General features: G+C 36.9%; 113 protein-coding genes and 1 other RNA gene (1 of these 114 running past the window's edge). 28 read left to right on the top strand and 86 right to left on the bottom strand.

Annotated features, from left to right (window positions below; genetic code table 11):
- The 9 genes from glgD to AOC36_RS00530 all read right to left on the bottom strand — a co-directional run.
- Positions 1-916, bottom strand: the 5' portion of a protein-coding gene (glgD, locus tag AOC36_RS00570; protein ID WP_067629900.1) for a glucose-1-phosphate adenylyltransferase subunit GlgD. The gene continues 239 nt to the left of window position 1, outside the view; 916 of the gene's 1,155 nt are visible here — the first part of the coding sequence; it begins with the start codon at positions 914-916; its stop codon lies beyond the left edge, outside the window.
- 1 nt (position 917) lies between these two features.
- A complete protein-coding gene (locus tag AOC36_RS00565; protein WP_067629897.1) occupies positions 918-2,051 on the bottom strand; it encodes a glucose-1-phosphate adenylyltransferase in 1,134 nt (377 codons plus the stop codon).
- Between the two features lie 4 nt (positions 2,052-2,055).
- Entirely contained in the window at positions 2,056-3,909 is a 1,854-nt protein-coding gene (gene glgB, locus AOC36_RS00560) for a 1,4-alpha-glucan branching protein GlgB (RefSeq protein WP_067629894.1), read from the bottom strand.
- 142 nt (positions 3,910-4,051) lie between these two features.
- On the bottom strand, positions 4,052-4,384 hold the full coding sequence (locus AOC36_RS00555; protein ID WP_067629892.1) for a hypothetical protein: 333 nt from the start codon (positions 4,382-4,384) through the stop codon (positions 4,052-4,054).
- 372 nt (positions 4,385-4,756) lie between these two features.
- Positions 4,757-6,181 carry a glycoside hydrolase family 1 protein gene (locus AOC36_RS00550; protein WP_067629890.1) on the bottom strand — a complete coding sequence of 475 codons (1,425 nt, stop codon included), beginning with the start codon at positions 6,179-6,181 and terminating at the stop codon, positions 4,757-4,759.
- 14 nt (positions 6,182-6,195) lie between these two features.
- Positions 6,196-8,022, bottom strand: a complete 1,827-nt coding sequence (locus tag AOC36_RS00545) for a beta-glucoside-specific PTS transporter subunit IIABC (RefSeq protein WP_067629885.1) — start codon at positions 8,020-8,022, stop codon at positions 6,196-6,198.
- Between the two features lie 87 nt (positions 8,023-8,109).
- Positions 8,110-8,946 carry a BglG family transcription antiterminator LicT gene (gene licT / locus AOC36_RS00540; RefSeq protein WP_067634522.1) on the bottom strand — a complete coding sequence of 279 codons (837 nt, stop codon included), beginning with the start codon at positions 8,944-8,946 and terminating at the stop codon, positions 8,110-8,112.
- A 351-nt stretch (positions 8,947-9,297) separates the two neighbouring features.
- Complete coding sequence (locus AOC36_RS00535; protein WP_067629882.1) at positions 9,298-9,825, bottom strand: DUF2812 domain-containing protein; 528 nt, start codon at positions 9,823-9,825, stop codon at positions 9,298-9,300.
- Positions 9,812-10,144: a PadR family transcriptional regulator gene (locus tag AOC36_RS00530; protein ID WP_067629879.1), complete on the bottom strand. Its 333-nt coding sequence runs from the start codon at positions 10,142-10,144 to the stop codon at positions 9,812-9,814. Before AOC36_RS00530 ends, AOC36_RS00535 begins: the two co-directional genes overlap by 14 nt.
- Before the next feature lie 135 nt (positions 10,145-10,279).
- On the opposite strand from AOC36_RS00530, the gene AOC36_RS00525 reads away from it, so the two are divergent.
- The 4 genes from AOC36_RS00525 to AOC36_RS00510 all read left to right on the top strand — a co-directional run bounded on the left by AOC36_RS00525 (position 10,280) and on the right by AOC36_RS00510 (position 15,155).
- Positions 10,280-11,806, top strand: coding sequence for a bifunctional metallophosphatase/5'-nucleotidase (locus AOC36_RS00525; protein WP_067629876.1), 1,527 nt, complete (start codon positions 10,280-10,282; stop codon positions 11,804-11,806).
- A gap of 95 nt (positions 11,807-11,901) precedes the next feature.
- Positions 11,902-12,324 (top strand): pyridoxamine 5'-phosphate oxidase family protein, encoded by a 423-nt coding sequence (locus AOC36_RS00520; protein ID WP_067629873.1) that lies wholly within the window; start codon positions 11,902-11,904, stop codon positions 12,322-12,324.
- Between the two features lie 504 nt (positions 12,325-12,828).
- Positions 12,829-14,112, top strand: coding sequence for a DUF1576 domain-containing protein (locus tag AOC36_RS00515; protein ID WP_067629869.1), 1,284 nt, complete (start codon positions 12,829-12,831; stop codon positions 14,110-14,112).
- 56 nt (positions 14,113-14,168) lie between these two features.
- The gene (locus tag AOC36_RS00510; protein ID WP_067629866.1) at positions 14,169-15,155 is read left to right on the top strand and encodes a D-isomer specific 2-hydroxyacid dehydrogenase family protein; all 987 of its coding nucleotides are present in this window, start codon (positions 14,169-14,171) and stop codon (positions 15,153-15,155) included.
- Positions 15,156-15,219: 64 nt separating this feature from the next.
- On the opposite strand, the gene AOC36_RS00505 is transcribed toward AOC36_RS00510, so the two are convergent.
- The 4 genes from AOC36_RS00505 to AOC36_RS00490 form a co-directional block, all read right to left on the bottom strand.
- On the bottom strand, positions 15,220-16,290 hold the full coding sequence (locus tag AOC36_RS00505) for a PH domain-containing protein (RefSeq protein WP_067629865.1): 1,071 nt from the start codon (positions 16,288-16,290) through the stop codon (positions 15,220-15,222).
- Complete coding sequence (locus tag AOC36_RS00500; RefSeq protein WP_067629858.1) at positions 16,277-16,750, bottom strand: LytTR family DNA-binding domain-containing protein; 474 nt, start codon at positions 16,748-16,750, stop codon at positions 16,277-16,279. The genes AOC36_RS00505 and AOC36_RS00500 overlap by 14 nt, the downstream gene beginning before the upstream one ends.
- Before the next feature lie 176 nt (positions 16,751-16,926).
- Positions 16,927-18,900 carry an excinuclease ABC subunit UvrB gene (uvrB, locus tag AOC36_RS00495; protein WP_067629855.1) on the bottom strand — a complete coding sequence of 658 codons (1,974 nt, stop codon included), beginning with the start codon at positions 18,898-18,900 and terminating at the stop codon, positions 16,927-16,929.
- The gene (locus AOC36_RS00490) at positions 18,890-20,398 is read right to left on the bottom strand and encodes a S41 family peptidase (RefSeq protein ID WP_067629852.1); all 1,509 of its coding nucleotides are present in this window, start codon (positions 20,396-20,398) and stop codon (positions 18,890-18,892) included. Before AOC36_RS00490 ends, uvrB begins: the two co-directional genes overlap by 11 nt.
- 92 nt (positions 20,399-20,490) lie before the next feature.
- Between AOC36_RS00490 and AOC36_RS00485 the strand changes: the two genes are divergently transcribed.
- Positions 20,491-21,030 carry an LOG family protein gene (locus AOC36_RS00485; protein ID WP_067629849.1) on the top strand — a complete coding sequence of 180 codons (540 nt, stop codon included), beginning with the start codon at positions 20,491-20,493 and terminating at the stop codon, positions 21,028-21,030.
- Between the two features lie 12 nt (positions 21,031-21,042).
- Here AOC36_RS00485 and AOC36_RS00480 read toward each other — a convergent pair whose 3' ends face one another.
- Positions 21,043-21,777, bottom strand: coding sequence for an ABC transporter permease (locus AOC36_RS00480; RefSeq protein ID WP_067629847.1), 735 nt, complete (start codon positions 21,775-21,777; stop codon positions 21,043-21,045).
- A complete protein-coding gene (locus AOC36_RS00475; protein ID WP_198401186.1) occupies positions 21,774-22,664 on the bottom strand; it encodes an ABC transporter ATP-binding protein in 891 nt (296 codons plus the stop codon). The genes AOC36_RS00480 and AOC36_RS00475 overlap by 4 nt, the downstream gene beginning before the upstream one ends.
- 177 nt (positions 22,665-22,841) lie before the next feature.
- Between AOC36_RS00475 and AOC36_RS00470 the strand changes: the two genes are divergently transcribed.
- Positions 22,842-23,705 carry an Rgg family transcriptional regulator gene (locus AOC36_RS00470; protein WP_067629845.1) on the top strand — a complete coding sequence of 288 codons (864 nt, stop codon included), beginning with the start codon at positions 22,842-22,844 and terminating at the stop codon, positions 23,703-23,705.
- A 96-nt stretch (positions 23,706-23,801) separates the two neighbouring features.
- Here the strand turns inward: AOC36_RS00470 and AOC36_RS00465 are convergent, their stop codons facing one another.
- The 7 genes from AOC36_RS00465 to AOC36_RS00435 form a co-directional block, all read right to left on the bottom strand.
- Positions 23,802-24,104, bottom strand: coding sequence for a PTS sugar transporter subunit IIB (locus AOC36_RS00465; protein ID WP_067629842.1), 303 nt, complete (start codon positions 24,102-24,104; stop codon positions 23,802-23,804).
- Between the two features lie 362 nt (positions 24,105-24,466).
- Positions 24,467-24,772, bottom strand: a complete 306-nt coding sequence (locus AOC36_RS00460) for a PTS sugar transporter subunit IIB (RefSeq protein ID WP_067629840.1) — start codon at positions 24,770-24,772, stop codon at positions 24,467-24,469.
- Position 24,773: 1 nt separating this feature from the next.
- Positions 24,774-26,162, bottom strand: coding sequence for a 6-phospho-beta-glucosidase (locus AOC36_RS00455; protein WP_067629839.1), 1,389 nt, complete (start codon positions 26,160-26,162; stop codon positions 24,774-24,776).
- A gap of 2 nt (positions 26,163-26,164) precedes the next feature.
- Positions 26,165-27,628 (bottom strand): glycoside hydrolase family 1 protein, encoded by a 1,464-nt coding sequence (locus tag AOC36_RS00450; protein WP_067629836.1) that lies wholly within the window; start codon positions 27,626-27,628, stop codon positions 26,165-26,167.
- Positions 27,629-27,852: 224 nt separating this feature from the next.
- Positions 27,853-29,175, bottom strand: a complete 1,323-nt coding sequence (locus AOC36_RS00445) for a PTS sugar transporter subunit IIC (RefSeq protein WP_232505374.1) — start codon at positions 29,173-29,175, stop codon at positions 27,853-27,855.
- Positions 29,176-29,306: 131 nt separating this feature from the next.
- Positions 29,307-30,182, bottom strand: coding sequence for a MurR/RpiR family transcriptional regulator (locus tag AOC36_RS00440; RefSeq protein WP_067629833.1), 876 nt, complete (start codon positions 30,180-30,182; stop codon positions 29,307-29,309).
- 9 nt (positions 30,183-30,191) lie between these two features.
- Complete coding sequence (locus tag AOC36_RS00435; protein WP_067629832.1) at positions 30,192-31,109, bottom strand: AEC family transporter; 918 nt, start codon at positions 31,107-31,109, stop codon at positions 30,192-30,194.
- Positions 31,110-31,484: 375 nt separating this feature from the next.
- On the opposite strand from AOC36_RS00435, the gene AOC36_RS00430 reads away from it, so the two are divergent.
- Complete coding sequence (locus tag AOC36_RS00430; protein ID WP_067629829.1) at positions 31,485-31,901, top strand: 2-thiouracil desulfurase family protein; 417 nt, start codon at positions 31,485-31,487, stop codon at positions 31,899-31,901.
- 67 nt (positions 31,902-31,968) lie between these two features.
- Here the strand turns inward: AOC36_RS00430 and AOC36_RS00425 are convergent, their stop codons facing one another.
- The 14 genes from AOC36_RS00425 to AOC36_RS00360 all read right to left on the bottom strand — a co-directional run bounded on the left by AOC36_RS00425 (position 31,969) and on the right by AOC36_RS00360 (position 44,197).
- A complete protein-coding gene (locus AOC36_RS00425; protein WP_067629826.1) occupies positions 31,969-33,375 on the bottom strand; it encodes a murein hydrolase activator EnvC family protein in 1,407 nt (468 codons plus the stop codon).
- A complete protein-coding gene (gene ftsX, locus AOC36_RS00420; RefSeq protein ID WP_067629825.1) occupies positions 33,372-34,268 on the bottom strand; it encodes a permease-like cell division protein FtsX in 897 nt (298 codons plus the stop codon). Before ftsX ends, AOC36_RS00425 begins: the two co-directional genes overlap by 4 nt.
- Positions 34,261-34,950: a cell division ATP-binding protein FtsE gene (ftsE, locus tag AOC36_RS00415; RefSeq protein WP_067629824.1), complete on the bottom strand. Its 690-nt coding sequence runs from the start codon at positions 34,948-34,950 to the stop codon at positions 34,261-34,263. The genes ftsX and ftsE overlap by 8 nt, the downstream gene beginning before the upstream one ends.
- 69 nt (positions 34,951-35,019) lie before the next feature.
- Complete coding sequence (locus tag AOC36_RS00410) at positions 35,020-35,856, bottom strand: YitT family protein (protein ID WP_067629823.1); 837 nt, start codon at positions 35,854-35,856, stop codon at positions 35,020-35,022.
- Between the two features lie 2 nt (positions 35,857-35,858).
- Positions 35,859-36,963, bottom strand: a protein-coding gene (gene prfB, locus AOC36_RS00405; RefSeq protein WP_099091529.1) for a peptide chain release factor 2 whose coding sequence is annotated in 2 segments (ribosomal slippage) — positions 35,859-36,890 and positions 36,892-36,963 — 1,104 coding nt in all. Because the reading frame shifts where the segments join, the coding sequence is not laid out codon by codon here.
- Between the two features lie 5 nt (positions 36,964-36,968).
- Positions 36,969-39,308, bottom strand: coding sequence for a preprotein translocase subunit SecA (gene secA, locus AOC36_RS00400; protein WP_067629816.1), 2,340 nt, complete (start codon positions 39,306-39,308; stop codon positions 36,969-36,971).
- Between the two features lie 68 nt (positions 39,309-39,376).
- A complete protein-coding gene (locus AOC36_RS00395; RefSeq protein ID WP_067629813.1) occupies positions 39,377-39,577 on the bottom strand; it encodes a cold shock domain-containing protein in 201 nt (66 codons plus the stop codon).
- A 50-nt stretch (positions 39,578-39,627) separates the two neighbouring features.
- Positions 39,628-40,107 carry a ComF family protein gene (locus AOC36_RS00390; protein WP_157777110.1) on the bottom strand — a complete coding sequence of 160 codons (480 nt, stop codon included), beginning with the start codon at positions 40,105-40,107 and terminating at the stop codon, positions 39,628-39,630.
- Positions 40,108-40,211: 104 nt separating this feature from the next.
- Positions 40,212-41,300, bottom strand: coding sequence for a helicase-related protein (locus AOC36_RS00385; RefSeq protein WP_067629807.1), 1,089 nt, complete (start codon positions 41,298-41,300; stop codon positions 40,212-40,214).
- A 42-nt stretch (positions 41,301-41,342) separates the two neighbouring features.
- On the bottom strand, positions 41,343-41,984 hold the full coding sequence (locus AOC36_RS00380) for a VanZ family protein (protein WP_067629804.1): 642 nt from the start codon (positions 41,982-41,984) through the stop codon (positions 41,343-41,345).
- 92 nt (positions 41,985-42,076) lie between these two features.
- Entirely contained in the window at positions 42,077-42,628 is a 552-nt protein-coding gene (locus AOC36_RS00375) for an HAD-IB family phosphatase (RefSeq protein ID WP_067629801.1), read from the bottom strand.
- A complete protein-coding gene (locus AOC36_RS00370; RefSeq protein ID WP_067629797.1) occupies positions 42,615-43,190 on the bottom strand; it encodes a 3'-5' exonuclease in 576 nt (191 codons plus the stop codon). The genes AOC36_RS00375 and AOC36_RS00370 overlap by 14 nt, the downstream gene beginning before the upstream one ends.
- A 63-nt stretch (positions 43,191-43,253) precedes the next feature.
- Positions 43,254-43,550: a branched-chain amino acid transporter permease gene (locus AOC36_RS00365; RefSeq protein WP_067629794.1), complete on the bottom strand. Its 297-nt coding sequence runs from the start codon at positions 43,548-43,550 to the stop codon at positions 43,254-43,256.
- Positions 43,547-44,197, bottom strand: a complete 651-nt coding sequence (locus AOC36_RS00360) for an AzlC family ABC transporter permease (RefSeq protein ID WP_067629791.1) — start codon at positions 44,195-44,197, stop codon at positions 43,547-43,549. The genes AOC36_RS00365 and AOC36_RS00360 overlap by 4 nt, the downstream gene beginning before the upstream one ends.
- A gap of 271 nt (positions 44,198-44,468) precedes the next feature.
- On the opposite strand from AOC36_RS00360, the gene AOC36_RS00355 reads away from it, so the two are divergent.
- A complete protein-coding gene (locus tag AOC36_RS00355) occupies positions 44,469-45,926 on the top strand; it encodes a GNAT family N-acetyltransferase (RefSeq protein ID WP_067629788.1) in 1,458 nt (485 codons plus the stop codon).
- Between the two features lie 122 nt (positions 45,927-46,048).
- On the opposite strand, the gene AOC36_RS00350 is transcribed toward AOC36_RS00355, so the two are convergent.
- The 3 genes from AOC36_RS00350 to AOC36_RS00340 are packed head-to-tail and all read right to left on the bottom strand — an operon-like array spanning position 46,049 to position 48,023.
- Complete coding sequence (locus AOC36_RS00350; RefSeq protein WP_067629785.1) at positions 46,049-46,630, bottom strand: hypothetical protein; 582 nt, start codon at positions 46,628-46,630, stop codon at positions 46,049-46,051.
- Positions 46,627-47,025: an arsenic metallochaperone ArsD family protein gene (locus tag AOC36_RS00345; RefSeq protein WP_067629782.1), complete on the bottom strand. Its 399-nt coding sequence runs from the start codon at positions 47,023-47,025 to the stop codon at positions 46,627-46,629. The genes AOC36_RS00350 and AOC36_RS00345 overlap by 4 nt, the downstream gene beginning before the upstream one ends.
- The gene (locus AOC36_RS00340; RefSeq protein ID WP_067629779.1) at positions 47,022-48,023 is read right to left on the bottom strand and encodes an LTA glycolipid anchor biosynthesis glycosyltransferase, IagA/BgsA family; all 1,002 of its coding nucleotides are present in this window, start codon (positions 48,021-48,023) and stop codon (positions 47,022-47,024) included. Before AOC36_RS00340 ends, AOC36_RS00345 begins: the two co-directional genes overlap by 4 nt.
- 82 nt (positions 48,024-48,105) lie before the next feature.
- On the opposite strand from AOC36_RS00340, the gene AOC36_RS00335 reads away from it, so the two are divergent.
- The 3 genes from AOC36_RS00335 (at position 48,106) to AOC36_RS00325 (ending at position 49,942) form a co-directional block, all read left to right on the top strand.
- Positions 48,106-48,633, top strand: a complete 528-nt coding sequence (locus AOC36_RS00335) for a transcription repressor NadR (protein ID WP_232505372.1) — start codon at positions 48,106-48,108, stop codon at positions 48,631-48,633.
- Positions 48,634-48,753: 120 nt separating this feature from the next.
- Positions 48,754-49,284, top strand: coding sequence for a hypothetical protein (locus AOC36_RS00330; protein ID WP_067629773.1), 531 nt, complete (start codon positions 48,754-48,756; stop codon positions 49,282-49,284).
- A gap of 127 nt (positions 49,285-49,411) precedes the next feature.
- Positions 49,412-49,942, top strand: a complete 531-nt coding sequence (locus tag AOC36_RS00325; RefSeq protein WP_067629770.1) for a hypothetical protein — start codon at positions 49,412-49,414, stop codon at positions 49,940-49,942.
- Between the two features lie 67 nt (positions 49,943-50,009).
- On the opposite strand, the gene AOC36_RS00320 is transcribed toward AOC36_RS00325, so the two are convergent.
- Positions 50,010-50,870: a Cof-type HAD-IIB family hydrolase gene (locus tag AOC36_RS00320; RefSeq protein ID WP_067629767.1), complete on the bottom strand. Its 861-nt coding sequence runs from the start codon at positions 50,868-50,870 to the stop codon at positions 50,010-50,012.
- Between the two features lie 126 nt (positions 50,871-50,996).
- On the opposite strand from AOC36_RS00320, the gene AOC36_RS00315 reads away from it, so the two are divergent.
- The 7 genes from AOC36_RS00315 (at position 50,997) to AOC36_RS00285 (ending at position 56,112) form a co-directional block, all read left to right on the top strand.
- Positions 50,997-51,254, top strand: a complete 258-nt coding sequence (locus AOC36_RS00315; protein WP_067629765.1) for an uberolysin/carnocyclin family circular bacteriocin — start codon at positions 50,997-50,999, stop codon at positions 51,252-51,254.
- The gene (locus tag AOC36_RS00310) at positions 51,248-51,877 is read left to right on the top strand and encodes an ABC transporter ATP-binding protein (RefSeq protein WP_067629761.1); all 630 of its coding nucleotides are present in this window, start codon (positions 51,248-51,250) and stop codon (positions 51,875-51,877) included. The genes AOC36_RS00315 and AOC36_RS00310 overlap by 7 nt, the downstream gene beginning before the upstream one ends.
- Positions 51,847-52,317, top strand: a complete 471-nt coding sequence (locus tag AOC36_RS00305) for a hypothetical protein (RefSeq protein WP_067629758.1) — start codon at positions 51,847-51,849, stop codon at positions 52,315-52,317. Before AOC36_RS00310 ends, AOC36_RS00305 begins: the two co-directional genes overlap by 31 nt.
- A gap of 68 nt (positions 52,318-52,385) precedes the next feature.
- Positions 52,386-52,730 carry a hypothetical protein gene (locus tag AOC36_RS00300; RefSeq protein ID WP_198401185.1) on the top strand — a complete coding sequence of 115 codons (345 nt, stop codon included), beginning with the start codon at positions 52,386-52,388 and terminating at the stop codon, positions 52,728-52,730.
- 770 nt (positions 52,731-53,500) lie between these two features.
- The gene (locus AOC36_RS12105) at positions 53,501-54,433 is read left to right on the top strand and encodes a hypothetical protein (protein WP_198401184.1); all 933 of its coding nucleotides are present in this window, start codon (positions 53,501-53,503) and stop codon (positions 54,431-54,433) included.
- Complete coding sequence (locus tag AOC36_RS00290; RefSeq protein WP_067629755.1) at positions 54,426-55,097, top strand: ABC transporter ATP-binding protein; 672 nt, start codon at positions 54,426-54,428, stop codon at positions 55,095-55,097. Before AOC36_RS12105 ends, AOC36_RS00290 begins: the two co-directional genes overlap by 8 nt.
- On the top strand, positions 55,069-56,112 hold the full coding sequence (locus AOC36_RS00285) for an ABC transporter permease family protein (RefSeq protein ID WP_067629752.1): 1,044 nt from the start codon (positions 55,069-55,071) through the stop codon (positions 56,110-56,112). The genes AOC36_RS00290 and AOC36_RS00285 overlap by 29 nt, the downstream gene beginning before the upstream one ends.
- 1 nt (position 56,113) lies before the next feature.
- Here AOC36_RS00285 and AOC36_RS00280 read toward each other — a convergent pair whose 3' ends face one another.
- Genes AOC36_RS00280 through AOC36_RS00265 form a run of 4 tightly spaced genes read right to left on the bottom strand, consistent with a single transcriptional unit; the run spans position 56,114 to position 59,520 of the window.
- Entirely contained in the window at positions 56,114-57,229 is a 1,116-nt protein-coding gene (locus AOC36_RS00280) for a cation diffusion facilitator family transporter (protein ID WP_067629749.1), read from the bottom strand.
- 12 nt (positions 57,230-57,241) lie between these two features.
- The gene (locus AOC36_RS00275) at positions 57,242-58,444 is read right to left on the bottom strand and encodes an MFS transporter (protein WP_067629746.1); all 1,203 of its coding nucleotides are present in this window, start codon (positions 58,442-58,444) and stop codon (positions 57,242-57,244) included.
- Positions 58,445-58,498: 54 nt separating this feature from the next.
- The gene (locus AOC36_RS00270; protein WP_067629743.1) at positions 58,499-58,912 is read right to left on the bottom strand and encodes a Fur family transcriptional regulator; all 414 of its coding nucleotides are present in this window, start codon (positions 58,910-58,912) and stop codon (positions 58,499-58,501) included.
- A 2-nt stretch (positions 58,913-58,914) separates the two neighbouring features.
- The gene (locus AOC36_RS00265; RefSeq protein ID WP_067629740.1) at positions 58,915-59,520 is read right to left on the bottom strand and encodes a YigZ family protein; all 606 of its coding nucleotides are present in this window, start codon (positions 59,518-59,520) and stop codon (positions 58,915-58,917) included.
- A 94-nt stretch (positions 59,521-59,614) separates the two neighbouring features.
- On the opposite strand from AOC36_RS00265, the gene AOC36_RS00260 reads away from it, so the two are divergent.
- Together AOC36_RS00260 and AOC36_RS00255 are read left to right on the top strand one after the other, a co-directional pair.
- Complete coding sequence (locus AOC36_RS00260; protein ID WP_067629737.1) at positions 59,615-60,475, top strand: DegV family protein; 861 nt, start codon at positions 59,615-59,617, stop codon at positions 60,473-60,475.
- Positions 60,476-60,588: 113 nt separating this feature from the next.
- Positions 60,589-61,443: a DegV family protein gene (locus AOC36_RS00255; protein WP_067629734.1), complete on the top strand. Its 855-nt coding sequence runs from the start codon at positions 60,589-60,591 to the stop codon at positions 61,441-61,443.
- A 51-nt stretch (positions 61,444-61,494) separates the two neighbouring features.
- Here the strand turns inward: AOC36_RS00255 and AOC36_RS00250 are convergent, their stop codons facing one another.
- From AOC36_RS00250 to AOC36_RS00235, 4 genes are all read right to left on the bottom strand, one after another.
- Positions 61,495-62,358, bottom strand: coding sequence for an alpha/beta fold hydrolase (locus tag AOC36_RS00250; protein WP_198401183.1), 864 nt, complete (start codon positions 62,356-62,358; stop codon positions 61,495-61,497).
- Between the two features lie 62 nt (positions 62,359-62,420).
- Entirely contained in the window at positions 62,421-63,035 is a 615-nt protein-coding gene (locus AOC36_RS00245; protein WP_067629728.1) for a TetR/AcrR family transcriptional regulator, read from the bottom strand.
- A gap of 239 nt (positions 63,036-63,274) precedes the next feature.
- On the bottom strand, positions 63,275-64,906 hold the full coding sequence (locus tag AOC36_RS00240; RefSeq protein WP_067629725.1) for a DEAD/DEAH box helicase: 1,632 nt from the start codon (positions 64,904-64,906) through the stop codon (positions 63,275-63,277).
- A 230-nt stretch (positions 64,907-65,136) separates the two neighbouring features.
- Positions 65,137-65,892: an exodeoxyribonuclease III gene (locus AOC36_RS00235; RefSeq protein ID WP_067629722.1), complete on the bottom strand. Its 756-nt coding sequence runs from the start codon at positions 65,890-65,892 to the stop codon at positions 65,137-65,139.
- Between the two features lie 110 nt (positions 65,893-66,002).
- Here AOC36_RS00235 and AOC36_RS00230 point away from each other — a divergent pair, with 110 nt between their 5' ends.
- Together AOC36_RS00230 and AOC36_RS00225 are read left to right on the top strand one after the other, a co-directional pair.
- On the top strand, positions 66,003-68,432 hold the full coding sequence (locus tag AOC36_RS00230; RefSeq protein WP_067629719.1) for a PD-(D/E)XK nuclease family protein: 2,430 nt from the start codon (positions 66,003-66,005) through the stop codon (positions 68,430-68,432).
- Positions 68,422-71,544, top strand: coding sequence for a UvrD-helicase domain-containing protein (locus tag AOC36_RS00225; protein ID WP_067629715.1), 3,123 nt, complete (start codon positions 68,422-68,424; stop codon positions 71,542-71,544). Before AOC36_RS00230 ends, AOC36_RS00225 begins: the two co-directional genes overlap by 11 nt.
- 103 nt (positions 71,545-71,647) lie before the next feature.
- Here AOC36_RS00225 and AOC36_RS00220 read toward each other — a convergent pair whose 3' ends face one another.
- From AOC36_RS00220 to dtd, 17 genes are all read right to left on the bottom strand, one after another.
- On the bottom strand, positions 71,648-72,046 hold the full coding sequence (locus tag AOC36_RS00220) for an NUDIX hydrolase (protein ID WP_232505402.1): 399 nt from the start codon (positions 72,044-72,046) through the stop codon (positions 71,648-71,650).
- Positions 72,047-72,057: 11 nt separating this feature from the next.
- Positions 72,058-73,014 (bottom strand): ribose-phosphate diphosphokinase, encoded by a 957-nt coding sequence (locus AOC36_RS00215; RefSeq protein ID WP_067629708.1) that lies wholly within the window; start codon positions 73,012-73,014, stop codon positions 72,058-72,060.
- Positions 73,015-73,016: 2 nt separating this feature from the next.
- Positions 73,017-74,381: a bifunctional UDP-N-acetylglucosamine diphosphorylase/glucosamine-1-phosphate N-acetyltransferase GlmU gene (gene glmU / locus AOC36_RS00210; protein WP_067629705.1), complete on the bottom strand. Its 1,365-nt coding sequence runs from the start codon at positions 74,379-74,381 to the stop codon at positions 73,017-73,019.
- Positions 74,382-74,398: 17 nt separating this feature from the next.
- Positions 74,399-75,250, bottom strand: a complete 852-nt coding sequence (ispE, locus tag AOC36_RS00205; RefSeq protein ID WP_067629702.1) for a 4-(cytidine 5'-diphospho)-2-C-methyl-D-erythritol kinase — start codon at positions 75,248-75,250, stop codon at positions 74,399-74,401.
- Positions 75,243-76,067, bottom strand: coding sequence for a 16S rRNA (adenine(1518)-N(6)/adenine(1519)-N(6))-dimethyltransferase RsmA (gene rsmA, locus AOC36_RS00200; RefSeq protein WP_232505401.1), 825 nt, complete (start codon positions 76,065-76,067; stop codon positions 75,243-75,245). The genes ispE and rsmA overlap by 8 nt, the downstream gene beginning before the upstream one ends.
- Positions 76,039-76,602 carry a ribonuclease M5 gene (rnmV, locus tag AOC36_RS00195; RefSeq protein ID WP_067629694.1) on the bottom strand — a complete coding sequence of 188 codons (564 nt, stop codon included), beginning with the start codon at positions 76,600-76,602 and terminating at the stop codon, positions 76,039-76,041. Before rnmV ends, rsmA begins: the two co-directional genes overlap by 29 nt.
- Before the next feature lie 47 nt (positions 76,603-76,649).
- Complete coding sequence (locus AOC36_RS00190; protein WP_078055011.1) at positions 76,650-77,087, bottom strand: PTS sugar transporter subunit IIB; 438 nt, start codon at positions 77,085-77,087, stop codon at positions 76,650-76,652.
- 59 nt (positions 77,088-77,146) lie between these two features.
- Positions 77,147-77,524 carry a hypothetical protein gene (locus tag AOC36_RS00185; RefSeq protein WP_067629688.1) on the bottom strand — a complete coding sequence of 126 codons (378 nt, stop codon included), beginning with the start codon at positions 77,522-77,524 and terminating at the stop codon, positions 77,147-77,149.
- Between the two features lie 113 nt (positions 77,525-77,637).
- Complete coding sequence (locus AOC36_RS00180) at positions 77,638-78,471, bottom strand: RlpA-like double-psi beta-barrel domain-containing protein (protein ID WP_067629685.1); 834 nt, start codon at positions 78,469-78,471, stop codon at positions 77,638-77,640.
- Between the two features lie 164 nt (positions 78,472-78,635).
- Complete coding sequence (locus tag AOC36_RS00175) at positions 78,636-79,136, bottom strand: QueT transporter family protein (protein WP_067629682.1); 501 nt, start codon at positions 79,134-79,136, stop codon at positions 78,636-78,638.
- A 26-nt stretch (positions 79,137-79,162) separates the two neighbouring features.
- Positions 79,163-79,474 (bottom strand): peptide-methionine (R)-S-oxide reductase, encoded by a 312-nt coding sequence (gene msrB / locus AOC36_RS00170; RefSeq protein ID WP_067629679.1) that lies wholly within the window; start codon positions 79,472-79,474, stop codon positions 79,163-79,165.
- Positions 79,475-79,533: 59 nt separating this feature from the next.
- Complete coding sequence (locus AOC36_RS00165; protein ID WP_067629676.1) at positions 79,534-80,298, bottom strand: TatD family hydrolase; 765 nt, start codon at positions 80,296-80,298, stop codon at positions 79,534-79,536.
- A gap of 7 nt (positions 80,299-80,305) precedes the next feature.
- The gene (mnmE, locus tag AOC36_RS00160) at positions 80,306-81,649 is read right to left on the bottom strand and encodes a tRNA uridine-5-carboxymethylaminomethyl(34) synthesis GTPase MnmE (protein ID WP_067629673.1); all 1,344 of its coding nucleotides are present in this window, start codon (positions 81,647-81,649) and stop codon (positions 80,306-80,308) included.
- Positions 81,650-81,686: 37 nt separating this feature from the next.
- The gene (gene ychF, locus AOC36_RS00155; protein ID WP_067629670.1) at positions 81,687-82,784 is read right to left on the bottom strand and encodes a redox-regulated ATPase YchF; all 1,098 of its coding nucleotides are present in this window, start codon (positions 82,782-82,784) and stop codon (positions 81,687-81,689) included.
- Entirely contained in the window at positions 82,784-82,984 is a 201-nt protein-coding gene (locus tag AOC36_RS00150; RefSeq protein ID WP_067629667.1) for a DUF951 domain-containing protein, read from the bottom strand. The genes ychF and AOC36_RS00150 overlap by 1 nt, the downstream gene beginning before the upstream one ends.
- Positions 82,981-83,832, bottom strand: coding sequence for a bifunctional methylenetetrahydrofolate dehydrogenase/methenyltetrahydrofolate cyclohydrolase FolD (folD, locus tag AOC36_RS00145; RefSeq protein ID WP_067629664.1), 852 nt, complete (start codon positions 83,830-83,832; stop codon positions 82,981-82,983). Before folD ends, AOC36_RS00150 begins: the two co-directional genes overlap by 4 nt.
- 18 nt (positions 83,833-83,850) lie before the next feature.
- A complete protein-coding gene (gene dtd, locus AOC36_RS00140; protein WP_067629661.1) occupies positions 83,851-84,306 on the bottom strand; it encodes a D-aminoacyl-tRNA deacylase in 456 nt (151 codons plus the stop codon).
- Positions 84,307-84,432: 126 nt separating this feature from the next.
- Between dtd and AOC36_RS00135 the strand changes: the two genes are divergently transcribed.
- Positions 84,433-84,702, top strand: a complete 270-nt coding sequence (locus AOC36_RS00135; RefSeq protein ID WP_067629658.1) for a hypothetical protein — start codon at positions 84,433-84,435, stop codon at positions 84,700-84,702.
- An 87-nt stretch (positions 84,703-84,789) separates the two neighbouring features.
- On the top strand, positions 84,790-86,046 hold the full coding sequence (locus AOC36_RS00130) for a replication-associated recombination protein A (RefSeq protein WP_067629655.1): 1,257 nt from the start codon (positions 84,790-84,792) through the stop codon (positions 86,044-86,046).
- A gap of 93 nt (positions 86,047-86,139) precedes the next feature.
- Here the strand turns inward: AOC36_RS00130 and AOC36_RS00125 are convergent, their stop codons facing one another.
- From AOC36_RS00125 to AOC36_RS00105, 5 genes are all read right to left on the bottom strand, one after another.
- Positions 86,140-87,099: a hypothetical protein gene (locus AOC36_RS00125; protein ID WP_067629650.1), complete on the bottom strand. Its 960-nt coding sequence runs from the start codon at positions 87,097-87,099 to the stop codon at positions 86,140-86,142.
- A 198-nt stretch (positions 87,100-87,297) separates the two neighbouring features.
- Positions 87,298-88,188 (bottom strand): tRNA (adenosine(37)-N6)-dimethylallyltransferase MiaA, encoded by an 891-nt coding sequence (gene miaA, locus AOC36_RS00120; RefSeq protein ID WP_067629647.1) that lies wholly within the window; start codon positions 88,186-88,188, stop codon positions 87,298-87,300.
- Positions 88,185-89,987 (bottom strand): DNA mismatch repair endonuclease MutL, encoded by a 1,803-nt coding sequence (gene mutL, locus AOC36_RS00115; protein ID WP_067629645.1) that lies wholly within the window; start codon positions 89,985-89,987, stop codon positions 88,185-88,187. Before mutL ends, miaA begins: the two co-directional genes overlap by 4 nt.
- Entirely contained in the window at positions 89,980-92,487 is a 2,508-nt protein-coding gene (gene mutS, locus AOC36_RS00110) for a DNA mismatch repair protein MutS (protein WP_067629643.1), read from the bottom strand. Before mutS ends, mutL begins: the two co-directional genes overlap by 8 nt.
- Positions 92,488-94,032, bottom strand: coding sequence for a PTS sugar transporter subunit IIBC family protein (locus AOC36_RS00105; RefSeq protein ID WP_067629641.1), 1,545 nt, complete (start codon positions 94,030-94,032; stop codon positions 92,488-92,490).
- 67 nt (positions 94,033-94,099) lie between these two features.
- On the opposite strand from AOC36_RS00105, the gene AOC36_RS00100 reads away from it, so the two are divergent.
- Positions 94,100-95,299 carry an FtsW/RodA/SpoVE family cell cycle protein gene (locus tag AOC36_RS00100; RefSeq protein WP_067629638.1) on the top strand — a complete coding sequence of 400 codons (1,200 nt, stop codon included), beginning with the start codon at positions 94,100-94,102 and terminating at the stop codon, positions 95,297-95,299.
- On the opposite strand, the gene AOC36_RS00095 is transcribed toward AOC36_RS00100, so the two are convergent.
- On the bottom strand, positions 95,296-96,081 hold the full coding sequence (locus AOC36_RS00095) for an NAD kinase (RefSeq protein WP_067629635.1): 786 nt from the start codon (positions 96,079-96,081) through the stop codon (positions 95,296-95,298). The genes AOC36_RS00100 and AOC36_RS00095 overlap by 4 nt on opposite strands.
- 41 nt (positions 96,082-96,122) lie before the next feature.
- Here AOC36_RS00095 and AOC36_RS00090 point away from each other — a divergent pair, with 41 nt between their 5' ends.
- Complete coding sequence (locus AOC36_RS00090; RefSeq protein WP_067629633.1) at positions 96,123-96,680, top strand: CYTH domain-containing protein; 558 nt, start codon at positions 96,123-96,125, stop codon at positions 96,678-96,680.
- On the opposite strand, the gene AOC36_RS00085 is transcribed toward AOC36_RS00090, so the two are convergent.
- The 3 genes from AOC36_RS00085 to dnaX are packed head-to-tail and all read right to left on the bottom strand — an operon-like array spanning position 96,631 to position 99,969.
- Complete coding sequence (locus AOC36_RS00085; RefSeq protein WP_067629631.1) at positions 96,631-97,500, bottom strand: hypothetical protein; 870 nt, start codon at positions 97,498-97,500, stop codon at positions 96,631-96,633. The genes AOC36_RS00090 and AOC36_RS00085 overlap by 50 nt on opposite strands.
- Complete coding sequence (gene recR / locus AOC36_RS00080) at positions 97,500-98,093, bottom strand: recombination mediator RecR (RefSeq protein WP_067629628.1); 594 nt, start codon at positions 98,091-98,093, stop codon at positions 97,500-97,502. The genes AOC36_RS00085 and recR overlap by 1 nt, the downstream gene beginning before the upstream one ends.
- Before the next feature lie 19 nt (positions 98,094-98,112).
- A complete protein-coding gene (gene dnaX, locus AOC36_RS00075; RefSeq protein WP_067629625.1) occupies positions 98,113-99,969 on the bottom strand; it encodes a DNA polymerase III subunit gamma/tau in 1,857 nt (618 codons plus the stop codon).
- Positions 99,970-100,060: 91 nt separating this feature from the next.
- On the opposite strand from dnaX, the gene AOC36_RS00070 reads away from it, so the two are divergent.
- Positions 100,061-100,666, top strand: a complete 606-nt coding sequence (locus AOC36_RS00070) for a sortase (protein ID WP_067629623.1) — start codon at positions 100,061-100,063, stop codon at positions 100,664-100,666.
- Between the two features lie 42 nt (positions 100,667-100,708).
- On the opposite strand, the gene tadA is transcribed toward AOC36_RS00070, so the two are convergent.
- The 3 genes from tadA to AOC36_RS00055 form a co-directional block, all read right to left on the bottom strand.
- Positions 100,709-101,596, bottom strand: a complete 888-nt coding sequence (gene tadA / locus AOC36_RS12625) for a tRNA adenosine(34) deaminase TadA (protein WP_157777107.1) — start codon at positions 101,594-101,596, stop codon at positions 100,709-100,711.
- Between the two features lie 13 nt (positions 101,597-101,609).
- Positions 101,610-101,703: signal recognition particle sRNA small type (gene ffs, locus AOC36_RS00060), an RNA gene on the bottom strand.
- Between the two features lie 106 nt (positions 101,704-101,809).
- On the bottom strand, positions 101,810-102,622 hold the full coding sequence (locus tag AOC36_RS00055; RefSeq protein WP_067629621.1) for a helix-turn-helix domain-containing protein: 813 nt from the start codon (positions 102,620-102,622) through the stop codon (positions 101,810-101,812).
- Positions 102,623-102,883: 261 nt separating this feature from the next.
- Here AOC36_RS00055 and AOC36_RS00050 point away from each other — a divergent pair, with 261 nt between their 5' ends.
- Positions 102,884-103,672 (top strand): HAD-IIB family hydrolase, encoded by a 789-nt coding sequence (locus tag AOC36_RS00050; protein ID WP_067629618.1) that lies wholly within the window; start codon positions 102,884-102,886, stop codon positions 103,670-103,672.
- Between the two features lie 45 nt (positions 103,673-103,717).
- Here the strand turns inward: AOC36_RS00050 and serS are convergent, their stop codons facing one another.
- The 9 genes from serS to dnaA all read right to left on the bottom strand — a co-directional run bounded on the left by serS (position 103,718) and on the right by dnaA (position 115,343).
- Positions 103,718-104,998, bottom strand: coding sequence for a serine--tRNA ligase (gene serS, locus AOC36_RS00045; protein WP_067629615.1), 1,281 nt, complete (start codon positions 104,996-104,998; stop codon positions 103,718-103,720).
- 287 nt (positions 104,999-105,285) lie between these two features.
- Complete coding sequence (locus AOC36_RS00040) at positions 105,286-105,810, bottom strand: GNAT family N-acetyltransferase (RefSeq protein ID WP_067629611.1); 525 nt, start codon at positions 105,808-105,810, stop codon at positions 105,286-105,288.
- A 129-nt stretch (positions 105,811-105,939) separates the two neighbouring features.
- Positions 105,940-106,347 (bottom strand): DUF3788 domain-containing protein, encoded by a 408-nt coding sequence (locus AOC36_RS00035; RefSeq protein ID WP_067629608.1) that lies wholly within the window; start codon positions 106,345-106,347, stop codon positions 105,940-105,942.
- A 204-nt stretch (positions 106,348-106,551) separates the two neighbouring features.
- Positions 106,552-109,101 carry a DNA gyrase subunit A gene (gyrA, locus tag AOC36_RS00030; RefSeq protein ID WP_067629606.1) on the bottom strand — a complete coding sequence of 850 codons (2,550 nt, stop codon included), beginning with the start codon at positions 109,099-109,101 and terminating at the stop codon, positions 106,552-106,554.
- Positions 109,102-109,109: 8 nt separating this feature from the next.
- The gene (gyrB, locus tag AOC36_RS00025) at positions 109,110-111,035 is read right to left on the bottom strand and encodes a DNA topoisomerase (ATP-hydrolyzing) subunit B (protein WP_067629604.1); all 1,926 of its coding nucleotides are present in this window, start codon (positions 111,033-111,035) and stop codon (positions 109,110-109,112) included.
- Positions 111,028-112,125: a DNA replication/repair protein RecF gene (recF, locus tag AOC36_RS00020; protein WP_067629602.1), complete on the bottom strand. Its 1,098-nt coding sequence runs from the start codon at positions 112,123-112,125 to the stop codon at positions 111,028-111,030. Before recF ends, gyrB begins: the two co-directional genes overlap by 8 nt.
- Positions 112,115-112,327: an RNA-binding S4 domain-containing protein gene (locus AOC36_RS00015; protein ID WP_067629599.1), complete on the bottom strand. Its 213-nt coding sequence runs from the start codon at positions 112,325-112,327 to the stop codon at positions 112,115-112,117. The genes recF and AOC36_RS00015 overlap by 11 nt, the downstream gene beginning before the upstream one ends.
- 381 nt (positions 112,328-112,708) lie before the next feature.
- On the bottom strand, positions 112,709-113,827 hold the full coding sequence (gene dnaN, locus AOC36_RS00010) for a DNA polymerase III subunit beta (protein ID WP_067629595.1): 1,119 nt from the start codon (positions 113,825-113,827) through the stop codon (positions 112,709-112,711).
- Positions 113,828-113,966: 139 nt separating this feature from the next.
- Positions 113,967-115,343, bottom strand: a complete 1,377-nt coding sequence (gene dnaA / locus AOC36_RS00005) for a chromosomal replication initiator protein DnaA (RefSeq protein WP_067629592.1) — start codon at positions 115,341-115,343, stop codon at positions 113,967-113,969.

The following is a 115,343-nucleotide window of genomic DNA, read 5'->3' as shown; positions in this document are numbered from 1 at the left end:
TGCATCCTGTTGCTATCTGCGCATTTTTTACCACCGCATTTTCACCATAATAGGTCGGTGCTCCACTCTTTGAACGTGTTACGATACAGTTGTCGCCTTTGTGTAGTGAGTCAAAGATTTCTGGTCGTAACATTGACATATTTGCATCGTAGTATGCTTGAACGGATGTAATTTTCGCAAGATATCCTTCATATTCATAGAAACGAACTGGATATTTTGTAAGGTTTGCACGAACTAAGGATCCAATATCTACTAAGTAACCTTCTCTTTCTGCTGTTTCAAAAATATCAAAGAGTGTTGTACGATTAATTACGTATACACCACAGTCTACCGCTACATTTTCTTCAGATACAGTAGACATAAGTTCTATGTCTAAAAGTGATTTATCATCGCCAATGACATAAACTGCTTCTGTTTCTGCATCAATTGCAGCTTGTAATGGCATTTTCTTATAGGCAACTGTAATTTCACCTTCATGTTGTTCATGCCAATTCAGCACTTCAACTAAATCAATATTATGCACAGCATCGCCTTCCATAATGACAACATAATCAGCATATGCACGGTCAGTAAACATCATATGATTTTCATAAAAACTTTCGTTTTGTTGGTGAATTAAATAATCCGCTAATTTCCGACGTTGGTGAGAGTATGTAAATACCCCTCCATAAAGCGATCCATCGAGATCCCAATCACGTCCACTGCGAATATGGTCATAAATTGAACGACCACTTTCTTCAATGAAAATCGCAACAGACTCAAGGTTTGCTTGAGACACACTTGACAACATAAAGTCGATAATACGATACCTTCCATCAAATGGTAGTGCGGCAATTGGACGATGATCTGTTAATGGTTTTAACTTAACTTCTTGCCCTGCAAGATTAATAATTGCACATACTTTACTGATTCTCATACTACACCTCCACGACCACTTCACGGTAACCAATTACTTCAATATTATTTTCTTGACCTACAATTCTTACATTGTCTTTAATGATTGCACCTTCACCAACGATCGCATATTCAACAACCGCACCATCTTTGATTTGCGCACCTGGCAATACAACAGAATTACGTACAATAGCACCTTTGCCTACATTCACAAAAGGCGAAAGAATTGAAGATTCTACTGTACCGTTGATTGAACATCCATCAACAACAAGCGAGCGTGATATCACCGCTGATTCTTTAATAAATTGGGGTGGTGCCACAACTGATTTTGTATATACTGGCCAGCTTTCATCACGAATATCAAGTTCATGATTTGGGTTGATAAAGTCCATGTTTGCTTCCCAAAGACTTTCAATCGTTCCAACATCTTTCCAATACCCTTTAAATCCAAACGCATATACACGCTCTTTATTTTCAATATAGGCAGGAATCACATGTTTTCCAAAGTCTAACATATATCCTTCTTTTGCTTGGTCATCCACTAAATAATGGCGGAGCTTCTTCCAGCTAAAGATATAGATTCCCATCGACGCAAGATTTCCTTTTGGATGTTCCGGTTTTTCTTGGAACTCTACAATGCGGTTTTCTTCGTCAGTAGCCATAATACCAAATCGTGAAGCTTCTTCCATTGGCACTTCTAAAACAGCGACTGTTAAGTCCGCATCATTCTTCTTATGTTCTTCAAGCATTTTGTCATAGTTCATTTTGTAAATATGGTCGCCCGATAAAATCAGCACAAATTCAGGATTCTTCGAGTCAATGTATGCAAGGTTTTGGTAAATCGCATTTGCAGTCCCTTTAAACCATTGATCACCATCAATGCTTGAGTATGGTTGAAGAATTTGAACACTTGTGTTCTGTCTGTCAAGACCCCATGATGCACCTTTCCCAATATGTTCGTTCAGTTCGAGTGGTTGGTATTGTGTTACCACACCCACATCAAAAACATTTGAATTTGCGCAGTTGCTTAATGCAAAATCAATGATACGATATCGCCCTCCAAATGGAACCGCTGGTTTTGCAGTCTCACGTGTTAATTTCCCTAAACGTGACCCTTGTCCTCCCGCGAGGATCATTGCTAACATTTCATTCTTCATAAGTCTATTTCCTCTCTAGTATTAATACCCCGTACGCTGGTACGACTAATTCAACTGAATATGGTTGGGAATCATGTGGTACTTCTTCTGCCTTGACGTTTTGATCATACCAAACCCATGAACCTCCAAACTCTCGTGATTCTGAATTAATGCGAATGCTGTACTCCCCCAAATTACTCACACCGACTCGGTGTGCTTTATGTTCGATTGGCTCAAGGTTAATTACTGCATATATTGACCGCTTCGAACTGTTTCTTTTTAAGGCGATAATCAATGGATTATCGTGACTTGCCTGGAGTATGGTTAATCCTTCAGGCTGATACTCAAGCTCATAAAACTCGTCATTTTCTAAATATAGATAATTGAGTGTTCTTACAAAATGTTGGTATTCCCGGTTATATTCATACCCAAGTACACCCCATTCCAATTCTTCATAATAGCGCCATTCGAGATATTGACCTAACTCATTTCCCATAAAGTTAAGTTTTTTCCCTGGAAGGAACATCATTAATCCATAAAGAACTTTCAATTGGGCAAATTGGTTATATCGATCGCCTGGCATTTTCGCAAGTAATGATCGCTTTCCATGGACGACTTCATCATGTGATAGTGCCAAAATGTAGCGCTCGTTATATTGATACATAAATACAAACGTCGCCAATTGCATATGGTGAACGCGATACAGTGGATCCAATTCAAAGAATCGCAAGATATCATTCATCCATCCCATATTCCATTTGTAATCAAATCCTAATCCCGTTTCACCCGTGTTTTTTGTGATGCCATTCCATGCAGTGCTTTCTTCCGCAACTGTGAAAGCAGTCGTTTCGGTGTGGATTAAGTAATTTAGTTCTTTCAAGAACTTAACACCCTTGTGATTTATATTGGTCCCATCCTCATTGAGAACGTGTGGTGGTAAATCATAATCAAGATAGAGCATGTTTGATACTGCATCAACGCGAATTCCATCAACGTGGAACTCATGAATCCAGTACATTGCACTTGAGAACAAGAAGCTCTTCACTTCATTTCGACCAAGGTCAAAGTTTCTTGCACCCCACCGTTGATTCATAGCACATATTTCATTTTGATATTCAAAGGTGTTGGTCCCATCAAAACTAGCAAGTGCATCACTGTTTTGACAGAAATGACCGGGCACCCAATCTAAGATTACACCAATCCCATTACGGTGCGCCTCGTTTACAAAATGACGTAGCCCTTGTTTATCACCATAGCGTGAAGCAACTGCAAAATATCCTGTAATTTGATATCCCCACGAAGCATCTAATGGATGTTCCATAAGCGGCATAAACTCGATATGCGTATATCCCATTTCTTTAACATACGGAACTAGTTTATCGGCTAACTCATAGAATGAATACGCCGACCCGTCATAATGACGCATCCATGATGAAGCATGGACTTCATAAATATTTAGCGGACGACTATCGGAATCCACTGCTTTATTTTGTTCATACCAGGCTTCATCTGTCCAAATAAATTCAGGTTCGAAGTAGATTATCGAAGCATTCTGAGGTGGCATCTCAAACTTTTGGGCAAATGGATCAATTTTCATATGATGGTTATCATTTTGATCGACAATTAAATACTTGTAATGATTCCCTTCATACACATTGTTTACGTGTGCCACCCAAACACCACTTTGAAACAACGGTTCCATCCATATTGGTTCCCAATTTGAGAAATCGCCAACTACGGCAACACCTTTTGCACAAGGAGCCCAGACACTAAATCGAACGCCATCACCATCTCTATGCGCTCCTAATATTTTATAAATATGGATGTGCTTCCCTTCATTAAAAGAAAGCACTTCATCTAACAAACGTGTCTCTTTCACATCGCTCCCCCTTCTCTATAAAAAAGACTATTCAAAACGTGCAATTTAAAAAATCGACGTGAATAGTCTAGTGCATGACTAAAGAACGGTAGAGTATGAATATTCAAGCTAATGTCCCTTACAAACATTTTATACACATCCTTTATTCACTATTTTTTTCTTTTTTAGTCGGAGTTTCCGTTTCATCTCGCCCTAAAGATGCGAGTTGGTCTCTCACTTTAACGAAGAAAACTTGGTATCCGCAATAGAGTACAAGAAACACCCCCAAAACTATAAACATGTAGCTCATATAGATACCACTTTGTCCGCTTCCATAAACAGGTTCACCATCAAGCACTGCGACTCCATTTGTATAGAGCATCACAATCCCTAGAATCATAAACCCTAAGTTAAGCGGTTTCGATATAAGTATTGTAATTGTTTGAAGTGTAATCGATAGATTTCCTTTATCTCCAGGTCTTTGATTTCTACCCATAATTTTACCTCATTTTATACATCACTTACTTCTAACTTTATTATTACATATTTTCATCTTAATAACATTAAAAAATGTGCTTTTTTGAGAAACATTTGTATAAATTTATTCTCTGACCAAACAAAAAATTTCATAATATTTGTAAGGGCTTTTAGTATATTAATCATTTACTCTACGCGACTTTACATACTTATTAAACGATTTTATGGTTGCGTTTACATTTTTTAGGTCATTTCGTGCATCATTCGATCGTTTTACACCTTTAAATTCCAAGTTCTTTTATCTCGATTTTTTTAGTTTTTGACAATAATTCTATTTATATCGGGAACACTAAAAAAAAAGCAACACCATTGCTGATGTTGCTTGATTTACTTATCGCACCGTGCCATTTGATGCAATAAGCTCTTTGTACCAATAAAAAGATTTCTTTTTATAACGATCCAGGGTGCCACTGCCATCGTTATTTTTATCAACATAAATAAACCCATAACGTTTTTTCATCTCACCAGTTCCTGCAGAGATTAAATCAATCGGTCCCCACATAGTATATCCCATGAGATCTACGCCATCCTTAATTGATGCTTCCATCGCCTCAACATGTTGTCTCATATAATCAATACGATAGTCATCATTCACTGTCCCATCAATCAATTCATCATGTGCCCCGAAGCCATTTTCAACAACCATCAAAGGAATCTTATAACGATCATAGAGTTTGTTTAGGGTGTAGCGTAATCCAAGAGGATCAATTTGCCATCCCCATTCACTTGCCTTAAGATATGGATTTTTCACACCACCCATTAGATTTCCACCGGTCAATTCTGTGCTGTCTTGAGCTGTTTTACAGTTTGACATATAATATGAAAACGAATAGAAGTCAACAGTGCCTTCTTTGAGAATCTTTTCATCACCATCTTCACACTGAATTGTTATGTTATGTGTTTTGAAGTAGTCTTGCATATAGTAAGGATATTCACCCTTTACTTGTAAATCAGCACAGAAATTATTCATAAAGTTCTCATATTGTTGTGTCAAGAGAACATCTTCAGGATTTGGAGTGAGTGGGTACATTGTGATATACGCAATCATATTCCCGATTTTAAACTCCGGATTAATCTTATGCCCTTCAATGACCGTTTTAGCACTTGCTAGAAACACATGGTGCAATGCTTGGAACTGTTGTTGTGGATTTGTGATTTTACCCTTCATTGCGTCTTCATCATAAATTCCCAACACCTTCAACTGACCTTTTGGTAGCATACCAAAGTTAATCTCGTTAAACGTGAGCCAATACTTAACCTTGTCTTTGTAGCGTTTCATTACGGTTGTTGCATACTTTACAAACACATCAATCGTCTTGCGATTTGAGAACCCATTATATGTATTCACAATTCCCATGGGTACTTCAAAATGACTGAGTGTAACAAGGGGTTCAATACCATGTTTCAAACATGCATCAAACACTTTATCGTAATGCTCAAGTCCCTTTTCATTTGGAACTGAATCATCGCCATTTGGAAAAATTCGAGACCATGCAATTGACATTCGGTATACTTTGAATCCCATCTCCCCAAAAAGAGCAATATCTTCTTCAAACCGATGATAATGATCAATCGCTTCATGACTTGGGTAATATTGATTCCCATCGATTATTTTATCGAAAATGCGGGGTGTCTTTACATCCCCACCACGACTATGATCACAGATGCTTGGTCCTTTACCGTCTACGTTCCATGCGCCTTCGCATTGATTCGCAGCTGTAGCACCTCCCCATAAAAATCCCTTTGGAAAACTCATCTTAATCATCCTTCCTATTTAAAGATTGCTGTGATACATTGCTCCCCATGATTTATCGTTTTTACTGTTTCAGAAACAACATCTAGATAATCATTGGTATTCGTAATAATCACAGGTGTAACAACTGAATACCCTTCATTTTTAATTGCTTCAATATCAAAGCTAACAAGTGGTTGACCCACTTTTACACGATCTCCTTGATTTACATGACTTTCAAAGAATTTACCATCAAGTTGTACGGTATCCATACCAATATGAATCAACACTTCGGTCCCTTGTTCCGAAACAATTCCTACTGCATGTTTTGTTGGGAACATTACTGTAACATGACCATCACAAGGTGCATAAACTGTTCCTTCTTTAGGGTTAACTGCTAAGCCTTTCCCCAAAGTCTCTGTTGAGAATGCTGGATCAGATACCTTTGTAAGTTCAACAACATCACCACTTAACGGACTCATGATCACGTCTTTTCCACCTTTTTCCTTTTTTGGAGCGTCTGGTTGCGGTGCTTCGTCTTCATCTTTATAGATGACATATGTTGCGATAAATGATAAAGCAACTGCTACTGCGATCGATATTAACATACCATTCATATTCTTCATTCCAGCATCCACTGAGATATATCCTGGGAATGAGAAGACACCCAATCCAGCCATACTTACACGTTGGACATCAAGTGCTCCTGCAACAGCACCACCACACGCTGCACCAATACAAGAAATGATAAAGTACTTAATGCGTGGCAAGGTAACACCATAGATCGCTGGTTCAGTAACGCCAAAGATTCCGGATACCCATGCTGGAAACGCAATTTCACGTAATTTCTTATTCTTTGTTTTTAGCCAAATTGCGATTACAACTGCTGTTTGTGCAAAGGATACAACCCCAATATATGCCATGAATTGGTCAGGGATTCCTGCCATTAAATTAGAAATTGAAGGAATGATCAACATCATATGCACTCCAAAGAGTACAAGAACTTGCCATAATGCACCCGATACAAATCCAGCAACTATTGGACTTAGATTAATCAATTGATTAATTCCCATACTCAACCAAATACTAATTTGATTTGCTGCAGGTCCTATAAGTAAGAAACCAACTGGTACAACTGTTAAGAGTACACAGACCGGTGTCAAGAATGTCTTTACTACATCAGGAATAACCTTGTTGAAGAACCGTTCAACCGGTGATGCAACCAAGATGATTAGAAGTGCTGGAAATACAGTTTGTGTATAACTAGCATTAATAGTATGACCAAAGAATGTTAAGTCAACTCCATTGATGGTAGGCATACATAAAATTGCACCAATTGCCATCGCAAGATAACGATTCATCTTTGTTTTACTTGCAATATTATATGAAATAAAGATTGGGAAGAAATGCATCATACCCTTTCCAATTGCATCAACCATAATTTGCATTGAAGATCCTTGTGCGTAAATTCCAGTTACGACACAGATTGAGTTAAGCCCTTGAATAATCCCAGAAGCAGAAAGAATCCCAATGGACGGTCCCATAATCGCCATGATATATTCAAAAACAATATCTTTTGCCTTCTTCTTTGTTTTAGGTGCTTCACGGTCTGTAGACAGCCCTGTTTGATCAAGCACTTCTTTATATACATCAGGAACATGATTCCCAATCACAATTTGATATTGTCCAGCACTCTTCACGACAGTTACAACACCATCTATGTTCTTAACAATGTCATCATTTGCCTTTGATTCATCTCTTAAATAAAACCGCAGACGTGTTACACAGTGTGTGACTGTGTTTATATTATCGACTCCGCCAATATTTTTGACGATATTATTTACTAATTCAGTATACTTTCCCATATTAAACCCTCCGTTTTCATATCGTATAGGAAATACGTTATCTCGAAGGTTTAGCCAACTTAATGTCACTATCCAATAGCTTAAGTCTTATGACCCGTAAATCAGACGCTGAATGTGAATCGTTAGATAGAGAATTTCTTCCCCAGATAATGAATAATTATATTGCTTTAAAATAAAGCGTTTGATTTCGTTTGCACAATCGTATGAATTCTTGTACTTTCGCTTAACCAACTCAAGCAGCTCATCGTCATCACTTCCATCATACGTTTTTCGATCAACAAGCCGTTGCGCAAAGAACTTGATATGTGTGATGTATCGATAGAAATGTACGGTTGATTCATCAATCTTTACTTTAAAAAAATATCGAATTACATTGGTTACTTCTTGAAGTATCTTTGTAATCTCAACAATATGTTCCATTGTTGAGCCCACTTCTGCATTCACAAAGTGAAGTGCAATAAACCCTGCTTCATCATCAAGAAGTGATACACCAAAGCGTTCTTGAATCAATGCTTGAGTCATCATTCCAATTTCATACTCCATTGGGTAGAAATGCTTAATATCCCATAAGAGTGCATTTCTTAACTGAATCCCCTCGCGCGCTCGTGAAATTGCCTGATAAATATGATCAGAAAGCGTTATATAGACAATATCACTTAATGGCTTCCCCATTTTAGTCTTCGCATCACGCACGATTTCATCACTTAAGGTCAAGTACTCCATTGGAATTTCTTGCAACAAATCATAGTAATGATTCCGATTAGCATTCCCTTCAAGGCGAAACAGCTTGTCTACTTTTTGATCACTAACAGTATCTCCCACTCTTCGTCCAAAAGCCAAACCAGAACCCATTGCTACAACTTCTCGCCCATCCTCATCGATTGAAACGATTACGTTATTATTCAATATCTTTATTATTTTCAAATCACCACCCCCCATTTAAATAAAAAACCTACAAGAAAAAGATGTAGGTTTAGCTCGTGTTGTTTCACAATCACTATCCGATATCAACATGATAGCACTTTCAGTCAATATTGCAAGCATGTGGATGAATTATAAAGAGAATCTAACATCATGAATTTTTATAGCCATAATTCACATCAATTGAGCATCTTATTGTACAAGATCAAATATTTCTCAAAGTTATATCATAAAAATGACTAAAAAAGCGGATTGTGCGTTAACACTCAATCCACCTTCTGTGTCATTACCCTATCATATTCCTATTATTTGTAAGAAATAACAAAGAATATCTACAGGTACTAATTTATTACTCTACTCATGAACTTCGCGTTCTTTTTCCAATGCATGTCTTCTTAAATAAATTCTTCCTGAAGCAAACAACAATAAAGTACCCACACCTAAGCACAAGCCAGCGGTTATGTTCAAGGCTAAATTCCTATGGAGAATATTGAATCCATTAATTACATTGATAAGGCCCAACAATCCCAGTATGAGTATATTTTGATTTAGATGTTTTATACGTGAGTCAATATCAGAGAAAAGTTCAAACCCTTTATCATCATAGACTTTTCTAAAATACACCCAATTGAAATATGACGCAACATATTCAGCCCCTGTTTCCTCAACAAACCCGATGTAATCTTCACGATCTTCGCGTGTTTGGTTATTTTCAAGCATTTGGATCCGGTAGATATAGTGTGCTTCTTCTTTTTCTTCAAAGATATATTTTAAGAATTTAACATCCGTTAATTGATATCCCTTTTTTGACATTTCATTGAGCCACGCTTCTTCCTTTTCAAAAGCCCATGCTCCAAACATTCTGTATTTAGTTATTGACATTATGTTGCCCTCCTACCATGGTTTCCCCATTTTCTAGTAGCTCTCTTAACCTTTTGATTTCTTGTTTTAGGACCTCAGTCCCCGCCGCAGTGATTTCATATTCTTTTTTCCTGCTGCTTTTCTCTCCTTCTAGTGCATTGATCCATCCTTTGTCTTGAAGCGTATTCAAAGCACCATAGAGCGTTCCCGCTGCAAGTTTGACACGTCCCTTTGACAATTCCTCAACCTTTTGCATGATCCCATAACCGTGTAATGGGCTAAAAAGAGATAATAGAATATAGTAGACTGCTTCTGTTAATGCTATGTTGTCATTTCCCATTTATATCACCTTTCGTTATATCGCCTTCCGATATATATACTATAACGGCAACCGATATACTTGTCAAGCCCTAAAACTATATTTTTCTTTAATGCTTATTATTTTTATATTTGATATAATAAATCTGGTGATTTTATGAAACTAACTATTTTAGCAACAACAGATATCCATGGGCGTATATACCCTACAGACTATACCTCAAGAGACAATGTCTCTTCTTTTGGTCTATCCCGATTTTCTACCTATGTTAAAAAAATGAGAGAACGTGAAGATATTATTCTTGTGGATAATGGTGACTCTTTTCAAGGAACCCCTCTCACTGCATATGCACACCAACATCCAAACTCATACATGAATCCTTCAGCATATGCATTTAATGTACTAAACTATGATTTTTTGAATCTTGGAAATCATGATTTTAATTATGGTCCTAAAATTCTCAAGAAGTATATCGATGAGGTAAAGGCTCCGCTTCTTACATCAAACGTTCTCATTGATGGAACCCTTCAAGGTTCAACTCAAGTGATTGAGCGTGGTGGCAAAAAAATCGCATTTATTGGTGTCGTCACACACTATATCCCAAACTGGGAGCGTGAAAGTTATATTAAAAACATGCAATTTCTAGACGCGTATCAAACAATGGCTCGAGAAGTTGCACGGGTTAAGAATCATGTAGATCTTGTAATTGGAATGTACCACGGTGGACTCGAACGCGACCCTAAAACAGGCGAACCCACTGAACGACAAACTGGAGAAAATCAGGGGTATCAAATGTGCAGCATCGAGGGTCTTGACATACTCATTACAGGACATCAACATCGATCACTCGTTGAGCGCATTAATGGTGTTCTTGTAACACAGACAACATACAATGCAATTGAATTTGCGCAAATTGAAGTTGATCTTGACACACTTGACAACAAAGCACACATTCTTCATACCAGTGAATTACCAGTTGATGAACATTTCTTGGAACCTTTAAACCTTCTTCAATCACGGGTCCAAAATTGGTTGGATAAAGACATTGGTGTAATAGATGATATGTCACCTTCCTTAATTATCGACGATGAATTTGAAGCACGTCTCCATAAACATCCCCTTGTCTCCTTTATTAATCAAGTACAAACATGGAAGACAGGCGCTACGCTAAGCGCAGTAGCCTTATTTAATGGAGCGATTGGCTTTGGGAAACACATCACAATGCGTGAGCTTGTAAGCACCTATATTTTCCCCAATACCCTTGTTGTGAAGAAGATGACGGGTAAAACAATTAAAGAAATGATTGAGTTTTCTGCACTTTATTATGTGCTCGACGATAACGGAAATATTGCAGTCAACCCACGTTATGTAACACCCAAACCACAACATTATAACTACGATATGCTTGATGGAATTGAATATACACTCAACATCTCAAATCCTAAATTTCACCGCATTGAGTCCATTACTCATAACGGAAATCCCCTAGATGATGATGATGAATTTTCTGTAGCTATGAATAACTACCGTGCTTCTGGGGGTGGAAACTACGCCATGGTTTCTGAGTGCGAAACAATTCTTGATATTCAAGAAGAAATGCTTGATATTATGGTTGAGTACTTCCAATCCCACACACCAGTACATGTGATTCATCACGACAATATTACAATCACTAACCATTGATGAGACCTTACTTTCATGGATTAGTTTAACCATAACCGTTTTATTTCGATACATACTTTTTAAAGCGAAACTTTAAAAGAAAATGGAGAGCAAAGATGACAGATATACATGCAAAAGCCTTATCACTTCTAAATGAGCGTTTTGGTAAGGATTCACTGATTTCACTTGCGACACTCGATGGGAAGCGTCCATCAGTTCGCATTGTCAACAGTTACTACGAAAACGGGTCTTTTTATACAATTACATATTCACAATCGAATAAAATTAAGGAAATCCATAATAATCCAGAAGTCGCGCTTTGTGGCGAGTGGTTTTCTGGACATGGCTTCGCAGAAGATCTAGGATATATTCTAGACTCCAAAAATATGAATCTTATGTCTAAACTCACTGATGTCTTTTCATCTTGGTATCATAACGGTCATATTGATGAGACTGATCCAAATACGTGTCTTCTTCAAATTAAGCTTACGGATTGTGTTCTTTTTAGTAACGGCACAAAATATGAGATTGACTTTTAATACTGCCTGTATATCTTAGCATTAGAAATTTACGGTCCTAATCACCATGTATCTGATTGACACGCTTTGCTGTATGCTTGTTCTGACTTTGTGTTTTATTTTTGTAGTATTCAACCATCTGTCTAAATACTCATATATCAGAGATAACAGATCTCAGCAACTACATTTAACGCTATGCGCTCTAGGGGATTTATCGATAATCGTCTGTTTTAGCCCTCATTATTGTGTTCCCGTGATATCTCCTATTTTCTAAAACCTGATGGTATTTGCTTATCGATTGTTTGGATAACAATTTTGAAGCAAATAATTTTTGTACACTGTTTAGACATTAACGTCAATTGTTAATTAATCCTAATGTTTAGTATAATGTACGTGAATTTATAGATTGGATATTACTGACTCACGCAATGATTGCGCTATCATTTTCGCATTAATATGATAAAATAGACCCAATGACAATACACTGTTATCACTCGATCAAATACACGGTAGAAAGGACCCTCTATGCAACAAAGAACATTTAGATTTCTCCTCGCAGTAAGCATTATATTAGTTGCCATGGGTTTTATTGTTCAACCCTTTGATTCTATCACAACAGGTTTTCTTAACATACTAACATCACGGGATATATTAGTTACAGATTACTTCGCAGTGGGTGGTGTTGGTGCTACATTAGTGAACGTTGGTCTTGTATCAATTATCTCTGTATTCTTAATTCGCTTTTCAAAAGGAAGCTTTTCTGGTCCCGCACTTGCTTCTGTTTTTCTAATGATTGGGTTTGCATTCTTTGGTAAAAACGTACTCAATATCGTCCCTATCTTATGTGGTACTTTCTTATACTCCTTTGTATTTAAAGAACCTTACAAAGATATTGTACATATTGCCCTGCTTGCAACGTGTTTTGCTCCAGTATTTGATGAAGTATACTATTTAGTAGATAAGTCAGTAGCACTTAATTTTACAGTCGCCTTTCTGGTGAGTATGTCTTTTGGTTTCATTACAAAGCCCGTATCACGTATGGTCTATAAAGCGCATGATGGATTTAATCTTTATAATGTCGGATTTGCTGCTGGGATCATTGGGATTATCTATGTTTCACTTATGAAAACCTCAGGGTATACGCCAACCACACACAATATCCTTTATAACGATGCATCAGACCAAGTCGCAATCTTTCTATCAATTCTCTTTACATCCTTCTTTATTGTCTCATTCATCTTAGACAAAAATGTTTTAAGCTCATATAAATTATTGTTGAAGGAGACGGGTCATAAAGATAATGACTTTGTTGAAAAGTTTGGATTTGCTGCAGTATTACTTAATATGTCATTGAATGGATTCATTGCACTCTTTTATATCTTGTTTATAGCAGGAGGAACACTTAATGGTCCAGTCATTGGATCATTAATGACAGTCGTTGGGTTTTCAGGGCTAGGGAAACATCCTAAAAATACGATTCCCCTTTATATTGGTGTAATCCTTGGATCAATTTCTAAGACCTATTCAATTAATGACACATCAATCTTGTTGATTGCTTTATTTGGAACTGCACTTGCACCAATTGCCGGGACGTTTGGATTTATAGCAGGAATTATTGTTGCATACCTAAATTCTTCAGTGGTTTTGAACACAGCAGCCATGCACGGAAACATTAACCTTTATAATTCAGGATTCTCTTGTGGAATCGTTGCGGCGGTAACCGTTCCTGTATTTAGAATGGTCTCCCATAAAAATGAAGAGATTAGAAATCAAAGAAGACTCAATGCGCAAGAGGATTCGATCTTATAGTGAGTTTAGTCACAGTATGTATTTGACAGTAAAATTATAAAAACATGGAGGAATTTATGAATATTATTGCCTATGCTGTGCGTCCAGATGAAATTGACGCAATTAATAAATACGCTACACTTCTTAATTTACATGTAGAAGTTGTCAGCGAACCTTTATCAGCCACTACAGTTGATAATGCGAAAGGATTTGATGGCGTTATTTTCTTAGGTTTATGCGATGTGAATCGAAGTGTTCTTTCATCATTGAATCAGATGGGAATTAAATACATTGCGTCACGCAGTGCTGGATACAATAACGTTGATATGAAGGCTGCTGATGAGTTTGGAATCAAAGTGTCAAACGCAACATACTCACCGCATTGTGTTGCTGATTTTGCAGTAATGATGATTTTGATGTCGATCCGTAAACTTAAACCGATGATGAAGCGAAATGATGCGCATGATTACGCTTTAGAAGGCCTTCAAGGAAAGGAAATGAAGAACCTTACAATTGGCGTATTAGGAACCGGACGTATTGGTGCTCAAACAGCACACAACTTAAGCGGATTTGGATGTAAGATTCTTGGTTATGATATTTTCCCAAACAATGATCTATATTCTATCTTAACGTATGTTGATCTCGAGACATTCATGAGAGAATGTGATGTCATCACGATCCATGCACCACTCCTTCACTCAACAAAACATATCATCAATAGAGATTCACTTTCACTTACAAAGCCAGGTGTAGTGATTGTAAACTGTGCACGGGCTGAGTTAATTGACACCGATGCCCTCATCGAATTCATTGAATCCGGTCATATTGGGGCTGCTGCATTAGATGTGTTTCCAGATGAAGTGGGTATCATCCATAAGGATAATCGAATGAACCTTGTAAACAATCATAGACTCTCCATACTCAATTCACATCATAACGTACTCATCACGCCACACGCTGCATTTTATACTGACCAAGCTGTGTCGGATATGGTTGAGGTTTCTTTACGATCAATCAAATCCTTTTTAGAAACAGGGACAAGTCATTGGGAAGTTAGACCGTAATGCCTTAAATCTTATCCGATAGGTTTAAAAAACAACATTGAGCATGTTGTTTTTTATCTATATACTAGAAGCTAGAGAACACATAATTTAAAAATGGAAGCAAAATGATGAGTGATAGAAAGAGTATCACTAATATGAACAACACTTTTGAGTACTTGTTATCGAAGGGTTCTTTTGCTTTTGAGATAATGACAGGCTTTGAATTCAATAATTTTGCTTCATCATCATAAATGCTGAACGAGTACACATTCCCTTGTTTTGTCTTCAATGAAAACTCTTTGGTATTTGGTATTTTTTCTTCAAATTTAATTGATGTAATATCATCATAATCATAAACATGGGCCTCTTTAGTATCAAAGAATACGATCGGCGTTACGATAATAATTGAACGCTTTGTAAGCATCAGCACTTGATTTTTTGTGGTGTCATGGAATAAATTGTGATATTGTTTTGATGCCTCGCTTTTTGGTGCGTACCATACGTAAAACCCATTCGCCATTTGAGAGAAATTAAGAGTGAGGGGAATGACTTCTTCAATATCATCTAAAGGAACAAGATGTTGATCAATCTCTGTAAATAAATCCGTCAAACATTGTGCTTCAGGAGACGTAGATTCAAATCGTTGATGCGTTTCCCCTAAGGAACTATTTATTTGATGTATGATGGTTCTAAAGTGTGACTTAACATTCACTTTGTGATCAATATACCCAAGGATTTTATTGATTGTTTTGAGCTCTTTTTTAATTCGAATATGATCAATTACCGCTATGATAAGAAACACACTTGTAATACAAAGTATCGTAATGATTATAATTTCCTTTGTCAGTAGTACCGATGTAAAAGATATAAATATGAGCACTCCTAGGACACTTAAAAGTCCATTGAGTATTACTCGAAAGATACTTTGTTCCAATCTTTGATTTACTTGATCAGTTAAAGACAAAAGTGTATAGCCAATAACACCACCCAGCATAATTGGAAACAAGAGGATTAGTGTTTGATTTCCAAGCTGGTTAAGCATTGATTCATTCAGCAATGCAGGGTATCCCCTAGAATAAACAGCATTCCACATGATGGTATTCATTCCCAGAGAAAACAACATGCTTTTATAGATGTTTGATTTAATATGATTCATGGTTCACTACCTCCATAATCTGTTGTGTCACTTTATTTACATAACGTCTTGATACATATACTGTTGTCCCATTTTTAAGCAACAATTGTATTGTACCTGGAAAACTAGAATTCAGTGACTTCATGTGATATATATTAACAATCTCAGAATGTGATATACGAACAAAATAGGCAGGAAGTTTTTGCTCTAATTCGTATAATCGGTATTCAACTTTGTATTCAATTCCATCAGATTGAAAGTACACTGATTTTTGTTTTGTATAAAGGTGTTCTATATTGATGAGACTGACATAAGTTATCTCTTTATGAATATTTTCACCTGCTAGTTTTCTTGAAAAAAGGGTTTCTACTGTATGATAGACAAAGTCTAAGTCTGAAGATGCATCATTCGAACTGACTGTCACCTTAATCCCACTGTGGTTTTGATTGATTTCCCGGATAACTTTGATTTCTTTCTTCATTGCTTCTCCTCTCTTCACCCATTCTAATTCTATTATTTCGTCGTTTCAATGCGTTTTTACTATATGGTCGTAGCTTTTGGATAAGTGGTTATATTTAGACATCGTGATGCTCCTTTAAGCACTTTATCACAAAAAAATAGGCATTCAGACGCTATCATTGTCTAAATGCCTTTTGTTTATAGTTCTGCTTTCATTTCTATCATTATATCACGAAGTTGCGCAGCTCTTTCAAAATCAAGGAGCGCAGCTGCTTCTCGCATTTCTTTTTCAAGACGTGCAATAACTTCTTCAACCTCTTTGCGTGATTTGACTTTATTCGTTCTGATTTTCTTGGTAAGATCTTGGGTTTCTTTACCTGAGATAACATCACGAATCTCTTTTTTAACAGTCGTTGGTGTAATACCATGTTCAACATTGTAAGCATGTTGAATCTCACGACGTCGTTTTGTTTCATCTAAGGTATACTGCATTGAATCCGTGATCCGGTCTGCATACATAATAACATGACCATGTTCGTTACGCGCTGCACGCCCTACAATCTGAACGAGCGAACGTTTTGAGCGCAAGAACCCTTCCTTATCTGCATCAAGAATTGCGATAAGACTGACTTCTGGTAAGTCCAAACCTTCTCTTAGAAGGTTAATCCCCACGACTACATCGTACTTCCCTAACCGTAAATCTCTAAGAATCTCAATACGTTCCAATGTTTTGGTTTCATGGTGAAGATATGCCACTTTAATATCCATTTCCATTAAGAAGTGGGTTAAATCTTGTGCCATCTTTACAGTAAGTGTTGTGACGAGCACCCGTTCATTGCGTGCTTGTCGTTCACGGATTTGGTCAATGAGATCATCAACCTGACCAACACTTGGTTTCACTTCGATTGTTGGATCCAAAAGTCCGGTAGGACGAATGATTTGTTCCACAACTTTATGATCAACCTTTTCAAGTTCATAGTCTCCTGGTGTTGCGGAGACATAGACTGTTTGATTTTGAACACTTTCGAACTCAGTAAATGTCATTGGTCGGTTATTGAGTGCACTTGGCAATCTAAACCCATATTCTACAAGCGTTCGTTTTCGACTTTGATCCCCATTGTACATACCTCGAACTTGTGGTAAGGATACATGCGATTCATCGACAATAAATAGATAATCATCTGGGAAATAGTCAAAGAGGTTAAACGGTCTTTGTTCTGGGGTTCTTCCATCAATATGCATTGAGTAATTTTCAATTCCCGAACACATACCGTATGAACGCAAGGCTTCTAAATCATATTCTGTGCGTTGTTTAAGACGCTGTGCTTCAAGAAGTTTTTCATGTTCATTAAAATATGTTAGCCGTTCTTTAAGCTCAGCCTCAATATTATTCGCGGCTTTTCGAATATGTTCTAAATCACGAGCATATTCGTTTGCTGGGAATAAGTGGTAGATTTTATAACTTTCTTTAACATGTCCTGTTATTCGATCAAGTTCAACAATCCGTTCTAATTCTTCATCAAAGAATTCAAGTCGGATTACAAACGCGTCAGAATGACCCGGCACAATCTCAATAGAATCACCGCGCACCCTAAACGTTCCTCGTGCTTGTTCGATATCATTGCGTGTGTATTGGCGCGTTACAAGGTCTCTAAGGACGTCCTCGCGTTTACTTTGTTGTCCTACACGTAGTGTATAGAGCATTGCTTTATAATAAGCAGGGTCACTGGATCCATAAATACATGCAACGGATGCAATGACGATTGTGTCACGACGCTCTAAGATGCTATTTTGCGCAGCTAAACGAAGCATATCCAGTTCCTGGTTAATCATTGAAGACTTTTCAATGTAGGTATCGGTTCCTGGCAAATATGCTTCCGGTTGATAATAATCAAAGTTCGAAACAAAGTATTCGACACGATTATTTGGAAAGAACTCTTTAAATTCTGAATAGAGCTGACCTGCGAGTGTCTTGTTGTGTGCAAATACTAAAGTAGGACGGTTTAATGTCGCAATCACATGTGACATTGTGAACGTCTTTCCAGTTCCTGTAGCACCTAAGAGCACTTGTTCTTTCTTCCCTGATTCAATCCCCTCAACAAGTTGTTGGATTGCTTTTACTTGGTCACCCTTTGGTTCAAACTTAGAAACAAGCTCGAACTTATGATCCATTATTAATAACCTCGATTGCTTTTTGAAGTTGTACATCATTTGCGTTTCTATTTTGTGCCCACTCAGCTAACACTGAGGCATATACATTCTGAATTACATCTTGCGTAATTACGGATGTTGTTGGCAAGTTTCGATCACTTAAGAATGCTTGAAGCGCATCACGGGTGTTTCCATCGTAATATCCATCGATACGCCCACTGTGATATCCTAAGAACTGAAGCCCCGCTTGTACATAAGATACTGCATCACCCACAGAGTCATAATCGAAAGTCTGACCTTCTTCAAGTAATACATAGTCTTTATAGAATATTTCAGAAAGTTTCACTTCATAATCTGGAACAATTCCTACTTCATGAATACTCACGCCACTTGGTGAAAACCACTTAGCCATTGTATATTTTAAGAATGAATTATCCACACTGTCTTGAATTTGGGTTTGAACTGTCCCCTTACCATATGAGGTTACCCCCACTGTTTTAACGCCAAGGTTTTCTGTCATTGCAAGGGTCAAAACTTCTGCAGCAGATGCTGTGTTTTGATTAATTAAGACAACAATCTCATCAAATGGATAATTTTCTTTCTGACTTGATTTAACGTTGTATGTTACTTGAGAACCATCTGTGAATTTTTCTTGATAGATTGCATCACCAGTATCAAAGAGTAATTGAGATATATCATTGATTGCAGCAAGATACCCACCACCATTATCGCGCATATCAATAATCAGTTTTTTAGCACCTTGACTCTTGAAATAGTCTAAATATACTTCAGTACTTTGTTTAAGGGTATTCCCAAACGAAGAGATTTCTAAGTATGCAAGATCACCACTCAGCATTTCTCCCCATGTTAAAGCATTGATTTGTCCTCGTTTTACAGTAAATTCTTTAGGAGTCCCTTGACGGTCAATACCAATAACAACGGTTGTCCCTTCTTCACCAAGGATGTATTCTCTTAAGTCGCCGCCTTCTTCATTGATTTCGGAAATTAATTTCCCATCGACAGAAACTAAAACATCACCCGCTAGAATTCCTGCATTCTCAGCTGGTGAGTCTTTGTAGACACGTGTAATTAAGTTAAGATTATTCGCCGATGTATACATTACACCAATTCCGACAAATGACATATCAATTGAGCTTGTAAAGTCATCAGACTCTTCTGCTGTCATATAGCTTGTATGGGGATCCCCATTTAGTTGCAACATACCGTTAATTGCATTTGTGATCAATTGCTCGGATGCGTTGTCCATATCATTTGCGAAAAACCATCCACTAAGGAGTGGGTTGTAGATGCGTTCAAATCGTGCAATTTGTGCATTTTGAACCACTGTCAGTGAATTTCCATTTACAGCTCTTGAGAACGTCCAACCTAATCCAAAGGATGCGAATATCGCAAGGACGGTCACTACAATTACCCATCGGTTTTTATGTTTCTTTTGGATTTCATCAGGCCACTGATGTCTTTCCAATTTAATTTTTACTTTATCATTATTTTCACTCATACGGTCACCTCTTAAATTCGTCCTATCTAATTATACACTATTTTATGCATCCCTTTAAATATTATGATAGGATATCTTTAGGAGTGTAAATTATGAAGAATATTGCAGTATATTTAGGATCAAGAACACCCAGTAATCCAATCTATGCTCAAACCGCGAAAGAACTTGGAAAAAAAATCGCGCAAGAGCATTATGGCTTGGTTTATGGGGGTGCAAATGTTGGAACGATGAAAGTATTAGCAGACGCAAGTCTTGAACATCAAGGAACTGTAATTGGTGTCATGCCTACAGTACTCTTTGATAAAGAAATCCTTCATCCTGGCTTAAGTGAAGTCGTCAAAGTAGCGGATATGCATCAACGCAAGAAAAAGATGATGGATCTATCCGATGGATTTATCGCTTTACCCGGTGGATGTGGAACTATGGAAGAAATCTTTGAGGTCATTACATGGCGACAAATTGGAGTCCATAATAAACCCTTTGTGTTTTTGAACATCGATAAATTTTATGACGGACTCAAACTTTATATCGACCATGCTCATGAACTTGGATTCATTAGTGATAAAGACCATGCCCAGATTCATTTTGTAAGTACTGTGGAAGAAGCCATTAACGCAGTAACAACCTCATAAGTGAGGTTGTTTTTAATCTAAATCAAGGCCATTTCTTTTGTAGTAGTAAATAAATAAGCCACTTATAAGCAGAATCATTGCGAATAAAATCGCAATTTGCGATGTTTCCAGTGCATAGGCTTCACCTAAATTAAATGCATTTAACATATCATTGACCATCCCTGTATAGATATATTTAGATATATTTTGTAATTTGACATTAAATAAACTAAAGGTTGGAATCATTGAGAGAATGAGTGTAACTGGCATCATTATGTTATTGGCATTCACTTGTGATTTCGCAAATACGCCAATTAATAATCCAACAAGACAGCTAATGATTGCGGATGTCACACTTAACACGGTATATAATACAAAATCAATTTGAGCAACATTCACACCACTAACAGTAATCAGCAAATAATTAACGGCTACAGTTATCACAAGGGGTGGTACTAAACTACCAATAAAGAAATCACGTGCAGTAACTGATGATGTCATTAATGTGCGCAGGGTATTCTTTTCTTTTTCTTCTGCCAATGGTAATGCTGTCATCATAATTGCTCCCATGCCTAAATTCATCGAAGCACCTAAACTCAGTGCAACGCCTAATAGAAGGGTGAGCTGTTTGGGATTGTCCGTTAAAGAACTGTATAGGATCCGCATCATTACAGTCATACCGATTGCCATCATTGGTCCTGTTAATGCTGATGTATTGGTCATTAACATCTTCGTCTTTAGTTTCATCATTACCCATATTTTTCTCATAACAATTCCCTCCCTGTTACTTTAATAAACACATCTTCAAGTGTAGGTTCACATGAATGCAATGTTTCTATTTGTCCATTCTGTAAGTTTTCATAAATAAACTCAGCGGATGCGTTTGAGTCATCCAATTTCATCACTTCTCTATTGTTTAGTGTTACCCTATATTGTTTATCTTGATTATGTCGAAGGCAAATCTCTTGGGGTGAGCCTTGTTCAACAATTCGGCCTTCATTGAGTAATGCGATTGTATCGCAAAGGCGTGTCGCTTCTTCCATATTGTGTGTTGTCAAAAATATAGACATTCCTTCGTGCTTTAGTTCTAAAAACATGTCTTGAATCTGTTTGGCAGTCGTAGGATCCAAGCCGCTTGTTGGCTCATCAAGAAAAAGAAGTTTCGGTTTATGTAAAATTGCTCGTGCTAGGACAAGTCGCTGTCTTTGCCCTTTCGACAATTTCCCCGCTTTCTTTTTCTTGTGGTCAAATAGACCCACTTTCTTTAACAGTATGACAATGCGTGCTTGGTCCACATTTAATATATCTGCAAATATTTTTAGGTTGTCATACACACTAAGTTTCTCATAAAGTCCACTTGTATCTGTGACGATTCCTATTTGTTCATAAATCCCTTCGTTTATTCTTCGAGTATCTTTCCCCAAAACCGTTGCACTCCCGTTTGTTTGTGCCAATTGACCGGTCACAATTTTTATGGTTGTTGTTTTTCCAGAACCGCTAGGTCCTAAAAATCCAAAGATTTCCCCTTGATGAATATCAAAACTAATGTCTTCAAGTGCTGTAAATGAACCAAACTTCTTTTGAATGTTTTCAAGTTGTAAAACCATACTAAACCCTCCTTCTTCCTTTACGAGCATGTTGATGTTTATAATCATCTTGTGCTCCTTTCTAAGGTCTAGTAAAACTTTACCACAGGCTGTCTATACCTTTATTATTGTTAATGACGAACGTAAAATGCAATGGAACTCGGGTTCAAATGCAAGATTTTTTATAGTTTACTTTAATTAAATGATATAATAAATGGGTAGTGTTTTTAATTAATAGGGGGATATATGAAGCCATTTGGACCAACATTTCGCGTACTTAGAGAAAACAAAGGATATAAATTAAAAGAAATATCGCAGGGAATTATTACCATTCCAACGTTGTCTAATTTTGAAACCGGACAATCCGATATCAAGCTCATGAATTTTATCCCATTACTAAATCGCATTAATTGCACCTTTGATGAGTTCATCTATGCTTATGCTTCTGATGCTATCGTTGACATTAATAAGCTCATGATTGAGTTTGTTGAAGCGAATAATAAAAATTATGATAAATACAAACTGTTGAAGTTGAGCGACAATTTTATAATGAAATATGATCGGTATCACCATGAAGCTTATCTTCATATGTCCATTGTTTGTGAAATATACAGTGTCAATGCACAACGTGTAGATGAAAAGAAACGAGCGATTCTTCATGACTATTTGTCATCAGTTGAGATTTGGGGTAGATACGAATTTTTTTTATTTCATTGCATCTCACAAATATTCTCAAAAGAAGAACTTAAACAAGTCCGGCCTTTTTTCTTAAGAAGCGTTGAACAATTTGCTTATTTCCCAGAGATTAATGTTCATGAGATAATCCTAAATCAAGCTTTAGTTTGTATTTTACAACAAGATATTGATGAATGCGAAACCCTGATGAAAGCATTTTATGAGAAACCCATCAGTGATTTCACGCAAGTTGGATATCTACTTTTTGGGCAGTTTATTGATGGCTTGATACTGATTACAAAAGGGGACGATACAGGCATTGATAAATGCAACCAACTCATTTCACAATTAGCCCAGTTTGATCAATTTCTTCAAGTTAGAAATCAATTGAGTTACTGGATCGAGCGCGCGACGGATTTCGCAAATCACATCTAAAGGGTAAATCGATTGGTACCCCTTGATAACAAAAGGTCGTAGGTTATCTACGGCCTTTTGCATCGCGCTCTTTTCTTAATTTATATTTGTAATTCTTTAATCATTTAAAGTTTTTCGAATCAATGCAACTATTTTTTTACCATCCATTTTACCATATGCTTCCATATCCATCACTTTAACAGGGATATCAGGAAACTTATCTTTAACACCATTTAGGTTAAATCGCACTTGTGGTCCAAGTAATACAATATCAGATCCAGGCACAACACTTTTGGCGTCAGATATTGTATGTGCGGTTACCTCAATTTCATAATCTTCTTCTTTAGCTGCAACAGAAATATTCTTTACAAGCATACTTGTAGACATTCCTGCTGCACATAATAGTACTACTTTACGCATATTTCTAAACCCTCCCATATATAAGTAGATCTTTAAAACGTGTCGACTATTTTTAGTCATGTATTTTCGATTTATCAATGAAATACCCGATGCGCGATAGTTAAGATAATCCATTCGATTGTTAGTTAGGCATTTAAGATTGCGGAAACGGGCAACACATGAATGCCCTTACATTTTCATTCTAGCACATTGGAATCAATCCATTTCAAAATACTGACTCATTTATATATTGAAAGAACCTATACCAAGCTTTGAAGAACAAAACACATAAAAAACAGGGTTTTTTTGTGAATAATTCGCATAAATTGCGTCTTATTTCTACAAACCCTGTTTGTATTAAATATATTGATTAAACCTACTCTTTAGTCGTCTTTGAGTACTTTCTTAATCATTGCTACAACGCTTTTACCATTCATGGTACCATAGTCTCTCATATCAATGACACTGACTGGTTTATCTGGAAAACTATCTTGAATTTTTTTCAAATTAAACCGTACTTGTGGTCCAAGCAAGACTATATCTGAACTTGGAACGACATTTTTTGCTTCTGAGATTGAGTATGCACTTACATCAACATCATAATCGATTTCTTTAGCAGCTTCTACAATCTTCTTTACAAGCATGCTTGTAGACATGCCTGCTGCACACAATAATATTACTTTTCTCATTTTATAGATCCCCCGGGTTGTATGTTACCCCTTCTTCTATGAGTTTTTCGATCGTTGTTTCAAATTGTGGTAAATAGTCTTTATTTGCCACAAGCATTTCATTTAATAACGTACGTGCTGTTTCCCCTGATGTCACAATCGGGTTGATTGTGAATGCCTGAAGTGCGGCATCGTAATCACCATTCACACCTGCTTTAATTACAGTTTCTTCCATTGATTTCATCATTTGTAAGATACCACGTGCGCATGGTTTGAATGATCCCCAGTTAAATGGTTCTGGACCATGGCCTGTAATTACTGATGACACCTCAACAATACAATCATACGGTAAGTCTGTGATTGTTCCATTGTTTTGTGTACTTACTACCATTACCGTGCGCTTATCGTTGTAGATTGATGCAATCAGCTCACACGCTGCTTCTGAATAGTGTGTTCCACCGCGTTTTGTAAGTTGTTCTGGTTTATAGTCAAGTGCTGGATCTTTATACAACTCGAAGAGTTCTTTTTCAGTTTGTTTCACCACTTCTGCGCGGGTTGTATGATTTTTATAGTCTTCTAGCTCATCTCGTAACATTTCTTCAGTTATGTAGTAATAACGGTGGTACCCACATGGTAGGACACCTAATTCCTTAACTTGTTCATAATTGAATGGGAGTTTACGAATGTTTTTCATTTCGCTTACTTTACCCGCCCATTCACTCTTTGGATTGTACAAGCGATCGATAAGTTCTTCTGTCACATCATCACCACATTCATTCCATACTTTATGCCAGTGGAAGTGGTTGAGCCCTGCATACTTATGGAATAGCTTATCAGAGTCTTCTGGATACCCTAGGACAATGTGATTTGACTTAAATGATCCAATTGGAACATTACACAGTCCCACAGTTTTCTTCCAACCACCGACTTTAATTGCGGTTTCAGTAATCATACCTGCTGGGTTTGTGAAGTTTACAAGCCAAGCGTTTGGACACAGTTCTTTCATATCCTCAATAATACTTAATATTACAGGGATGGTACGGAATGCTTTCATCATTCCTCCTGCACCATTGGTTTCTTGACCAATCATTCCATATTTTAAGGGTAAACGTTCGTCACGAATTCGTGCATCCAATAAGCCAACTCTAAATTGAGTTGTTACAAAGTCTGCATCCTTTAGCGCTGCTCTTCGGTCTAGTGTTAAGTGAATATCCCAATCGAGCCCTGCCTTTTTCACCATCCGTTTTGCCATTTCACCGACAATTTCTAATTTTTCTTTTCCTTCTTCGATATCCACAAGCCATAACTCACGAATCGGAAGTTCGTCTTTACGTAGGATAAATCCTTCGATTAACTCAGGTGTATAACTACTTCCCCCACCGATTGTTACGATTTTAAGTGTCTTACTCATCTTTAAATATTTCCTCCATTTGTTTTTATTACTTCTTTATACCAGTAAAATGAATCTTTCCGATAGCGATTATAGGTTCCATTACCATAATCATCACAATCGACGTAAACAAACCCATAACGTTTTGACATTTGATTTGTTGACGCAGATACTAGGTCAATGCATCCCCATGATGTATATCCCATTAAATCAACACCATCTTCCACAACAGCGTCTTTCATTGCTTTAAAGTGTTCTTTAAAATATTCTATACGGTAATCATCATGCACCTTGTTATCCTCTGTTAATACATCATTGTAACCCAGGCCATTTTCAACAATAAACAGTGGCTTACGATAGCGATCGTATAAATCAACTAACGATATTCTTAATCCTACAGGATCAATTTGCCAACCCCATTCACTTTGAGTAAGGTGTGGATTTTTAATGCCAACAATGGTATTCCCTGGTGTTTTTTCTAGATTGGTATCATCATGTGATGAAACGGATGATTGATAGTAACTGAAGGAAACAAAATCTACTGGATATTGTTTCATAATTGCATCATCGTCTTTTTCTTTCGCAATAACGATTCCTTTATTCTTAAACAACGCAAGTAAATAAGCTGGATATTCTCCAAACACTTGTGTATCACTATATGCAAGTGTATTTCTTTGTTCTTGTTGCGCTTTGAGTACGTCCAAAGGATTGCAAGAATATGGATAGAATGTGAGTTTTGTAAGCATACATCCAACTTGAGAGTCTGGAATGTTTTCATGTGTAATCTTTGTTGCGATTGCACTCGCTACAAATTGATGATGCATCGCTTGATAAATTACATTCTCAAACTCATTGGCTTCAAACATGTCTTCAAGAAGCCCACCGGTTGTAAATGGGTGTCGTACCATACTGTCTACTTCATTGAATGTTAGCCAATACTTAACCTTATTTTTATACCGTTTTGTTATGACATCGACATACTTTGTAAAGAAATCGATGACGCGTCGATCATACCACCCTTTGTATTTGAGTGTTAAGTTAAGTGGTGGCTCATAATGAGACATCGTAACTAAAGGTTCAATGCCGTATTTGAGACATTCGTCAAAAACATTGTCATAAAATTTGAGGCCCGCTTCACTTGGTGTGTCATCGTCTCCATTTGGAAAGATGCGTGACCACGCAATAGAAAGTCGATATACTTTAAATCCCATCTCTGCAAACAGTGCAATATCTTCTTTGTAGTGAGAATAATGCTCTGATCCATGACGTTTTGGATAATATACAGTATCTTGTGACTTCATCGCTTCTTTTACACCTTCCAGTGTATAGGCATTGTGAGTTACAAAGTCTCTTACATCAACATCTGGCTTAAGGGTTAAAACATCCCCGACGGATAACCCTTTTCCGCCAACATTCCATGCTCCTTCAAATTGGCTGGCTGCGGTTGCGCCACCCCATAGAAAATTCTCTTTAAAACCTTTTTTCATTCTACTATTACCCCTTTACTAACTCTAATATTAATACGATTGAATATACACATGTCACAAATACTTGCGCAGTTTTCTCTGTACGAGTAAAAGGAGCGTCATTTCGCGTAAGTCGATATAGTGCATAGGGTGGGCATAAGAATACACACACATATGTAATAAATCGACTTATTGTTCGCTTTCTTTTGATTTCTCTTTCTTTATTTAGATGATAGACATTTGACTTAGCCTTCAATTGCTGCCTCATCCTCTGGTTTTTGCTTATTTGATATAAGCACAAATGGTGTATATACAAGTACTGATGATGCGATTGCTAAAAATTGCGTAATTACGGTTCCAATATGTCCACCAGATCCAATGAACGCACCAATTAAGGCAGGTGTTGTCCATGGAATATTGTAGGACATAGGGATTGCAAATCCTATTGTTGTTAATGTATAACCAATAGTTGCACTCACAATCGGTGCAAGCATAAATGGAATTGCAAGGATTGGATTCAAGACAATTGGAAGTCCAAATGTCATGGTTTCATTAATATTGAAGATACCAGGCACAATTGATAATTTTGCGATTGCTCTGTAATCTTCGCGTTTTGAGAATAATAAAATCGATATAATAAGTCCTGCAGTAATCCCTGCTCCTGTTATTGTAGTAAACGATGAAATAAATACTGAGTTAAGAATATTTGTTGGTGCTTCGTTTGCAAGAACTTTATCTAAATTCTCTGCAAGTGCGAGAAGCATTGTCGCCTCATACACTGGTTTTAACACTTGTGTTCCATGAATCCCCATAACCCAGAGTAATGTTGACATAAAGAATAAGAACAGATATCCAGGAAGACCCGTTAAAATACCTTTAAGTGGTGCTTGAATAAAGACAGCAATTGCATTAAAGAATGTATATCCTGTTAATACTTCAAAGAGTTGACCAAATCCTGCAATCGCTAAGATTGTTAGGATTGACGGAATTAATACATTAAACGCCTTAGTAACATTACTAGGTACAGATTCAGGCATAGAAATTTCAAACTTCTTACCATTAACAAGTCGGCAGTATAACTCTGTCGACGCAATGGACGTAATCATAGCCATAAATAACCCTTGTGCATTTGTAAATTCACGAGGTAGTACATTTGCAACCTTAATTATTTCATCTGTTGATGATGTTACGGTTGTACTTGTTAAGCACAATGAAATATAGCAAGCCAATGCTACTGCCGGAACAATTGTTTCGTTTCGGTCATATTGTTGAGCAAGCTCAATTGAAATTAGTACGACTAAACTGATTGCAAAGAATTGCATCGTTGCATAGTTTGCCGCATTGAACATTGGTTCTAGGCTGGATAACCAACTAAATCCGTTCACCTTAGCCAAGCTCATACCCGTTGTTGTTGTAGATAATACAACATTTAAGATTAGCATAAAGAACGCCCCACCAATAATTATTGGTAACAATGCGGTAAATGAATTCTTTATCGCTACCATGTAACGATTCGTTTGAAGCGCTGAAGCAACTCTCAGCAATCCATTCATTAATTTATCTTTCACAAATAATTCCCCCCTTGTTGTGATTAATTATAGTGAAACAAAATAAAAGAGTTTTCACAAGATTTTGGTCACTTTGTGGAAACTCTTTCTGATTTAGTTAGTTTTTTGAGAGATTTCACGGAAATATGTTCCTATTCTATCAATAAGTTCTTTAGATACTCTCCGCGTTCATTAACAGTCTTTCCATCTTCATAGAGTATTCTGACATTGTCATCATAGTTGAAATTAAAGATCATTGCATACAACATGTCGATGATATAACTCATCGCAGTCCTTGAAGCAAAGTGTCCTAATTTTCCTGTTCTTTTCTCTTCGGAATTAAAAATGATAATATGGTCTACAATATTTTTAAAAGGAGTGTCTTCGTTAAGCGTTATGAGAATTGTTTGTGTCCCATTTCTTCTATGAGCGATGACCCATTGACGGATTTGAGGACTATTTGCATAGCTTGATATAATTAGTGCAACTTCCCCTTTCCGCTTGCGTTCAATTGGAACCGAATGGAATCCAATAATGTCATCACATTGTACGACATAGCCCAATCGTTTGATCTTGTAATAAAAGTCTAGAGCAATTAACATTGATGGTCCATTTCCCCATAGTGATATATAGTTGGCTTCTTCAAGTATTTTTGCAATCTCACTTAACTTGTTTAGGTCAATACTACGATGTACATCAGCAAGGGTTTGATAGTATAAATTCAAGAAACTTGTTGCAATTTTAGCATTTGATGAGTTCGGTGCAATTGGCATATCTACTTCAATGCGCTCATTATCAATTAAAAATGTATTGATTTCTAGTGCGAGCTTAATTTTTAAATCAGAGTATCCTTTCAATCCAATTTTTTGGCAAAATCTTACGACCGATGAATTTGATACATAATTGATCGCAGCAAATTGTTCAATACTCATATCAAGTACATCCATTGTATGATTTACGACATACTTAGCCATTACTTCTTCAGATTCTGAACCTTCAAAATTCTTTAATTTATTATAAACAATCATAATTGCCTCCTAAAGCATACTCCATACTACCGTTGATATCAAAATCATCAAGGGAATTGTGACGACACTTAGAATAGTTGATAAACTTACAATCCCAGTAGCATATGCATAATCTTGTCCTGCTTGCTCGGCAAAGAGAGCTGTATTTACACCCGCTGGTGCTGCAACTACTATCAACAGTGCTTCTCTCATATCATATAATCGACTACCACCTAACCCCAGAATTACCATAAGTACGAGTGGGATGAAAATCAGTCTAACTGTACTTACTCTCAATGCTTTCAAATTAATAATTTTAGACACTGATGTTGTTGATACATAATATCCAAGGACAATCATTGCGAGCACAGTATTTATTTGAGCAACTTGTTGAACTGTTGTTGTGATAAATGCTGGAAACTCAATTGGTAGCGCAAAGAAAAGCAACCCCACTGCAAGTCCTGTGAATGCAGGATTACGAATAATCTGACGTAACATGACGGATTCTTTTCGGCCAGTTATCATGATTATCCCTAAAGTCCATGAAACGATATTTAGTGCAATAATGCATGCAGTGACATAAAACACATACTCGATACCAAGATATTGTTCGACTAATGGAATTCCCATAAACCCTACATTTGAGAAAGAACACGCAAAGCGTTCGATTCGTTCATTTGACTTAAAGAAAATCATACTAATTCCCACAGAAATAAGTATAAGGATCAGCGAAACTATAAACGAGATGAAATATCTATTTAGGGTCTCTATTGAAAACGGCATATTTAATGCATTGATCATAATCATCGGTGTACAGATCTGAAACAATATATTTGTTATCTCTTGCGCACCTTTTAGTGTAAGTTTTCCAGTTCGCCCAAATACATATCCCAACAAAATCAACAGGCCCATCATACCCATTTGATTTAGTAAAACATTTATATCCATTGTAAAATCCTCGCTTCTACTCTAAATATTTTAAATAGTATGAAAATACTTTCCGAGAATAACACAATAATATTCACCTAACACGGAATTCTTTTCCACTTCTTATTTTAGCACATTCTGATAGCAAAACTAACGATACTCTAAGTTTCCTATAAAAGGGTTAAATATCAAAGATATTTTATATTGCCACCTAGATTCTATACACTGATAAATATCGGTAAATTATTCTATCATCTCATTCAATTTTGAATGATCCAGCTCTCATATTACATCTAGTATGAGTTTGCTTTATTGTATTAATCCATAATTTAGTATGATTGTTTTATTGATCTGCGTTATAATCACTATATTAAAAGGTCAAGATGAGGTGACATTATGAAAGTTTTAGTCAGCGCTTGTTTATTAGGAGTAAATTGTAAATACAATGGTGGGAATAATCTAAACGCAAATGTTTTAAAGTTCCTAGAGGATAAGGAAGTCATTCCTGTCTGTCCAGAAATTTTAGGTGGATTGTCAATACCGCGTCCTCCAGCTGAGATACGAGATGGTTCAGTATACGATGAGCATGGTAATAATGTAGACAAGTCCTTTTCTCGTGGGGCCCGTTTGGCAATGCGCATCCTTGAAGACAACGATATCGATTGTGTCATCTTACAATCACGGAGTCCTTCGTGTGGTGTTCGCCAGATTTACGATGGTTCCTTCAGTGGAACGCTCATTGATGGCCAAGGAGTTTTTGCTAAAGCATGTATAGAGGCTGGGTATCGTGTCTATGATGCTGACGAATTCTAATATCAGGGATTTTAAAAGGAGTGATGCAGATATACATCACTCCTTTGTTTGTCGGTTAAACTTATGCTTAAGGTCTTACATAATCCTTATAAATACCATATTCTTGAGCAACATCGAGTCGACACGGATCAACTTTGCCTTTTACACTACAACGGTTCGCATATTCATTACCATATGATGCTGAGCCTGTGTTAAAGTTAATGTTTGCCCCTCTGTCGTACCAGCGGTTATAAGCAGCCGTAACACTGTCACTTCCTAGGTAGTACAGCTCCATATGTAAATGGGCTCCGTAGGAATTCCCTGAGTTACCAACAGCTCCAATTTTTTGGCCTTGGCTTACACTACTTCCTGCCCTTACTGTAACACTGCCTTGTTGCATATGTCCAAAGAGTCCTCCGTAGATTTGTCCGTTTACGTTCATAATCATGAGAACATAATTACCAAATCCACTACCACATCCGAAGCTTCCATTTGTTGCACATCCACTGTTGGATGCAATAACAAGTCCATTAGCAGGTGCTACGATGGACGCCCCCAAAATTGAAGATCCAGGTACTCGTGCAAAGTCAACACCCATGTGTTTTCCACCATCAGTATAATACCATTGTACTTCAGAAATTCTAAAGCTTGAAACTGGAAGCATCAATCCTCCAGTTGAAGGTTCAACAGGTGTTGGGATTTGAATTCTCTCAGATACGATACGCTGTGTTTCTAACGCTCTTTCTTGTTCAGCTACTAATGCAGCATACGCACTACGAAGAGCGGTAACACGTTGTTCAGCAACTCGTGCAAGTTCTTCAACTTGGCTCTTTTGGGTTACTTGATCTGCGCGCATCGTTACAAGGTTTTCTTTATCAAATTCAAGCGACAATTTCGTTTCTTCTAAAACTGCTTTTTCTTCATTGAGTTGACGAATTAATTCCTGATTAAATTCATTAATCTGTGAAATTCCTGCGATTCGTCGCGATACTTCTGAGAAGTCCTCCGCACCCATTATAAACTCAACATAACTGTTTACTCTTAATGAGCTTTGAAGATTAATCATGTACGCCTCTACACGAACTTCTTTCTCTTCAATATCTTTTTCCTTCACAACTATTTCTTCCTCAGTTTGCTTAATCTTTGACTCAGTACTTGCAATCTGGGAATCAGTTTTCTTAATTTGTGATTCAATATCAGTAATACGATTTTGAAGCTCATTCAAAGATTGTGTGTCTTTATTAATATCACCTTGAATGTCATTGATAGATCCTTTGATATTGTTTAGTTCATTGTTTGCTTCTTGTTTCTTTTGTTCTAGGTATGTTTTGTATTCAGCACACAGTGTTCTATTGGCTGAATACGTTTCCCAATCTGAACACATAGTGTCCATTTCAGTTTCCCGTCCTTCAAAAGAACTCGTTGAATACACATAGGTATTTGACGTAAATGTTGCAATAAATACTACGAGTGCTAGTGTCATGAATTTTTTCATCGTGTCCACCTCAATCTTCTACTTACTGTAAATAAACTTCCTATTGCTCCAACAACCATTCCCACTAACAGTATCACAAGTGATACTTCCCATATTACAGGTTCTGGTGTTACTAATTGAAAGAATGAACTGACCCCAGTAGACTGAGAATCATAAATTGCGGAATATCCAAATACTGTGAGCCCTATGGGTAACAGTGATCCAATAAATCCAATAATCATTCCTTCAATAATGAATGGCCAACGAATAAACCAGTTTGACGCTCCGACGGTCCTCATAATTGAAATTTCTTTTTGTCGTGAAATAACTGTTGCGGATATCGTATTAGAAATGAGGAAGATTGCAATACCTCCAAGAACCAATACAAAGATAAATCCAACATTTCGAATCGTTTCTAGAATCACCAAGAATTGTTCGGTTGCTTCACCACCATAACTTACTTGATGTATACCTTCTAGTTCTCTAATTTGTGAAGCAATTTCTTGGATATGAGCCCCACTTGAAACATTAATTACAAATGCATTTAAGAGTGGATTAGCTTCACCACGATATTGACCATACAACTCTTCCGCTTGCTCTCCACCTGATGCAATCAAGAGTTCTAATTCATTGTCCTTATCGGAAAATTCAACGGTTGTAACTCCGACGAATTGCGTAATTTTGTTTTCGAGTTCTTCAATTCCCGCCTCGTCAACTTCATTTTGGATTTGGACATGTAACGAAACACTTTGTTCGATGATTTCTGTAAACCGAACAATGTTTGCATTTAATAGCATAAATATCGCCATAAGTACAAGTGTAATCGTTACAGACGAGACACTTGAAAATAGCAATGCCCCATGTCTAAAAGCACCGAGAAAGCCGTCTTTTATAGTACGTAAAAATCTACTCATACTTAATGTATCCTCCAGCTGTTAAATCGGCAACAACATGACCCGCATCTAACGCAATGGTACGTTTCTTATATGTGTCTACCAAACGCACATCGTGAGTTACCATTATAATTGTTGTTTCTTCCTCAGTATTGATTCGCTCCAACAACTCAATGATTTCCTTAGATTTTTCAGGGTCTAAGTTCCCTGTTGGTTCATCTGCAATCAGTATTTCTGGACGGTTCGCGATTGCACGTGCGATCGCAACACGTTGTTGTTGTCCACCACTTAGCTCATCTGGAAAAGCATGTGTTTTTTCCACTAATCCCACTAAGTGTAATACTTCTCGAACCCGCTTCCGAATGTCTTTACGCGGTGTATTTACAACTTCTAACGCAAAAGCTACATTCTCAAAAACAGTTTTACGTTCTAATAATTTAAAATCTTGAAATACAACACCAATATGTCGGCGATAAAAAGGAACCTTAGAATGCCTTAATTTCCCAACATTAAATTTGCCAACATGTACGTTCCCTTTAGATGGTTTTTCTCGACCGTCCAACAACTTAATGAGTGTTGACTTACCAGATCCAGTTGGTCCAATAATATACACAAACTCACCGTCATTAACCTCAAGATTAATATCGTAAAGGGCGTTGACTCCGTTTTTATATTGTTTACTTACATTTTCGAATAATAACATGTTATTTCACCCCATTCTCAGCAAAGACATCAAAATTATAGCACACCCACTATGAAATTTACGTGAAAGCTAGATTTTGTAGAATCCTTGACCATGTACTTCCGTAACATCCGATACGATCAAGAATGCATCTTTATCCACTTCTTTCACATGTCGTTCCAACTGCGGATATTCAACAGTCGTAATGACCGTCATAATAATTTGTTTTTGCTTGCGTGTAAATCCTCCGTGTGCGTCGATGATTGTTGCACCACGGTCTAAATTCTCTAATATCATGTCTAATATATCATCTACATAATCTGAGATAATAAATACTTGCTTCGCTTGTTGACCACCTAATGTCGTGATGATATTGATTGCTTTTGTGGTACTGTATACCGATAAAAGCCCAATCAAGACGTCATTCAATCCATATGCACTTAGACCCAATAGTATCGTGAAGAAGTCTACGACCATAATCCAAACCGATACCTTTACATTGGTTTTGCTCGCAAGGATTAATGGCGGAATGTCCATTCCACCTGTACTTGCTCCAGTTCTAAACACCAGTCCAAGTCCCACACCAGCTACTAATCCACCAAATATTGATGCCAAAATTGGATCAACACGAACAGTATGTGGAATCAAGGATAAACCATTGATAAATATTGGATACATAATGCTACTTGCGATTGTTTTGACTGCAAATGCTTTTCCTAGAAATAGATATCCCATGATAAACGTAATGACAATAATTCCTGTCATAATTGTTTCAACACTTATAGTCAAAAAGGGTGCTAAGGCGATAGCTACACCCGCAACACCCCCAGATAGTACTGAGTTTGGAATAATCAGAAATACTACTGAGCATGCCAGTATGAAATTTCCACCTATAAGTTGCAGTGTATCAAGAACGCGATTCTTCATACCTACCCCCTGATATTCATTTTCAAATATGCTTCAATAAAATCATCAATGTCACCATCCAACACATCTTGTAATTGACTTGTTTCATGGGTTGTTCGATGATCTTTAACCATAGTATAAGGATGCACAACGTATGAACGAATCTGTGATCCCCATTCTATTAACTTCTGATCTCCCTTTAATTGCGCAATTTTTGCTTGTTGCGCTTCAATTTCTAGTTGGTACAACTTGCTTTTCAACATATTTAATGCTTCTTCACGGTTTTGAAGTTGGCTGCGTCCTGACTGACATGATACCACAATTCCTGTGGGATGGTGTGTGATTCTAACGGCAGAATCTGTTTTGTTTATGTGTTGCCCACCGGCACCACTTGCACGCATTGTATCCACACTTATATCTTCAGGGTTGATTGTAATCTCAACACTTTCATCAAATTCAGGTGCTACATCTACAGATGCAAAGGATGTATGGCGTCTTCCCGAAGAATCGAATGGGCTGATTCTTACAAGACGATGTACCCCTTTTTCAGCTTTCAAATACCCATAAGCATATGGACCTTTAACTAATACAGTCACGGATTTTATCCCAGCCTCATCCCCATCAAGGTAGTCGAGTACCTCGAGTTTAAAGTTATGCTTTTGGGCCCACCGTGTATACATCCGATACAACATTTGTGCAAAGTCCTGGCTTTCAGTACCACCTGCACCTGGATGTAATTCAAGAATCGCATTTTTTTGATCATAATCATGACTTAATAAGACTAAGACACTGAATGAGTCCATATCTTTATCAAGCGATGTGAGTTCTTCTTCAAGCGATGCTTTGAATTCCTCGTCCATTGTATCTTTGATAAGTTCAATTCCTTCAGAACAAAATTCTGTACGACTTGATAAGTCATCAAAAGTCTCAACCAAGTTTTTCAGTTGGTTAAGGGTTTGGATATGCTGTTGACTTTGTTTATGGTCATCCCAAAACCCGTCAACAAGCATTCCATCTTCTAATTCTTTTATTTGATTTCGCTTTGTAGCGACGTCAAAGTGAATCACCGAGCGCTTTCAGTTCTTCATGATGATGTTCAATACTTTGAACCATCTCAAATAGTTCCATTTTTATCACCCTTGTCTATGTTCAATTTTTACACGTGTTGCAAAGGTAACGACATCTGTCGCAATTTGGCTTTGCATTTCTTCAAACATTTCATAACCTTCTTCAACATACGCTTGAAGTGGTTTCCCTTGTGCATAAGCACGAAGATGAATTCCCTCACGTAGTTTACTCATCATGTCAATGTGATCAACCCACGCACGGTCAATCATTCGTAATACCATTTCACGTTCAATGCGTCCAAACTGCTCTTTTACAGGCATAATTTTCGCATCATACAAGCCCCATGCTTTTTCAGTCAATACGTCAACTAATTGGGCCTTATCATTTGAATCTAAATCCTGTTCAGTTACGACCGCATTCAATTCAAATGCCTTCAAGGATTCCATGAGTCCTTCTTTATCAAGAGAGAATTCCTTTTCTTCAAGATTGATATGTGCAGAAACTAAATCAGACATTACACGTTTCACCATGTCTTTCACAAGTGCGTGCACATCTTCATTTTCTAACACAAAGTTACGTTGATCATACATAATCTCACGTTGTTGACGCAATACATCATCATAGTCAAGCAATTGCTTACGAATGTCGAAGTTAACACCTTCTACACGTTTTTGAGCTGCACCGATTTGTTTCGTCAGTGTTTTATTTTCAATGACTGTATCATCTAAGGTTTTAAACATAAATTCGAATCGCTCAGATCCATGTCGTAACATCAGATCATCTTCAAAGGATACGTAGAAACGGGAGAACCCAGGGTCTCCTTGACGTCCGGAACGTCCTCTTAACTGATTGTCAATACGGCGGGATTCGTGTCGTTCACTCCCCAATACCGCAAGACCACCTAAAGCGCGACTTTCATCGTCTAATTTAATATCGGTACCACGACCTGCCATATTGGTTGCGATAGTTACGGAACCCTTACGGCCAGCCTTTTCAATAATTGTTGCTTCACGTGCATGGTTCTTCGCATTTAAGACTTCGTGTTTGATTTTGCGTTGACGCATCATCATACTTAAGTATTCACTTGTTTCAACCGCTACAGTACCCACAAGGACTGGTTGTCCTTTTTCATGAAGTTCACGTACTTCTTCGATTAGCGCTTCAAATTTAGCCTTTTTAGTGCCAAATACTAAGTCAGCGTAATCAACACGCGCTACAGGACGGTTTGTTGGAATTTCCAAGACACGCATGTTGTAGATTTCCAAGAATTCTTCTTCTTCAGTTTTCGCAGTACCCGTCATCCCCGCAAGTTTTTCATACAGACGGAAGAAGTTTTGATATGTGATTGTTGCAAGTGTAATAGACTCTTGCTTGATGGTAACGCCTTCTTTAGCTTCAAGTGCTTGGTGAAGTCCATCTGAGAATTCACGGCCTTCCATAGCACGTCCAGTAAATTGATCAATAATCACAACTTGATTGCTATCAACCATATACTCAACATCACACGTCATCGTATAGTTGGCTTTTAATGCGTTGTTGATGTAGTGAACAAGCGAAGAGTTTTCGAGATCATAAAGGTTATTAACCTTAAATGTACGTTCCGCTTTTTCAACACCACCTTCAGTAAGTTGTGCAGTCTTTGACTTAATATCAACAACATAGTCAGCCCCTTCGGACAATTTCTTTGCGAACTTATCTGCTTGTTCATAAAGTTTTGCACCATCACGCGCACCACCTGAAATAATAAGTGGCGTTCTTGATTCATCGACTAAGATCGAATCGACCTCATCGACCAGCGCAAAGTTAAGGGGTCTAAGTACACGATTTTCGATACGAGTTACCATGTTATCTCTTAGGTAGTCAAACCCAACTTCGGCATTTGTCGTATATGTAACATCACAAAGATAAACAGCACGTTTATCGGATGCTGGCAGTGCACGAACATTACATCCTACTGTAAGTCCTAGGAAACGGTGAATTTCACCCATCCAATTCGCATCACGTTGTGCCAAGTATTCATTGACAGTAACAACGTGAACACCTTTACCACTTAATGCATTTAAATAAACGGGTAAGATAGACGTCAATGTCTTCCCTTCACCTGTTTTCATTTCCGCAATATCACCGCGGTGTAATACAATACCACCCATCAATTGCACTTTATATGGGAATTCTCCGATTACTCGGTATGCCGCTTCCCTTACGACTGCATACGCCTCTACTAAGAGGTCGTCTAACGATTCACCATTTGCAATTCGTTGTTTAAATTCTGTTGTTTTTTGTTTTAATTCATCATCACTTAGTGCGCGTGTCGCATCCTCTAATGAAATAATCTCATCAGCGATTAATTCAATCTCTTTTAGGATCTTACGATCACCACTAAATAAGTTAGATAAAAAGCCCATAGATTAAGCCTCCATTCCTAGTTATTGTACCATATATTCCACATAAAAAAAGTTGGAAATTCCAACTTTTATGATATGCGAACAATATTGTGTGCTTGGACTCCCCGGTCAGTTTCTACCATCTCGAATTCAACCTCAGCTTCTTCCTCGATTGTTTTAAATCCTTCCATCACGATATGTGAATAATGGAAGAAAACATCGCGGCCATCTTCAATTGAAATAAATCCAAATCCCTTGTTCTTGTTGAATGATTTAACTTTCCCTCTCATCACAACATTCACCTTTCTATATTCATACTAAAATTATACGGTGTAAAAGGTCATGATTCAAGCGTTTTATGCCTATAAACACTAAATATCTGCACAATATAGCCGTTTTTTGTAAGCGTTTGCGATAATATCGATAAAGTTGCCCCTGTTGTCACTAAATCATCGACCAAAAGAACACCCTTTGTTTTATCCAAAAGCGAGAGGTCTGCTCTAAAATCTTGGACGTTTTTGAATCGATCTTCTCGATTTAATCGTTTCTGGTACACATCATTCCCCTTGGTAAACACAGGAATTGGTTGTGAAGAAAACACATTTTCCATCATAGTTTCAATAACATTAAACCCACGATTTTTCACAGAATTTTCATGTGAAGGCGCATAAACAATCTGAAAATTACGATACTTTCTCCTCATTTTCCTTCGAAAACCGTATAAAAATATCGCACCAAGGCAATAGTCATGACCTTCCTTAAACTGGAGAAACCATTGTCGTGGTTCTTCTTCATATGCAAACAACGTAAATATCTCCATAGATTCAACATGAATAACCTTTGGCGTTGCCCTCAATTTTTGGCGGCATTCATGACATAAGGGATCATGCCCAAATAGAATTTCAACAAAAGTTTGGTGTTCAATTAACCTTGCGAAGCATATCCTGCACCGTTTGCTTTCTGTATTCGATTGATGCATGCATCCACCACCTTGCTTCTCTCTTTGACATAAAACATACAATGTCCTTTCTTTGGATTCATCCCGCGCCGTACCCGTCCTGAAATTTGTGTTAATGAAGCTTCATCAAATACTACATGACCTGCATCATACACCACAACAAAACAATCCTTAAATGTTACCCCGCGTTCTAATACTGTTGTTGTGACAAGAATTCCTGATTGTTCACGTCTAAACTGTTCAATCTCTTGGGCAGCATGTTCATTTTTAGATGTGATACAACGGCATTGTAAGATCTTTGAGAACAATGTGGCTGTTTGGATTGTAGGAACAAATAAGAGCACTTTTTCACTTCTTAAGAACCACAACTCCAAGATCATACGCCACAGGCTCATTGTTACAATCGGAACAGACAAAGGTTCCATTGAGGGTCTTTGATTTACATAGATTTTATGAATGGGTCCAAAGTTAATAAACTGATGATTGTCAAAAGTAGCACTTAGAAATACACAATATCCTTTCAAACTCGCCCTTAATAAATCTTGAAGCAATTGATTTCCTTTAAATGGAAAAGCGTCCGGTTCATCTAAAATCAAAACATCAAAGTAGTGATGATACCGAAAGATTTGATGTGTCGTACACACAACTAAATCCCCTTCAACAATCTCAGTGTTCGAGCCATAAACCGCAACAATTTTCGAATCTTTAAAATAGGTTTGAAGTCTCTCACTGAGCTCAATTACAATTTGCTTTCGTGGTGTTGCCCACCCAATTTTAAGTCCACGACTCAGACAATGTTCAATCAATGGAACACACATCTCAGTCTTGCCCGCACCACATACCGCTTCTACACAAACATGTGTTGAAAAGCAATGGTCAATTATCTGGTGGGCACTTTCAATTTGTGCCTGGGTTAGTTCGATGGATAAATCTGCCTGTGTTAAAACACACAGTTGATCTTTTTCTTCAAGGGAAGCACCACGATAGGGTAAACAACGCCTACAAATACCATGATGAAAATAATAGGGTTCGCTTGCAAAACAAAAAGGACACATCCGATCACCTCAATCGTAACTATGCGTCCTTTTTCTTTTTTCCTAATATATTATATGATTCCCAAGATAACACATGACAATCATCAAAACCAAACCAAATAGATCAATAATGATTGGATATTTAATCACAAAGGGTGGAACCATCCATCGTTTCACGATTTTAAAAGGGATGTATGCGAGAATTAACCCTATAATTCCTCCCAATACATTCACCATTAAATCATCTACGTCGAAGATTCGATAACTATACCCTAGCCATGAACACAATGCCTGAGTGGTTTCAATAAACAAACTAAACATGAGAAATAACAGAATCAACTTGAAGTTATTTAAGGTCTTAAATACCTTTTTCCCGTAGTATCCAATCGGTATAAATAGCAAGACATTAAACACTGTTAACTTAAGCACTTGCCAAGAACGATAGGTTAATATTTCTGTTATGAAGCGAAAGAATTCAAGATTTGGTGCAAAGGTATTTTCACCCATAGAATATTTGGATAGAGGAAACAGTGTTAAATCAAGTGCAACAGCTGTAAAGCAAAAGAGCATCGCAACATAAAATCGATGCTTAATATCAAGATGTCTTACCTTAAACAACCACAATAGAATATAAAGACCAATGTAAATCAGTATTCCTGTGGTTATTTGATAATCTGGTGCTGCACAGTCAAAGCAAAAATCCATACTTACCTCAATTCTTTAGAAACTATATCATAGCAACGTTCATACTACAATACAAAATTGTTCTATATTTTATGATGAAAAAACCTTGGAGGTTACCAAGGCTTTATCTCGTCGTCTTTTACTAGAAATGCTTCCTTTGCATATTGTGCTAAAGGATCATCTGAATATGAGTCTGAATAGAATTGATCCATGTCTTCTAGATTAAAATGTTCACTGAAGCGTTTCACTTTCTCATCTCCATAGCAGTTCTCTTTTAGGTGTTCTCCTGTATAAGGATTAACAATAGATCCAATCAAATGTATGTTGAGTTCTTTACAAATTGGCGCAAGCAAAAACTCTGGAGAAGCACTTACAATAACATCATCATCTGATCGTTGTTCAAGATACCAATCTTTGATATTGTGACGGTGTGCATCCCAAAATTCAAGAATCAAAGCTTCGTGATTTTCTAATGAATTAAAATACCGATAAAAAATTGTCTTCATTGCTGTTTTAGATATTTTACCACGCTTGAAATCGGCACCTGCTTTAATCTGTGCCCCCCAATATTTCGCAAGTCCTGGATTTTTCTTTAAATTGAATTTGTAAAAGTCTACTGAACTATCCCCGTGATAAATTGTTTCATCAAAATCATATACATTCATAACGTTCACCTCGTTCATTATTATTGAGTGCTTTTTCTTTCATTGATACATAAAGTTGGCCTGTCTGTTCACAGTCTGCTAATCCACGGTGCCCAACATCACGCTGTATCCCAAAATATTGGCACAGTGTTTCTAATTTATGGTTCAACGAATCTGTATTTAAGATCCGTGATATCCTTAGTGTATCTAAATAATTGTTATAGATTGATTGTTTTGTGACATGATAATACGCATCTGATACCAACCCTAGATCAAAATTAACATTATGACCCACGATTAAGTCTTCATCAATGAAGTCGACAAATGATTGGATAACTTCTTCAATTTGCGGAGAACCTGCAATCATTGTATCGGATATCCCTGTTAACTGCTCGACAAAAGGAAGAATTGGAAATTTTGCACGAATTAGTGTCGAAAAGGAAGCAACAGGTTCATAATTACGGTACTTAATCGCACTAATCTCAGTAATTTGGGTATATTGCATACCCCGTCCTGTTGTTTCTAAATCAATCACCGTGAAATCCGGTACAAACTCAACAATACTATTTCCTTTAAACCACATAACAATTCTCCATCTATACGGTTATTCTATCATAATTTTCTTTGATGTGCGAATATCCAATCTTTATATTTGTACCAAGATCATGTAGACAACTGTCGAAGTTAAGATACTTACGATTGAATTTCTTTTCTTAAGATGAACCACCAAAAGTACTGCTAAAGCGACACTTGAAGGGAAAAGCGTTGTTGTCGTAATATCTTTTAAGCTATACACAAGCAATAAACTAATTGTTGCGTAGGGAAGTTTTTCAATGATTGATTCAAGCCGCTCTGACATTGGTTTATTTCTTAAGAATATAAATGGGAGGGCGCGGGTTAAATAAGTCCCAAGCGCAATTAATAGAATTGATTTTAGAATCATTTTTTATTCCCTCCCCACAACAATAACCCCATAATTAGGATCATACTTGGTATAATAAACGAATTGGCACCAAATACAATGAGACACCCAATGGATGCAACAAGTCCAATAACAATTGGAATTGGTTTTTTATCCAGACACTTTTCGATAAAGATAACCGCAAATAATGCAGTCATTGAAAACTCAATACCGTTGGTATTGATTGGAATAAATTGAATCAAGAGATAACCCACAAGTGTTCCACACACCCAATACACTTGATTCAATAACATCGTCCAAAATATGATGTTGTTGTCCTTTTGATCGATTATCACAGAGTACGACTCATCTGTCAAAGCAAAAATCATGTAATGCTTTTTCTTCCCTGCTGTTTTAAACTGTTGATTCATCGATATCCCATAAAAAAGATGGCGTGCATTAATTGATAACGTCAGCAACAATGTTTGAATTGGTGCAAACGGTTGAACCAATAACGGTACTGCCGCAAATTGCATTGACCCAGCATAAATAATCACACTCATTAAGATTGCTGCGTAAAGCGGGAGTTTGTATTGATAAACATAAGCGCCAAAGGCTGCTCCTAACACTAAATATCCTGCCATAACAGGAATCGATGCAATAAATCCTTCTTTTATTGAACGTTTCATAAGTACCCCCTTATTTCTACAAATTTTAGTGATTTTGAGTTGGTTTGTCAATCAAAGTTATATTTTTGTGTACATATGAAGAATATTTTGTTTATTTATTCAATACAAAACCTTTACATCAAATTTCGGGTGGCATATACTTGTTTTATCGGAGGTGATGTTCATGAAATCAGTATCAAACATCACCTTAAAGTCTCGCTAAAAACTTTAAGGTGCTACGCAATGGTATAATTAGACATTTTTGTGTTGCACATTTTAGAAAAGAGGCATTATGACAATCATAATAAAAGAAACAACAAAACACGACTTAAACAATATAATGACCCTTTGGAATTGTCCTGAGGTTATGCTTTATGTGGGATTTCCTGAAGGTCTGAACATATCAAAGCAAGAAATTGAGCATTGGTTTGAACGGCTGAGTCAGTCAAAATCTGAAAAACACTTTTCAATCTATACGAATCAGACATATTGTGGTGAAACCTTCTATCGTTTGCTTAATGACGGGTCTTGCGAAGTAGACATTAAGCTTTTACCACACGCACGTGGGAAATCAATTGCATCCTATGCGCTTTCTCACACGCTTTCATGTGTATTATTTGAACACACTGTTGCTTTTGCGAAAGTTGATCCACACCCTGATAATCAAGCCGCAATAACCCTATACGAACGCCTTGGTTTTTATAAGGTTGAAGGGAGTGAGCGTGATATGCATGTTACACTCCAAGCATTCAAACCTTCAAAACGATATGTTGAGGATTTCGTATCCCTAAAACGCATCCCACTCGATGATTATCCACGGTTATGGGAAATCTCTCAGAAAGCGTCCTGGTATCCTTACTGCGATACCAACGCACCTTATTTCTATGAATACACCCCTCTCTCATTTAGTGATTTCTTAGAAGAAAACAACGATCGTGAGATACAAGGGATTTACTTCAATCAAACATTAATCGGTATGATAAACTTTTACTGGGAACACAAACAAACACGCTGGTTAGAAATTGGGCTCGTCCTGTACAATCATCGTTATTGGGGCAAAGGAATCGGAACTTATTGCCTTAAACAAAAAGCGCATGAGCTGTTTACTTCTTTGGAAGAAATTCAACGTGTTGGTTTTGTGACATGGTCGGGTAACTTGGGTATGCAACGTACTGGAGATAAAGCATCCTTTAAAAAAGAGGGCGTCTTACGAAACGTTCGATACTATGAAGGTACTTATTATGACAGTGTGCGTTATGGTATGACAAAAGACGAGTGGAACGCATTTAATAAGGCTTCAAACGCTTCGCGGGTTTATGATTCATCCCAAAAACAGGTGCTTTGTGATACACTTCTTCGAAAAAATCCACACCACTTTGGAATTGAATCCAGTATCATTGAATACGTAAATGATGTGGTAAGCGATGTGGTTTTCTCAACCCCAAATAGCGATGGATTTATTAGCCTAAAGCATGTTTCAGAAACGACGCTTGAAATTAATGTCATGGCGCTTGACCCTGCAATTCACCATCATGGATATGGAACTGATTTAATCAATCGTGCCATTATGTATGGACGTGAGCACGGATATCATTACTTACTCGTGAAGACATTAGCACAAACACACCCGGATAAGTACTATCAAAGGACACGTCTGTTTTATGAAGCGCTTGGTTTCAAAAAAACTCAACTTCTTGAAACATTATGGGGTATAGAAAATCCATGTCAAGAATACATGCTTGACCTATAAGCCCCATTTTAGAAAATCATTAAATAAAGCCATCTCTGTAATTTATGTCACGAGATGGTTTTTATCATCGAATAAAACACCATAATGACTGGGATACTTAATCCAATCGTTATGGTGTCTCTTTATTTCATATTTGATACTCTGAGTCTAAAGATTGTATCTGTTTCAACTGACCAATAGATGGTTGTTGATGTAACATTAGTATGTTCATACGTCCATACTTCATAAAGCCCTTCAACTTTAGAGCTTGTCGGTTCTCCCCACAATCCTTTAATATCATCTTTTGTGCTCTCAAATGTAACACTTTTGTCAACTTGGAAGTCAAGAATATCATCCTTGAGCCACTTTCGGTTCTCACCTTCTACTTCTCCAACTTTCGCGTCTGCAATTGTTATCACTTCGTCGGTTGGATTATATAAGGTTACTGCCATCATATAACGGTCATTTCGAATGTAATACTTTTGAACATAGGTTTTCGGCTCAATTGTTTGTGCAAGTTCTTCCTCAACTGACTCAATGACATCCGGGAACCATCCTGCTTCAACGAGCACCTTAAAATCAAGGGGCAAGTCATACCAAACGCCATCGGCGTGGAAGGTTCTTGTCGCAAACTTATTTTCGGGTGGTTCTACTGGCTCGGGGTCGTCCCCTTGTTGTGTACATCCTACAAGTAGAATGCATAGAATAAGTAAGAACTTTTTCATTTCCAGAGTTCATCCTCGTCTGGATCAAAATATACGTCTTGACCAACCCCACAACATGACCCTAAACGTGTTGTATTTGCTTCATTGAGTAGGTTCGTACGTTGAATTCCACTAAACAATGCATTGTCCAATCCAAGCACGCCTGCAACTTCATCACATGTTGGATATTCACCTTGGAAGATTAAGGTATCGTGCAGATAAATCGAAGGAAGGTTCACATGATCCTTCATTGCTTCTTTATTGTGTACAGGATCGAAACGATTTACAGCGTACCCATTGTTTTGAAGTATTTTCACAATTTCATTAAATTGAGCACGTTTTGGATCGTTTTCGACACCTAAAATAATGTGGCTTAAATCTGCTTCTTTTTCATAAACATTGATTGTTTTACTCATAATCCCATCACCCTTTCATAAATTTCTTTAAGTTGTTGTCCAATTTCTTCAATACTTCGAGATTTCGCAACTTCATATCCCGCCTTAATTGTATCTTTGCAATCATGATTCAACAGCTCGCGAATCTTCAAGATAAACATTTCATTTTTAGTTTCCATATAGCAGTTTTTATTATTTTCAAGCCATCCTTCATACACTCCAATATCTCTTACAAGTACTTGGATTTTCGATGCCAGTGCTTCAAGTACCACAATACCTTCTGTTTCTTCATAAGAAGGGAAGAAAAAGAGATCTGCTGATTGATAAGCACCCTTAATAATATCCCCTGCAATATATCCCGGTAAGATTACGTTGTCCGGTTTTTCTTTAATGGCACGTTTTACTTTTGATGTTGTTGCAGAAGGCGAGGTGTAACCAAACCATATAAATTTAACGTGAGGAAAATGGCGGGCGATTTCGATGAAATCATGAATCCCTTTACGCTCAAAGTACAAGCCAACAGACATAACAACTTTATCCGTTTCAGAAAGGTTAAAGTATTTTCTAAAAGCTTGAATCTTCACTTCATCTTTTTTATATGCGTCAAGATCAATTCCATTTGATACAGCAACGATTGGTTTTGTAATACCGTATGATTCGATCAGTCCCTTTGAATATGGCGTGGGGGTAAGAATCATATCTCCCTTTTTATAGGTATGTACCAAATGCATTTTAAACAGTGGGGCGATTTGGTTTGAAAATATAAATGAGTTTTTGAAATCCTCTTCTGTTGAATGTGCATGAATTACAACTTTTTTATGGTTTCTCTTTGCACTTTGTATCATTGTAAGTGAACTTGGATCGACTGTGTTAATATGTACGATATCATAGTCGTCATGTTGATTCTGTGTGAAATCAACGCCTGCAGCACTTAATGCTCTTACTTGATGTTTCATAGCACGACCAATTCCAGACTTACTATAGACAGATTCATTTTTTGTATATAACAAGATGCGCATGACCCACCTCCTTACTATCATTATACATTTTTTTCTGATAAGAATTCACAATTCTGTTTAATTGATATACAATAAATTCGAAATGGAGCGTACTATTATGACGGGCGACCTTAGAAGACAACACATATTAAATGATATTAACCAATCAAGTGTGCCTCTGAGCGCATCGAGGATTGCAAAGAAATATAACGTATCGCGGCAGATTATCGTAGGTGATGTGGCTTTATTGCGTGCAAGTGGTCATGATATTATGTCAACAGCACGGGGTTATATAATATCCAAACATGAAGGGGTCATCCATCAAATTGCAGTATCGCATACACCTCAAGAAACAGAAGAAGAGCTTCGGATCATCATAAATCATGGTGGTATCGTGTTGGATGTTACAGTTGAGCATCCAGTGTATGGTCAAATTACCGGAATGTTAAACATTAAGAACGAAGATGATATTCAAGATTTCTTGAAACGGGTAAGTCAAAATGATACCGGGTTGTTGTTGACATTAACCCATGGGCTTCATTTACACAAGATAGAATGTAAGAACGAAGCAACGTTTGAAGAAATTAAGTCATCATTGAATAATGCAGGGTTTCTTTATCATAACGACTAGTTTTATTCAGGACGTAACCGCGTCCTTTTTTTCTTATGGGTTATAATATTTCTATAGGTGTCTTGACACATCGGCGAAACAGCTTTAGAATAGGTGTCAAGACACTTAGGAGCACTCCATATGAAAAGAAATCAATCTGTTCAAGTATTAACGCTTACTGCATTACTCATTGCACTTGCAATCATTATTCCAATGAATCCCTTCAGTATTCGATTCGAGCCTTTCTTCAGCTATACACTTGCAAGTCATGTTCCCCTATTCTTTGCGATGTTTGTGAGTCCTTTGTGTGCGATATTAGTTGCGGTCGGCAGTGCAATTGGATTTCTCTTTTCAACTGGAAATCCAATGATTGTAGCTCGGGCAACTTCTCATATTATATTTGCCATTATTGGATCATATTGGTTAAAAAACAAATCATCACAATGTGATACGTTTAAAGGACGGATGCTGTTCAGCATTAACATTGCATTTATTCATGCACTTTGTGAGTTTCTCGCAGTTGTACCCTTTGTTCTTGACGGCTTAACAATGAGTTTTATTTGGACCATGTTCTTTTTCCTTATTGTTTTAGGTATGGTTCATTCTATGATTGATTTTGAAATTGCATACCGTGTTGTTTCTGTAACTTTTCGCAAAAAAAAACACATTTGAGTTCGTGATTGGTACTTAGATATAGTCAGCTCTTGATGAATCGTATATAATAGAGAAGTATAACCAATATTTACAATTGAAGTCTATCCTTACAATCTTCGTCATAATTGACTAAATAGAGGTAACCATGTTAAAAATACTAATTGGATACATATTAATGTTGGGGATATTTCCCTCAACTTATTTTACAGGTATCTTTGTCTATCTGCTTTACGGACGTGTTATTGGTGCGTTATTACTTTACTTTGGACTCAAAGGACACAAGGATAAAAGTCGCTATTTCTCAGATGTCTTGGAATTAACACTTTTATTATCGATTGCGACATTCTTGTTTGTTACAATTGAGATTATTGATGTTTCTTTATTTTCAAATCTGCTTATTACTTCTCTTAGGGTACTCATTGACCTCGTGTTCTTCTTTGTTACTTACCGACTTATCTTAGGGGTACGTGAAATCGAACAACAACAGTCTTTGCTTAGATTCTCAGATAAAGTATTGCTTGCATTTTATTATATGACTATTTTATATCTCGCTCAGTTGATCTTTTCATTTGAACCGCTTCATACTGCTATCGCAATTGGTTATACACTCTGCAAACTATTCTTTATCTACCGAATAGTCACTGTTTGGCAGCATTATAAATCCTTGGTTTCATAAATAATAACTGCGCATCGATCATTTTGATCACATGTGAAAAGCACATTGGATTTCCAATGTGCTTTTTTTACGAGCCAAGTGACTCTAAGAGTTTCTCAAGTCTTAGTGCTACGCCTTGTTCATTATTTGATTGTGTAAATTCAATATTTGGAATTTGCTTAATAGCCTCCATTGAATTTGACATCGCAACTGGATATCCAACCATATTTAACATCCCTAAATCATTTTCTGAATCTCCAAATGCCATGATTTCAGATGTATCAATACCAAATCGAGCGGCATATTCCTTAAGTGCGATTGCTTTGTCTACAGATGCATTCATAATTTCGGTCCAACCATGTCCGACCCGTAGAACATTATACCCTTCTGGTATTTTATTTCGGATTCTATCAACAACTAAATCCATATAATCCGGGTTCTGTAAGAGTGCTATTTTTTGTAAAGGTTCGATTAAGAACTTATCACGAATTTCCTCGAGTGAATTAATAAATACCATATCGAGTTTTCGATTAAAGAAGTGTTTATTGTCATCTCCAATTGAAATCATATAATCTCGGTAACTTAAGTCATCCATTTGGAAATACATCGCATCTGAAAAACAGTACATAATTCCCATATAAAAAGATTGGGTTATCTCTTCGAGCATCGTACATTCATCAAATGTCATTCCTTCAAAGCGTTTCACTTTTAACGATGGTACATCATATGTCTCAAGCCCATTAACACATATAATCCCCATTTCTTCATCTTGCATGTCAAGTTGTTGGCATACATCATAGGCTCCTTCAAACGATCGACCTGTCGCAATTACAAATTCAATGCCATGTTCTTTAAGTTTCTTAACGACATTACGTGTACGAATCCCTGCTTTGCCCTGTTCATTAATGATTGTACCGTCGATGTCACTCGCTACCATTTTAACTTTCATAGTGCCTCCTCTTAATCTCTCACCATTATTGTAGCTTAAATTATTCTCATAGTAAAACCATCAAACCAAGGAATCCGAAAACTTTTTGCTTATTTAAGAATGTGGTTATCGAAAGGAGAATTATTTATGCGTAAATCACTCAGAGTTTGTGCTAATTTTGCTGCACTGTGTTTGTCTTCATGTTTTTGGTCTTCTAAGATTACAGGGATGCTTGGTGTCAATGTATACACCGCACGTAAACTTGTAGATGCAATTGCTGCTGGAGCAGGGTTATGGACTTTACTTGCTTTGTGTTTAACCGGTGCTTCACTCATGGCTATTGTTATGGCATCAGGAAAGACCTTGATTAAACGCTTTGGGAAAACTGCTGCAATCTCATGGTAGTTCCCCATTTCGAACTTATTGATGCAACGCTGGAGTTGAATGAAACACTTATCTTAAAAGATGTTTCCCTTACGATTCAAAACCAAACGTTAACGTGCATCTCTGGGGAGAACGGATCAGGTAAATCTTGCCTGATCTCGATACTTCTTAAACTCCACACATGCACACGTGGAACACAAATATCTACTTTCAATAAAAGAGAACTCTGTTACATTCCAGCACAACCCTTCTTCTTCGATACTGAACGTGTTTATACGTGTATACGGCTTATGAAGTCCTTGTACGCTACATCAATGGATACGCTCATACATGTGATGGATTCTTTAAATCTTGACTATCATGAGATACGCCAGAAAAGATTTGGGGATTTGTCTTCAGGTATGAAACAGAAACTAAACATCCTTCCATTATTTCTTGATAATCTCAGTATTTTCTTTCTTGATGAACTGACTCAAAATTTGGACACTGAGTCTATTCATGCAATTGAAACACGCATTAATCATTTGATATCTACTCAAAAAACAATTGTTATGATCGATCATAATAACGGATTTATGAATCAATTACACTCTAAAAACAAGGAGCATTATCGATGCGAAAACAAAACAGTTATAAAACTTTGAGCCTGTGTGCTTTGGCCCTTGTCGGTTCAATTCTCATTTCATTAAGTCGCGTACATTCTTTGGAACCTATGGTAGCATCCATTCAACAAGAATTTCAATCCATTAACATACGAAACATTCTTATCGTACTCATCATTGTCGGTACGATTTCCAATGCATTCATGCAAGCTTGGATTATTCAAACACTCTGTCGTATGATGCGCATAAAAACATCCTACCTTCAATCCTTTGAACTGTTCATCTTTGCTTCATTATTTTCTTTAATTTTATCCCAGGCTTTTATCAACCAGGCCTTCTTTATGATAATGAGTGGCTTGTCACTCACAATCATCTTTTGTATCCTCACAAACAAATTACTAAAAGAAGTTAATGTTAGAAAACACATCCCACTGTATACCTACGGTGTGATTCTTGGAGCACTGCAAGTATGGCTTTCTTAGATCGATGGGTATATCGATGGACTTTCTTTCTTGGTTACATGGGTATCATAACGCTATGTTTTTATGTAATGTTGAAAGAGCATGAGAGTTGGATAAATATGCTTGATGCACCGCTTCCTAACTCCCAAACAGAAATCTTTCTTCACAATCTACCCGTTATGATTCTATTTGGTCTTCCATTTTTGGGATTCCCATTCGCCCTATTTAGTTTAGGAACCAATGCATTGATGATTGCAATCAGCATCAAAGCGACCGGGTTGATGCATACAGCACACCTATTAATACATTTACCGTTAGAACTCTTCGCGCTAGTTGGACTTGCACGATGCAAACAAAAAACCATCGTGAAGCGACTTGTTTTATGCACAGCCCTTTTATGGTTAAGTGCTTTTATAGAAATTAGGTTAGTGTGATGAAAATTGAATATGCTCTTTTTTTTGGAATCTTATCATCGTTATACATTAAGCCCACTCATATCACTCTGCTTGCACCGATTTGCACACGAAATATGTGGTTATTTGTAACACGAGTCATTAAACTAGCACTTAAACGCCATTGGCCGATAATTGTGTCGTATTTGTTATTTATATTTCTACTCGATGAGAACCTGTTAATACCCATAATTTTTACACATGGACTCATCCTGTGCCTATCACTCAATATAATTAACCCTTTTGAATTCATTATTTCCATAGGTACACTGCTATTTTTAGACAGCTGGGTCTTACTCCTGATTCTTTCACTTGGTATGATTCCATTACGCATCCTTCGATATCAAACAGCAAGTCTTATAAAAGATCATTCACAAATGCTTTTGGTATTAACAATAATTACGAGCCTGTATGCACTCCTGCCATACTTATCGCAATTTATGATACTGCAATTATTCCCAATCAATCGAATTTTAATGCTTTTCGTGTTCTTCTTTACTTCCAATCTCTCTCAAGAACTCACAAATTCCAAAGAGATGATTGGTAGGCTTAAAACTCGCTTTCACCTAGTTAGACTCAAGATGACAAATCATTCAATGAACTTTTTACCTCATGAAATACTAAAAACCCTCAAACATCACTTACTACTTCTGGGTGTGTTGTCATTGATATCATTTTTAGTGTATCGCACTCCCCTTGATCATATCATTGTTCTTATCCTCTGCTTGATATTGATAGTTTTTGAGTTTGACATGTTGTTTTATTACTCATTTCAATTCAAACACAGCTATTACGCTTTTACACTCATCCGAAAAGGGGCAGAACTTGGTATTAATTATCTAGTCTCAACGTATATTCTAATGTATGGTTTGATGAAAGGCATCCACCAAACTCAAAGCTCACTCTCACTGATGTATCTTTTCGTATCTGCAATCGTATTGATTGTTTTACTTATCAGGTGGTGTCGTGCACTCGATTTAACGTTTAGGTTGAGACCTTTACTTATAATCAGCCTTATGTTGTTGAGTAGTTGTTCAAAAACAAGTGGTCCCGCTGAGTTTGTAATTTCAATTACTCAATCATCCTATTTTGGAAAATTGGAACCTGTTGTCATTAAGTCGAGTAACCTTGATGAAATCACATTAAGAATTAAGGAATCTCAAAATGTAAGTCGTGGTACTGTTTTATATCGCGATGCCTATGGAAGGGATGTTAAAGCATCAATGGATGGACGTGTTGAAATACGTGAGACAGTTTTTTTGTTTATAAGTCACGCCTATGAATGCAAAGTAATCATACCAGAGACGGATATGCACAATTTCAGATTAAAGGAATCCTATGAAATTGAATCAATGAACGGCAATCCTTTGGGGAGTATTAAACTTAAAAGTATTGATTATCAATATGAGCATAACTCAGGGTCCTATCAAGACATTAATCAATATCTTCTTATCTTCGACATCAAAGAAAGTAAACTCATCCCACAATCTGTCATACTGACGGTTCCACAACCCATTATTTCAATTCCTAATTCCTTTGTATTACTTGAAGAGGATGCCATTTATGTTGAAACTATAGAAGGGAAAGTAGCGGTGAAAGGGACCTACAATGAAGAAACTCAAACCTATGATATAACAACCCGATTAAGTGATGGCTTAATCTTATATGAGGTATCCAATGATTAAACTTAGAAATATCACAAAGCAATATCCAACTGAACCGTTACCGACACTTGATGGTCTTGATTTAGAGATTAGTGCAGACGATTTAATTGGGCTTTATGGTGCAAGTGGTTCTGGAAAAAGCACCTTACTTCGCATTCTTGGCTTATTCGATTTCGATTATGAAGGTGAACTTCATTTTGATGGTTCAAAAATTGATGTTGAAAATCATGCGATGATTACAACAATTCGACGAGAGAAAATTGGATTTATATTCCAAGATTTTAAACTCATTTCTGATAAGACGGTTAAGGAAAATCTTGAATGGGTCTGCATTTTAAGCAAGATTCCAAAAAAACACATCAAACGATCAATTAATCGTGCCTTTTTTCGTGTGTCACTCTCTCAAAATATGTTGGATAAATACCCGCATCAATTAAGTGGCGGTCAACAACAACGTGTTGCGATTGCGCGAACTTTATTGAAGTCTCCACAGTTTATCATCGCAGATGAGCCTACTGGTGCTTTGGATCAATCGACAAAATCAGAAATCTTATCTCTCATAAAATCACTTAAAATACCCTGTATCATAGCGACTCACGATCTCGAAACACAGCCTTACTGTACGCGTATTTTATATATCCACTCAGGTAAACTCCATGATACTCACAAAGATAAAGCTCCTTAAGTTCATCATTATCTCGAATGTGCGTCAGCTGTCTTCAACAATCTTTTTCTATGCCATCACATCTGTGCTTATCTTTTTTATCTTAATTCTCAACGATTCACTGAATCATCATATTTCTGACATGTTTCCAAAAGAATTCTTTATCTCTGCGTCAATTGATGCTGGGACTCATGTACTTGATATAACACATAAAGTCTTTACACCCAATTATATAACACAGTTCAATCAAGTGTCTGGCTATACAATTCAAGTAGATATGCAAGACCCTGAGATCACAGTTCAAATTGGCTCTACTCAATTGCAGACTGCTTTTTCAATTTCTTGTTGTGATGCTTCGCTATCAATGAGCGAGTATTTTGCGGAAACGCATGACCTCAACATCGGAGATCCACTTTTGATACAAGGTCAATATTACCGCATTTCATCAATACACAGTGATTTTGATGACCCGAGTCCACTCATATTGCCAATGGATAGTGACATTCATTTTAAAACCCAAGCCACCAGTTTTAAGATTGTAGACAGTAATCTCGATGAAGTTGAACTCGATCTGGCTTTGAAACAATCCGTTGATAACCCTCATATTCAATTTGATATTCTAACATTTGATATTGAAGACGCTTTGAATTCACTCGTTAATATCCTATTTAGCATGTTATTTGCTGTGGGAATTCTTGTATTTATTGTTGCTTCTTTTAATATAAAGTCCATGACAATTCTATCAATAACAAAAAGACAACGCGAAATAGTCTTATACTTTCTCTACGGACTTCCAAAAAAAGACCTATTCTTAATTTTTCAAATAGAGTCTTTTTGTGTTCATATGTTTTCCTTGTTGATCAGCTACAGCGCTTCAGTAAGTATTATTTACCTCGCATCATTATTGTTTTCGTTTAGTTTTAGCGGTGCGATCATCAAGTCTATTTTTGTTAGTATCATTCAAATTTTCTTTGTTCAACGGATTACTCAAAAAATCCTTGTAGGATGTATTAATGAATCCATTTCAAAAATATAATCTATTTATGATTTCGTAAGAGATAATTTCGATCTACGTTTACTTCAATGGGTTGCTCAACAAAACTGAGCGCTTCTCGAATTTCTTTTTCGATTGCTTCATTTGATGCTTCACAATCTTCTTTGAGTACCACATCAAACTCAACAATACCATCAATCACTCTAAAATCATGATAGGATTCGATCTCAGGAATGTTTTTTAACGTCTTCGATATACGAAGTCGAACGTGATTTGATTTGGCATCATAATAGTCGATGGGATCCAGATGAATCACAATCTCAAAACTGCACATTTCGTCTATTTCTCGTTCAATTTTATCTGCGATTTCGTGGGCTTTATTGAGTGTCATAGACCCATCGAGCTCAATATGGACACTGCCAAATTTATGTAATTTACCGTATGTATGAATCAATAAATCATGGTATCCAGCAATATCCTCATGCTCTTTTAATATCTTCACAACTGCATCAATATCTTTTTGCGATGGTCTTTTTCCCATAAGTACTGTGACTGCGTCACGCATAAGTCCAAAGGCACCTAGTAGTATTAGCAGTGAAATAATCAATCCTAAGTATCCATCAATTACAATGTTGTATTGAGTTTGCACGAAAAAACCGATGAGTAAAGCGATCGCAATAATCACGTCGTTTCGACTGTCTACTTCACCTGCTTCTAAAAGCTCAGATCCGTTTTGCTTCGCGGATTTACGATACATTACCATCATCGAAAACTTCACAACTAACGATATAATTGTAACAATCCACATGGCAATATGAATGGATTCTAAAGTAGGGTTTCGAAGTTGATCAATTGCACTGGTTAAGACATCAATTCCTGCATACATTAGGATTATCGATACAATGAGCCCACCAATCATTTCAAACCGTTCATGACCATACGGATGTTCTTCATCGGCAGGTTTTGAAGAAATTTTAATGCCAATCAACATAACAAAAGTTGTTAGAAAATCTGATAAATTGTTGATGGCATCTGCAATCAGAGAAATACTTCCTGAAATTACGCCGATACCAAACTTAAATCCCGCTAAGAGTCCATTCGCAACAATCGCGATATAAACTGTTTTCGTTGCACTACTTGTGTTTTGATTTGGGTTCAATACGATCTCCTCCTATACTAGTTCGTATTTTTTGGACATGCGATACGTTAAGATCACAACACCAATGCCTCCCAAGGCCATAAAGATTGTTCCTAATTGAATATATGCTGGGTCAGGAAAACTTCGAGCAAGGATCACAATTGTTCCCAGTCCCAAGATTCGACCAATATTCATTAAAAACTCTGAGGCAATAATATGTCCCGTTATATTACCATCTTTCGCCTCTTCCGTAAATACCCTCATTCGGATCATTTGAAATCCATTAAAGTAAAGGGGTGTTGATATTGCGTTAATAATTCCAAATAACAAAGCCATTAACGCCCCTTGAGAGAATGATAAGATAAGCATTGAAGCAAGTAAACCAAAGGATCCAATATAGAGAGCGTTTATAATCATCGCATGTCGGACCTTTCGTCCCACAACCCAATAACTCGCAATCACAATGGATGATATCAGTGCATTGTAGTAACTCAATATCTCTCCAGAATTATTCAACATCCTAAATACAAGCAATCCACTCAACGCCATTGTATAACATTCCCTGAGGCTATGGAGAACTGCTGTTTTCTTTTGATATTCCCATTTTTCACTTCCCTTTTTAAACAATTCTAAGAATGGAAAACTTGGTGTTCGGTATACATATGAAAGTCTTAAACTCATATAAGCGACCACTATAAATAACACAATAACCAGGGTAAAGATCATGCTATATCCAAACATATCGGTCTCAACATTTCCAAGTATCACAGCTGTTACAACGGGTGCAAAAATATTTGCAATCCCATTTAATAACCCCATGTTGCTTAGGAAAAGACTGCGCGCTTCGATGCGTGGTGTTTTTTGATTCATAACGTTCATTGCATACCAAAATAATCCTTCACCACAACCCGTAAGTCCGGCGACAATAAATGCTTTCCAAACTGCCTCGGCAATCCCATCCTGAATCCACAGTAAGTATAAAAAAGCACCGGTCATAAAAACGAGCCCGATCGATAAGATTCGTGTCAGATCATGTTTTGTACTCATTCTTCCACCAATCAATGAGAAGATCGGTATGAAGAAGTAACGAATGCATGCATATAATAAGGTTAGTTCAAGTGATTGTGTGTAGGAATACACAAAAACATTCACAAAAACATTTCCCATCGACATGGCAAACGTAAATAAAGCATTCATATAAATGATCTGTTTTTCTTTTGATACTAATGTAATCATATAACTTGGTTCCTATCCCATCTCCCCCGATTTGAAATATATAAAAAAGAGTGATTATGTCGCACTCTTTCTACATTCTGGGCAAATCCCATAGAGTTCTAGTTGATGCCTAACAATCTGATACCCTGTTTCTAAAGCGATTCTGTTTTCATAATCCCCTAAAGGACACTCTTCAACATTGACAATTTTTCGACATTCGATACAAATAAGGTGGTGCACATGAAGATGTCGATCATATTCGTAGACGCTCGTTCCCGTCTCAAGGTATACAATCTTGTGGACGATGCCGTGTTTCTCAAATAAATCCAAGGTTCGATAGATTGTTGACAAATCTATTGATTCATCAATCTTACACCGAATATCTTGTAAAGAAATTGGCGTTTTTGCTTCTTTTAATACGGTAAGTATTTCGTCTCGTGGTTTTGTAAATCGAATCTTTGAATCATGCAGTTCTTTTTTATTTTGCATCGTTACCCCTCCTTACTGTACTCGATCTTCTTTGTTACGATCTGTATTGTTATTTTACCCCGAGTGATATCAATAAGTCCATTCAACTGTTCAGGGTTCTTTGTTTTTATATCATAAATCGCCAGTGTTTCATAGTTTCGATCGATAATTTCTGCATTTTCTGACAAAAAAGTCTCAACTGCATTAATATATTCGTAAGGAAACCTTAAGTTTACAGTTGTGACTTCTTGAGGGATTAAGATTTGTGCAGTGTCAATGGCGTGCTTAACACTGCTCCCATAAGCACGTATTAAACCTCCAACACCAAGGAGTGTTCCCCCAAAATAGCGCACAACAACCGCAAGTACATAGTCTAGGTCATTGCCACGTAATACCTGAAGCATTGGTAGCCCTGCACTTGAAGCAGGCTCTCCATCATCGTTTGATCGCTCGATATCTTCGACTACATACGCGACACAATGATGCGTCGCTTTTGGATGTTCCTTTTTTATACGCTTTATCACTTCTTTTGCTTCTGTTTCTGATTGAATCGGAGTTAGATATGTTATAAACTGAGACTTTTGAAAATATAATTCTGTGACAACTTCTTGAGCAATTGTTTTTTTCATACCATCCTCCTGAAAATATTTATAGTAATTGGTTCTTATAGTTTGACAATCAAAGTAGTTTTCCTTATAATCATAGTGACCATAGGAGGTTTTTATGAAGAAATACGGAATCGTTGTTGACTCGTCAGCAGCACTTACAGAAAAACAAGCGAGTGATTTAGGTGTTGTAGTTGCTCCTTTAACTTTAACATATAACAAGGAACACTTTGAAGACCAAATTACAATGACTTACAATGATGTTAAAGATATTTTAGCACGTCATGAGATTATTATGACATCTCAACCAAATATTGGACGCATTTTAGAGTTATTAGAGCCTATGCGTGATGAAGGGTACGACCATATTTTTATTATTACACTTTCCGCAACCCTTTCAGGGACATTCTCTGCATTTAACCATGCAGTAGAAGAACTTCAATTATCAAATGTTTCTGTCATTGATTCTTATACAATCGCAGGACCGGTACAAAATGCTATTGGATTAATTCGACACTTTGAAGCGAAAGATGGAACTGTCGAAGAGATATTAGAAGCATTCAAACCCATCTTTGACAATACATCAACATATATCTATCCACAGGATTTTCGTCAGCTCAAAGCCAGTGGACGTATTTCTTCGAGCGCTGCAACACTTGCATCGCTATTAAAAATCAAACCTGTACTTCGATTTGAAAACAGAGGGAAAACTATCGAAAAGTTTGCTACCGCACGTACTGAGGCAAAAGCCTTCGATGCAATCATGAACGATCTTTTAGACAATGGCGTAAATCAAAACGATCATATCCTTTATATTCTTGAATTTGAAGCAGATGAAGTATCAAAACGATTCATCAATAGAGTACACGAAACCTTCCCAAACATTGAAATTATCAGAATGCCTCTACCTGCTGCAGTAGCCACTCATGCTGGAATTGGAACAATTGCCATTCAATGGAATGTTAAGACTAAGCAATAGGTGCTCGCAATTTGTGTTTGGATTTAAAAATTATCTTCATTTCTACTTCTTAATAGCTGATTAATTATAAACAATCTCAAAATGGTGTATAATTTACTTACGGAGGAATAGATATGAATATAGCAATTGTTACCGACAGTGGGAGTAACTACTATAACGAAGATCTTAAAGATGTTAAAGGATTATATGCCGTTCCGCTTCAAATAATTGATGGGGATACAACATATCTTGAAAGTGTTGAAATCAGCAATACACAGGTTAATACCTTAATGAAAGAGCATCATACCTTAACGACTTCATTACCAGCAATCGGACGCATTGAAGCCTTATTTGAACAAATTAAAAACGATGGGTATGACAAAATTCTTGCGGTGCCTATTACATCTGGAATTTCTAGTACCATCAATGCAATGCGAACTGCTGCAAACTATATGGATATTCGTTTTGATTTTATCGATTGTTACTCTACATTCCATAACTCACTTGACATTGCGCTTTATGCAAGACGTGAACTTAATAGTGGACGTAGCTTAAGCGAAATAACTGGAATAATCGAAGATGCTATTGAACATAGCGACACAAATATCATACCTGATGACTTGGGTCATTTATCACGTGGTGGTCGATTATCACCACTTGCCGCAACTTTAGGTGGTTTCCTAAAAATAAAACCGATTCTTCATTTAAACAAAGACACACTTGGAGTTATTGAACCCATGGATAAAGTACGTACCATGAGCAAAGCCATTTCAACCGTGGTTGAAAACATGAAACAAGCCGGTGTGGATGAAACTTACACGATTACCGTGGCACATGTTGATTCGATGGAACTTCTAAATGAAACCGTTGATAAACTTCACATAGCATTTCCTAATACAGAAATACGAAAACATGATTTAATATCAACAGTCAGTGTCCACTGTGGACTTGGATCTGTTGCACTTCAGTACATGAAGATTTTGAAGTAAAAAGATATCCTACACTGGATATCTTTTTTAACTTACTGTAATACTGATCAATTAATGGATAAATTTTGCTACCGCTGTTTCTATTTCTTTTGCATGCCCATCCATCAAATGGCCCCCTGTTTCGAAGGAGATGAATGTGCAATTAGGAAAGCGGTTGAGTGCGTTAAGTGTATCTTCGTAGCGTACTAATTTATCATCTATAGCATGAAAAATGAGAGTAGGCACTTGCAAAGACTCGATGTGATAGTTCTCAAAGTTTCGTGCCATATCTGGATTCGTAACAGAAGCATCCAATATCACACCGTCTTTTCGATCCCCAATCGGAAGCATGCTGTTTATAGTAGATGGATGCATCCCCATAATCGGTTCAAAAAATGGGCTGATAACATACATTGCGAAATTGTTGCACAAGAACGCAGGAGGGCCTGCATATTCAGGATATGTATGAGGTTTTTCTGAAAAATGCATTCCAGAGCAATATAGTATAAGTCCCTTTGTCCGATGTGGATAATCTAATGCAAATCGTATTGAGACACTGCCGCCTGCTGATGTTCCTAACAAGAAAACCTTCTCAATTTTCAATCTATCGAGCAATTCAACAAATGCAGTTGCTTGTTCACCAGGTGTTCCGCTTCCTAAAATATCACTGCCAACATATCCAAACCTTGAAGGCGCAATAATTCTATAATCAGAGCTCAAATCCTTGCACGTATCAAAAGCTTGGTCATATCCTCCGAAAAGACCGTGAACTGATAGGATTACTTCTCCGACGCCTTTGTCCACATATGTTAGATTACCATAACTTAAGGAAACACTTTCGGCTTGATAAGTGGTGAGTGTTTTACGACTTTCTTTGACGGCGTTATGGCATCGTATTGCTTGTATCACCAAATACATGGTTATAACGATAAGCATTGTGCCAAGGATATATATCCACATAGTCTTATTTCAATCCTTTCTGTATGATTTATCCATTTTCAATTTTCTGCATTTACATACGTATCACGGAAATCCTGCACCATTAAAGCAAGTTCTCTTTTCGCATCCTCTATTTGGTCATGATTCATGTCATATTTCTGTAATAAAAAGAATATCGGAGTATAAAAACGCAACGCAAGGACATGTGCATTATTCCCTTTAATCACCCCTTTGTTTATAAGTTCGGTAAATATTTCTTCTTCATGTTTGATGGATCCTTCAATAAATAAATCTTCATACACTGCATTGATTTCTGAATTATGGTAACGTTCTATCTGTAACATTTTTCGAAATTTGGAAGCAACATCGTCTTGTAAATAAAATAGAAAAAGGCCTGTTGTAACATCAATAAGCTTTTCGGTTGAAATAGAATCATAAGCAAATGCAGCCTTTTTTGATTCAGGCAATCTCATGTCATTGTGCATTGTTTCGATCCGTTTCGAAAACTCAACGACGCAAAAATTGAAAATATCCTGTTTGCTTTTATAGTGCTTATATAATGATGGTGTTTTAATTCCCACCGCTTCTGCAATTTCCCCAACATTAACCGCACTATATCCTTTAACAGAAAATAGAGATAATGCTTCATATAATATCTTTTGCTTAGTATTCATTCATATCCCCTCTGTGGCTAATCCTAGTTAGCTAATTCAATTATAGGCTAACTCAAGTTAGCTGTCAAGAAAGGGTACTCTCGTTTCATACGTGTCTTCGCCTTTAGGCATTTTCTCTGCCTCATTAGGATGTTGATCCTCACCATATTCAATTAATAGTACTTAAATCCCTTCAATTATCCTTTCCAAAGAAAAAAGCTAAGTATTCTTGTCTTTATGTACTTAGCTTTAATACGCATTTAATTGCGAGGTTTTCTACGACGATTTCCACCGTCTCTGTTTTGACGACGTTTCATTAATGCCCGTTTTTCAACCGTGATTTTACGTCCTTTAACACGTTCTTGATGCAATGCATCTGCAATGACATCACTGAATTTTTCAGGAACATCCATGAATGATTCCTTTGGTTTAATGGTGATATCACCGACCGCGCGTGAAGCATCTTCAGATACTTTCGCAATGATCTTCAAGAAGGTTGCTGGAGAAACGTGTTCTTTCCCACCAACATTCAATGCCAAGGTTACCATAGGACCATCATTACGACGTTTTCTTTCCTTAGGTTGTTCTTGTTTGATTGGCTTCAATGAAGATTTTTCGTACTGAGCTGCCAACATTGCACCCATGAAGTCAGAAAGTGACAATCCTTCATTCTCAAGTGCATTTAAGATTGCTTCATAGTCAGAACTTACTTCTTTTTCTTTCCATGCTTGAACATCTTGAATTACAGACTCAATAAAGTAGTTCTTCAAATCTTCTTCTGTTGGAAGAGGTTGAACTTCAATTGTTGATTTAGTCAGTCTTTCTAGATTGCGTAATTGATAACGTTGACGTGGAGTCACAAATGTAATTGCTAACCCATCACGACCATTACGTCCTGTACGACCGATACGGTGTACATAGTATTCAGTTTCTTGAGGCACATCGTAATTGATTACCATATCCATTGACTGAACATCAATTCCACGTGCTGCAACATCAGTCGCAACAAGAATTTGCACATTTCCTTTTTTAAAGCGTCCCATAACTTGCGTACGCATTTCTTGCTTCATGTCTCCATGAAGACCCAAACACAAGATTCCTTGCGCATTCAATGCATCCACAACTTCATCAACACGACGTTTTGTGTTACAAAATACCATTGCACTTTTTGCACTGTTGAATGAGAAGAGTTGAGCAATTAGATTAACCTTATTATCTTCTGTTACACTGTATGCAATTTGCTTAATATTTTCTGATGTTACATTCTTTGGTGAAACACGCACCATCTTTGGATCTTTCAAGAATGTATTTGACAATTCTAAAATTGCCTTAGGCATTGTTGCTGAGAAGAAGCCTTTTTGAGTTTCTTCTGGTAAGTATTCAAGCACTGTTTCGATGTCTTCTAAAAATCCCATGTTTAACATTTCATCTGCTTCGTCTAATACAAGCATTGAGCAATTGTTAAGTCGGATTGTTTTTCTTCTTAAATGATCGAGTAAACGACCTGGTGTTGCGACAACAATATCACATCCCCGTCGTAAATCACGGATTTGGCGATCAATTGGTTCTCCACCATAGACACTCGCTACACGTGCATGTTGCACAAACTTCATAAACGTACGGAGTTCTTCCGCTACTTGCATACACAATTCACGAGTTGGACATAATACCAGTCCTTGTGTCACACGTTTATCAAGCTTCTCTAAGCGATTTATCATTGGCAAGCCAAAGGCTGCAGTTTTCCCAGTACCTGTCTGAGATTGTGCCAATACATCGCTTCCTTCCATAAATATAGGAATCGCAAGATTTTGAATCTCAGTGGGTGTTTCATACCCTTTTTCTGAGAGCGCTCTTAAGATCGACTCCTGTAATAAAAATTCATTAAATGTCATATATTCCTACTTTCAGTCACGCGTTCTAGTATAACACACTTTTCATATAAAAAGGAAACAATCCACAGTTAACCGTTTACAAAGTTGAATATTTGAACGATTGTTCTCTTTGACTCAAATATTATCATAAAGCATCATGAATACCCTACTTTATTGACCTTACATTTTGTATACCCATAAAAAAACATTCTAAGCCATCGTATGATTTCGACTCCTAGAATGTTTTTTAGTTAAATATCAAGTTTCAGTACAACTGGTGCATGATCACTTCCAAACTCTTGATCCAAGATGTCTGCATCAAGAATCTTATTTTGTAATCGGTTTGACACGACAAAATAATCAATCCGCCACCCTGAGTTATTTGCACGGGCATTAAATCGATAACTCCACCAAGAGTAACGCTCTGTAATATCTGGGTATAAGAATCTAAATGAATCTGTAAATCCCACTTCAAGTAATTTTGTGAATTCACTCCGTTCCTCATCAGAGAACCCCGGATTGTTTCGATTTGATTTTGGATTTTTTAAGTCAATTTCTTGGTGAGCTACATTTAAATCACCACACAATACCACAGGTTTCATCGTATCCAAGTGCATCAAATATGCTCTAAAATCAGTTTCCCATTGTACACGGTAGGATAATCGCTTAAGTTCAGGCTGCGCATTGGGTGTATATACATTTACTAAAAAGAATTTATCATACTCGCAGGTTATAACACGCCCTTCTTGATCATGCGATTCGATGCCGATACCATACGTCACCGATAAAGGTTTCTTTTTTGTAAAAACCGCTGTTCCTGAATATCCTTTGCGTTGTGCATAGTTATGATACGCATAATATCCTTCTGGACTAAAATCGGATTGCCCTTCCTGTAATTTTATTTCTTGTAGCGAGATTACATCTGCGTCAAAAGACTTAAACTGTTCAGGGAAATCTTTCTTCATTATTGCGCGTAACCCGTTCACATTCCATGATATAAATTTCATAATGCCTCCTTATAACCTCTCTTAGTATGACATACTTATCAATAAATACAAAATCTAAAAACAAACATTGAATTTCATGATAATATTAAGACAAAGCGAGGGAAAAATCAATGAGAAAAACTTATATTGTACCAGCATCAAACGTTCGTTCTTTTCAACATGATTTAGTAAAAAACAATGATGTACTCATGGGTGTTCAAGTGCTTCCTTTTGAAGCGTGTTGTTTAGAAAGTCCCCTTACTTCAAAACAAATTGAAATACATTGTTTCGAAGCGATTCAAAACAATTCTTTTTCTTTGCTTGAGCTTTCATTAAAAAGTCCCTCATTGATAAAAGACTTAATCAACTTCAGAATCGACATGAAATGTTATGATCTTGACCTTAGTTGTTTACCACAAACGACTCAAAGAGAGAAAGAACTCTATCACGCTTTCTCAATCATCGAGCCCTATATTCCTTCCCTTTCGCTTCCACCTGGAACGATTTACTATAGTTTAGAGGGCTTGTCACACGCTCAAATTGCATTTTTATCTAAATCGAATGCATTACCACTTTCACCTTCACAAAAAAGTCCTTCAAAACTTGAAGCGTTTGAAGCGCTTAATTTTAGACAAGAACTTGAAGGTGCCATGCAATACATACTTTCACATCACTTCGACAACGCGGTGATTGCTTTATTTAACTATGAATCCGTCATCCCTTATGTTGAAAGTTGTTTTCAAAGATATGGTGTAAATGTTTCCTATCAAAACCGTCTGTTTGATATCGTCAAGCATCAAATGCTGGCTTTCATAAAACAATACACCTCACAAGACCTTGCTTCTACCTTAGCGCTTATTGAATCAGGTGCATTAGGCCTTAAGAAATCTTATAAACTCTTACGTTACATTCATCATTATAAACTCCATCTCAATCAACTGGTTGAGCCGTTTAACTATGCCCTTGATACCAAGATGTCAATTGTACGCGATATCATCGACCTTCAAAAGGAGATTCAAGACGATGCTCAAATCTTAAGAGACTACCTACTCGAAATTCAAGAAATGTCTTTGAACGATTTTATTGTTTATGCACTCAATCGCTTAAGTGAACTTCACCCTTTTGATACGAAGCCCTTGCTTCGCTACGTGCAAGAAGTGTATCCATTTATCACACGCGATAGTTTACCCGTCGTGATAAAACATATTCAAGCGCTTAAAGATAATCCTAAGCAGTCGCTTTCGATACAGGTTGTTGATGTGAATGCAATCCCTTCACAGATTGATGGACCACTGATTATTCTTGGATTGTCATCAAAAGCCTATCCTAATCTTTCTTCACTGTCAGGGGTACTTGATGAGTCCTATGTTAAGCAAATCAAAGGGTTTCCAACACTTGAAGCGCGAAATAAGTTCAATCTTGAATTAAAACGATCAATCTTTAGAAAAGCAGACCACCTTGTGCTGTCGTTTCCACATGCAACTTATGAAGGTAAAGCTCTGGAAGGGGCTTATGATGCCGAGGTTTTATTGTCGCAATATAATATTAAACCCAAGCCATGGAGCATTCAAGAAGCACTTAATGGCCTTAAACCCTCATTAAAACTCGACCCAATGCTCGCGCGTGCTTTATATGAAAGAGATGGAAAAATCGTTGGATCTGTGTCATCACTTGAGCTTTATGTTCAAGATCCACTGCAGCATTTCATTAAACACGGTCTAAGGCTTCAAGAACCTCCATCGTATAAACTTGATGAACGATTATTCGGTACGCTTAATCACTCCTATTTTGAACGCTCTTTAAACGGTAAAAACACCAATCTTTGGGATGACTATGCCTCTTATCTTCCGCTTGATGATGCAACGCTATCCCTTATTCGCGAAATAAATGACGAAGTGCTTCAATTTCACCACGACAATCTGTCACAAGCAATCCAGACCACTTCATTCAAACCTACTTATTTTGAAACCCGGTTTGAGAATGAATCCTTCTTTGAAGGTTTTGAGTTTAATGGTGTCATTGACCGAATTGATGTTGCGGATGATCACCTGCTAATCGTCGATTATAAAAGCAGCAATCATGTATTACAGTCAAATGAGATACTACTTGGTCATCAACTCCAACTCTTAACGTATGCACTGATGGCGCGTCTTCGCTATAACATGCCAATCCAAGGAGTTTTCTATTACAGCCTCAATAAAAATACGATAACCCAAAATGGGCCAAGTTATTCGAAGACTAAAGGGATTTCTTCAAGTAATCCAGTCACGATTCAAGACCTTCAAAAAGCCCATAGTTATAAAGGGTGGTTTTTCGATGAACCCGATGATCGTTTTACTCAAGCTGATTTCTACACAGGACTGATGCTTCGAAAGAAAGATGACGCGTTCTACATATTTGGTAAGCCTTATGACATAGAGAAAGTTAAAGTGTACTTTGTAGCGCTCTATGACTACTTAAAACAACAATTACTTAACGGTGAATTGGATGTAAATAAATTCAATTTACCACTTTTCGATAATTACTCATTTAAACAAGGAGGTGATGAAGATGAGTCCTAAGTTCAATACTCAACAACGCGAAGCCATTGAAGCATTGGGCGAGAATGTCGTCGTTTCAGCATCCGCAGGTGCAGGAAAAACAACTGTGTTAATTGCTCGGCTCATGAAACGCATCTTAGAAGATGGTGTCAGTATCGATCGTATCTGTGCACTTACCTTTACGGATGCTGCGGCGAATGAAATGAAAAAACGCCTACTTGCAGCACTTTATGAAAAGAACGAAAGCGACCCTTCGCCTTACCTTACACAACAAATGATGCTTGTAGAGACATCCCACATCTCCACAATTCACTCTTTTTGCCTTTCACTCATCAAAGATCATGGATATCTATTGGGTATTTCTGATGAAATGACACAAAATATCCTGGATCCCGCAATGGTTACTTTGTATCAGAAGCAAGCAATGGATGAATGTATTGAGAATTGGGCACGGCTTCGTAGAGATGATTTGAAAACCCTCCTAAAGACCTTTACTGCACGCCCTCAACGTTTGGGCCCATTTTTTGACGCTGTTATGAGTGTCTCAAAATATTTCAATTCTAAACACGATAAACAAGAATCGATTAACTTTTTACTACAAACCTATGATGCCAAAGATTTTAGTGCACTTCCTGATGTGATTAAAACAGCCTATTTTGCACATCACCATCTCCATCTCACCTTGATTAAAGATAACCTTCAAGCCTTGATTCAATCTGCCGATGGCATCGATAATCAAGAGGAGTTAAGCCACCTATTATTATCACACTATGGATCGCTTAAAGATCTATTGCATCGTATTGATAATCACGATATTTCATTTATGAATCAGGTGCTTGATGTTTTAAACATTAAAATTAAGACACTTCGTGGCCAAGAAGAATACAAAGCCTGTGGTGATCGTTTAGCTGAATCGATTAAAACCTATATTGATACTGTCGAACCCATTTCACAAAGCGTTAAGACGCTCAATGAACAAGCGCCGATCCTTAAACTCCTCGTGGAATTCACAATCGCATATCAAGAGCGGTTTCAAACCATAAAAAAAGAAATACAAGGGTTGGATTTTGATGATTTCGAACATCTTGCTTATTCACTACTCACCTATAATGATGGGGTGTTGTCTAAAGAGCTTAAGCTTCAATTTGATGAAATCATGGTTGATGAATTTCAAGATACCAATGATTTTCAAGATGCAATAATTCAACTGATATCCAATGGCTCAAACATATTCAGAGTCGGTGATGTCAAACAATCAATTTATCGCTTCCGTGGTGCAAAACCATCAATTATGCAATCCCTTATGACAGATGATCATATTAAAAATATCTACTTAAGCTTTAACTATCGTTCGAAAGAAGATATTGTCCAGTTCAACAATGATTTCTTTGACGAAGTATTGAATCTTACTTCGGGTATGTCGTACTCAGATTACGATGCAGTTGATACTGGGATTCCTTCCCAAAAAGAAAACACCCAACCCGTAGAATTTTTAATTGTTACCGATGATGTGTTATATGAACCCGATCCAAAATATCTTCCATGGGATAAAGACCGTAATATGCGTAAAGCACGTATTATTGCTCAAGAAGTTATTCGGCATCATGAAATGGGTTATCGCTTCAAGGATATTGTAATTCTAATCCGAGGGCATGCTCAAAAAGTCTTTCTGAAACGTGCATTTGAGGAAGTAAATATTCCTCACTTTATTGATGATCGCGGTGGTTTTTACAACTCTACTGTTGTCGCATCCATCCTTCAATTCTTTAAGTATGTTCAAGATGAGACAGACTACTCTTTAGCAAACGTCTTGAGATCCGTATTTATTGGGTACTCCTATGACACACTTGCTCAATTAAAACTACACAACCCAAAATCACTGTATGCAGGGCTCAAAACGTTTGACAAGGAAACCTTTGACCTGTTACAAGGGATTCGTCATAAATGGAAACATCAAGATGTTGTATCATGCATCTTAGATGTCATTAACTTAAATGATGCGTATCACTCACGCCTTTCGATCCAAGATAAGACAAATGTTGACTCCCTATTAGAGAAAGCAATTACCTATCAATCATCAAACAATCCAAATTTGATGGGATTTATGGAGTTTGTGAATAATCTCGATGATGAAAAAAGTGCTGAAGCCATCCCACTTAGTGATTCAGATGATGTTGTAACCGCAATGACAATCCACCAATCTAAAGGGCTTCAATTCCCGGTCGTGATTCTGTGGTCGATGGGGCGTCGTGTAAATCGCGACTTACAAGGAAGTATCACAACGGATGACCTTTTAGGGATTTCGCTTGTTGATAAAGTTGAACCGCTTAATGTTGCGCGGCCTTCGATTCTTAAAACATTGATGCGTTCGAAACAAGATGCAGAAGATCTTGAAGAAACAATGCGTCTTGTTTACGTTGCGCTTACACGTCCACAAGAACGACTCGTGGTTGTGGATTTATTGAAAGAATATACAGAACAGCTGCTTACGCCTTCATTTCTCTACTCATATAAGCACCTCATTGAGCTTTTAGTTTTACCACATTCAACACATCGCCGTGTTGCCTTTGAAACCTACAATACGATCGAGTATAAAATACTTCAGCCACTTGAAACCGTTGATACTCCAACACAATTTGTTGCTCCAGAAATTAAACGGATAGAGACGCAGGAAATTGATCATGGGACCTTTGCATTCAACCCTAATTTCTTAGAGGCTACAGCATATGGGACAACACTCCACAAAGCAGCAGAAGATTTACCTCAGCGTACCTGGACACAGGAAGATTTGAGTGGCATTGAACCTAAGTTTCATAAAGCATTGTTGGGGTATAACGCGCATCCATTTACACAAACACTTTATGAAGCGCACATCAAGGAACAGGAAATTCCCTTTATTTACACCGATCATGATGTCATTCGAAATGGTATCATTGATGCACTGTATGAATTTGAAGATACGATTATTCTTGTAGACTATAAGACAGATAATGCTGACTTTGAAACACTTAAACAACGCTATACTTCTCAGCTCCAGGTTTATAAACAAGCACTTCTGAAGCTTGAACATAGTAAATCAATACAGACCTATATTTATAGTTTCCACAATAATGATTACCTTGAAATTCTTTAAACAAAGGCAGTATCACGCCAAGCTTAGTGTGACACTGCTTTTTATTATCTTATATACATCTATAATAATAAAAGCAGAGACTCTATAATCTCTGCTTCTTACACTATTGTAATCCATATTTTTCTTTAAGGATTGTCATCATGTGCTGGATATTCCCATTCCCAGCATATTTATTTTCGTTATCAAAACTTTCTGAGGTTGAAACCCATAACAGTGGATTCACCTCTGCGACGACTTCAACATCCGTGTTCAAGAAACCATAATATACTTGAAGTTCAACACCATCATCCATATATTGTGTAATAAATAAACACTGAATGGTAAGATTTGCTGGTGTTAATCCGGTTTCTTCTTCAAGTTCACGGTATGCTGCCTCTAGTCCGTCTTCTTGTTCAAATGCTTTTCCTCCAACAAAGTTTAAAAGTCCTTTATAGGGATTTTTCCTGCGTTTACACATCAATACGCGTTGTTTATCTTTGGAAAAAACAATGATCAAATTCACAACACGCATGATTAATCCGCAAACAATTCAAATAGAATGCTTATTGGTGTGTGATTTTGAACTGCTTCAATTGCTTTCGCTAGCATATATCCAACAGATATTTGCTTCACTTTTTCACAACTCTTTTCTTTTTCAAGTGGAATCGTATTTGTTACTACTAACTCTTTGATTGGAGAATTTGTAATTCTTTCAATTGCAGGTCCTGAGAGTACACCGTGTGTACACGCACAATATACTTCTTTTGCACCTTTTGCGAGAAGCATATCTATCCCTCCCATTAATGACCCAGCAGTATCCACAATATCATCAACAACAATTGCGATCTTTCCATTTACATCCCCGATTAAGTTCATTGCTTCCGCAACGTTTGGTTTTGTACGGCGCTTATCAATAATGGCAATGGTTGAATTCGGAATTGTATCAGATAGACGACGTGCACGTGTTGCTCCACCATGATCTGGTGATACAACAACCACTTCATCTTGGAAATTTTTATTTCTGTAATATTGACCGATCATTGCAACTGCAGTCAAATCATCAATTGGAATATCAAAGAAGCCTTGGATTTGCGAAGCATGTAAATCAATTGTTACAACACGATCCGCACCTGCTTTTTGAAGTAAGTCAGCCATCAATTTAGCTGTGATTGGTTGACGTGCACGCGCCTTGCGGTCTTGTCGTGCATAGCCATAATATGGCATTAATACGGTAACACTGTTTGCGGACGCACGTTTGAATGCATCGAGCGCAATCAGAATTTCCATATATTTTTCGCTGACCGGTGCACATGTTGATTGAACTAAGTATATGTTCTTTCCACGTACCGATTCATCCGGTTCAACGAGAATTTCTCCATCCGCAAAATGATGAACCGTAATCTTTCCGGGTTCCATTCCTAAGTGGTTGCAGATTTCTTTAGTAAGCTCTATGTTTGATGTTAACGAAAATATGATTGTGTCCTTTAGCATGTTTATTTCTTTACCCTCTTACTTGTATATATCTCCCCGTACCCTGGTTTATTTGTCTGGCGTGTTCTTGCAATAGCCATTTCACCGTCTTCAACATCCTCATTCACTGTTGAACCCGCAGCTACCACAGCATTTTTTCCTACTTTAATTGGTGCAATGAGATTAACATTGCTTCCAACAAAGGCACCATCGTCAATAACTGTTCGATACTTGTTCTTACCATCGTAATTAACAGTAACAACACCACATCCTATATTAACATATTCTCCGACATCACTGTCACCAATATAGGTTAAATGTGCACAATTTGATTTGCGTCCGAAATTTGTGTTCTTAAACTCTACAAAGTTTCCAATTCTGACATTATCTCCAACCACTGTATTCATTCTTAAATGTGCAAATGGTCCGATTGAAACTGAATCACCAATTTCTGAGTTAATGATTTTTGAATTATCGACTGTTGAGTTATGACCAACTTTCGCATTTTCTAACCAAGATCCTGATAAAATGGTTGAACCACTCTTGATTGTAGATTGACCATAAATATGAACATTTGGATAGATAGTTACATCTTCTTCAATCACAACATCACTTCCAATATATGTAGCATATGGATCAACTAACGTCACACCGTTCTCCATATGTTTGTGGTTTGTTTTATTTCTTAACCAATTATTTGAAAGTGCGAGTTGCTCACGGTCATTAATTCCCATAAACTCGAATGGATCGTCTACTTTCAGGGCTTGAATTTTATGACCATTACGCTTCATAATCTCTACTAAGTCCGTAACACTGAGATGATCTTTAAAGTTTGCGCTGATTTCAGGTAAGTATTTGTATAATAATTCATTATTGAACACATATACACCTAAGTTGATTTCATTGATTGAAGTTTCCACATCACTAGCATCACGAATATCAACCACACGGTCAACTTCACCTTGATGATCACGAAGTACTCGGTTGTAGTGCTTCGGGTTTTTAACGGTTGCACTTAGGATTGTTAAATCGTATCCGTTATGATTCTCAAATATATACTCAAGTGATTCTTTTTGTACAATCGCACAATCCCCCAACAATAGGAGTGTTGAACCTTTTTTATCTTTGAGTTGATGTACTGCAGAAACAGCATTTCCTGTTCCTGTTTGCTCATCTTGATAAGCATATTGAACACGATCTTTCAAGTATTGTTCTATGGATTCTTTTTGATATCCAGTCACAACAACTGTCTCATCGACACCCACTGCTTCAAGTTGATCAACAACATGTCCAATCATCGGTTTATGAAGTAATGGTTGCATTACTTTGTTTTGCGATGATTTCATTCGCGTCCCTTTTCCGGCCGCTAATACAATTGCATATTTCATAGGTTTTGCCTCCTCCTCTATTCTACCATATCCTGTGCTTTTATGGTTCCATATTTAACAAACGGATACTTTAAAGCAATCCGTTCATATGCTATTCTTACCGTTTCAATATCTTGAGAAAAACCGACAATACTTGTCCCAGAACCACTCATACAAATACCATCTAAACCCAGCTTTTCAAGTCTGTGGATGACATTTTTGAGTTTTGGATAATAAGCGAGTACATTTTTCTGCATTTCATTGATTCGATTCACGATTATCGTTTGATAATCACCATCTTTACATGCTTGAATCATCGATTCTGTAATGACCGCATCATGCTCAAACGTCTGTATTCGTTTTAAGAAACGTTTTGTACTAATTCCATACGGTGGTTTTACAATCAAATAGTGTAAATCAATATTTAATGGAATCGGTTGAATCACATCCCCAATTCCTTGCACACGTGCAGGTTTATTGACTAAACAAAAGGGTGTGTCTTCGTCAATTTGGCGTCCAATGTCAATTTTTTCATCCAGAGTTAAATTCAGATTGTATTTTTCATCAATTAGATGAATAATTGCTGCAGCATCTGCAGAGCCACCACCCAGACCAGCTTGAGCTGGAATGTTTTTAACAATACGTACTGAGAAATTGTCTGTGATATTGTAGCGTTCTTTCATGAGCATAATCGCATGATATACTGTGTTTCTTTGATCAAGTGGTAAATAGTCTTTATTTGTTTGAAGCATCATCTTATCCGCAACATCCAAATACACCATGTCAAAAAGGTCAATTGGGACAATGACATTATCGAAATGTACCCCTTCACGATCTCGTTTCACAAGTTGCAGGGTTAATGTTACTTTAGCATATGCTTTTCTACGCATAGAGAACTCCGTATAACTTAATATAGTCATCATAGGAAAGCATGTCAGCACGTACCTTTTCATCAATACCACAAGAAGTAAGTACGGCATGATAATCGACATCAAGATTCAGTGTTTTGAGGTTGTTTGTGAGCGTTTTTCTTCTAAATTGGAAACAAGCTTTCACAAATGCAAAAAACGCCTTCTCATCATAAGGCATTTCAACAGCCTTAGGCGTTAAACTCACAACAATTGAATCCACATTAGGACGTGGATGAAACGACTCCTTAGACACGTTCATAACCGTCTTTACGTCGAAGTAGTATTGAATTTGAATGGTGAGCGCGCTGTATTCACGGGTATTTGGTTTTGCCGCGAGCCGTTCTCCAATTTCTTTTTGGACCATTAAGGTCATACCATACACATCTAACTCCATGAGTTTAAATAGAAGTGGTGTTGTGATGTAATACGGAAGGTTTGCACATACGCTAACTTTTTGACCTTTAAAACGGGAGAGGTCTGCCTTCATAAAATCTTGGAGGACTACTTCTACATTATCCAACTCACTCAAGGATGAACTGAGTACTTCAACCATATGGGGGTCAATTTCATACGCAATCACCTGTTTATACATGAGTGCGAGTTGTTGTGTTAAAGCCCCTAATCCAGGACCAATTTCCACAACCGTATCGCCACCATGACTCAATGACGCAATTTTGCGAACAACCGATGGATCAATAATAAAGTTTTGACCAAATTTTTTCTTTGCTCTTAACTCATATTCTTGAAGGTATGCCATGCTTACCTTTTTATTTGCGATTGTTTCCAAGAGCTTCACCACTTTCTAATGTTTGTTTGATATCTTCTTTAGTTAGACCCAACATATTCAAATACTTTAAGGAACGCTTCGCATTCATTCTGGGAATTGAATATGCTTTTGATAGTTTATCACGCAGTTGTTGGCTGTCTATTCTTCCAGAGAGCCCGAGTTCATGAAGCTCTTGGATTGTTAATGAGGCTTCGTTTACATCAAATACCGCAACACGACTCAATGCATCTAAAATCATTTCTGGTGATGCATGTTCAATCCCAACTTTTTTATTTTTGCGTGATTGTGATACATGTAAGCTTGCATGTTTACATGTTCCAACACGTTCAACAATCTTTCTTCGAATCATTTCTCCTGGGCCATCAGGGTCGGTAAACACAATAATCCCACGTTCTTTATTCAAAGCGTCACAAAGATCTAAAAACTTTTGTGAAACATGAAGTCCCGATGAAACGATGATATCCGCATTAACGCACGATTCAACTTTTTGCTTATCATGTTTTCCTTCAACTACAATTACTTCCTTAATATTCATCTTTTTCATAAATTCATTATATCACGACAATAAAAAAGGTTGAAAGTTTCAACCCATTAATGACTTTTTTCCTTTCTTGAATATGCGTTATATTCTTTAAGATTAAACGGTTCAATGCGCATTACTTTTAATGGATCTTCTTCACCAGGGAAGAATACTGGATTTTTAGGTTTTGACTTGAAGATTTCAATGATATCTTCAGCATCTTGAATGATTGTGTTCAATTTCATCGTGCCATAAATACGTGTGGGCAATACATAAATTGGAATTTCATTCTTTATGAACCGATCGTTATAATCCTTGACTCTATATCGTTGGTGAGGGCATACCATGATGATATCGTATCCACTGTAATCGCGCGCGGCTAAGCTAAAAGGAGAAAAATCAAACTGAACCATATCCTCTAAGTTTTGATTTGCTGCTTCTCTTCTAAGTTTTTGAACGAGCGCACTGGAAGACATACCGCCTCCACAGCTTATAAAGATTTTTATCATGAGTCTCACCACTTATTCTACGTTGCATTATACCACGAAATCAACGTGTATGAAAACTCTTAATGGATTGGCTTTCCAATACCCATATCACGACGCCACTTTGGTGCCTGAGTCATATCACTCCAATACTCATCCAACTCACTGATGAGCCCATCAATAATCGTTAGAAATGAGACTGCTAAATACGCCTCTTTTGTGTCTGAGTTTGTGACATTTGTGATTGTAATTATTTGATTGTCTTGTTTTTTGACCTGCTTGATGACACCTGTCCAGTTTCCTGGATATTCACAATTTGCCTGTATATATTCCGAGACATTGAATTGTTCATTTGTAGCATGCCAGCGAATCACTGCACTTTCTGTAAAGAAGTATCGAAGTGCGACTTTATCTTGTTTCGCAACACAATTCCAAAAATCAAGTACGTCGATCTGATCCATATAATACGCCTCATTTCTAATCCCTTTTATCTGGATATTATTTTATCATAGTGAAGCTTAAATACAAAAATACCTTGAGAACTGTTTTACGTCTCAAGGTATTTCGTGATTATCTATACACCACAACCCCATACACCATTAACACGTGTACGATTGTGCATTTCTAGTATTTGGACATCAAAGGTCTTCTTTGATCCCATGCTTATCATTGGGTTTGATTCTGATCCGATAAATAAATCAGTTTTTGAACCAGTTATTGATCCGCCGCGATCCACTACTATCGCTTTGAATGGAACTCCTGGAGTGATGCCACTGCCACTAACAGTGTGGTTTGTGACTTCAACTACAGTACAAAATGGAATATCTTGTGCTGTAGCGATGAGGTAATACCCTTCATACGTAACGCCCGTTTGCCACGTTCCGTCACTTTGACGTACCTCGTTATTTCCAACTGCGATCCCCGCAGCAGTTCCTCCGCGGTTATCAGATTGGTTACAGCCTGCACAGTCATACCCATAACGTGTAACACGTGATGATGTATAATATGCTCCAGGTTTCGCAACCTGGTTGTTTGAGTAGATTGTTGGTGTGGTTGAGTTTGTTACATCATTTTCTGGAATCTCAATCCGTGACAACATCTCATCGTCTCTGTTATATGCAACCATGTAAGATACTGTTTTTGTTCCTTGAACACCATCTTGCACCTTTGCATATAACCAGCTAGCGCCACCTGATACAGCCGCAACTCCGTCGCGTGTTATTGTTTCAGGCTCATCCAACATAATTGTTTCTTCTTCAAGTTCAAATCTATATGCTTCTTCGTCTTGAACATCTAATGTTGTGCTTAAGCTTGGATATGTAATTTCAACACTTGCATTTGCAGTTGTACATCCGCTTAAGACCGCTACCATGACTGTAAAAAAGACAATCATTGTAATTTTTTTCATTAAAAATGTCTCCTTTCAAAAAGACGAGGTGAGATTAACATAAATTTCAAGACTTGGTCAACTATTTGGGCTCGTAAGCAAAAAAAATTTTCCCTAGACAAGAAAAAAACCCACTCAATAGTAGGTTTCTGACATTTTTCTTTATTTGTGGGAAATTGTGTGATTCAACTAAATATTTGGCTAACATTCCGATTATCTAGGAGTTTTTTTCCAAACAAAACAAAAGGTAATGTTGTGACTACAAACTCACCTGCACCTACTTGAAGTGCCACAATCCAGAAAGGAATTTGTTCTAAATAAGCAAGCATCAATCCAATTACGATTGCATTAATAATCGTTGGCCACACATACGATAAGAGTCGTGGTTGTTTAAGGATCATGAGTAGACACACTAGTGTTGTAGCAAGTGTTCCCACAACCATATCCAACACCCCATAAGCACCAATTAAATTTGCGATAAATGTTCCCGCAATAATTCCCACCGCATTTTTCGGATTCACAAGTACAAGTATTAATAAGAACTCTGAGACCCGAAACTGCAGGGGTCCATACGATAAATTGTAAAGTCCAAATGTCAATGCAACATATAATGCCGCAATCATCCCTTGTATTACTAAACCTCGTGTTGTTATATCGAGATTTTTGATTCGATCAAATAATTTCATGTTCCACCTCACAAGCTAAAATTATATCACACCTTGTCTAAAAATTCGCCATACCCTTTTGATTCCATTTCTGATTTAGGAATAAACTTTAAGGCAGCAGAATTAATGCAATATCGAGTTCCGTCTTCTTTTTCCACTATTTGTGTGATCGGTTTTGTGAATGAAGGCCATCCACATCCTGCATCATACTTATCTTTTGATGAAAACAAGGGTTCCCCACTTACGATATCAACATAAATACCTTCTTCATAAAAATCATCATATTCTCCAGAAAATGGGTGTTCTGTACCGCCTTCTTGCGTTACATGATATTGTAAATCAGTTAATTTATCTTTCATAACGATTCGCCTCCATACTTAGTCTATCATCATCACAAACCTTTTTTATTGTGTGATGCTCATTGAGTCAGATTTAAATAGTTCTTCCATAAACGATCTTGCATTTCTTCATGGGACATTTCGAGGTGTTTTGCTAACGCTTCTGCAACATAAGAAACCATCGCTGGACGGTTTTCTTTTCCTCTAAAAGGAACGGGTGTTAAATAGGGACTATCCGTCTCAGTAATAATTCTATTCAAAGGAACAGTATCCACGACATCACGAACATTTTGACCGTTTTTAAAGGTAAATACACCTCCAACACCTAATGTGTATCCAAGCTCAATTCCAGTTTTTGCATGGGTTGTTGTTTCAGAAAAGCAATGCAAGATACCACATCGGTTCACAGGATGCGTTTTAAGCGTCTCTAGGACATCATCTACTGAACTTCGCATATGAATTGCTACTGGAAGGTTCTTCGCGTTGGCTCGCTCGATTTGTTGGATTAAGCGTGCTTTTTGCAAATCAACGTACGTCGTATCCCAATAATAGTCTAACCCAATTTCTCCAACAAATTTTACTTGTGGTGCATCTAAATATTGCATCATTTTGTCATACTCTTTATCCGATATTTCATGCACTGATCCTGGGTGTACCCCCACTGCAAAATCAAACATAGGGTCATTTTCCGCTTTTAAAAGTGCAAACTCTATTTCAGCTAAATTACCGCAAATGATACATATTTTTGTGACACCGTGTGCAAATGCTTCTTGTTTAATATCATCAAAGCGATCTTTGAGTGGATCACTTGCAATATGCGCATGACTGTCTATCCAACCATTCATATGTTTCCTACTTTCCAAGACAGAATCGGCTAAAGATTTCGTCTAATATATTGATATCTTGTTTCTGCATGATAACCGATGCAAGCTCAGTGTATGATTCATTGAGATCAAGGGTTACAAGGTCCAATTCAATTCCCATTTCAAGTGCCTTTTGCGCACGTTTCATTGCAGTAAGGCTTGCAGCGACTTGTGCAATATGACGACGATTCGAAAGTGTTGGTTGTTTTAAAGCAATTTGATGCTCTACATATAATGTATTGATTGCATCAACCAAATCTTTTACATCATGATTTAAGGCACTGACCGCAATACCCTCCTCTAAAACAGGGTGTATAAGGTCGGTCTTATTATATATAATCAAGCGTTCTTTGTTTTTTGTTTCCTCTAATAATGCTTTATCTTCATCATCCAAAGGTTTTGATGCATCAAAAACAATCAAGACGAGTTCTGCATCTTCCAATGCTTTGCGACTGCGTTGAATACCTATTTTTTCTACCGTATCATGGGTATCTCTGAGCCCTGCAGTATCAATAAGATGTAACGCCACATGCTCCAGTTTAATCCACCCTTCGACTAAATCTCGTGTTGTTCCTGCAACATCGGTCACAATCGCTTTATCTTCTTGAAGAAGCTCGTTAAGAATTGATGATTTCCCAACATTAGGTTTTCCTAAAATGACGGTTTTAACCCCTTCTTTTAAGATACGACCACTGCGTGATTTCTTAAGGATCGTTTCAAGGTCTGCAAGAAGAGCATTAACCCTTGGGTATACACTTTGTTGCGTTAACATTTCAACATCATCATATTCTGGATAATCAATGTTAACCTCAATGGTTGCGATAATTTCAAGAAGTCGATCTAAAAAAGGTTGTATTAAGTCTTTAATTTGTCCTTGTACACCAGAAATCGCCAGCTCGCGTGCAAATTCATTTTCAGATTGAATCAAGTCCATCACGGATTCAGCTTGTGTCAAATCGATTCTTCCATTGAGGTATGCACGTTGTGTAAACTCTCCAGGTTGTGCCATCCGTGCACCATTGGTCAAACACAGTTCAAGTACTTTTTGCGTAACTAATACACCACCGTGGCAACTAATCTCTACAATATCTTCTTTTGTATAGGTTTTTGGGGCCCGATACACTGTGCATAAGACTTCATCAATTATTTGATCGGTAAGGGGATCTTTTATGTGACCGTATTTCACCGTATGTGAGGGTTGTGATTGGATATCTCTTGTGAAGAGTTTATCTGCAATATCAATTGCATCACTTCCGCTCATTCGCACAACGGAGATTGCAGCCTCTTGGAGTGCTGTGATAATGGAGACAATCGTATCATTTAAATGTGACATTTATAATGTCCTCCTTTTAAAAAAAGGGCATATGCCCTTATACGTTAAATCTAAAGTGCATAATATCGCCATCTTGCACAATATATTCTTTGCCTTCAAGACGTAAACGACCCGCTTCTTTGATTCCTTGTTCTGATTTATATTTCATGAGATCATCAAATGAATACGTTTCTGCACGGATAAATCCTTTTTGGAAGTCTGTATGAATGACACCTGCACATTCTGGTGCTTTCATCCCATTAAGATAGGTCCACGCCCGAATTTCTTGAGGTCCGACTGTGAAAAATGTTCTTAAGTTAAGAATATCATAACTGTTTCTTACCAAAACATCCAATCCACTTTCCGCAACACCCATTTCATGTAAGAACATATCGCGTTCTTCATTCTCTAAGCTGGATAAATCTTCTTCTACTTTTGCGCAAATCCAAATAACACGGGTACCATTTTGGGCACCGTATGCTTTAACTGCTTGGTAATATTTATTTGATTCAGGATCAACCAAGGATGCTTCATCAAGATTTGCGACATAGATTACAGGTTTAGATGTTAGAAAATGGAAAGTGCGTGCAATTTTTTCTTCCGCTTCATCAAAACTTAAGATACGGATTGGCTTGTTTTCTTCTAAAACTGCTTTGCATCGCTTCAAGAGTTCAAATTCAGCTTTTGCATCCTTATCTACGGTTGATTTGCGTTCTACTTTACCAATGCGATTATCAACACTTTGTAAATCTGCTAGCATTAACTCAATGTCAATGATCTCAATGTCTGCAACAGGATCAATTGTCCCGTGAACATGGGTAATATCGTCATCATCAAAACAACGAACCACATGTAAAATCGCATCAACTTCTCGAATATTTGAAAGGAATTGATTTCCCAACCCTTCTCCTTTTGAAGCACCTTTAACAAGTCCAGCAATATCGGTGAACTCAAAGGTTGTAGGAATTACCTTCTTCGAATTAACAAGCGCTTGAATATCATCCAGACGTTTGTCATTTACTTTTACGACTCCAACATTTGGAGCGATGGTTGCAAACGGATAGTTTGCTGCTTCTACTTGCGATTTTGTAATCGCGTTAAATAATGTCGATTTACCCACATTAGGTAATCCAACAATTCCTGCTGTTAATGCCATTAATGTTCCTCACTTCTACTCACAACTTTTTTTAGTTTCTTTTCAAAATCTTGACGGGTGAGCATAATGACTGCACCACATCCTTGACACTTTATTTTTATATCTGCTCCCATGCGGGTTATCTGAAACACTTCAGATTTTTTGCATGGATGCTGTTTCTTCATTTGTACGATATCACCCATACCATATTCTGGTCTCATTCAAACGCCTCCTTTTGGGAATATGCTTCATATGTATTTTCTAATAAACTAGCAATCGTCATGGGTCCAACACCTTTGGGTACCGGTGTAATTGCAGTTACCTTGTCATATACATCGTTACAAACATCACCACGTAGTCCTGATTCCGTTCGATGTATTCCGACATCAATCACGATGTGGTGTTCATCAAAGTCCTCGGCACTAAACATTTCTTGTTTGCCAATCGCAACAACTATTATATCATGTTCTTTGATTAATGCTTTAAGGTTTTTTGTTTTTGAATGCGCAATCGTTACCGTCGCATTCGCACCTAATAGTAAGGTTGATACAGGTTTTCCAACTAAACGACTGCGTCCAATTACAAGCGCTCGTTTCCCTTCGAGTTCGATGTCATACGATTTGAGCAATGTCATGATTCCTTTTGGAGTACATGGAACAAATCGGGGTTGATTCATTTCTAAATATCCCACATTAATTGGATGTAAGCCATCCACATCTTTACTTGGATCGAGGGCTTCAATAATTGTTTGTTCATGGATATGTTTAGGAAGAGGGAGTTGTACGAGAATTCCATCGACTCCATCATCTTTATTAAGATGCTCTAATACATCAAGCACTTCTTGTTGTGTGCTATCTGTTTTCATATGTTGAACGGTTGATTTGAACCCCACTTGTTCACATTGTTTTGCTTTTGAATTTACATACGTTTGCGATGCTGGATCATCCCCTACAAGAATTACCGCGAGATGCGGTACGCGTTTTCCCTCTTCAACACGTTGTTGTACCTTTGTTTTTAAATTATCCTTAACAGTACTTGCTACTGTGTTTCCATATAGTATTTGTGTCATTCTTTCACCTTCCCACACCTAGATTACTTTGCCATTCTCTATATTAAGTATAATGGTTACTGGACCATCATTCACTAAAGATACTTTCATATCTGCTTGGAACACCCCTTCTTCAACAACAATTCCATGTCCACGCAGATGTTGATTAAATGCTTGGTAGAATTGATTCGCTTGATGTGGTTCCATTGCTTGAATGTAGCTTGGTCTATTTCCTTTTTTTGCATCCGCTGCAAGTGTGAATTGAGAAATTGATAAGATGGCGCCTTTTATATCAATAATACTCCGATTCATTACACCATTTTCATCATCAAAAAGACGAATCCCTGCAATCTTATCCGCTGCTTTTTGATAATCTTTTTCTGTATCACCTTCTACAAAGCCAACGAGAAGGACAAACCCTTCTGAGATTTCTCCCACTTTTTCGTGTTCTACAGAAACATGAGCATTTTTTACACGTTGAATTACTATTTTCATGATCAATACCTCTCCCATATTCTACAATACCTTATCATATAATGATAGGCGATATCATCTAAAAATCCACCAACTTTTTTGATTTTATCAAATGTGCTACAATATCTCCATATAGGGGGGCTCGTGATGATAAAATTTAGAGTATTTATGAGTCAAACATTTTCAAGTTCAGTGAAGCTAAAAATTTGTGGCGGTTCTATTGTTTTATCGGCGATTATTTTGTTTTTTGTAAATATGATTGATCCAGCAAATGAAGGGTTTGGGTTGCTTTATACTGTCTTGTTATATGGAAATATCATTTTATGTATCTATGTTTACTTAATCCATAATGCGCGAATTGATCTTGCAATGCTAAAGCGTAAAGCAAAAGAACAAGAATCACAGGAAGATTCATAAAATAAAACAACGATCCAACACATAATTAGTCTCGCTTTAGATGCTTTAAACAGCCCTTTTCGTGATACAATATGTGTAGGTGATTTTATGGGAAAACCGTTAGCACATGTACTGCGTCCAACATCAATTGATGACATTATTGGACAAGAACATCTATTTGGTAAAGATGGCGTTTTAAGACATATGGTCGAAAATGGAACGTTGTTTTCAATGATTCTTTTTGGCCCGCCAGGCACTGGAAAAACAACAGCTGCTATGGCAATTGCAGCTTCGCTTAACCGTCCTTATCGGATGTTTAATGCAGTGACTGATAATAAGAAGAAATTGGATCAGCTCTTTGTGGAGGCTCAAATGAGTTCGGGTCTTGTGGTGATTGTTGATGAAGTGCATCGTTTGAATAAGAATATTCAAGATGTCTTGTTGCCTCATATTGAGAATGGACTCATTACGATGATTGGTGCAACAACTTCTAATCCATACTTCGCAATAAACCCCGCAATTCGTTCTCGTGTTCATTTGTTTGAGTTTAATCCATTAACACCTGAACAAATTGTGACCATCCTCAAAAAAGCTTCAAGCACCTTAGAAGATATCGTGATTGATGATGATGTAATTACTACCCTTGCAAGTCAATGTAATGGCGATGCGCGTTATGCTTTAAATGGTTTAGAACTGATGACACTTGCAACAAACAGTAAACACATAACACGCGAGCTTATGAAGTCGCTCTCGTTATCGGTAAATCTTTCAATGGATAAAGACGATGATAACTATTATGATACACTGAGCGCATTCCAAAAATCAATTCGAGGCAGTGATGTGAATGGTGCTCTTTACTATCTTGCGAAACTTATTGAAGTTGGTGATTTTGATTCAATTGAGCGAAGATTACTTGTGACTGCATATGAAGACATTGGTCTTGCGAACCCTCAAGTGTGTGATCGTGTTGTAAATGCACTGGAAGCATGCCGAAAAATTGGGTTTCCTGAAGCGCGTATTTTATTAAGTCACGCAGTTATTGAATGTGCACTTTCACCAAAATCAAAAAGTGCTGAAGCAGCGATTGACCGAGCACTTGGAGCAATCCAGAATACAGCATATCAGGTTCCTAAATATCTTAGACTCAATGCTGTAGGTATGGACCCAGAAGCAATGTATGATTACAGTCGCCCTGATTTGTGGTATCAAATTCAATACTTACCCGATGGGCTTAAAGACAGTGAGTTTTATATCCCAGAGAATTTGAATTCACAAGAAAAAGCTTACGCAAATAATTATGAGACGTTAAAGAAGTATAAGCGGTACAACGATATTAAGAAGTTAAAGAAATCAAAAGAGAAGTAATACACAAAGAGCTGGACGGTTTATGATACCTCCAGCTCTTTTTTTCGTTCTTTGAGTTTAAAAAAGAACGTGTCTCCACGTTCTTTAATTGAATTACTTAATGTTTTCTAAGCTTGAGAATGCTTTAGCAACTGCAGCTTGGAATCCAGATGTTGTGATTGTTACTGTTGATGGAAGATCAGCTTCTCCAGCTGCTTCACTTGCTGTTTTACCAGCGAGCCATTCAACATACGCATCACGTTGTACATACCATTCGTTATCGCTATTCTTACCCATTCCGTAGTCGTCGCCTAATTCACCCTTAGTTTTAAGGATTCCTTTACCAGCAACAGTTCCGTCTTCAGCTACTGTAGCTCCACTTTGCATAACATCGATGAATGCGTGAACAACTTTACCGTCTGCATCTGTAGCGATTACAGCGATGTTTGTGTTAAGTTCAATTGCACCGTCTTTTGATGCTGTTGTGCTTGCTGTAGAGATTTGTACTGCACCTTCAACTTCAACAGCGTTCTTGCTTGCTGCTTCGATTGCTGCTAAGTAACCTTCAACTGAGATTGTAACTTTTGAAGTTAAATCTGACTCTGTTGGTACTGCTGGATGTGCTTCATCTTTTTCTTTAGTTTCCATAGCTAGTACTTCAGCTACAGTTTTTCCGATTGTCCAATCTTCTAAGTTTCCAATTTGTACATACCATTCAGCAAGAGCAGCTGGGTTTTTTGTAGCCATACCGTAGTCATCACCTTGTTCTTTTTTAGTTCCTGGTACTGACTCACCTGTGATATTTCCTTCAAGATCAAAAGAAATTGAATTTTGAGCTACGTCAATGTATGTAGATACGATTTTGTCGCCTTCTAATACGATTGTTGCGTAGTAAGTATTGATTGAGAATTTACCCTCTGCTTCTTCAGTAGCTGGTGTTACAGATTCAGTTGTAACAATCCCTGTACCAATCTTCAATGCTGCAGTTTCACCTGCTGGGGTATCATTGTCATTGCTTCCACATGCTGTTAATACAAGCAGTGAAGCTAGCAATAATCCTGCTAATTTTTTCATTATGAAACTTCCTCCTTCGTTTCCCTTATATCATACAAAGGGATGGCCGTAATTTCAAACCACACTTTACAGATTTTCTATGCTATTTTCATTCTTTTAGTAAATAAGTATAAGTTATGGCGTTCGTTTGTGAAATTTTAAGCATATTGCACACGATTAATTCGGTTTGAAGGGAACTTTATCTTTTTCAATTTAAATTTAGAATGAGGAATTTACAATTTCTTCAAATGGATTTGCTTCAGTGATATCGATCGTGTTTATATCCATCTGATGTCTAAACCATGTCCATTGGCGCTTTGCAAATCTCCGAGTATCTCTTTTAATTAATGCTTTAGTTTGGTCAAGATCTTGATTTCCCAGGAAATATTCTTTAAATTCCCGATACCCAATTGCTTGTGCACTTTGATGCATAAAGAATTCTGTGTCATTTTGGTAAAGTGCAAGAACCTCTTCTTTAAGCCCTGACTCAAACATGTGTTCAACACGCTGATCCATACGCTCATACATCACTTCACGAGGGCCCGTAAGAAAGTAAATATCCGCATCAATCACTTGGATATCTTTTTGATTATCGGTGCGTTCTTGTTGTGTCTTTTGCGTCCTAACATATGCACTTAAAGCACGTACGACACGTTTACGATTGTTTGGATGGAGTTTCTGTGCCGCATGTGGATCATAAGTAACAAGCTTTTGGTAAAGTGCCTCATCCGATTCCTCGTCCACTTGAATCTCAATTTCTGGTTCATCATTAAAGCGATAATCAAACAGCAGTGCTTTTAGATAAAGTCCAGTACCACCGACTACAATCACTTGTTTTCCTCTATCTTGGATCTCTTTGATGCAAGCACGTGCTTCCTTTTGAAATTGCGCGACATCATAGGATTCACTGTAGGATCGAATATCGATTAAGTGATGTTTGATCCCTTGTTGTTCTTTAAGGGTTGGCTTTGCACTGCCAATATTAAATTCTTTATACACCGCTACGGAATCTGCACTGATGATTTCAGCGTTATATTTTTTGGCGAGTTGAATCGCAGTGTTACTTTTTCCTGAAGCAGTGATTCCTGCAATGACGTATACCTTATTCATCGTTTGAACTCTCTTTCAAGTGAATGATGGTCCATCAGAATTAAAGTTGGCCTTCCGTGTGGACAGTGGAAAGGTTGTTCACAACGTCTCAAACTTTCAATAAGTTGTTGCATTTCTTCTTGTGAAAGATACTCATTGAAACGAACTGAGCTATGACAAGCTAAAGTTGCAATTGACAAACGTCGCATTGATTCAATATCAACCGTTTTCTCTTCTTCAAAGGTATCTAATATTTCTTCAGCAAAAGACTTCACATCCGCATCTTTTAACCAAGCAGGAATTTCACGAACAATTAATGATGTTTCATCAAAGGGTTCAATATCGATTTGAACTGCATTAAAGATTTGTATGAGTTCGCCTAGACGTGAGAGTGCTTTTTGTCTCCCTTCTAATAGAACTGGCATCAACAGTGGTTGAGTCGGGTATTGGTTATGAAGAAGCATGGATTGATAGTATTCATAACGAATGCGTTCCATTGCAGCATGTTGATCAATAATATAGAGTCCTTGATCACCTTGCGCCAAAATATACTTTCCACTCATTTGTGATAGAACAGTCAAGGGTTCTATACGGGATGATTCAACGTCTTCAATATCTTCTTCAACTTTCAAATCCTCCAAAATAATTGGCTCATAATCAGTCTCTGTTTCTTCGCTGTTATGATTTAATTCAATTACCGCTTCTTGCGTTACAGAAAGCGTTTCTTCTTCTGATTTCAAGACTGGAACAAACGGTGCGGGAGTGGTTTCAATGAGATCTTGTTTAAAATCAACTTGTTCTTCCCGGGGTTTTTCTTTAAAAACACGGGCTGTAACTGTTGTGGTATTGAGTGAGTTTTCAATGGTATTCAGGACACATTGAATGAGATCTTCTTCTTTTGATATGCGTACTTCCCACTTACTTGGGTGAACATTCACGTCAACAAGGTGTGGATCAACTGTGATGTTTATCACTGCAATTGGAAATCTGCCTTGAGGCATATAACGCTTGTATGCTTCGATGATTGCATTTTGTACTTTTGGAATTCGTACCATTCGACCATTTAAATATATCCAAAGAGCATATCGATTTGCTCGATTATGTTGAGGTAACGCTAAAATACCTTCAATCTTAAAATCGAAGGTTTCTCCTTGAAATGATTTTGAATCACGCGCTATAGTTGGTCCAAAAACTTGGAGGAAAACATCCTTGAGTTGTCCAGTGCCATAGGTTCGAAATGTTTCTGCACCATCATTCATTAATATAAAGCTTACGTGAGGATTGGACATCGCGAATTTTTGAACTATGTCAACGATAATAGAATACTCATATCGTACATTCTTAATGTATTTTAGTCGCGCAGGTACTTTTGAAAATAAGCTTGTAATCCGAACAGTGGTTCCCTTGTTTCGGGCAAACCGTTGGAATGAAATTTCTTGTCCATTATCAATGACAATTTCATGTCCCTTTTGGCCATCGTGAGAATTTGCATTCACAATACTAACGGAAGCTATGGATGGTAAAGCTTCACCCCTAAATCCAAAGGTATGTATGTGACTTAGGTCTTGTGCTTTTGATACTTTACTGGTTGAATGGCGTTTAAATGCGTTTTTAAGATCTTCCTCATCCATTCCCTCTCCATTATCAATCACTGCTATTTCTTGCATACCCCCTTCACGCACATGAATCTCAATGTGTGTTGCTTGGGCATCCAATGAGTTTTCTACAAGTTCTTTTACAATACCTGAAGGGCGTTCTACAACTTCTCCTGCCGCAATCATATTGGCAAGGTGTGCATCCATGACTTGAATTTTAGCCATTATCATCCCTCATTTCTTTTTGTATTTCTGCTAAGAATGTGAGTGCTTCAAGTGGTGTCATTTGATTTACATCTACCTGAGCTAACATTCCTTGTACTTTGCGGTAGCTGTCAGATGTTTTTTCCACAACGACAACTTTACGTTCAAGGTCTATCGCTCCTTTTTGTGCTTCAAAACGAACGAGGTTTTCTTTTGCGTGTTCAATCACTTTATTAGGTAGATGTGCTAATCGTGCAACATTGATCCCATAGGAACGGTCCGCACCACCGGGAACTACTTTATATAAGAAGGTAACATGTTCGTTCTCTTCATGCACCTCTACGTGAATGTTTGTTACCGTGTCAAGACTTTTCTCAAGTGCAACAAGCTCATGGTAATGTGTTGAAAATATCGTCTTTGCATGAACAATATGTGCAAGATATTCAACGATTGCTTGAGCAAGTGCCATACCGTCATAGGTAGCAGTCCCTCGCCCAATTTCATCAAAAAGGATCAAGGATTCTGCTGTAGCATTCATAAGCGCGTTTTGTGCCTCAATCATTTCAATCATAAACGTCGATTGACCCAGTAGGATGTCATCATTAGCACCCATACGTGTAAAGATTTGGTCTACGATTGACAACTCCATTGCATCACATGGAACAAAGCATCCCATTTGGGCTAAAATCACATTAATTGCTACCATGCGCATATACGTGCTCTTACCACCCATATTAGGACCGGTTAAGATTTTAATAAGTTGCTTTGAACTAAATGTTGCATCGTTTGCGACATAGTTTTGTGCTCCCATTTGTACTTCCAGTACAGGGTGGCGACCATTTTCAATCTTTAACACATTATGATTTGAAAATGTTGGTTTTACATACCCTGGAAGTGATGACACCTCTGTGTAGGCACACAAGACATCCAGTCGTGCGATGCCATCCCCTATAGTATGAATTGTGTGTGCATAGGTTGAAACATACTCAACATATTGTTTTAGAAGTTCTTGTTCGATTTCTAAAATGCGATCACTCGCTTTGAGGATTTTCGTTTCATATGTTTGAAGTTCTTCGCTGATGTATCGTTCAACATTTGTGAGCGTTTGTCTTCGAATATACCCAAAGGAATCGTCCACATTTTGCACTTGTCCTTTTGAAATTTCAATATAATATCCAAAAGCGCGTGTATATCCAACTTTTAGATTTTTAATTCCTGTTTTTTCTTTTTCTTTTGCTTCATACTCTAAAAGCCATTTTTTCCCATCTTTTGTAAGAGTAATTAGCTCATCCAATTCTTTGTTGATGTTTGGTTTAAATGTTTTTCCATCTTTAAGTTGAACTGGAGCATCATCAAAAATTGCTTGGTCAAGGGATTGATAAACATCTTTGAGTTGTGGTGTTTGGGTGATGAAATTAAAACATTCAAATTCTTTTAGTGTATCAGAAATCGTATGATACAATCCCAACGTCTTTTTAAGTCTTACTAAGTCTTGGGCATTGCATTTTCCTGTTGAGATACGTGCTATAACACGTTGGATATCATAGGTATCTGATAATGCAGAAATAACTGTGTGATATTCAAGACGTGCGTTTTGGAGAGTCTCAATCTGATGATGTCTTTGTTTTATACGATCCATAGACACTAAAGGTTGCATAATATCTTCTCTTAATAGACGTGAACCCAGTGTTGTGTGTGTTCGATTTACAAACGAATACAGTGATAATGTCTTATCTGATTCGTGACTTAATAGTTCTAGGTTTCTGAGTGTTGCATAGTCCATGCGCATGTATGATTCATCATTTAACACCACAATATCACTCAAATGCATTAAGGTTCTTTTTTGTGTAGAGAATAGATAATGTACCAAACGTTGATATCCTGTTTGAATTGCTTTTTCTTGATGTTTATACTTTGAATCCAAGCCATCTTCAGTCGAAAAAACAACATTCACTTTTTCTTGAAGTGTCTGTTTTGCCTTTTCACTAAATTCACTGCCAACTACGAGTTCAAAGATTGAGTATTGTTTGATGATTTTGATGATTTCGGATTCTTGGTTCATAACGCGGATTGCGCGCATGGATCCACTTGAAATATCACACATAACAAATGTTGCATAAACAAGGTCTTCGGTCAACGACGCAATCTGTCTGAATCCAGAATCGTCTTGTTCAAGATATGTTCCCGGTGTTACAACTTCAACGACTTCGCGTCGTACAAGGCCTTTTGCTTCTTTTGGATCTTCAACTTGCTCAACAATCGCAACTTTATATCCGTTTGATATGAGTTTTTGAATGTACGATTTTGATGCATGATAAGGGACACCACACATCGGTGCTTTTTGGTTTTTTCCTGCACCACGACTTGTTAGAACAAGGTCTAGTACTTTAGATGCAATAATTGCATCATCAAAAAACAGTTCATAAAAGTCGCCCAATCGATAAAACACCAATGCATCATTGGTGTTCTCCTTTATTTCCATATATTGTTGGAGCATTGGTGTCAATGTTTCCTTGTTCATTTAAGATTCCTCACTCTGACTAACATCTTTTTCTTTCATTCGTTTATTCACTTCTTTTTGTAGCATGTAAGCTCCAGCACCATACGATAAGATATATCCTATCCGCGCTTTAACAATACGTGATACACCTTGGTGGTGTAATCCTTCAACATTAATGTCATCATCGTCTTTCAACGTTACAATAAGGCGTGTTGGCATACTTGAAATTTCAGTAATATTATCAATTCCACCCAATCGTTCGATGAAATCAGTGGTATCATCGTCTTTACTTCCGACATTTAATACATCCATTGCGAGCTTGCTGTAATAGAAGCGTGTAACACCAAAGTAAATAAAGAATACGATTGCACCAAAGAGTACAAGAATCCAAATTTGATCTGTGCTTACGTTATTGCGTGCTAAACCAATTAGATCAATAAGGTTCCCAGGATTGGCTGCGCCTAGTACATTTAAAAACGAGAATCCAATGGTCACTGAGAATCCTGTTAATACGGCATTCACAAACCCAACCATAAAGATATGGAAGAGATAAAGCAGTGGTGATGTTAGGAGCATAAAGAGTTCTACTTGGTCTAAAATCCCTGACAACATTGAGAGAACAAACAAGAATACTGCCACTCCAATTAATCGTGTTCTTCGTTTACGATCTGAAACGGAGGTGAATACTGCCGTGATATACCCAGGGATTGCGAAGAGATTCAATACATAAAACGCTGTTGAGTATCTTCCAGCACCACCAATTCCAAGGATTGCAAGATTTGAATTGAGTTGGCCTTGCCAGATATTAATATCTCCGACTAATGTGACATTATTTAAATCGTTCCATGTCCCACCTAAAGATCCCAACCACATTTCAGCACGTACAATATCATTCAATCCAAGTAATGATGTAAAGCGTTCGAGGGTTCCAAAAGCAAAGAGTGTCATAGGATTGTAGACATCACTTGCGATAAAACGAAGAATACCATAAATCCAGTCAATGAATACAGGCCAATAGTTTGCCATTAAGAGTCCAAAAACAAAGGACAAGATAGCACAGTAGATAAATCTAAAGAGACTCGCATCAAAAATTGCGAGTACATTAAAGAGTTTTGCTCCAAAGTTTCGTTTATATACCCAACGAACAATAAAGTATACACCAATTAATCCAAACACGCCTGTGCGCATTAGTTTGGTACTTGTAGTGCCTACGGTATATGATATGTTTGGAACATATGAATTACTGGATAAATTTTGTGGCGCAAAAAGTAAGATTGCCATCAAGAAAATTGCATACGATGCAACACCAATAATCGTCATGTTCTTGTCGTCTGTTCTTAATTGCAATAATTTCACAAAAATTGTTATTGGAAAGTATGTTAAAATAAGAGAACCACAAACCAACAAGGTTTGTGTTACTTGTGTGATATTAGTTGTATCTAGTTTTAATACTTCATGAATAAATGGATTTCCTAATAGAGATCCAACACCAACAAGCAGCGCACCAAAAAGCGCTAACTTAAGAGGTAGGTTTAAATTCTCATAATATGTTTGAAAACGATTCATATTTGCACCTCGTCATTATACTCATTCATTATACACTAAAATCTCTCAATTTAAAAAGGAGGAACGTATGACAAATCGTTTCAATGAGAGCCGAAAAAAATTCACATTGGATTGGATTCTCGTATCAATCATCGCTTTTAATGGATTGCTTGGTATTATCGGTATTTATTTGGCTGCTCCATTAAATAATGGAAACACGAGTGCTGACTTTATTATTAGACAATTATTTTGGTTTGCGGTTAGTATTGTATTGGTTTATATTATTCTGAAGATGGGAACTGACCGTTTATTTACACTCGCTTACCCACTCTATTTTATACTGATGATTCTTTTATTCTTCCAAGTCTTAGCAAGCAAACAAATTATAACGACTTCACTTATTCCTTGGAGAAATGGTGCATATGCTTGGTATGATATCCCCGGGATTGGTTCCTTTCAACCCAGTGAATTTATGAAGATTGTATTGTTGTTGATTGGTGCGAATATTATTATGAAACATAATGAAGAACGCACAAAATTTAGTTTTAAAGATGATGTGAAATTATTAATGAAACTCGCAGTTTATGTATTACCTGCACTGATCTTTATCTTCTTACAACCTGATACAGGGGTTCCAATTATTATTGTAATCAGCTTTGCAGTGATGTTCTTTATGTCTGGCGTTCGACGAGAATGGTTTATCATTATTGGTTCTGCTGCATGTGTTGTGTTCTTTGGAATTATTTATCTTTACTATAACGACCCTCAAACACTGAATGCACTATTTGGTGGTTCTGGAACCAACTATCGGTTGGATCGTTTTTATGGCTGGCTAGATTTCGAGAAATACTCAATTGATCAAGGGCACCAACTTTACCGTGCGATATCTTCAATAGGTACTGCCGGTTGGACAGGCCATCCGCTTAAATCTGTAGTCTTAGTTTACCCAGAATCACGCACTGACTTTATCTTTGCAGTTTTAGCACAAAACTTTGGATTTATGGGAGCAGTTGTTGTGATTGTTGCTTGTTTCTCACTTGATTTGCGACTTGCTTATATCACCTATAGAAGTGATTTAATGCGAGAAAGAACTGTAATGGCTGGGGTATTGGGATTGCTTATATTCCAACATTTTCAAAATATTGGAATGGTTGTTGGATTGCTTCCAATCACAGGGATTACGCTTCCCTTGATATCACAAGGTGGTTCCTCGCTTGTATCGTATATGATTCCTTTCGCGATTGCATTCCATATGTACAGTGAAATTCAAAACGCCCATCAACATTAGAAGAGGGCGTTTAATCTTTCAATATAAGATATTGATTTATAATGCGCAAAGCGCATTTTTTTTATGTTGTGCTTAATTTCTAAATGCTCAATATTATCGAGATGAATGTGCAAATGATCATAACACAATAAAGCATGTTCAAAGCTATCACTTGAAAATTGAATAATAGTGTCAGGATCTAATATAAGTGGTGCAGCAAGGCTTCGTGCGTGGCGATGATGAATGCCAGATATTTCCGTTACTTGGAGTAAATCTAGATTACAATAAATTACTGCGCCTCCAATCGATCGGTTGTACGCAGTCGATCCATGTTGTCCCGATACACATAAGCCATTTCCTCTAAAGAACTCAAAGTATTCACCATTAAGGGATACTTCAATATTTTGTGTCTTAACAATGTTCTCAACACGAATTTCATTTAGTGCAAAGAAAGAATGTTTACTTCCATCTTTACCAAAACAGGTCACCTCTAAAATGCGTTTATCATCATAAGTTGGCTCTTTATGCGTCACATCATCAAAGAACTCTTCAATGTTTTCTAAGATATAATCTGTAGAAAATCCTAAAGTTCCGGTATGTATCCCAACAAATGATATCGAATCTATTTTATCAAGATAACGATGAAATGCATGGAGTAAGGTTCCATCACCACCAATGCAAATGACGAGTTCTGGATTTTGTGGATCGTAAATGCACCCACGTTTGCTTAATTCGTCTTTTACTGTGTTCTCTAACTCGTATGAGAAATTATCCCTACGAGTCTCAATTGTGAATCGTATCATACGCTCTTCCTTTTCTGTTGATTTTATTGTATCATATTTCTATGAAAACACATCTTGAAATAGAATATAAAACCGCGCTAACACGCGAAGAGTATCAAGAGATGATGTATCACTTCCCATTTGAAGGACCCATCTCGCAATCAAATACATATTATGATACTGAAGATACACGCCTTCAAAACCAAGGTGTCATGTGTCGCATCCGAAAAGAGGGTGAAACCACACTCTTTACATTAAAAGAACCCCAAGAAGAAGGAGTCCTAGAATACGAATTTTATATGCTTGGGGAACAACAGGATAACAAACGTGCTCAAGATATTCTGCTTCCTTTCCATGTAGGATTATCTGAATTGAAAGAAGTAACCTTTAGTAACACGGTTCGCTTTGTTTATAAAGATGTTTACGGAACATGGTGTTTGGATGTGACTCAATTTCCACATCACAAAGACTATGAATTGGAATATGAACTACACAAACAAGAGGATCGTGCTCGTTCTCACTTCTTGAGTGTGTTGGCGGAACTTAATATTGAATATGTTGAAAGTCCACCTAAATTTCTACGTGCGATAAATTCAAGTCCTGAAGCACCTGTTGAATAGTTTTGCTTGGATTTTTAAGATAGAGGATTGATTCTATTTGATAATCACTCAAAACACTTTCTAAATAGGTCTGTATGCCATAAATTGCATAGAGTGTTGCGATATCGTTGATATTAGTATAAAGCAAACTTAATTTCTTCGACTCGAAACTATAAAATACACCTTCAAAATACACACCTGTTGTGTATTTTTTTATAATATTCGCATCTTTAAGGGTCACGATTTTTGGTAAGAAACTGAGCAACTTTCGGATAGCTTGTTCTTGTGAGAACATTTCAAATCGATCCATAGATATGTTTTTATTTTGCATATCAAACCAAGGATCTATCCCCATATTTTTCGCAAGATTTAGTACATCCGGTGTAATATCTCTCTTACCTTTTTCAAGATAAGTAAAAGATTCTAAGCGTTCACTCATTTCAAAACCCACTTCACTTAAAAAGATTGGATATTGAAGTAATACGATGTGTTCCAGTTCAATACATTGTATTTTCTTTGGTAATAAGTCATCATCTTTTCGATAATATCGAATTGCCTCTTGAAAGTGGTCTTCATTATCATAACCTAGTTTTTGTTCATATATTTGCCATGCTTTATGTAGTGGTTTATTACTGATTGAGAAACATCGACCAAATCCAATAATTCCCTTTTCTTGTGTATAAGGATGTCTATGGCGACGATCAATAAAGAAAACGAGGTCCCCAACATCAAATTTTGAGAATTTTCGGAGACCAAGACGCCAAAAAACCATCGAATCACTGCCTCTGAATCGATGAAATTCTAGCATACTTGGATCTGTAATTGTAGCGATAGAACTCATTACTTCATCCTTTTTCTTCCTTCAAATGCTTTCATCAGTGTCATATCATCAGTATACTCCAACTGCCCTCCGATAGGTAATCCAAAAGCGAGTCGAGAAACTGGAGCATTCATGCTTTCGAGTTTCTTTGATACATATAATGCGGTTGTTTCACCTTCTACCGTCGCACTGAGTGCTAAAATGACTTCTTCAGTATTTTCATCGATGCGTTTTAAGAGTTCATTGATTGTTAAGTCTTCAGGCATCACACCTTTTCGGGTTGATATTAACCCTTTCAAAACATGATAAACTCCATTGAACTGTCCTGCTTTTTCGATTGAGAATACGTCTTTTGGTGAAGAAACTACACAAATAATGTTGTGATTTCTATTTTGATTAGAACATATCTTACAGATTTCTTTGTCAGCGTAATTATAGCATATCTTACACTGTGTAAGTGATTGGTTAACGGTTTCAATCGATGCGATGATTTTCTCGGTTGCATCTTTTTCTCCTTCGATTAGATGAAAAGCATAGCGTTCTGCTGTTTTTCTTCCTACCCCAGGTAAAACCATTAGTGATTCTATGAGTGCTTCTAAACTATCTGGATACATAATCATCCCCTCACTATCTTTAAATTATTCTTAATTGATCCCCAAAAAGATCTAATGCAGCTTCCATTTGTTCATCACGTGCTTCTTCACTTACTTCGTCCATCGTAAAGCTGATGAAATCTTCATGACTTAATGGCTCTGGCAATGCATTTTGTTGTGAAGCAATTTTGAACTGTTCCACCGCTTTTGTAAAGTCAGCATTCGTTGTTGCGAACACTTGTTTTTTTGCTCCAAAAAGTTGTTGTGTAAAATCCATCAACTCATAGAGATTTCTTTCTTCCATGATTTCTCTAGACTGAATTTGTCGTTGTGTTACAACAAGAATAAATCGTTCACCACTGAGTGCTAATTGGGTATGATCTAGGAGTCTAGAAACTCTTGCCCAATTCATATCTGATGCATAATCATTTACCTTAGAAAATCCTGGCGCATCTTTAATTCGAATGTCCTTATCCGCTGTTACCATGTATTGCACGATTTCATCGATCGATAAGTCATGTTTATTTTTGATTGGAGTTTCACTTATTGTCGTAGATTGTTGAACTTCTTTTGTTTCAATTACTGTGTTGGAAACACGTTGAACAATTGGTTCTGGTTGCGTTTCTTCAATAACATCATCATCAACAGTCTCATCGAAATTTAAATTGAGTGTTTGGTCTTGAATTGGTGGTGTTGGGTTTGGTTTTACAACCTCTACAACCGTTTCTTGAACTTTACTCACTGTTTCTCTAATATTGTGAGATACTTCTATTTTTGCTTCTTCCCTTTTTTCGATACGATCACCTTTAGCTGGACTTACATTAATCGTCTCAATCAGTGATAAAATTGCAAGTTCGAGGTGAGTCTCTTGATTTACTGATCCTTTTAGTTTGTCATAGCGTTCTAAAAGTACATCCGTCATATGGGTCCGTGTTTCAACACTAAAAGTACGTGCTAAATATTCAATAAGCTCTTTATCATTGAGATTAATATACTTATCATTCTTAGTATAGGTATAAATAATACTGTCTTTTAATCCCGTGATGAAGTCCATCAATAGCCTTGGTAGATCTACTGACTTTTCTACAATATTTGATAAAATATCAAGTGTGTCTGCTACTTGACCCTTCCTTATTGAATCAAACAACTTAATTTTGTCATGTGGGAATATCAACCCATAGTTCTCATAGAGTGCATTGAGTGTGATTGTTCCTGGGCTTATAATAAATGCTTGTTCAAGTATTGTAAGTGCGTTTCGCATTCCCCCAGCTGATAAGGATGCAATGAGCTGTGTTACCCCTTTTTCAGCAACTCTATCTTCGTTTTCTAATACATAGTCTAGTTGTTTTTCAATATCTTCATTATTGATATTTCTAAAGTCATAGCGTTGACAACGCGATATAATTGTTGGAATGACCTTGTGAACTTCTGTCGTCGCAAGTATAAATATAATGTGTTCAGGGGGTTCTTCCAATGTCTTTAATAGCGCATTAAAAGCCCCTTGAGAAAGCATATGTACCTCATCAATGATGTATACTTTATATTTCCCTAGGATTGGCATGTATTTTACTTTTTCAATCAATGCTCTGATTTCATCAACACCATTATTGCTAGCGGCATCGATTTCAACGACATCAGGATGTTGTCCACCCTTATTTTCTTTACAATTTTCACAAGACCCACAAAATACTTCATTCGAGTTCTCACAATTCACCGCCGCAGCAAATAACTTAGCAATTGTTGTTTTCCCAGTTCCTCTTGGTCCTGTGAATAAATATGCATGTGATATATGATTCATTGTTATTGCGTTTTTTAGTGCATTGACGATGGATGCTTGACCTACAACTTGATCAAATGTTTTTGGTCTGTATTTTCTATATAGAGATTGATACGACATATTGTCACCGCCTTTTGTATAATTATATCATGACTTAACATCAAAATTTGTAATTATTAAACGCGTAATATATAATAGTATCGGTGATACTATGAAAACTGTTGTTAAACGAAAAATTAATTGGGTTGGAATGATTGGTTTCTTACTCGTAATCGTTGGATTATCAGCGATGTTATACGATTTTGGAGTCAATTATTTAGAGAAAAGACAGATTCAACAAGAGCGTCAGGATTTCTTAAGTTCCGTTAGCAGCGGTGTGGAAGAAGGTTCTGACTTTTCTAGCGGACAGCTAGCTGATGTTTATGGAATATTAACAATTGATAAAATTGGGGTAGATAACCCCGTTGTTGTTAATGGAGACTTTGATTTGCTATATCGATATCTCGTTGGTTATGCTAATTCAGCTTTACCTCCAACACAAGGTAACTTTACGATTGTTGGACACAATGGAAATTGTGCAAACTGCGGCTTTAGAAATTTAGATCGACTAGTTGAAGGCGATGTGATTACTTTCACTGATAAATCTAATGTAACTTATACCTATGAAGTGTATGATTCATTTACCGTTGATAAGTCTGATATCTATGTTTTAGATGATATTAAGAACGAAACAACACTCACTTTAATTACGTGTCTTTACCCGAGTTTGACGGATCCAAATCGTTTGGTCATTCGTGCTCGATTAGTTTCTGAATAAGATATTATAAAGGCTTATGATTCTATATCATAAGCCTTTATTTTACAGTTTTTTCGTCATCTTTTTATGTTCAATATTTGCATCGAGGAAAACACCTCCATGCGTAGTGAACCCTTGTTTTTCATAAAATGGAATAGCATATAATTGTGCATCCAATTCCAATGTGTCATACCCGCTATTTCTGGCATATCGATCGGCAGCATCCATCAGTTTTGCACCAATATGGAGTCCTCTACTTGATTTTAGTACCGCAACACGCCCTACTTTTAGTGTTTTTCCTTTTGATATTAATCGAAGGGTTCCTAAAACACTTTCGTTTTGGATTGCAGCAAGGTGGATTACATCATCTCGTGCAATATCGTCGTATTCATCGTATTCTAGAGTTTCGTCTACCTGTTGTTCGATTACGAATACTTCTTTTCTTACTGACAATGCTTTCTCAAACAAGTCCTGATCATGTATGTGTTTAACTTTTATTTGTTCTTTTCGTTTTTCTTTAAAGAAATCCATAACTAATCCCCTACATTCTTCTTCTAAGATTCCTGATATTTGATTTGGATAGTGATTAAATCCTGATATTTCCAACATATTAAATGTTGAACCTAAACTCCCACCTTTTGGTTCTTTTGCACCATAAACAACAGTTCCTATTCTAGAAAGTATCGTTGCCCCTGCGCACATTGGACATGGTTCAATTGTAACATATAGTGTGCAATCACTTAAGTTCCAATTATTTAGGTTTTTTCCTGCTTCACGCAATGCTAATACCTCTGCATGGGCTGTTGGATCATTAAGATATTCTCGTTTATTGTAGGAACGCGCAATGATTGTTTCATCTCTCACCACAACAGCACCAATTGGAACATCGTTGTGTTCGAGAGCCTTTTTTGCTTCAATCAGTGCTTCTTTCATATAAGTCTCATGATTCATGCTACACCCTCCTAAAAAAAAAGCCACCACACACGACAGAGCTTAAGTAAGGCTGCTGTATTCCTACCCTGACCTGGTTATCAAGATGCCGTTGTAGTAGCTTTATTATTATACAAAAAATTCTGAATGAATGCAAATCATAATTTTATAGAAGAGCTGAATAGTTGCTCGAATTTCAACTAGGGTGTTTCACGTGAAACATTTTCTTTGGATTTAACACTTCAACATTGATTTAAGAACTACTTTGATCATAAATGGCAAGTTTTTGTCTACTAATAATCCTTGTACCCCTTTAATCGCTTCATCGTTCATCGTACACAAACTTTGTATTTCATTATTTTTTCCAAGCATTACATCCAGTGAGGCCCCCGATGAAGCAACCCCTATAGCATTATCTGCTACCGCTACTACGCCTACTGCTACATCTTTTGCCAAAGCAACAACACCAAGTGCGTGCCAACCAATCGCAATAATTCCTATACTAGAATAACCGATGGCAATCATTCCATAACTCAACAATCCTAGGCTAAATACTCCGAGTGTCACAAGCCCAAGGCTAAATAAACCTAATGAAATAAAGCCTATTGAAAAGAGTCCAACAGTCATAATTCCAATTGCTCTATCACCAATTGCGATAATTCCTTTTGCTGTTTGTAAGTCTCTTAATATAATACTTCTTCGAAACATAATTCTTCCTTTAGAAAAATTAATATGGATAAGTGGCATTCCAAACAACTCTGTTTTACTCTTGTACTCATAGGTATTGAATTTCTTCTCTTGATTTAGGAAATCTTCATAATCAAACTTAACTTTTACATTCTGTTCTTCCATATACTCATTATCCATCAAATAATCGATGCTGACGTCTAATTTATTTGATATAAGGATTAATTTGTCTACCTCTGGTAATGATTGTCCACTTTCCCATTTTGATACTGCTTGGCGTGATACACCAATTAGATTTGCAAATTCTTCTTGGGAATATCCTTTCTTTTTTCGTTCTTCTCTTAATTTGTTTATGTTCATCTTAATCACCTCTCAACAATTATAGTTTTTTTAATTCACTAAAACCACCATTATTAACGTTCAATCTGTCAACTGGTGGTTGCTTTCCTTGTTTATCTCTTAATTATTGCAAAAATTGTTTCACGTGAAACCATATATATTTAGTTTCATAAAAAGGTAATTTAATCTGTATACATTGATAAAAATTATCAATTTTCTGTATTGAATTGACATACTTCTGAATAATGATTAAACTAAATAATACGTACCGAGGAGGATTTTATGATTAAACTTATTTCTACTGATATGGATCATTCACTATTAGACAACGATTCACACCTGCCACCCAACATTAAAGAAATCTTAGATTTGTGTGAAGAAAAAGGTGTGTTCTTTGTAGCTGCAAGCGGAAGAACAATGCATAGTATTGAAACCAAGTTTGGCGAACTTGCTTCTCGTATTATTAAAATTAGCGATAATGGATCACAGTTAAAAATAAAAGATAAACTGGTTGATGGTTCACTAATTAGTTATGAAGATGCTATAAAAGCAATCGAAGTTGGTTTATCACTGAAAGAAACTTCTGTTGTAGTAACAGCTGTTGATAAAGTATACATCAATTGTGTAAGTGATACACATAAAGGATTCTTGGCAGAATATTACCAAAACAGCATATTTTTGGACGATGTGAGTCAATATGCAGACCAAGCAATTAAAATTACATTTTTGAGTATTGATAATACTCTAGATAATTTCAATTCTGTTGTTTCTAAAGAACTAAGGGGTACAATTACACCCACACTATCTGGAAAAGTATGGATTGATGTAATTCGAAACGATGTTTCAAAAGGGAATACTTTAAACCGCTTGTTAACCGATTTAAATATTTCTCCAACCGAAGCAGCAGCATTTGGTGATTATGATAACGACATTACAATGCTGGAAGCTGTAAAATACAGTTATGCAGTATCAAATGCTTCGCAATCCGTGAAGGAAGTCGCTTCAGAAGTAATTGGCTCTAACGATGACCAAGCAGTCGCGCATAAAATAATTGAACTATTAGGACAATAAAACAAAGGCATCACGCTCGCAATCAGAAGCATGATGCCTTATTTTTTATTTACCGATAAATTCCTTGAATCCCATATATGGTTGTAATGGTTTTGGAATTGCTATTGTACCGTCTTCTTGTAAATTGTTTTCTAAGAAAGCAATTAACATTCGTGGTGGTGCAACGACAGTATTATTCAAAGTATGTGCAAATACACGCCCTTCACTTGTGTTGACACGTATTTTAAGTCGTCTTGCTTGTGCATCCGTTAGATTTGAACAGCTTCCAACCTCAAAGAATGTCTTTTGTCGTGGTGACCACGCCTCTACGTCGACCCCTTTATATTTAAGATCAGCTAGATCTCCAGAACATGATTCTAAAACGCGTACTGGAATATCAAGAGATTCAAAGAAATCAACTGAATTTTTGAGCATCTCTTTAAACATCTTTGGACTCTCTTCTGGTTTACATACAATAACCATTTCTTGTTTTTCAAATTGATGGATTCGATAGACACCACGTTCTTCAATTCCATGTGCCCCTACTTCTTTTCTAAAACAAGGTGAATAACTTGTTAAGCGATGTGGCAGTGTGTCTTCTTCAAGAATTGTGTCAATATATTTTCCAATTAATGAGTGTTCACTTGTCCCAATAAGATATAAGTCTTCCCCTTCAATCTTATACATCATATTTTCCATTTCTGCAAAACTCATAACACCACTGACTACTTTTTCTCGAATCATAAATGGTGGAATCACATATGTATAATTGCGATCAATCATAAAATCGCGTGCATAAGCAGTAACTGCTGAATGTAGACGCGCGATGTCCCCTAGAAGATAATAAAATCCGTTTCCACTGGTTTTTCTTGCGCTGTCTAAATCTATACCATTTAATGCTTCCATAATATCCACATGATAAGGAACTTCGAATGTTTTGTCTTTAATTTCACCTACACGGTACAATTCAACATTTTCTGAATCGTCTTTTCCTAACGGTACATCATCTGCAATTATATTTGGTATTTGCATTACTAATTCTTGAATTTCATTGTATAAAGGTTCTTCACGTTCTTCTATATCCTTTAACTCTTGAGCATATTCTTGAACTTTTGCCTTTACTTCATTTGCTTCTTCAATTTTCTTTTGACCCATTAATGCACCAATTTGCTTTGATAGTGCATTTCTTTGACTTCTTAATTCATCCGCACGTGTTTTAATGCGACGGTATTCAATATCTTTCTCAATAATATCATCTACCATGCTTATCTTTTGATCTTGGAATTTCTTTTTTAGATTTTCTTTAATCAATTCTGGATTTGTTCTAAACAAGTTAATATCTAACATGTAATCTCCTCTTTCTGTATTAAAATATAAAAAAAACACCAATTAGGGACGATTTCTCGTGGTGCCACCCTGGTTCAATTGTTTCACGTGAAACAATCCTCGATACTTGATAACGGAATGTGTCCGGTTTCTCTTAAGGGTGGAACTATAAGTGCTGTTGATAATTTTCACCAACCATTATCTCTCTATAAACAGTTTCCTATATTAATCCCTATCATTGAGCTACGTCTATTATATGATAAACAATAGGTATCGTCAATAACAAGGGAGGTATCATCATCAAATCATTAGCGTTGGTTACTTCTAAGCACATATGAAGGATGGTAAAGACCGGTTGGTTCATAATATGAATCATTAATGAATAAAAACCCTAGTTTTAGGATAAGGTTGCGTGAGGCTTCATTTTCAGGATGATGTCCTGCAAATAATTCATTAATTTTTAATCTATTAAAACTATATTCAATAACTGCTGTTGCTGCCTCAAAAGCATATCCCTTTCCCCAGTGTTTCTTACAAAGGTGAAATCCTAATTCGAAAGAATCTTCAGCTATGTCACTGGGTCTTATACCACAACATCCAATAAATTCATTGGTTGTAAGCTCAAAAATAGGCCAATATTGAACTTGAAATAATTGCTCATTCTGTATTTCTGTTTCCAGTCTATTTTTGATGTCATCTGTAGTAAACATTCCATTTTTACTGATGTACCGTGTGACCGCCTCGTCTTTCCATAGTTGATTACACAAAATCAGATCATGATCAGTCCATTTTGAGAATCCTATGCGCTCTGTCTTCAAAAAATACGCTCTCATTGTATCACTCCAATTAATGAATATCTTATCGAATTATATTTGTACAATTTGTTTAATCTTTGTTAACAAAATGGGTATAATAATTCAAATTTTAACACTTACACAACTTATTTTATGTTTTATTATATTTTAAACAACATTTGGTCTTCTTTTGATACGTAATAATTTAAGAATATCATCAAAAAGTGTATCGTTTTCTATTGAAATAAGCATCCATTTGCCATCGTGGTATGTTGTTGATAAATCATATATGTCTTGCATTTCTTTTGAATAGTCAGCGCGTTCTAATTCGAATTTTTCACGTTCTTTGAGTCCAAAAACAATCTGACATCCAATGGTTTTATCTTTAAGATAAAAAGTGCATAATGTTTTACCCCCTCTTCGATACTTATATTCGTAAACCCAATCACGATATCCTTTATTCCATAATCGATCTGTGTCATAGCATCTTTGAATACGGTGATTTAATTCAATCCAACAATGATATAAATCACTCCCTAAAAGAGCCATAATTTGATTGTTATCAATTGATTCCATATTTTTACCATTCTTTCACTGTTTTATTAATTGTGTATACGTAATTAAGACGTGTTGTGAGGTACTTTTGATTTCCTTACACTTCAAATCTTGTATATTATCATATTATGATTTTCGATTGATATTGTAAATACTAAGTTAATTATTATTGGTGTTTGATATAAGAAAACACTGACTATTTTGCCAGTGTTTTCAATCATTCTTTTATTCTTCTTCACTTATTTCTTCAAGCGTTTCAGTTCCTGTTTCTTCAACAGATTCAACAACTGTATCTTCAGATGTAACTAAATCATCAGCAATTTCAACTTCTTCGTCATCTTCACCGTTGTTTGCAACAACAGCTACAGAACTTACAAGCGTTTCGCCTTTTACATTAATTAAGCGTACTCCCATTGCTGAACGTCCATAGACTCCAACATTATCAACTTTGATACGAATAACTGTACCATCTGTTGTCATAATGAGAAGTTCTTCGTCGCCATCTACTGCTCGTAAATTAACAAGCTTACCATTTCTTTCGTTTGTTGCAATTGTAATAACACCTTTACCACCACGACCTGTAAGTCGATATTCGGAAATTGGTGTTCGTTTACCATAACCACGTTCAGTTACAGACAAGATATATTGTCCTAGCGCATCAGTTGCAACTCCGACAACATCAGATCCATCCGTATTCATACCATTGACACCGGCTGCTGTACGACCCATAACACGGACATCTTGTTCATTAAAGCGAATCGCTTTACCATTTGATCCACCGATAATAATTTCGTTTTCACCTGTGGTTAATCTTACTGCAACAAGTTCATCGTCCTCACGTAAGGTGATTGCAATCTTACCTGATTGACGAATTGAATCGAATTCTCCGAGTTCAACACGTTTTACGACACCCTTCTTCGTTACAAAGAATGCATATTTACTTTCTTCATCTTCTTTTTGAACACGAACTAAAGTATTGATGACTTCTCCTTTTTCTAAATTTAGAAGATTGACGACAGGAATTCCTTTTGCAGTTCTACTTGCTGCTGGAACATTAAATCCACGCATTCTGTAGACTTTTCCAAGGTTTGTGAAACAGAGTAGATAATCGTGTGTAGACATTGAAATTAATTGATCCACAACATCTTCTTCATATGTTGAGATTCCCTTAACCCCACGACCGCCACGATTTTGGAGATTAAATGCATCAACTGTGGTTCGCTTAATATAGCCATTCATCGTCAATGCCACAACAATATCTTGAACTGGAATTAAATCTTCATCCAACATATCAATATCGCCTTCTATGATTTCAGAACGACGCTCATCACCAAACTTATCACGGATTTCAGTCATTTCAGTGCGAATAATTTCAAGAATTCTAAAGCGATTTCCTAGAATATCTTTGTAATCTGCAATCTTAATTTCTAATTCTCCAAGTTCAGTTTCAAGTCTTTCACGTTCCAATCCAGATAGACGTCTTAAAGCCATATCTAGAATTGCTTTACATTGTAGTTGACTGAGTCCAAAACGTTCAATGAATTTTCCGGTAATCTCAGCATCATCACGTGAACTTCGAATGATTCGAATAATTTCATCAATATTATCAAGCGCAATCAAAAGTCCAGCCAAGATATGGGCACGTTCTTCTGCGCGTCTTAAATCGTATTGTGTTCTACGAGTAATGATTTCAACTTGGTGATCAAGATAGTGATTTAATACTTCTAATAAACCCATTAAACGTGGTTCACGGTTTACTAGGGCTAACATGTTTACACCAAAGTTACTTTGTAATGGTGTAAGTCGGTAGAGTTGATTGAGAATTACCTCAGGTTGAACATCACGACGTAATTCAATTACAATTCGAATACCTTCACGGTTTGACTCATCTCTTAGGTCTACAATCCCATCGATTTGTTTTTCACGAACGAGTGAAGCAATCCGTTCAACTAGATTCGCTTTATTTACTTGATATGGAATTTCACGAACAAACAATTTATGTTTTCCGCCTCCCATATCTTCAGTATCAATTTTTGCACGCATCACTACAGATCCACGACCTGTTTCATACGCTTCTTTGATACCACTTCGTCCAAGAATAAATCCACCCGTTGGGAAATCTGGACCATGAACATAATCTTCCATGAGTTCAAGTACAGTAATATCTGGATTATCAATAAGTCCGATGACCCCATTAACTACTTCTTTTAGGTTATGAGGGGGTATATTTGTTGCCATACCGACAGCAATCCCTGTCGCACCATTAACAAGTAGGTTTGGAAAACGAGAAGGAAGTACTGTTGGTTCAGTTTCTTCACCATCGTAGTTATCTTCAAAATCAACAGTGTCTTTTTTAATATCGCGTAACATTTCCATTGCAACTTTAGACATTCTTGCTTCAGTATACCGCATCGCTGCAGCACCATCGCCGTCAATTGAACCAAAGTTACCGTGACCATCTACAAGCATATAACGGTAAGAAAATTCTTGTGCCATACGAACCATTGCATCATATACAGCAGTATCACCATGAGGGTGATATTTACCAATTACGTCCCCTACGATACGTGCTGATTTCTTATAGGGTTTATCACTAGTCATTCCTAAGTCATTCATCGAATACAAAATACGACGGTGAACGGGTTTTAATCCATCCCTAACATCTGGTAATGCCCGTGATACAATAACTGACATTGAATACGATAGGAATGATTTTCTCATTTCTTCAGAAATATTTTGGGGCTTAATGCGCCCGTGTTTTAAATTTTCTTCCATGGTCCCTCCTAGTAATCAATATCTGTAGCGAATTGAGCGTTTTTCTCAATAAAATCGCGACGTGGTGCAACTTCATCACCCATCAGTGTTCTAAATATTTCATCTGCTTCCATAGCATCTTCAACTTGTACTTGGAGCAAGATTCTTTCTTCAGGATTCATCGTAGTATCCCAAAGTTGCTCTCCATTCATTTCTCCAAGCCCTTTATAACGTTGGATGTTGAATTTTTCACCAAAATCTTTCTTGATGATATCAAGTTCTTCTTCAGAATAAGCATATGCCATCTTATTTCCTCTTGAAATCTTATAAAGCGGTGGTTGTGCAATGTAAATATGACCTCTTTCAACCAATGGTTTCACAAAACGATAGAAGAATGTGAGTAAGAGGGTACGAATATGGGCACCATCGACATCGGCATCGGTCATAATTACAATTTTATGGTAGCGAAGTTTACTAATATCAAATTCTTCGCCAATTCCTGTACCAAAGGCAGTGAGCATCATACGAATTTCATTATTTTCGAAAATACGATGTAAGCGGGCTTTTTCAACGTTTAAGACTTTACCCCTTAATGGTAAAATCGCTTGATAGGTTGAATCACGTCCTAATTTAGCACTTCCTCCAGCGGAGTCCCCTTCGACGATGAAGATTTCGCAATCTTCTGGATTACGATTTGAACAGTCTGCAAGTTTTCCAGGAAGCGAAGAAACTTCAAGTGCACCTTTACGGCGTGTGAGTTCGCGCGCCTTACGTGCTGCAACACGCGCTTTCGCTGCCAACACAGCCTTTTCCATGATTACCTTAGCAGTATCTGGGTTTTCCATTAAGAAACGCTCTAAGACGTCCCCAAAGACGCTTGATGTAATCTTTCGAACTTCGGAGTTACCGAGTTTTGTCTTTGTTTGACCTTCATATTGAGGATCAGGGTGTTTTACAGAAATGATTGCGGTAAGACCTTCACGCACATCATCACCTAAGAAATTTTCGTCATCCTTCTTTAAGAAGCCATTTTCTTTTGCATAATTATTTATAACACGCGTAAGGGCTAAACGGAAACCATCCTCATGAGTTCCCCCTTCTTGAGTATTAATGTTATTACAGAATGAGTAGATGCTTGAGAGGTAACTATCGTTATATTGCATTGATACTTCCACAACAATTCCATCTTCTTCACCTTCTCCATAAAGAATGTCTTCATGAAGTACTGTTTTATTTTTATTAATGAATGCGATGTATTCTTTAAGACCACCCTCATAGTAAAATACGAGATGGCGTTTTGATTCATCTTCTTCACGTTCATCATCAAATGTAATACGAATGCCTTTGTTTAGGAATGCAAGTTGACGTAAACGGTCGCGTAGAACATCGTGTGAATATTCGATTGTTTCAGTAAAGATTGTTGGATCAGCTTTAAATCGAACAAGTGTTCCATTTTTATCTGAAGTACCAATTTCCTTTAAAGGAATTGCAACCTTACCACCATCTTCAAATCGAAGATAATATTCTTTGCCATCTAAATGAACAAATACTTCCAAATATTCAGATAATGCATTAACAACAGATGCCCCAACACCGTGAAGCCCTCCAGACACTTTATATGCGCCACCACCAAATTTACCACCAGCATGGAGCACAGTAAAAATTGTTTCCGCAGTAGATACGCCCGTCTTCTTATGAATTCCTATTGGAAGCCCCCGGCCATCATCACTTACGGTTACGATATTTTCCTTATCTACAGAAACTGTAATGTTCGATGCATATCCTGCCAATGCCTCATCGATTGCATTATCAACTATTTCCCATACAAGATGGTGCAAACCACGAATTGACGTTGAACCAATATACATCCCTGGACGTTTTCGTACCGCCTCAAGACCTTCAAGTACCTGAATGTCTTCTGATGTATAAGAATGTGTTACTTTCTCATTACTCATTCTTATTTACCTCCCTTATAACTCCGTCTTTTACAGAGAAAAACTTTATTTCTTTCAAATAACCCTCTAAAAACTGAAAATCTGTTGTTGTGATGATGCATTGTATTGTATCAGGCAACAACATTAAGACCCGAGATCGACGTGTTTCATCAAGTTCTGATAAAAGGTCATCCATGCAAAAAATCGGATAACTTCCAGTTTTTTCATAGATACATTCTATGATCGCGAGTTTATAAGCTACAATTAACAAACGACGTTGTCCTTGTGATAAACGATGAACAACCGGTATGTCTTCAACTAGAAATACAAAATCGTCCCTATGAATTCCAGAATGTGTCAGTCGAAATTCACGATCTCGCTTAAAGTTTTCTTCAAACTTCTTCAACACCATTTCTTTTGAATTTTCTTCAGGTGATTTTATAAAGCTAGCATACGAAAAGCGTATTTCACTCGGTGTTTCAACAAGCTTATTGTAGTATTTTTGAATCTTGGGATTCAGGTTTTCTACCAAACTAAAACGTTCTTTAACAATGATCACAGATTCATCTGCAATCATTCCATTGAGAACGCTCATATAAGCCTCATCAACTTCACGTGACTTTAACATACTATTTCGTTCTTGAATAAGACGCATTACTTTCGTAAGCGAATGCATGTATTGATGTGAGAGTTTTCCAATCTCATAATCAATATCACGTCTTCGTTTCTTTGGTGTCTGCGTAAAAAATTGTAAGTCGTCCGGTTGGAATAAAACGACATTTACTAAGCCAATAAAATCACTCAATCGATTAACTGGTGCGTCATTCATACTTAGAAACTTGCCTGTCTCACTAATCACAACCCTGACTCTATTTTTTGATGAAGTTTCAATTTCAGCTTTCACATCCGCGAAATCAGTATCATTTTTTATCATTAACTGATCATCATTAACACGAAACGATTTTCCATAAGAAAGATATACAATGGATTCAAGTAAATTTGTCTTTCCTTGACCATTATCACCAACTAATACGTTGATGTGGTCAGAAAATGAAACGTTGGCATTTTGGATGTTTCTAAAATTACGTAATGTTACGGTGTTAATTTTCATCTTCAAACGTCAAATCATGAACGTTGCCATCAATCGTTACGACATCACCAGAATAAAGTTTTCTGCCTCTACGATTTTCTTTCTCTCCATTTACAGTAATATCAAACTCATGAATACGATGTTTTGCTTCGCCTCCTGAACTTACATATTCCTGTACTTTAAGAAATTGACCTAATGTAATAAATGGTATATTTTCTTTCATAGCAACCCTCTTTCGTAACGGTTATATTATATCACAAATTGGACTATAAATCACGTAAAAGACGGTTTAAACCGTCATACAAAGCTTTTTGATGATTTTTATATTAAGACACCACAGAATGAGAAATTTTAGAGTACAAGCGTTAAAACAAGAGAATGAGTCTTAACCATCAATTTCACTAATATGAATGAAAATATATAAGTAGTTATAAGAGATGATCCGTTTCATTGAATTGATGACGGCAGATATTTCTAAAATGAAATCACACTTTTGCGCACTAACTCCATTAAATGTAGGATTTTCATACTCAGACACTGTACTAAAAAAAGCAAGAACGATAAAAAACGCCTCGAGAAATTAATCTGAAGCGTCGGTGTTATATTAATCAAATGTACGAACTGGTAAGACAAGTTGAACTACAGATTCATCATTAGGATTCACAAGAATAAATGCTTGCATTTCCGCAACAAATAGAATCTTCACAACATCAGCTCTAAATGAGCGAAGTGCTTCAATCATGTAACGTCCACTAAAAGTAATTTTTAAACTACCACCTTTATAATCGATAGGGCTAATTACTTCATGGGATGATCCAATTTCTTGAGAACGTGAGCGAATTGTAATCAATTCACTGCTTGTTTCAAGACGAACTGTCCAATATCCATCATTTTTCAAGAATGATGATCGATCCAATGCAGCAATAAAATCTGTGGTATCAACACTTAATTCATAGGCGAAATCTGTAGGGATTAAGCGATTTACATCTGGGAACATTCCATCAAGCAAACGCGATTGGATGAGTGTCTTTCCAACATAGAATTGAATATACTTTGTAGACAAGGCAATTCCAACATCATTGTTGTCGTCAATTGTTTTTTCTACTTCATTTAAATTGGTTGCAGGAACTGTAATATTAAACGTAAGCGGATTATCCAATTCAATGGTTTTCTTAGCTAACCGATAACTATCAGTCGCAACACATTCCAATGTTTTTTGATCAGCTCTAAAGTTAACCCCTGTAAATATCGGACGGTCTTCACTTTGAGAACACGCAAAGGCGGTCTGCTTAATGATTTCTTTTAATTTATAAGCAGATAAGGTAAAGAAAATATCAGGTTTAGTTAAATCAATAGCTGGGAACTGGTCCCCTTTTATACCATTGATTTCATATTCAGCGTTATTACCACTAATACGTGTTAATGCACCATCAATAATTTCAACATTAACAAGTGTACTATCTAATTTACGAACAGCTTCAATTAAGTAACGAGATTCTAAAACAACACTTCCTGTTTCTGCCACGGATAACTGAGATGCTTCACTAACATCAATAATTTCTTGAATTGTAATATTTGTATTACTAGCAAGTAATGTAATGCCTTGATGATCAACAGTCACTTTAATTCCAGATAGAATTGGTAAGGGTGAATGATTAGAAGAAGCTCTACCAACTGAAGTTAATGACTTTAGAAAAACGCTTTTTGAAATTGAAAATTTCATGCATTGCCTCCTGTTATATTTATATATATTTAATACTTATTATTACTATTAGTGCTGTGGATAAGTGGACAAACCCCAAATAACGCACTAAACACAAGACTATTGTACCATATTTAGGTGTGATTAAATAGTTGATAGTTTACTTAATTTTCAACTCTATCTCTTGAATCGCAGACGCTAAATATTGGTCACTGTTAATCGCATTTTCAATCTTATCACAAGCATTTATAATCGTAGAGTGGTCTCTTCTTCCAAATTCATTACCAATCTTATTGTAAGGCATATCCAAGAACTTACGTGTAAGATAAATCGCAATATGTCGTGCATTTGAGATTGCTTTTGTTCTTGACTTACCTGTTAATTGAGTAACGGTTAGACCATAATAATCAGAAACAATTTGTTTAATTAATTTTGGCGTAATTTCTCGTGTTGTTGATTCAATTCCAGATTTCTTAAAAGCACTGATGGCTGTATCCATAGCCACATGATCACTTTTAGAAAATTCAATTGAGAAGAACAACAGACGATTTAATGCACCTTCCAATTGCCGTACATCCTTCGAGAAATTTGATGCGATGTAATGGAGTACTTCTTCATCAAAGATACTTGGATCCACACTTTGATTTCTAATTTTCATTTCTAAAATTGCGAGTGATGTTTCAAACTCTGGCGAGTCCATTCCAACAGTTAAACCTGATGAGAAGCGACTAATTAAGCGTTCTTCAAGTCCTTTAATTTCAGTGGGTGGTCGATCACTTGTGATAACAATTTGTTTTTTACGGTAGGCTAATTCATTAAAGATATGGAAGAAGATCTCATGAGATTTTTCTTTTCCAGCTAAGAATTGAATATCATCAATTAGAAGCACATCTAAGTCATACATTTGATTCTTAAAATCTTCAATTTGATTTTTTCCAATTGATTCTGCAACTTGTCTTACAAAATCAACACTCGATGTATAGTAGATTTGAGAATCAGCATGATTTTTCTTTACATAATTTCCAATTGAATTTAATAAGTGTGTTTTACCAAGACCAGAATTACCGTGAATAAATAATGGCGTATAAAATTGACCAGGGCGATACGCACACGCTAATGCAGCAGCATGGGCTTCTTTATTACTCGTCCCAACTACGAAATTATCAAATGTTTGACTGTCAGAAATACCATCAGTATTGATGACTTTTGGTTTTATTGGTTCAATATTCACGGTTTCTAACGGTTGATCATGTTGTTCTGGTTCGTATTCACTCTCAACAAATACTTCTGAATCAATTTTGTCTCGACTTAGAATAGAACACAAGGCAGTATTGATAATGTCGAGTCCATCGCTGAGCACAACTTTATGTAAAAATGATGGAACAGTAATCCAAGCTTTCGAATCATTAAGGTCCACAAGTGACGAATGCTCAAAATAGGTTGTATAAATACTGTTATCAACCTTACCTTCACTTTTAATTGTATTTTTGGTCTGATTCCACACAGAGTCCAAATAAGAAAACTTCGCATTATTCAT

The organism is Erysipelothrix larvae (assembly GCF_001545095.1).
GTDB classification, from domain to species: Bacteria; Bacillota_I; Bacilli_A; order Erysipelotrichales; family Erysipelotrichaceae; genus Erysipelothrix; species Erysipelothrix larvae.
The sequence above is the reverse complement of the archived record's forward strand: the minus strand, read 5'-3'. Positions and strand labels throughout refer to the sequence as shown.

Coding starts and splice junctions, on each gene's coding strand:
- AOC36_RS00470 (WP_067629845.1), top strand. CDS start 22,842: ATGAAGCCATTTGGACCAACATTTCGCGTACTTAGAGAAAACAAAGGA.
- AOC36_RS00565 (WP_067629897.1), bottom strand. CDS start 2,051: ATGAAGAATGAAATGTTAGCAATGATCCTCGCGGGAGGACAAGGGTCA.
- AOC36_RS00100 (WP_067629638.1), top strand. CDS start 94,100: ATGACAAATCGTTTCAATGAGAGCCGAAAAAAATTCACATTGGATTGG.
- AOC36_RS00315 (WP_067629765.1), top strand. CDS start 50,997: ATGCGTAAATCACTCAGAGTTTGTGCTAATTTTGCTGCACTGTGTTTG.
- AOC36_RS00310 (WP_067629761.1), top strand. CDS start 51,248: ATGGTAGTTCCCCATTTCGAACTTATTGATGCAACGCTGGAGTTGAAT.
- AOC36_RS00325 (WP_067629770.1), top strand. CDS start 49,412: ATGTTAAAAATACTAATTGGATACATATTAATGTTGGGGATATTTCCC.
- AOC36_RS00230 (WP_067629719.1), top strand. CDS start 66,003: ATGAGAAAAACTTATATTGTACCAGCATCAAACGTTCGTTCTTTTCAA.
- AOC36_RS00250 (WP_198401183.1), bottom strand. CDS start 62,358: ATGCTTATCGTTATAACCATGTATTTGGTGATACAAGCAATACGATGC.
- ispE (WP_067629702.1), bottom strand. CDS start 75,250: ATGCGTAGAAAAGCATATGCTAAAGTAACATTAACCCTGCAACTTGTG.
- uvrB (WP_067629855.1), bottom strand. CDS start 18,900: ATGGATCATAAGTTCGAGCTTGTTTCTAAGTTTGAACCAAAGGGTGAC.
- msrB (WP_067629679.1), bottom strand. CDS start 79,474: ATGAAAGATAAATTAACTGATTTACAATATCATGTAACGCAAGAAGGC.
- AOC36_RS00335 (WP_232505372.1), top strand. CDS start 48,106: ATGGAGCGTACTATTATGACGGGCGACCTTAGAAGACAACACATATTA.
- AOC36_RS00340 (WP_067629779.1), bottom strand. CDS start 48,023: ATGCGCATCTTGTTATATACAAAAAATGAATCTGTCTATAGTAAGTCT.
- ftsX (WP_067629825.1), bottom strand. CDS start 34,268: ATGAGTAGATTTTTACGTACTATAAAAGACGGCTTTCTCGGTGCTTTT.
- AOC36_RS00125 (WP_067629650.1), bottom strand. CDS start 87,099: ATGAAAAAATTAGCAGGATTATTGCTAGCTTCACTGCTTGTATTAACA.
- AOC36_RS00225 (WP_067629715.1), top strand. CDS start 68,422: ATGAGTCCTAAGTTCAATACTCAACAACGCGAAGCCATTGAAGCATTG.
- AOC36_RS00055 (WP_067629621.1), bottom strand. CDS start 102,622: ATGAACATAAACAAATTAAGAGAAGAACGAAAAAAGAAAGGATATTCC.
- AOC36_RS00545 (WP_067629885.1), bottom strand. CDS start 8,022: ATGGGAAAGTATACTGAATTAGTAAATAATATCGTCAAAAATATTGGC.
- rnmV (WP_067629694.1), bottom strand. CDS start 76,602: ATGAAAAAGATGAATATTAAGGAAGTAATTGTAGTTGAAGGAAAACAT.
- AOC36_RS00215 (WP_067629708.1), bottom strand. CDS start 73,014: ATGCTAAAGGACACAATCATATTTTCGTTAACATCAAACATAGAGCTT.
- AOC36_RS00270 (WP_067629743.1), bottom strand. CDS start 58,912: ATGCAAAATAAAAAAGAACTGCATGATTCAAAGATTCGATTTACAAAA.
- AOC36_RS00520 (WP_067629873.1), top strand. CDS start 11,902: ATGACAGATATACATGCAAAAGCCTTATCACTTCTAAATGAGCGTTTT.
- AOC36_RS00450 (WP_067629836.1), bottom strand. CDS start 27,628: ATGAAAAAAGGTTTTAAAGAGAATTTTCTATGGGGTGGCGCAACCGCA.
- dnaA (WP_067629592.1), bottom strand. CDS start 115,343: ATGAATAATGCGAAGTTTTCTTATTTGGACTCTGTGTGGAATCAGACC.
- AOC36_RS00395 (WP_067629813.1), bottom strand. CDS start 39,577: ATGAGAGGGAAAGTTAAATCATTCAACAAGAACAAGGGATTTGGATTT.
- AOC36_RS00380 (WP_067629804.1), bottom strand. CDS start 41,984: ATGGATTTTTGCTTTGACTGTGCAGCACCAGATTATCAAATAACCACA.
- AOC36_RS00190 (WP_078055011.1), bottom strand. CDS start 77,087: ATGATAAAAATCTTTATAAGCTGTGGAGGCGGTATGTCTTCCAGTGCG.
- AOC36_RS00085 (WP_067629631.1), bottom strand. CDS start 97,500: ATGAGTTCTATCGCTACAATTACAGATCCAAGTATGCTAGAATTTCAT.
- AOC36_RS00425 (WP_067629826.1), bottom strand. CDS start 33,375: ATGAAAAAATTCATGACACTAGCACTCGTAGTATTTATTGCAACATTT.
- AOC36_RS00015 (WP_067629599.1), bottom strand. CDS start 112,327: ATGAAAGAAAATATACCATTTATTACATTAGGTCAATTTCTTAAAGTA.
- AOC36_RS00435 (WP_067629832.1), bottom strand. CDS start 31,109: ATGGATATAAATGTTTTACTAAATCAAATGGGTATGATGGGCCTGTTG.
- AOC36_RS00535 (WP_067629882.1), bottom strand. CDS start 9,825: ATGTCAATAACTAAATACAGAATGTTTGGAGCATGGGCTTTTGAAAAG.
- AOC36_RS00390 (WP_157777110.1), bottom strand. CDS start 40,107: ATGGAGATATTTACGTTGTTTGCATATGAAGAAGAACCACGACAATGG.
- AOC36_RS00465 (WP_067629842.1), bottom strand. CDS start 24,104: ATGCGTAAAGTAGTACTATTATGTGCAGCAGGAATGTCTACAAGTATG.
- AOC36_RS00525 (WP_067629876.1), top strand. CDS start 10,280: ATGAAACTAACTATTTTAGCAACAACAGATATCCATGGGCGTATATAC.
- AOC36_RS00475 (WP_198401186.1), bottom strand. CDS start 22,664: ATGATTATAAACATCAACATGCTCGTAAAGGAAGAAGGAGGGTTTAGT.
- AOC36_RS00135 (WP_067629658.1), top strand. CDS start 84,433: ATGATAAAATTTAGAGTATTTATGAGTCAAACATTTTCAAGTTCAGTG.
- AOC36_RS00330 (WP_067629773.1), top strand. CDS start 48,754: ATGAAAAGAAATCAATCTGTTCAAGTATTAACGCTTACTGCATTACTC.
- recR (WP_067629628.1), bottom strand. CDS start 98,093: ATGTATCCAGATAGTTTAGAAGCACTCATAGAATCACTAATGGTTTTA.
- AOC36_RS00365 (WP_067629794.1), bottom strand. CDS start 43,550: ATGATTCTAAAATCAATTCTATTAATTGCGCTTGGGACTTATTTAACC.
- AOC36_RS00505 (WP_067629865.1), bottom strand. CDS start 16,290: ATGAATCATATTAAATCAAACATCTATAAAAGCATGTTGTTTTCTCTG.
- AOC36_RS00530 (WP_067629879.1), bottom strand. CDS start 10,144: ATGGGAAATGACAACATAGCATTAACAGAAGCAGTCTACTATATTCTA.
- AOC36_RS00490 (WP_067629852.1), bottom strand. CDS start 20,398: ATGAGTGAAAATAATGATAAAGTAAAAATTAAATTGGAAAGACATCAG.
- AOC36_RS00035 (WP_067629608.1), bottom strand. CDS start 106,347: ATGGAATCAATTGATAACAATCAAATTATGGCTCTTTTAGGGAGTGAT.
- AOC36_RS00265 (WP_067629740.1), bottom strand. CDS start 59,520: ATGAAAAAAACAATTGCTCAAGAAGTTGTCACAGAATTATATTTTCAA.
- AOC36_RS00410 (WP_067629823.1), bottom strand. CDS start 35,856: ATGAAGAATCGCGTTCTTGATACACTGCAACTTATAGGTGGAAATTTC.
- AOC36_RS00245 (WP_067629728.1), bottom strand. CDS start 63,035: ATGAATACTAAGCAAAAGATATTATATGAAGCATTATCTCTATTTTCT.
- AOC36_RS00460 (WP_067629840.1), bottom strand. CDS start 24,772: ATGAGAAAAGTAATATTATTGTGTGCAGCAGGCATGTCTACAAGCATG.
- dnaX (WP_067629625.1), bottom strand. CDS start 99,969: ATGTCGTATCAATCTCTATATAGAAAATACAGACCAAAAACATTTGAT.
- AOC36_RS00240 (WP_067629725.1), bottom strand. CDS start 64,906: ATGACATTTAATGAATTTTTATTACAGGAGTCGATCTTAAGAGCGCTC.
- AOC36_RS00290 (WP_067629755.1), top strand. CDS start 54,426: ATGATTAAACTTAGAAATATCACAAAGCAATATCCAACTGAACCGTTA.
- mutL (WP_067629645.1), bottom strand. CDS start 89,987: ATGGCTAAAATTCAAGTCATGGATGCACACCTTGCCAATATGATTGCG.
- AOC36_RS00455 (WP_067629839.1), bottom strand. CDS start 26,162: ATGAGTAAGACACTTAAAATCGTAACAATCGGTGGGGGAAGTAGTTAT.
- AOC36_RS00305 (WP_067629758.1), top strand. CDS start 51,847: ATGCGAAAACAAAACAGTTATAAAACTTTGAGCCTGTGTGCTTTGGCC.
- AOC36_RS00370 (WP_067629797.1), bottom strand. CDS start 43,190: ATGTGGTTTAAAGGAAATAGTATTGTTGAGTTTGTACCGGATTTCACG.
- AOC36_RS00285 (WP_067629752.1), top strand. CDS start 55,069: ATGATACTCACAAAGATAAAGCTCCTTAAGTTCATCATTATCTCGAAT.
- AOC36_RS00515 (WP_067629869.1), top strand. CDS start 12,829: ATGCAACAAAGAACATTTAGATTTCTCCTCGCAGTAAGCATTATATTA.
- AOC36_RS00300 (WP_198401185.1), top strand. CDS start 52,386: ATGTTGAAAGAGCATGAGAGTTGGATAAATATGCTTGATGCACCGCTT.
- recF (WP_067629602.1), bottom strand. CDS start 112,125: ATGAAAATTAACACCGTAACATTACGTAATTTTAGAAACATCCAAAAT.
- tadA (WP_157777107.1), bottom strand. CDS start 101,596: ATGAATCATGAGACTTATATGAAAGAAGCACTGATTGAAGCAAAAAAG.
- AOC36_RS00350 (WP_067629785.1), bottom strand. CDS start 46,630: ATGAAAAAGTTCTTACTTATTCTATGCATTCTACTTGTAGGATGTACA.
- AOC36_RS00050 (WP_067629618.1), top strand. CDS start 102,884: ATGATTAAACTTATTTCTACTGATATGGATCATTCACTATTAGACAAC.
- dnaN (WP_067629595.1), bottom strand. CDS start 113,827: ATGAAATTTTCAATTTCAAAAAGCGTTTTTCTAAAGTCATTAACTTCA.
- AOC36_RS00090 (WP_067629633.1), top strand. CDS start 96,123: ATGAAAACACATCTTGAAATAGAATATAAAACCGCGCTAACACGCGAA.
- folD (WP_067629664.1), bottom strand. CDS start 83,832: ATGACACAAATACTATATGGAAACACAGTAGCAAGTACTGTTAAGGAT.
- AOC36_RS00550 (WP_067629890.1), bottom strand. CDS start 6,181: ATGAGTTTTCCAAAGGGATTTTTATGGGGAGGTGCTACAGCTGCGAAT.
- mutS (WP_067629643.1), bottom strand. CDS start 92,487: ATGAACAAGGAAACATTGACACCAATGCTCCAACAATATATGGAAATA.
- AOC36_RS00180 (WP_067629685.1), bottom strand. CDS start 78,471: ATGAAAAAAATTACAATGATTGTCTTTTTTACAGTCATGGTAGCGGTC.
- serS (WP_067629615.1), bottom strand. CDS start 104,998: ATGTTAGATATTAACTTGTTTAGAACAAATCCAGAATTGATTAAAGAA.
- ychF (WP_067629670.1), bottom strand. CDS start 82,784: ATGGCATTAACAGCAGGAATTGTTGGATTACCTAATGTGGGTAAATCG.
- AOC36_RS00150 (WP_067629667.1), bottom strand. CDS start 82,984: ATGAGACCAGAATATGGTATGGGTGATATCGTACAAATGAAGAAACAG.
- glmU (WP_067629705.1), bottom strand. CDS start 74,381: ATGAAATATGCAATTGTATTAGCGGCCGGAAAAGGGACGCGAATGAAA.
- AOC36_RS00430 (WP_067629829.1), top strand. CDS start 31,485: ATGAAAGTTTTAGTCAGCGCTTGTTTATTAGGAGTAAATTGTAAATAC.
- gyrB (WP_067629604.1), bottom strand. CDS start 111,035: ATGAGTAATGAGAAAGTAACACATTCTTATACATCAGAAGACATTCAG.
- AOC36_RS00510 (WP_067629866.1), top strand. CDS start 14,169: ATGAATATTATTGCCTATGCTGTGCGTCCAGATGAAATTGACGCAATT.
- AOC36_RS00480 (WP_067629847.1), bottom strand. CDS start 21,777: ATGAGAAAAATATGGGTAATGATGAAACTAAAGACGAAGATGTTAATG.
- AOC36_RS00130 (WP_067629655.1), top strand. CDS start 84,790: ATGGGAAAACCGTTAGCACATGTACTGCGTCCAACATCAATTGATGAC.
- AOC36_RS00555 (WP_067629892.1), bottom strand. CDS start 4,384: ATGGGTAGAAATCAAAGACCTGGAGATAAAGGAAATCTATCGATTACA.
- AOC36_RS00485 (WP_067629849.1), top strand. CDS start 20,491: ATGAAGAATATTGCAGTATATTTAGGATCAAGAACACCCAGTAATCCA.
- AOC36_RS00105 (WP_067629641.1), bottom strand. CDS start 94,032: ATGAATCGTTTTCAAACATATTATGAGAATTTAAACCTACCTCTTAAG.
- AOC36_RS00235 (WP_067629722.1), bottom strand. CDS start 65,892: ATGAAATTTATATCATGGAATGTGAACGGGTTACGCGCAATAATGAAG.
- AOC36_RS00355 (WP_067629788.1), top strand. CDS start 44,469: ATGACAATCATAATAAAAGAAACAACAAAACACGACTTAAACAATATA.
- AOC36_RS00275 (WP_067629746.1), bottom strand. CDS start 58,444: ATGATTACATTAGTATCAAAAGAAAAACAGATCATTTATATGAATGCT.
- dtd (WP_067629661.1), bottom strand. CDS start 84,306: ATGAAAATAGTAATTCAACGTGTAAAAAATGCTCATGTTTCTGTAGAA.
- AOC36_RS00095 (WP_067629635.1), bottom strand. CDS start 96,081: ATGATACGATTCACAATTGAGACTCGTAGGGATAATTTCTCATACGAG.
- AOC36_RS00255 (WP_067629734.1), top strand. CDS start 60,589: ATGAATATAGCAATTGTTACCGACAGTGGGAGTAACTACTATAACGAA.
- AOC36_RS00185 (WP_067629688.1), bottom strand. CDS start 77,524: ATGGATCAGATCGACGTACTTGATTTTTGGAATTGTGTTGCGAAACAA.
- AOC36_RS00375 (WP_067629801.1), bottom strand. CDS start 42,628: ATGAATGTATATGATTTTGATGAAACAATTTATCACGGGGATAGTTCA.
- AOC36_RS00260 (WP_067629737.1), top strand. CDS start 59,615: ATGAAGAAATACGGAATCGTTGTTGACTCGTCAGCAGCACTTACAGAA.
- mnmE (WP_067629673.1), bottom strand. CDS start 81,649: ATGTCACATTTAAATGATACGATTGTCTCCATTATCACAGCACTCCAA.
- AOC36_RS00175 (WP_067629682.1), bottom strand. CDS start 79,136: ATGAAATTATTTGATCGAATCAAAAATCTCGATATAACAACACGAGGT.
- AOC36_RS00345 (WP_067629782.1), bottom strand. CDS start 47,025: ATGAGTAAAACAATCAATGTTTATGAAAAAGAAGCAGATTTAAGCCAC.
- AOC36_RS00360 (WP_067629791.1), bottom strand. CDS start 44,197: ATGAAACGTTCAATAAAAGAAGGATTTATTGCATCGATTCCTGTTATG.
- AOC36_RS00165 (WP_067629676.1), bottom strand. CDS start 80,298: ATGAATGGTTGGATAGACAGTCATGCGCATATTGCAAGTGATCCACTC.
- secA (WP_067629816.1), bottom strand. CDS start 39,308: ATGGGCTTTTTATCTAACTTATTTAGTGGTGATCGTAAGATCCTAAAA.
- gyrA (WP_067629606.1), bottom strand. CDS start 109,101: ATGGAAGAAAATTTAAAACACGGGCGCATTAAGCCCCAAAATATTTCT.
- AOC36_RS12105 (WP_198401184.1), top strand. CDS start 53,501: ATGTTGTTTTATTACTCATTTCAATTCAAACACAGCTATTACGCTTTT.
- AOC36_RS00320 (WP_067629767.1), bottom strand. CDS start 50,870: ATGAAAGTTAAAATGGTAGCGAGTGACATCGACGGTACAATCATTAAT.
- miaA (WP_067629647.1), bottom strand. CDS start 88,188: ATGAATAAGGTATACGTCATTGCAGGAATCACTGCTTCAGGAAAAAGT.
- AOC36_RS00385 (WP_067629807.1), bottom strand. CDS start 41,300: ATGTGTCCTTTTTGTTTTGCAAGCGAACCCTATTATTTTCATCATGGT.
- AOC36_RS00070 (WP_067629623.1), top strand. CDS start 100,061: ATGAAAACTGTTGTTAAACGAAAAATTAATTGGGTTGGAATGATTGGT.
- ftsE (WP_067629824.1), bottom strand. CDS start 34,950: ATGTTATTATTCGAAAATGTAAGTAAACAATATAAAAACGGAGTCAAC.
- AOC36_RS00040 (WP_067629611.1), bottom strand. CDS start 105,810: ATGAGAGCGTATTTTTTGAAGACAGAGCGCATAGGATTCTCAAAATGG.
- AOC36_RS00500 (WP_067629858.1), bottom strand. CDS start 16,750: ATGAAGAAAGAAATCAAAGTTATCCGGGAAATCAATCAAAACCACAGT.
- AOC36_RS00440 (WP_067629833.1), bottom strand. CDS start 30,182: ATGATTGTTTATAATAAATTAAAGAATTTTGAAGGTTCAGAATCTGAA.